General features: G+C 69.0%; 107 protein-coding genes and 1 other annotated feature (2 of these 108 running past the window's edge). Of the genes, 63 read left to right on the forward strand and 44 right to left on the reverse strand.

Going from position 1 to position 111530, the window contains the following annotated elements; translation table 11 throughout:
* Positions 1 to 114, forward strand: partial view of a YdcH family protein gene (locus ASD38_RS16500; protein ID WP_035072566.1) — the 3' portion only. Its footprint begins 60 nt before the window's first position; only the last 114 of its 174 coding nucleotides appear in the window; its start codon lies off the left edge, out of view; its stop codon occupies positions 112 to 114.
* 138 nt (positions 115 to 252) lie between these two features.
* Here the strand turns inward: ASD38_RS16500 and ASD38_RS16505 are convergent, their stop codons facing one another.
* The 4 genes from ASD38_RS16505 to ASD38_RS16520 all read right to left on the reverse strand — a co-directional run bounded on the left by ASD38_RS16505 (position 253) and on the right by ASD38_RS16520 (position 3255).
* Entirely contained in the window at positions 253 to 972 is a 720-nt protein-coding gene (locus ASD38_RS16505) for a DUF1013 domain-containing protein (RefSeq protein WP_056439192.1), read from the reverse strand.
* A gap of 94 nt (positions 973 to 1066) precedes the next feature.
* On the reverse strand, positions 1067 to 1432 hold the full coding sequence (locus tag ASD38_RS16510) for a hypothetical protein (protein WP_056439195.1): 366 nt from the start codon (positions 1430 to 1432) through the stop codon (positions 1067 to 1069).
* A gap of 80 nt (positions 1433 to 1512) precedes the next feature.
* Positions 1513 to 2241: a DUF72 domain-containing protein gene (locus ASD38_RS16515; RefSeq protein ID WP_056461655.1), complete on the reverse strand. Its 729-nt coding sequence runs from the start codon at positions 2239 to 2241 to the stop codon at positions 1513 to 1515.
* A gap of 39 nt (positions 2242 to 2280) precedes the next feature.
* The gene (locus tag ASD38_RS16520; RefSeq protein ID WP_056461658.1) at positions 2281 to 3255 is read right to left on the reverse strand and encodes an NAD(P)H-quinone oxidoreductase; all 975 of its coding nucleotides are present in this window, start codon (positions 3253 to 3255) and stop codon (positions 2281 to 2283) included.
* An 88-nt stretch (positions 3256 to 3343) separates the two neighbouring features.
* Here ASD38_RS16520 and ASD38_RS16525 point away from each other — a divergent pair, with 88 nt between their 5' ends.
* Positions 3344 to 3550: a DUF1192 domain-containing protein gene (locus ASD38_RS16525; RefSeq protein ID WP_056439204.1), complete on the forward strand. Its 207-nt coding sequence runs from the start codon at positions 3344 to 3346 to the stop codon at positions 3548 to 3550.
* Positions 3551 to 3726: 176 nt separating this feature from the next.
* Positions 3727 to 4236 carry a protease adaptor protein RcdA gene (gene rcdA / locus ASD38_RS16530; RefSeq protein ID WP_056461661.1) on the forward strand — a complete coding sequence of 170 codons (510 nt, stop codon included), beginning with the start codon at positions 3727 to 3729 and terminating at the stop codon, positions 4234 to 4236.
* Positions 4237 to 4468: 232 nt separating this feature from the next.
* On the opposite strand, the gene rpmE is transcribed toward rcdA, so the two are convergent.
* Positions 4469 to 4696: a 50S ribosomal protein L31 gene (gene rpmE, locus ASD38_RS16535; RefSeq protein WP_056439210.1), complete on the reverse strand. Its 228-nt coding sequence runs from the start codon at positions 4694 to 4696 to the stop codon at positions 4469 to 4471.
* A gap of 114 nt (positions 4697 to 4810) precedes the next feature.
* Between rpmE and ASD38_RS16540 the strand changes: the two genes are divergently transcribed.
* Positions 4811 to 6664, forward strand: a complete 1854-nt coding sequence (locus tag ASD38_RS16540) for an ABC transporter transmembrane domain-containing protein (protein WP_162252144.1) — start codon at positions 4811 to 4813, stop codon at positions 6662 to 6664.
* On the opposite strand, the gene ASD38_RS16545 is transcribed toward ASD38_RS16540, so the two are convergent.
* Both ASD38_RS16545 and ASD38_RS16550 read right to left on the reverse strand, forming a co-directional pair.
* Positions 6661 to 7008, reverse strand: coding sequence for a hypothetical protein (locus tag ASD38_RS16545; protein WP_056439217.1), 348 nt, complete (start codon positions 7006 to 7008; stop codon positions 6661 to 6663). The two genes, ASD38_RS16540 and ASD38_RS16545, sit on opposite strands and share 4 nt — an antisense overlap.
* 141 nt (positions 7009 to 7149) lie before the next feature.
* Positions 7150 to 7857, reverse strand: coding sequence for an ArsR/SmtB family transcription factor (locus ASD38_RS16550; protein ID WP_056461666.1), 708 nt, complete (start codon positions 7855 to 7857; stop codon positions 7150 to 7152).
* An 83-nt stretch (positions 7858 to 7940) separates the two neighbouring features.
* Between ASD38_RS16550 and ASD38_RS16555 the strand changes: the two genes are divergently transcribed.
* Positions 7941 to 9335 (forward strand): MFS transporter, encoded by a 1395-nt coding sequence (locus ASD38_RS16555; protein WP_056461669.1) that lies wholly within the window; start codon positions 7941 to 7943, stop codon positions 9333 to 9335.
* Between the two features lie 167 nt (positions 9336 to 9502).
* Positions 9503 to 11770, forward strand: a complete 2268-nt coding sequence (locus ASD38_RS16560) for a PAS domain-containing sensor histidine kinase (RefSeq protein WP_056461672.1) — start codon at positions 9503 to 9505, stop codon at positions 11768 to 11770.
* Positions 11771 to 11921: 151 nt separating this feature from the next.
* Here the strand turns inward: ASD38_RS16560 and ASD38_RS16565 are convergent, their stop codons facing one another.
* From ASD38_RS16565 to ASD38_RS23975, 4 genes are all read right to left on the reverse strand, one after another.
* Positions 11922 to 12140, reverse strand: a complete 219-nt coding sequence (locus ASD38_RS16565) for a hypothetical protein (protein WP_056439232.1) — start codon at positions 12138 to 12140, stop codon at positions 11922 to 11924.
* Between the two features lie 95 nt (positions 12141 to 12235).
* Positions 12236 to 13789, reverse strand: a complete 1554-nt coding sequence (locus tag ASD38_RS16570; RefSeq protein ID WP_056461674.1) for a hypothetical protein — start codon at positions 13787 to 13789, stop codon at positions 12236 to 12238.
* The gene (locus ASD38_RS16575; protein WP_235523871.1) at positions 13786 to 14499 is read right to left on the reverse strand and encodes an ABC transporter ATP-binding protein; all 714 of its coding nucleotides are present in this window, start codon (positions 14497 to 14499) and stop codon (positions 13786 to 13788) included. The genes ASD38_RS16570 and ASD38_RS16575 overlap by 4 nt, the downstream gene beginning before the upstream one ends.
* Positions 14500 to 14772: 273 nt before the next feature.
* Complete coding sequence (locus tag ASD38_RS23975; RefSeq protein ID WP_156390743.1) at positions 14773 to 14949, reverse strand: hypothetical protein; 177 nt, start codon at positions 14947 to 14949, stop codon at positions 14773 to 14775.
* 195 nt (positions 14950 to 15144) lie between these two features.
* On the opposite strand from ASD38_RS23975, the gene ASD38_RS16580 reads away from it, so the two are divergent.
* Positions 15145 to 15747, forward strand: coding sequence for a hypothetical protein (locus ASD38_RS16580; protein WP_156390744.1), 603 nt, complete (start codon positions 15145 to 15147; stop codon positions 15745 to 15747).
* A 1-nt stretch (position 15748) separates the two neighbouring features.
* On the opposite strand, the gene ASD38_RS16585 is transcribed toward ASD38_RS16580, so the two are convergent.
* Positions 15749 to 16270 carry a hypothetical protein gene (locus tag ASD38_RS16585; RefSeq protein ID WP_056461680.1) on the reverse strand — a complete coding sequence of 174 codons (522 nt, stop codon included), beginning with the start codon at positions 16268 to 16270 and terminating at the stop codon, positions 15749 to 15751.
* 16 nt (positions 16271 to 16286) lie between these two features.
* Positions 16287 to 16799, reverse strand: a complete 513-nt coding sequence (locus ASD38_RS16590; RefSeq protein ID WP_056461683.1) for a hypothetical protein — start codon at positions 16797 to 16799, stop codon at positions 16287 to 16289.
* A 242-nt stretch (positions 16800 to 17041) separates the two neighbouring features.
* Here ASD38_RS16590 and ASD38_RS16595 point away from each other — a divergent pair, with 242 nt between their 5' ends.
* Together ASD38_RS16595 and ASD38_RS16600 are read left to right on the forward strand one after the other, a co-directional pair.
* Positions 17042 to 17482 carry a DUF2267 domain-containing protein gene (locus tag ASD38_RS16595; protein ID WP_056461943.1) on the forward strand — a complete coding sequence of 147 codons (441 nt, stop codon included), beginning with the start codon at positions 17042 to 17044 and terminating at the stop codon, positions 17480 to 17482.
* Entirely contained in the window at positions 17479 to 17886 is a 408-nt protein-coding gene (locus ASD38_RS16600; protein ID WP_056439248.1) for a c-type cytochrome, read from the forward strand. The genes ASD38_RS16595 and ASD38_RS16600 overlap by 4 nt, the downstream gene beginning before the upstream one ends.
* Before the next feature lie 14 nt (positions 17887 to 17900).
* On the opposite strand, the gene ASD38_RS16605 is transcribed toward ASD38_RS16600, so the two are convergent.
* From ASD38_RS16605 to ASD38_RS16615, 3 genes are all read right to left on the reverse strand, one after another.
* Positions 17901 to 18368 (reverse strand): hypothetical protein, encoded by a 468-nt coding sequence (locus ASD38_RS16605; RefSeq protein WP_056461686.1) that lies wholly within the window; start codon positions 18366 to 18368, stop codon positions 17901 to 17903.
* A 79-nt stretch (positions 18369 to 18447) separates the two neighbouring features.
* Positions 18448 to 19953, reverse strand: coding sequence for a bifunctional glutamate N-acetyltransferase/amino-acid acetyltransferase ArgJ (argJ, locus tag ASD38_RS16610; RefSeq protein WP_056461689.1), 1506 nt, complete (start codon positions 19951 to 19953; stop codon positions 18448 to 18450).
* Positions 19950 to 20975, reverse strand: coding sequence for a peptidylprolyl isomerase (locus tag ASD38_RS16615; RefSeq protein WP_082554674.1), 1026 nt, complete (start codon positions 20973 to 20975; stop codon positions 19950 to 19952). The genes argJ and ASD38_RS16615 overlap by 4 nt, the downstream gene beginning before the upstream one ends.
* Positions 20976 to 21263: 288 nt before the next feature.
* On the opposite strand from ASD38_RS16615, the gene secA reads away from it, so the two are divergent.
* The gene (gene secA, locus ASD38_RS16620; RefSeq protein WP_056439258.1) at positions 21264 to 24113 is read left to right on the forward strand and encodes a preprotein translocase subunit SecA; all 2850 of its coding nucleotides are present in this window, start codon (positions 21264 to 21266) and stop codon (positions 24111 to 24113) included.
* A 298-nt stretch (positions 24114 to 24411) separates the two neighbouring features.
* Here secA and ASD38_RS16625 read toward each other — a convergent pair whose 3' ends face one another.
* Entirely contained in the window at positions 24412 to 25851 is a 1440-nt protein-coding gene (locus ASD38_RS16625) for a DEAD/DEAH box helicase (RefSeq protein ID WP_056439261.1), read from the reverse strand.
* 314 nt (positions 25852 to 26165) lie between these two features.
* Between ASD38_RS16625 and ASD38_RS16630 the strand changes: the two genes are divergently transcribed.
* Positions 26166 to 29327, forward strand: a complete 3162-nt coding sequence (locus ASD38_RS16630) for a P-loop NTPase fold protein (RefSeq protein ID WP_056461692.1) — start codon at positions 26166 to 26168, stop codon at positions 29325 to 29327.
* On the opposite strand, the gene ASD38_RS24200 is transcribed toward ASD38_RS16630, so the two are convergent.
* On the reverse strand, positions 29324 to 29674 hold the full coding sequence (locus ASD38_RS24200; protein ID WP_056439267.1) for a PRC-barrel domain-containing protein: 351 nt from the start codon (positions 29672 to 29674) through the stop codon (positions 29324 to 29326). The genes ASD38_RS16630 and ASD38_RS24200 overlap by 4 nt on opposite strands.
* Before the next feature lie 169 nt (positions 29675 to 29843).
* Between ASD38_RS24200 and ASD38_RS16640 the strand changes: the two genes are divergently transcribed.
* The 4 genes from ASD38_RS16640 (at position 29844) to ASD38_RS16655 (ending at position 33573) form a co-directional block, all read left to right on the forward strand.
* Complete coding sequence (locus ASD38_RS16640) at positions 29844 to 31127, forward strand: MFS transporter (protein ID WP_056439270.1); 1284 nt, start codon at positions 29844 to 29846, stop codon at positions 31125 to 31127.
* 7 nt (positions 31128 to 31134) lie between these two features.
* Positions 31135 to 32775, forward strand: a complete 1641-nt coding sequence (locus ASD38_RS16645) for a glycoside hydrolase family 43 protein (RefSeq protein ID WP_056461695.1) — start codon at positions 31135 to 31137, stop codon at positions 32773 to 32775.
* A 226-nt stretch (positions 32776 to 33001) separates the two neighbouring features.
* The gene (mutT, locus tag ASD38_RS16650) at positions 33002 to 33406 is read left to right on the forward strand and encodes an 8-oxo-dGTP diphosphatase MutT (RefSeq protein ID WP_056461699.1); all 405 of its coding nucleotides are present in this window, start codon (positions 33002 to 33004) and stop codon (positions 33404 to 33406) included.
* The gene (locus ASD38_RS16655; protein ID WP_268761010.1) at positions 33403 to 33573 is read left to right on the forward strand and encodes a Flp family type IVb pilin; all 171 of its coding nucleotides are present in this window, start codon (positions 33403 to 33405) and stop codon (positions 33571 to 33573) included. Before mutT ends, ASD38_RS16655 begins: the two co-directional genes overlap by 4 nt.
* 15 nt (positions 33574 to 33588) lie before the next feature.
* On the opposite strand, the gene ASD38_RS16660 is transcribed toward ASD38_RS16655, so the two are convergent.
* The gene (locus ASD38_RS16660; protein ID WP_056461703.1) at positions 33589 to 34503 is read right to left on the reverse strand and encodes a methyltransferase domain-containing protein; all 915 of its coding nucleotides are present in this window, start codon (positions 34501 to 34503) and stop codon (positions 33589 to 33591) included.
* Between ASD38_RS16660 and ASD38_RS16665 the strand changes: the two genes are divergently transcribed.
* From ASD38_RS16665 to ASD38_RS16680, 4 genes are read left to right on the forward strand one after another with little or no spacing between them, the layout of a single operon-like run.
* Entirely contained in the window at positions 34502 to 35305 is an 804-nt protein-coding gene (locus ASD38_RS16665; RefSeq protein ID WP_082554677.1) for a ComF family protein, read from the forward strand. The two genes, ASD38_RS16660 and ASD38_RS16665, sit on opposite strands and share 2 nt — an antisense overlap.
* A 32-nt stretch (positions 35306 to 35337) precedes the next feature.
* Complete coding sequence (gene grxC / locus ASD38_RS16670) at positions 35338 to 35592, forward strand: glutaredoxin 3 (protein WP_056439284.1); 255 nt, start codon at positions 35338 to 35340, stop codon at positions 35590 to 35592.
* Positions 35589 to 36422, forward strand: coding sequence for a carbon-nitrogen hydrolase family protein (locus ASD38_RS16675; protein ID WP_056461706.1), 834 nt, complete (start codon positions 35589 to 35591; stop codon positions 36420 to 36422). Before grxC ends, ASD38_RS16675 begins: the two co-directional genes overlap by 4 nt.
* A gap of 15 nt (positions 36423 to 36437) precedes the next feature.
* The gene (locus tag ASD38_RS16680) at positions 36438 to 36872 is read left to right on the forward strand and encodes a DUF1178 family protein (protein WP_056439290.1); all 435 of its coding nucleotides are present in this window, start codon (positions 36438 to 36440) and stop codon (positions 36870 to 36872) included.
* 78 nt (positions 36873 to 36950) lie between these two features.
* On the opposite strand, the gene ASD38_RS16685 is transcribed toward ASD38_RS16680, so the two are convergent.
* From ASD38_RS16685 to ubiG, 3 genes are all read right to left on the reverse strand, one after another.
* Complete coding sequence (locus tag ASD38_RS16685) at positions 36951 to 37262, reverse strand: glycine zipper 2TM domain-containing protein (RefSeq protein WP_056439293.1); 312 nt, start codon at positions 37260 to 37262, stop codon at positions 36951 to 36953.
* Between the two features lie 138 nt (positions 37263 to 37400).
* Complete coding sequence (locus tag ASD38_RS16690) at positions 37401 to 38438, reverse strand: glycine zipper 2TM domain-containing protein (protein ID WP_056439296.1); 1038 nt, start codon at positions 38436 to 38438, stop codon at positions 37401 to 37403.
* A 141-nt stretch (positions 38439 to 38579) separates the two neighbouring features.
* The gene (gene ubiG / locus ASD38_RS16695; protein ID WP_056439299.1) at positions 38580 to 39356 is read right to left on the reverse strand and encodes a bifunctional 2-polyprenyl-6-hydroxyphenol methylase/3-demethylubiquinol 3-O-methyltransferase UbiG; all 777 of its coding nucleotides are present in this window, start codon (positions 39354 to 39356) and stop codon (positions 38580 to 38582) included.
* A gap of 182 nt (positions 39357 to 39538) precedes the next feature.
* On the opposite strand from ubiG, the gene ASD38_RS16700 reads away from it, so the two are divergent.
* The 7 genes from ASD38_RS16700 to ASD38_RS16730 all read left to right on the forward strand — a co-directional run bounded on the left by ASD38_RS16700 (position 39539) and on the right by ASD38_RS16730 (position 47762).
* The gene (locus ASD38_RS16700; RefSeq protein WP_056461709.1) at positions 39539 to 40786 is read left to right on the forward strand and encodes an aspartate kinase; all 1248 of its coding nucleotides are present in this window, start codon (positions 39539 to 39541) and stop codon (positions 40784 to 40786) included.
* A gap of 212 nt (positions 40787 to 40998) precedes the next feature.
* Entirely contained in the window at positions 40999 to 41460 is a 462-nt protein-coding gene (locus ASD38_RS16705; protein ID WP_056439305.1) for a hypothetical protein, read from the forward strand.
* 96 nt (positions 41461 to 41556) lie between these two features.
* A complete protein-coding gene (locus ASD38_RS16710; RefSeq protein ID WP_056461947.1) occupies positions 41557 to 42210 on the forward strand; it encodes a glutathione S-transferase family protein in 654 nt (217 codons plus the stop codon).
* A 213-nt stretch (positions 42211 to 42423) separates the two neighbouring features.
* Positions 42424 to 43380, forward strand: a complete 957-nt coding sequence (locus ASD38_RS16715) for a DMT family transporter (RefSeq protein ID WP_056461711.1) — start codon at positions 42424 to 42426, stop codon at positions 43378 to 43380.
* Between the two features lie 158 nt (positions 43381 to 43538).
* The gene (locus ASD38_RS16720; protein ID WP_056439313.1) at positions 43539 to 44021 is read left to right on the forward strand and encodes a glycine zipper 2TM domain-containing protein; all 483 of its coding nucleotides are present in this window, start codon (positions 43539 to 43541) and stop codon (positions 44019 to 44021) included.
* 201 nt (positions 44022 to 44222) lie between these two features.
* The gene (gene ptsP / locus ASD38_RS16725) at positions 44223 to 46487 is read left to right on the forward strand and encodes a phosphoenolpyruvate--protein phosphotransferase (protein WP_056439316.1); all 2265 of its coding nucleotides are present in this window, start codon (positions 44223 to 44225) and stop codon (positions 46485 to 46487) included.
* A gap of 180 nt (positions 46488 to 46667) precedes the next feature.
* Positions 46668 to 47762: a helix-turn-helix domain-containing protein gene (locus ASD38_RS16730; protein ID WP_156390745.1), complete on the forward strand. Its 1095-nt coding sequence runs from the start codon at positions 46668 to 46670 to the stop codon at positions 47760 to 47762.
* Between the two features lie 177 nt (positions 47763 to 47939).
* On the opposite strand, the gene ASD38_RS16735 is transcribed toward ASD38_RS16730, so the two are convergent.
* A complete protein-coding gene (locus ASD38_RS16735; protein ID WP_056439321.1) occupies positions 47940 to 48743 on the reverse strand; it encodes a hypothetical protein in 804 nt (267 codons plus the stop codon).
* Positions 48744 to 48875: 132 nt separating this feature from the next.
* Here ASD38_RS16735 and ispG point away from each other — a divergent pair, with 132 nt between their 5' ends.
* Positions 48876 to 50015, forward strand: a complete 1140-nt coding sequence (gene ispG, locus ASD38_RS16740) for a flavodoxin-dependent (E)-4-hydroxy-3-methylbut-2-enyl-diphosphate synthase (RefSeq protein ID WP_056461718.1) — start codon at positions 48876 to 48878, stop codon at positions 50013 to 50015.
* A gap of 25 nt (positions 50016 to 50040) precedes the next feature.
* Here ispG and ASD38_RS16745 read toward each other — a convergent pair whose 3' ends face one another.
* Both ASD38_RS16745 and ASD38_RS16750 read right to left on the reverse strand, forming a co-directional pair.
* The gene (locus ASD38_RS16745; protein ID WP_056461721.1) at positions 50041 to 50427 is read right to left on the reverse strand and encodes an OsmC family protein; all 387 of its coding nucleotides are present in this window, start codon (positions 50425 to 50427) and stop codon (positions 50041 to 50043) included.
* A gap of 88 nt (positions 50428 to 50515) precedes the next feature.
* On the reverse strand, positions 50516 to 51898 hold the full coding sequence (locus ASD38_RS16750) for an aminotransferase-like domain-containing protein (RefSeq protein WP_056461724.1): 1383 nt from the start codon (positions 51896 to 51898) through the stop codon (positions 50516 to 50518).
* 96 nt (positions 51899 to 51994) lie between these two features.
* On the opposite strand from ASD38_RS16750, the gene ASD38_RS16755 reads away from it, so the two are divergent.
* From ASD38_RS16755 to ASD38_RS16765, 3 genes are all read left to right on the forward strand, one after another.
* Positions 51995 to 52684: a LysE family translocator gene (locus ASD38_RS16755; protein WP_056461727.1), complete on the forward strand. Its 690-nt coding sequence runs from the start codon at positions 51995 to 51997 to the stop codon at positions 52682 to 52684.
* A 71-nt stretch (positions 52685 to 52755) separates the two neighbouring features.
* Entirely contained in the window at positions 52756 to 53544 is a 789-nt protein-coding gene (locus ASD38_RS16760) for a DUF3108 domain-containing protein (protein ID WP_056461730.1), read from the forward strand.
* A gap of 111 nt (positions 53545 to 53655) precedes the next feature.
* Positions 53656 to 54144 carry a molybdopterin-dependent oxidoreductase gene (locus tag ASD38_RS16765; protein ID WP_056461733.1) on the forward strand — a complete coding sequence of 163 codons (489 nt, stop codon included), beginning with the start codon at positions 53656 to 53658 and terminating at the stop codon, positions 54142 to 54144.
* Between the two features lie 160 nt (positions 54145 to 54304).
* On the opposite strand, the gene ASD38_RS16770 is transcribed toward ASD38_RS16765, so the two are convergent.
* On the reverse strand, positions 54305 to 54817 hold the full coding sequence (locus ASD38_RS16770) for a DUF1993 domain-containing protein (protein ID WP_056439335.1): 513 nt from the start codon (positions 54815 to 54817) through the stop codon (positions 54305 to 54307).
* Between the two features lie 173 nt (positions 54818 to 54990).
* Between ASD38_RS16770 and prfA the strand changes: the two genes are divergently transcribed.
* On the forward strand, positions 54991 to 56058 hold the full coding sequence (gene prfA / locus ASD38_RS16775; RefSeq protein WP_056461736.1) for a peptide chain release factor 1: 1068 nt from the start codon (positions 54991 to 54993) through the stop codon (positions 56056 to 56058).
* A gap of 135 nt (positions 56059 to 56193) precedes the next feature.
* Here the strand turns inward: prfA and ASD38_RS16780 are convergent, their stop codons facing one another.
* From ASD38_RS16780 to ASD38_RS16790, 3 genes are all read right to left on the reverse strand, one after another.
* Entirely contained in the window at positions 56194 to 58926 is a 2733-nt protein-coding gene (locus ASD38_RS16780) for a hypothetical protein (protein WP_056461738.1), read from the reverse strand.
* A gap of 225 nt (positions 58927 to 59151) precedes the next feature.
* Complete coding sequence (locus ASD38_RS16785; protein WP_056461740.1) at positions 59152 to 59682, reverse strand: GNAT family N-acetyltransferase; 531 nt, start codon at positions 59680 to 59682, stop codon at positions 59152 to 59154.
* 38 nt (positions 59683 to 59720) lie between these two features.
* A complete protein-coding gene (locus ASD38_RS16790) occupies positions 59721 to 60986 on the reverse strand; it encodes a YihY/virulence factor BrkB family protein (protein ID WP_056461743.1) in 1266 nt (421 codons plus the stop codon).
* Positions 60987 to 61089: 103 nt separating this feature from the next.
* Between ASD38_RS16790 and ASD38_RS16795 the strand changes: the two genes are divergently transcribed.
* The 7 genes from ASD38_RS16795 (at position 61090) to ASD38_RS16825 (ending at position 70158) form a co-directional block, all read left to right on the forward strand.
* Positions 61090 to 61851, forward strand: a complete 762-nt coding sequence (locus tag ASD38_RS16795) for an MOSC domain-containing protein (protein WP_156390755.1) — start codon at positions 61090 to 61092, stop codon at positions 61849 to 61851.
* A 57-nt stretch (positions 61852 to 61908) separates the two neighbouring features.
* Complete coding sequence (gene prmC / locus ASD38_RS16800) at positions 61909 to 62757, forward strand: peptide chain release factor N(5)-glutamine methyltransferase (protein WP_056439354.1); 849 nt, start codon at positions 61909 to 61911, stop codon at positions 62755 to 62757.
* 296 nt (positions 62758 to 63053) lie between these two features.
* A complete protein-coding gene (locus ASD38_RS16805) occupies positions 63054 to 64175 on the forward strand; it encodes a DUF4167 domain-containing protein (RefSeq protein WP_056439357.1) in 1122 nt (373 codons plus the stop codon).
* A gap of 133 nt (positions 64176 to 64308) precedes the next feature.
* A complete protein-coding gene (locus ASD38_RS16810; protein WP_056439360.1) occupies positions 64309 to 65739 on the forward strand; it encodes a M20/M25/M40 family metallo-hydrolase in 1431 nt (476 codons plus the stop codon).
* 93 nt (positions 65740 to 65832) lie between these two features.
* On the forward strand, positions 65833 to 66570 hold the full coding sequence (locus ASD38_RS16815) for a M48 family metallopeptidase (RefSeq protein ID WP_056461749.1): 738 nt from the start codon (positions 65833 to 65835) through the stop codon (positions 66568 to 66570).
* A 95-nt stretch (positions 66571 to 66665) separates the two neighbouring features.
* On the forward strand, positions 66666 to 69260 hold the full coding sequence (gene clpB, locus ASD38_RS16820; protein ID WP_056461751.1) for an ATP-dependent chaperone ClpB: 2595 nt from the start codon (positions 66666 to 66668) through the stop codon (positions 69258 to 69260).
* A gap of 328 nt (positions 69261 to 69588) precedes the next feature.
* A complete protein-coding gene (locus ASD38_RS16825) occupies positions 69589 to 70158 on the forward strand; it encodes an OmpA family protein (protein WP_056439370.1) in 570 nt (189 codons plus the stop codon).
* 108 nt (positions 70159 to 70266) lie between these two features.
* On the opposite strand, the gene ASD38_RS16830 is transcribed toward ASD38_RS16825, so the two are convergent.
* From ASD38_RS16830 to bla (ASD38_RS16840), 3 genes are all read right to left on the reverse strand, one after another.
* Positions 70267 to 70908, reverse strand: coding sequence for a glutathione S-transferase family protein (locus ASD38_RS16830; RefSeq protein ID WP_056461754.1), 642 nt, complete (start codon positions 70906 to 70908; stop codon positions 70267 to 70269).
* Positions 70909 to 71074: 166 nt separating this feature from the next.
* The gene (locus ASD38_RS16835) at positions 71075 to 73585 is read right to left on the reverse strand and encodes an MASE1 domain-containing protein (protein WP_056461757.1); all 2511 of its coding nucleotides are present in this window, start codon (positions 73583 to 73585) and stop codon (positions 71075 to 71077) included.
* Positions 73586 to 73719: 134 nt separating this feature from the next.
* Positions 73720 to 74619, reverse strand: a complete 900-nt coding sequence (gene bla, locus ASD38_RS16840; protein ID WP_056461760.1) for a class A beta-lactamase — start codon at positions 74617 to 74619, stop codon at positions 73720 to 73722.
* Between the two features lie 109 nt (positions 74620 to 74728).
* On the opposite strand from bla (ASD38_RS16840), the gene ASD38_RS16845 reads away from it, so the two are divergent.
* On the forward strand, positions 74729 to 75592 hold the full coding sequence (locus ASD38_RS16845) for a LysR family transcriptional regulator (protein ID WP_056439383.1): 864 nt from the start codon (positions 74729 to 74731) through the stop codon (positions 75590 to 75592).
* Positions 75593 to 75679: 87 nt separating this feature from the next.
* On the opposite strand, the gene ASD38_RS16850 is transcribed toward ASD38_RS16845, so the two are convergent.
* The gene (locus tag ASD38_RS16850) at positions 75680 to 75949 is read right to left on the reverse strand and encodes a GNAT family N-acetyltransferase (protein WP_056439387.1); all 270 of its coding nucleotides are present in this window, start codon (positions 75947 to 75949) and stop codon (positions 75680 to 75682) included.
* A gap of 78 nt (positions 75950 to 76027) precedes the next feature.
* Between ASD38_RS16850 and ASD38_RS16855 the strand changes: the two genes are divergently transcribed.
* A complete protein-coding gene (locus ASD38_RS16855; RefSeq protein WP_056439390.1) occupies positions 76028 to 76657 on the forward strand; it encodes a DUF3617 domain-containing protein in 630 nt (209 codons plus the stop codon).
* Positions 76658 to 76809: 152 nt separating this feature from the next.
* Here the strand turns inward: ASD38_RS16855 and ASD38_RS16860 are convergent, their stop codons facing one another.
* Entirely contained in the window at positions 76810 to 77997 is a 1188-nt protein-coding gene (locus ASD38_RS16860) for an acetyl-CoA C-acyltransferase (RefSeq protein WP_056439393.1), read from the reverse strand.
* A 220-nt stretch (positions 77998 to 78217) separates the two neighbouring features.
* Between ASD38_RS16860 and ASD38_RS16865 the strand changes: the two genes are divergently transcribed.
* Entirely contained in the window at positions 78218 to 78721 is a 504-nt protein-coding gene (locus tag ASD38_RS16865; RefSeq protein ID WP_056461763.1) for a winged helix-turn-helix transcriptional regulator, read from the forward strand.
* Positions 78718 to 78945, forward strand: coding sequence for a hypothetical protein (locus tag ASD38_RS16870; RefSeq protein WP_056439399.1), 228 nt, complete (start codon positions 78718 to 78720; stop codon positions 78943 to 78945). The genes ASD38_RS16865 and ASD38_RS16870 overlap by 4 nt, the downstream gene beginning before the upstream one ends.
* Before the next feature lie 36 nt (positions 78946 to 78981).
* Here the strand turns inward: ASD38_RS16870 and ASD38_RS24925 are convergent, their stop codons facing one another.
* On the reverse strand, positions 78982 to 79113 hold the full coding sequence (locus ASD38_RS24925; RefSeq protein WP_268761004.1) for a hypothetical protein: 132 nt from the start codon (positions 79111 to 79113) through the stop codon (positions 78982 to 78984).
* A gap of 308 nt (positions 79114 to 79421) precedes the next feature.
* Positions 79422 to 80645: a tRNA 2-thiouridine(34) synthase MnmA gene (gene mnmA / locus ASD38_RS16875; protein ID WP_056439402.1), complete on the reverse strand. Its 1224-nt coding sequence runs from the start codon at positions 80643 to 80645 to the stop codon at positions 79422 to 79424.
* Between the two features lie 158 nt (positions 80646 to 80803).
* On the opposite strand from mnmA, the gene bla (ASD38_RS16880) reads away from it, so the two are divergent.
* Complete coding sequence (gene bla / locus ASD38_RS16880; RefSeq protein WP_056439405.1) at positions 80804 to 81748, forward strand: subclass B3 metallo-beta-lactamase; 945 nt, start codon at positions 80804 to 80806, stop codon at positions 81746 to 81748.
* Complete coding sequence (locus ASD38_RS16885; RefSeq protein WP_056439408.1) at positions 81745 to 82764, forward strand: DUF1254 domain-containing protein; 1020 nt, start codon at positions 81745 to 81747, stop codon at positions 82762 to 82764. The genes bla (ASD38_RS16880) and ASD38_RS16885 overlap by 4 nt, the downstream gene beginning before the upstream one ends.
* 12 nt (positions 82765 to 82776) lie before the next feature.
* Here ASD38_RS16885 and ASD38_RS16890 read toward each other — a convergent pair whose 3' ends face one another.
* Both ASD38_RS16890 and flgK read right to left on the reverse strand, forming a co-directional pair.
* A complete protein-coding gene (locus tag ASD38_RS16890; RefSeq protein ID WP_056439411.1) occupies positions 82777 to 83718 on the reverse strand; it encodes a flagellin in 942 nt (313 codons plus the stop codon).
* Between the two features lie 9 nt (positions 83719 to 83727).
* A complete protein-coding gene (flgK, locus tag ASD38_RS16895; protein WP_056461766.1) occupies positions 83728 to 85842 on the reverse strand; it encodes a flagellar hook-associated protein FlgK in 2115 nt (704 codons plus the stop codon).
* A gap of 403 nt (positions 85843 to 86245) precedes the next feature.
* Between flgK and fliK the strand changes: the two genes are divergently transcribed.
* From fliK to ASD38_RS16960, 13 genes are all read left to right on the forward strand, one after another.
* On the forward strand, positions 86246 to 87946 hold the full coding sequence (gene fliK, locus ASD38_RS16900) for a flagellar hook-length control protein FliK (RefSeq protein ID WP_056461769.1): 1701 nt from the start codon (positions 86246 to 86248) through the stop codon (positions 87944 to 87946).
* Positions 87947 to 87957: 11 nt separating this feature from the next.
* A complete protein-coding gene (locus ASD38_RS16905; RefSeq protein WP_056439421.1) occupies positions 87958 to 88638 on the forward strand; it encodes a flagellar hook assembly protein FlgD in 681 nt (226 codons plus the stop codon).
* Positions 88639 to 88764: 126 nt separating this feature from the next.
* Positions 88765 to 90462, forward strand: coding sequence for a flagellar hook protein FlgE (flgE, locus tag ASD38_RS16910; protein WP_056439424.1), 1698 nt, complete (start codon positions 88765 to 88767; stop codon positions 90460 to 90462).
* A 169-nt stretch (positions 90463 to 90631) separates the two neighbouring features.
* On the forward strand, positions 90632 to 90913 hold the full coding sequence (sciP, locus tag ASD38_RS16915; RefSeq protein WP_056439427.1) for a CtrA inhibitor SciP: 282 nt from the start codon (positions 90632 to 90634) through the stop codon (positions 90911 to 90913).
* Positions 90914 to 91160: 247 nt separating this feature from the next.
* Complete coding sequence (fliF, locus tag ASD38_RS16920) at positions 91161 to 92807, forward strand: flagellar basal-body MS-ring/collar protein FliF (protein WP_056439430.1); 1647 nt, start codon at positions 91161 to 91163, stop codon at positions 92805 to 92807.
* A 3-nt stretch (positions 92808 to 92810) separates the two neighbouring features.
* On the forward strand, positions 92811 to 93827 hold the full coding sequence (gene fliG, locus ASD38_RS16925; protein WP_056439433.1) for a flagellar motor switch protein FliG: 1017 nt from the start codon (positions 92811 to 92813) through the stop codon (positions 93825 to 93827).
* Between the two features lie 12 nt (positions 93828 to 93839).
* The gene (locus ASD38_RS16930) at positions 93840 to 94487 is read left to right on the forward strand and encodes a FliH/SctL family protein (protein ID WP_056439436.1); all 648 of its coding nucleotides are present in this window, start codon (positions 93840 to 93842) and stop codon (positions 94485 to 94487) included.
* 5 nt (positions 94488 to 94492) lie between these two features.
* Positions 94493 to 94828 (forward strand): flagellar motor switch protein FliN, encoded by a 336-nt coding sequence (gene fliN / locus ASD38_RS16935; RefSeq protein WP_035072446.1) that lies wholly within the window; start codon positions 94493 to 94495, stop codon positions 94826 to 94828.
* 85 nt (positions 94829 to 94913) lie between these two features.
* Positions 94914 to 96278 (forward strand): sigma-54-dependent transcriptional regulator FlbD, encoded by a 1365-nt coding sequence (gene flbD / locus ASD38_RS16940; RefSeq protein ID WP_056461772.1) that lies wholly within the window; start codon positions 94914 to 94916, stop codon positions 96276 to 96278.
* Positions 96279 to 96406: 128 nt separating this feature from the next.
* Positions 96407 to 98515 (forward strand): flagellar biosynthesis protein FlhA, encoded by a 2109-nt coding sequence (gene flhA / locus ASD38_RS16945; protein ID WP_056439442.1) that lies wholly within the window; start codon positions 96407 to 96409, stop codon positions 98513 to 98515.
* Between the two features lie 151 nt (positions 98516 to 98666).
* Positions 98667 to 99206 carry a hypothetical protein gene (locus ASD38_RS16950; RefSeq protein WP_056461775.1) on the forward strand — a complete coding sequence of 180 codons (540 nt, stop codon included), beginning with the start codon at positions 98667 to 98669 and terminating at the stop codon, positions 99204 to 99206.
* A 138-nt stretch (positions 99207 to 99344) separates the two neighbouring features.
* Positions 99345 to 99743 carry a DUF4282 domain-containing protein gene (locus ASD38_RS16955; protein WP_056461779.1) on the forward strand — a complete coding sequence of 133 codons (399 nt, stop codon included), beginning with the start codon at positions 99345 to 99347 and terminating at the stop codon, positions 99741 to 99743.
* 124 nt (positions 99744 to 99867) lie between these two features.
* Positions 99868 to 100281: a helix-turn-helix domain-containing protein gene (locus ASD38_RS16960; RefSeq protein ID WP_056461782.1), complete on the forward strand. Its 414-nt coding sequence runs from the start codon at positions 99868 to 99870 to the stop codon at positions 100279 to 100281.
* Here the strand turns inward: ASD38_RS16960 and ASD38_RS16965 are convergent.
* Positions 100278 to 101321 (reverse strand): endo-1,4-beta-xylanase, encoded by a 1044-nt coding sequence (locus ASD38_RS16965; protein ID WP_200941410.1) that lies wholly within the window; start codon positions 101319 to 101321, stop codon positions 100278 to 100280. The genes ASD38_RS16960 and ASD38_RS16965 overlap by 4 nt on opposite strands.
* Here ASD38_RS16965 and ASD38_RS23980 point away from each other — a divergent pair.
* Positions 101320 to 101472 (forward strand): hypothetical protein, encoded by a 153-nt coding sequence (locus ASD38_RS23980; protein WP_156390757.1) that lies wholly within the window; start codon positions 101320 to 101322, stop codon positions 101470 to 101472. The genes ASD38_RS16965 and ASD38_RS23980 overlap by 2 nt on opposite strands.
* Before the next feature lie 3 nt (positions 101473 to 101475).
* On the opposite strand, the gene ASD38_RS16970 is transcribed toward ASD38_RS23980, so the two are convergent.
* The 3 genes from ASD38_RS16970 to ASD38_RS16980 form a co-directional block, all read right to left on the reverse strand.
* A complete protein-coding gene (locus ASD38_RS16970; RefSeq protein ID WP_056439453.1) occupies positions 101476 to 101895 on the reverse strand; it encodes a hypothetical protein in 420 nt (139 codons plus the stop codon).
* On the reverse strand, positions 101895 to 103232 hold the full coding sequence (fliI, locus tag ASD38_RS16975; RefSeq protein ID WP_056439456.1) for a flagellar protein export ATPase FliI: 1338 nt from the start codon (positions 103230 to 103232) through the stop codon (positions 101895 to 101897). The genes ASD38_RS16970 and fliI overlap by 1 nt, the downstream gene beginning before the upstream one ends.
* Positions 103233 to 103407: 175 nt before the next feature.
* Positions 103408 to 104298: an alpha/beta hydrolase family protein gene (locus ASD38_RS16980; protein WP_235523864.1), complete on the reverse strand. Its 891-nt coding sequence runs from the start codon at positions 104296 to 104298 to the stop codon at positions 103408 to 103410.
* Positions 104299 to 104541: 243 nt separating this feature from the next.
* Between ASD38_RS16980 and ASD38_RS16985 the strand changes: the two genes are divergently transcribed.
* The 3 genes from ASD38_RS16985 to ASD38_RS16995 all read left to right on the forward strand — a co-directional run bounded on the left by ASD38_RS16985 (position 104542) and on the right by ASD38_RS16995 (position 108066).
* Positions 104542 to 105315 carry a LytTR family DNA-binding domain-containing protein gene (locus ASD38_RS16985; RefSeq protein ID WP_056461787.1) on the forward strand — a complete coding sequence of 258 codons (774 nt, stop codon included), beginning with the start codon at positions 104542 to 104544 and terminating at the stop codon, positions 105313 to 105315.
* 433 nt (positions 105316 to 105748) lie between these two features.
* A complete protein-coding gene (ctrA, locus tag ASD38_RS16990; RefSeq protein WP_056439464.1) occupies positions 105749 to 106444 on the forward strand; it encodes a response regulator transcription factor CtrA in 696 nt (231 codons plus the stop codon).
* A gap of 239 nt (positions 106445 to 106683) precedes the next feature.
* Positions 106684 to 108066 carry a M23 family metallopeptidase gene (locus ASD38_RS16995; RefSeq protein WP_056439467.1) on the forward strand — a complete coding sequence of 461 codons (1383 nt, stop codon included), beginning with the start codon at positions 106684 to 106686 and terminating at the stop codon, positions 108064 to 108066.
* Between the two features lie 2 nt (positions 108067 to 108068).
* On the opposite strand, the gene ASD38_RS17000 is transcribed toward ASD38_RS16995, so the two are convergent.
* Positions 108069 to 108446, reverse strand: a complete 378-nt coding sequence (locus ASD38_RS17000) for a hypothetical protein (protein WP_056461790.1) — start codon at positions 108444 to 108446, stop codon at positions 108069 to 108071.
* A gap of 100 nt (positions 108447 to 108546) precedes the next feature.
* Positions 108547 to 108599, forward strand: a sequence feature (sul1 is cis-regulatory element that is thought to sense ions involved in sulfur or methionine metabolism; They are found in Alphaproteobacteria).
* Between the two features lie 21 nt (positions 108600 to 108620).
* On the opposite strand from ASD38_RS17000, the gene ASD38_RS17005 reads away from it, so the two are divergent.
* Together ASD38_RS17005 and ASD38_RS17010 are read left to right on the forward strand one after the other, a co-directional pair.
* Positions 108621 to 110123 (forward strand): SulP family inorganic anion transporter, encoded by a 1503-nt coding sequence (locus tag ASD38_RS17005; protein WP_200946016.1) that lies wholly within the window; start codon positions 108621 to 108623, stop codon positions 110121 to 110123.
* Positions 110124 to 110160: 37 nt separating this feature from the next.
* Positions 110161 to 111276, forward strand: a complete 1116-nt coding sequence (locus ASD38_RS17010; RefSeq protein WP_056439471.1) for an acyltransferase family protein — start codon at positions 110161 to 110163, stop codon at positions 111274 to 111276.
* Positions 111277 to 111407: 131 nt separating this feature from the next.
* On the opposite strand, the gene ASD38_RS17015 is transcribed toward ASD38_RS17010, so the two are convergent.
* Positions 111408 to 111530: the end of an HAD family hydrolase gene (locus ASD38_RS17015; protein WP_056461793.1), read on the reverse strand. The gene runs 591 nt beyond the window's last position; the window shows 123 of its 714 coding nt (coding positions 592-714); its start codon lies off the right edge, out of view — the gene reads right to left on this strand; the stop codon is at positions 111408 to 111410.

The following is a 111530-nucleotide window of genomic DNA, read 5'->3' on the forward strand; positions in this document are numbered from 1 at the left end:
ATCCAGGAGGAGACCCGTCGTCCCGTCAGTGACACCACCCTGCTCAGGGAGTTGAAGCGGCAGAAGCTCAGGCTCAAGGAGGAAATCGAAGGCCTTAGGGCGCGACTTCATTAGCCCCCTCCAAAGTCCCGCGTCGTGAGACGGCGGTGACGGATCGAGGAGGCCGAAAACAGAAAGGCCCGCTCCGTTCAGACGGGGCGGGCCTTTTGATTCGGACGGGGACAGGCGCATGTGTCTGTCCCCGATCGCTGATCAGTCCTCGTCGTCTTCTTCGTCGTCGGCCACATAGGTCGACTTGCCGAACACGTCCTCGGCCTTGGGCTCGATGCGGCCCTTGCGGATCGCGGCCTCTTCCTCGTCGTGGTCGTCCGGCAGGATGCTGGTTTCCGAGGCCGGACGCAGGGTCGGGTCTTCCGGCAGGATGCCCTTCTTCAGGTCGTCCTTGGCCTTCTTCTCGGCGGCCTTCTTGACCAGGGCGTCCAGTTCCAGCTGGCCGACCAGGCCCAGGGTCACCGGATCGACCGGCTTGATGTTGGCCGCGTTCCAGTGGGTGCGGGCGCGGACCTGCTCGATGGTCGACTTGGTGGTGCCCAACAGCTTGGAGATCTGCGCGTCGGTCACCTCGGGGTGGTGGCGCAGGAACCAGGCGATGGCGTCCGGGCGATCCTGGCGGCGCGACACGGGGGTGTAGCGCGGGGCCTTCTTCTGCGGCTTCAGCAGCTCGGCGTGGCGGCTGACCTGGGCCTTCATGCGGTAGGCGTCGTTGGCCTGGGCCTTGTCCAGTTCTTCGCGGGTCAGCTGGCCGTTGCCCATCGGATCGGCGCCGCGGATGTCGCGCGCCACTTCGCCGTCGGCGATGCCGCTGACTTCCAGCGGGTGCAGACCGCAGAAGTCGGCGATCTGTTCAAAGGTGAGCGACGTGTTTTCCACGAGCCAGACGGCGGTCGCCTTGGGCATCAGGATGTCGGCCATGAGGGGCTCCAGAAATGACGGCGCCCGACCTTGCGGCCGGGCGGGATGTTCAGTCTGGACCTATAATGCGGTTCTCGAAGAAAGGGAACGGGGATCAACCATTCCCCAGATTCAGCGGCATGTGGCGGTTTGGCGCGGGGATTTCCCGAAGGCCGTCGAGGCGCCGGCGTCGGGCCGCGCCGCGCAGCGCGACCAGCCCGCCGCCGCCCACCCCGGTGAGCAGGGCGACGCCCAGCGCGATCGGCGAGGTGTCCAGCCCTTCGCCGCGCATGTCGAACATGTACAGCATGAAGGGCGGCACGAGCACCGACCAGGCCAGCCACTCGATCCAGGGCTCGGATTTGCGCAGCTCGATCCAGATCATCGCGATCAGGAAGATCACCGCCAGCACGCCGAGCTCCACGTGATGCGGATTGGCGAGGATCAGGCGCAGTCCTTTCAGGCTTCCATTCAGGCTCATGGAGGTCCCCCGGGGTTCGACGCGCGATCCTAACCCAGGGTTGTCGCGCGCCAAGCCGGTGCGCGCGGCCGGCGAAGCTTTCAATCAACGAGCGAAATCAGCTTGTCGGCGTCGGCCGGCGCGGCGCTCTTCACGTCGTTGTCGAAATAGTTGAACACCGTCCCGCCCTCGGCGCGCCAGCCGTCGACCTGCTTGGCCCAGGCCGTCAGCTCGGCGTCGGAATACCGTCCGTGATAGCGCCCGCCCGGGCCGTGGCCGCGCACATAGGCGAAGTCGGCGGTGGTCAGCCAGGGCGAGGGGGCGTCGTGGTGGTCGGAGACGCAGAAGGCGACGCCGTGGTCGCGCAGGATGTCGAAGACCGCGTCCTCGTACCAACTGGCGTGGCGGAATTCGACGGTGACGCGCTGGCCTTTCGGCAGCCATCCGAGGAACCGCTTCAGCCGCTCGTCGTCGCGGTGAAGCATCGGCGGCAATTGCACCAGGGCGGGACCGGCCTTGTCGCCCAGCGGCTTCATCCGGCCGAACACCAGGTCGACGCTGTCGCGGCAATCCTTCAGCTTCTTATTGTGGGTGATGTAGCGCGAGACCTTCCAGGCGAAGCAGAAGCCGGCGGGAACCTGTTCGGCCCAGGCGGCGACGGCCTTCTCGGTGGGCAGGCGATAGAAGCTGCCGTTGATCTCGGTCGTGTCGAACCGGCTGGCGTAATAGCGCAGCCGGTCCTTCAGCTTGACCGTCTCGGGATAGAACGGTCCCTTCCAGTCGTCATAGGTCCAGCCGGAACAGCCGATGCGGGGGCGAGGATGGCGCATGCGGGACCAACGCCGTCGGTCCCGCGCGGGTTCTCGCGATCAGGCCAGCAACACCACCTTGCCCACGTGCTCGCCCGCCTCCAGGTGGGCGTGGGCCTTGGCGGCTTCCTCCAGGGGGAAAGTGGCGTCGATCACCGGCTTGAGTTTGCCCGCGGCGATCCACGGCCAGACCACGCGCTCGATCTCGGCGGCCAGGCGGGCCTTCTCGTCGGCCGAACGGGGGCGCAGGGTCGAGCCGGTGATCACCGCGCGCTTCTGCATGATCTTCATCACCGGAACCTCCAGCATCGGCCCGGCCAGGGCGGCGATGTAGACGATGCGGCCGCCGGTGTTCAGGGCGTCGAGGTTCTTGTCGAAATAGCTGGCCCCGACCATGTCGAGCACCACGTCGACCCCGCCGGCCGCCTTGGCGACGGCGGCGAAGTCCTCGGTCTTGGCGTCGACGGCGATGTCGGCGCCCAGGACCAGGGCCTGGGCCTTCTTGTCGGCCCCGCGGCCCGTGGCGATCACTCGCGCGCCGTGCGCCTTGGCCATGGCGATCGCCGTTGTCCCGATACCGGACGTCCCACCATGAATCAGAAGCGTTTCACCAAGCTTGAGCGCACCATGTTCGAACACATTGGCGAACACCGTGAACACGGTCTCGGGCAGGGCCGCGGCATGGGCGAAGTCGAAACCGTCTGGAATCGGCAGGGCGTGGCGGGCGTCGACCACGGCGTATTGGGCGTAGCCGCCGCCGCCCAGCAGGGCGCAGACCTTGTCGCCGGCCTTCCAGCGTCCAGATCCGACCACGACCTCGCCTGCGACCTCCAGCCCCAGGGTGGTCGGCGCGCCGGGCGGGGGCGGGTAGAAGCCCAGGCGCTGCAACAGGTCCGGACGGTTCACGCCGGCCGCCCGCACGCGGATCAGGATCTGGCCGGGGCCCGGCTCGGGGCGGTCCACGATCACCGGACGGAGCGCGTCGGCCGTCCCCTTGCCGCCCTCGATGGCGATGGCGGTCATGGTCTCGGACATGGTGGAACATCCCGTGAGGCTTGCGTCGGGCCCTTGGTAGGCGTCAGATGCCGGATCGAAAAGGGGTCGAGCAAAGGAGACCGATCCGATGATGGAAGAGCCGGTCGAGCCGCGCGCTTTCCGCGGCGACGCGCTGAACGCCACCACACATGAGGATCTGGACACCTACGGGGTGGCCGAGCTGGAAGAACGCATCGAGGCGCTGGAAGCGGAGATCGCCCGCACCCGCGCCCAGCTCACCAAGAAAAAGGCGGGACGCGACGCGGCCAATGCGATCTTTGGTCGCCTGGACTAACGATCGGTTTACGCTACAGGCGGACTCTCGGGCCCGCCTGACTCGGAATATCGGCCTTCGGTCGAGCTTGGGGGAGGGGCGGTCGCGAAACGGGACGACGACGTCTGGCACGGGGGTTGCAGTCCCCCTGTCTGGCGAGACGGTCTCGCGGCCTTTCGAAGGGGCATTGAGTAGCTATGACCGAGTTGAACGTGGCCGCGCCCCCCTGGCGTGCTGGCGTGATCCAGGATTTCGCTCGCTCCGAGCTGTTTGACCGGACGTTCGAGGAGGGCATGACGCTGGTCGAGGAGACCGCCGCCTATCTCGACGGGGCCGGCCGCCACGACAGCAAGATTCTCTCGCGCAACGCCGCCCTGGCCTACGCCAGCGAAAGCATGCGCCTGACCACGCGCCTGATGCAGGTGGCCTCGTGGCTGCTGGTCCAGCGCGCGGTCAAGGAAGGCGAGATGGAGGCCCAGGCGGCCTGCGCCGAGAACTATCGCCTCGGCCTGGAGAGCGGCGAGCCCGCTCCCGTCGAGGACCTGCCCTTCGGTCTGGTCAACCTGCTGCAGCGTTCCGAGCGGCTCTATGAGCGCGTCCGCCACCTGGACAAGCGCATGTACGTCGAAGCCGCCGCCGCCGAGGAAGCCCCGCGCCCGGTCCAGGCCCACTTCGACCGTCTCAGCGCGGCGTTCGGCGCGGCTTAGGCGCCTCTTCCCCCTCTGGGGGAAGAGGACCGCGTAGCGGTCCGTAGGGGGCAAGCGTTAGCCACGGTGTCGCTAACCGTTGTCCGCCTTGCCGCTTCCCACTTGCCCCCACCTGGCGGCTTCGCCGCCTGTCCGCCCCCTTAGGGGGCGGAGGACACCCAAAACAAAAAAGGCCGGCCCGCTAACGCGGAACCGGCCTTTCGTCGCCCTTACGGCGAGAAGCGTGAAACGCTTACTTCTTGGCGGTGAAGCCGGCGAACTTCGCGTTGAAGCGCGAGACGCGGCCGCCGCGGTCCATCATCTGGGCGTTGCCGCCGGTCCAGGCCGGGTGCACGCGCGGATCGATGTCCAGCGCCAGGGTCGCGCCTTCTTTCCCGTAGGTCGAACGGGTCTGATAGGACGTGCCGTCGGTCATGGTGACGGTGATGAAGTGGTAGTCGGGGTGAATGTCTTGTTTCATCGGGCGATCCAACCGACTTGAGGCGGCGTGTAATGTGGGCGGGCGCCAAACCTTGCGGGTGGCTCTCGGAGACGCGCGGCTATAAAGAAAGCGCGCGAATTTGGCAAGGGACAGTTGATGAGTGACGTGAACGCGGGCGAGATTTCGGCCGAGGGCAGGCCGGGCGCGGGCGCGGAGCTGGTCCAGACCCTGGCCGAGGCGGCCGACCGCCGTCCTCGCCGCAAGGACATCCGTCCCCTGGCCCATCTGCTGCCCTTCGTGCGCCGCCACGTGGGCGACGCGCTGGCCGCCGGCTTCTTCCTGCTGTTCTCGACCGGCGCCACCCTGGGCCTGACGGGGGCGTTCAAGGGCGTCATCGACAAGGGCTTCACCAAGGGCTCGGGCGACGCGATCAACAGCGCCTTCATCGGCCTGGCGGCGGTGGCGCTGCTGCTGGCCGTGGCCACGGCCTGCCGATTCTTCTTCGTCACCCGGCTGGGCGAGCGCGTGGTCGCCGACCTGCGGCGTGCGCTGTATGGCCACACCCTGAAGCTGGACCCGGCCTTCTTCCTCAAGACCCGCACCGGCGAGGTGCTGTCGCGGATGACGACCGACATCACCATCATCGAGCAACTGGTGGGAACCAGCAGCTCGGTCGCCCTGCGCAACACCCTCAGCCTGATCGGCGGACTGGGCTACATGGCCGTGGTCAGCCCCAAGCTGGCGGGCTTCATCGTGCTGATGGTGCCGGTGATCCTGGCGCCGATCTTCCTGCTGGGCCGCAACGTGCGAAAGCTGTCGGTCAGCGCCCAGGACAAGTTCGCCGACGCGGTCGGCTACGCCGGCGAGAGTCTGGACGCCCTGGACACCGTCCAGGCCTTCGGCCGCGAGAGCGCGGCCGACAATCGGTTCGGCGGCGCCGTCGAGACCGCCTACAAGGCCTCGGTCAAGCGCATCAACGCCCGGGCGGCCATGACCGCGGTGGTCATGGCCCTGGCGTTCGGCGGCGTCACCCTGCTGCTGTGGGTCGGCGCCCACCTGGTGCTGTCGGGCGAGATGACGGCCGGCACCCTGGCCCAGTTCGCCCTGCTGGCGATCTTCGCCGCCGGCTCGGTCGGGGCCCTGGGCGAGGTCTGGGGCGACGTCCAGAAGGCGGCCGGCGCCATGGAGCGGATCTCCGACCTGCTCAATTCCGAGCCCGGCATCGCCGCGCCCGCGAAGCCCCAGACCCTGCCGGTCCCGGCCCGGGGCGCCATCGCCTTCGAGGGCGTGACCTTCGCTTATCCCGGCCGCCCGGACCTGCCGGCCCTGAGGGGCTTCGACCTGGTGGTGAAGCCCGGCGAGACCGTGGCCCTGGTCGGACCCTCGGGGGCGGGCAAGAGCACCGTCCTGCGGCTGCTGCTGCGCTTCTACGACCCGCAGACGGGCGTGGTGCGGCTAGACGGCGTCGACCTGCGGGCGGCCGATCCCGCCCAGGTTCGCGACCGCATGGCCCTGGTCGCCCAGGACTCGCCGCTGTTCTCCGGATCGGCCCTGGACAACATCCGCTTCGGCCGCGAGGACGCCACCGAGGCGCAGGCCCGCGCCGCCGCCGACGCGGCCCAGGCCACGCCTTTCATCAACGCCCTGCCGCAAGGCTTCGACACCCCGGTCGGCGAGCGGGCCAAGACCCTGTCCGGCGGTCAGCGCCAGCGCCTGGCCATCGCCCGGGCGCTGGTGCGCAACGCGCCGATCCTGCTGCTCGACGAGGCCACCAGCGCTCTGGACGCCGAGAACGAGCGCCTGGTCCAGAAGGCCCTGCACGACGCCATGAGCCAGCGCACGACGCTGGTCATCGCCCACCGCCTGGCCACCGTGCTCAAGGCCGACCGCATCGTGGTCATGGAGGACGGCCGGGTGGTCGAGCAAGGCACCCACGCCGAGCTTTCGGCCCAGGGCGGGCTGTATGCGAAGTTGGCCCGGCTGCAGTTCGGGGTGGAGGCCGCCTAGGCCTGCACCGCCGCCTTGGTTGCGGCGGGCAGGGCGGCGCCCAGTCCTTCCTCGCGACGGATGATGTCGATGTGCTCCAGTTGCAGCCGCAGGTCCTGGATGGCCTGGGTGTCGGGCATGCCCTGGCTTTCGGCCCAGGCGACGACGGCGGCCAGGGCCTCGCCGATCCGGCCCAGTTGGCGGCCGTAGCTGCCGACCTCGCCGAGCACGCGGGTCTCGACGCCAGGCGCGCCGGAGGTTCCCAGGTTGATGGTGAACAGGCTGGCGTTGCCGAAGGTCCAGGACCACGGATTGATCGTCTGGGTCAGCTGACTGGGGGCGAGGGCGAGCTTGAAGTCGGGCATGGCGGCGCTCCGGGGATGACGCAACATCAACGCTGAGATGTGTCTCGGCGCGGTTCATCTTCCGGGATTGAGCGACAATCATGTTCGCGCCCAACTCTTAGGCGCCTTCCCCCCGCAAGGGGGAGGGATTGGGGGAGATTTTTACGCCGCCGCCCGTCCCTCGATCGTCTCCAGATCCACCCCCAGCCGCCGGCGCAGCTCGTCGCGGCCCAGCGGGGTCAGCCTGGCCGCGCGGCTGCCGGCGACGGTTTCGATCCAGCCCAGGGCGACCATGCGGCTCAGCAGGGTCACGCCCAGCGGGCCGGCCAGGTGGTGGCGGCGCTCGGTCCAGTCCAGGCACTGGCGGGCGGCGCCGCGCTTGGAGCGCAGGGCGTCGAGATCCAGGCCCAGGTCCTCGAACCACGCGCGGCCGGCCGGCGGGACGTCGTAGAGCTTGCCGTCGACCGGGCAGATCAAGCCGCGCGCCGCCAGGGCGTCGGTCACGGCGATGCCCAGCCGGCCGGCCAGATGGCCGTAGCAGCAGCGACCGTCGCGAAGGGCCCGGGCCAGGGGCGACCGGGGCTGCTCCAGCGAACGGATCGGGGCGGCCAGCAGGGCCAGGGCCTCCAGCACGTGGGCGACCTCGGCGTTGGCCAGGCGGTAGTAGCGGTGGCGGCCCTCGCGCTCGACGCTGACCAGCCCGCCGTCGACAAGCTTGGCCAGGTGGTTGCTGGCGGCCTGGGCGGTAAGTCCGGCGGCCCAGGCCAGGGCGCCGGCCGGATGGGCCCGGCCGTCCTGCAGGGCCTGCAGCATGGCCGCCCGGCTGGGATCGCCGATCAGGGCGGCGGGGGAGGCGATGTTGGCTTCCATGCTGGGAAATATAGGGGAGGATCGCGCCGGATGCTTCACCCTCGCGTGTAACATCCGGCCGCGTCCTCGGCGAAGATCGGGCCATGACCAATGTCCGAGTCGCGACCACCGCCCGTCCCGCCGGCCTGCCGCTGATCCTGGCGGCCGCCAGCTTCGGCTTCACGATCGTCCAGCTGGACGTGACCATCGTCAATGTGGCCCTGGACGCCATAGGCCGCGAGTTCGGAGCGCCGACCGCCAGCCTGCAATGGGTGGTCGACGCCTACACCCTGCTGCTGGCGGCGCTGCTGCTGTCGGCCGGGGCGCTGGGCGACCGTTTCGGACCGCGGCGGGCCTTCCTGACGGGCCTGGTGCTGTTCGCGATCTCGTCGGCGGCCTGCGGCCTGGCGCGCGACGCCTTGCAGCTGATCCTGTCGCGCGCCGTCCAGGGCGCGGCCGCCGCCCTGCTGGTGCCGCCGTCCCTGGCCCTGATCACCCACGCCGCGGCCGGCGACGACAAGGCGCGGGCCTGGGCCGTGGGCTGGTGGACGGCGGCCGGCGGGGTGTCGATCGCCGCCGGACCGGTGATCGGCGGCCTGCTGATCGGCGCCCTGGGCTGGCGCTGGGTGTTCCTGGTCAATGTGCCGCTCTGCCTGCTGGGCGCGGCCCTGACCCTGGCCTTCGTGCCCGAGGCCGCGCCGCGAGAGAAGCGGCCGCTGGACCTTCCCGGTCAGCTCCTGGGCTTCCTCGCCCTGGCCGGTCTGGTCGGGGCGGTGATCGAGGGCGGTCACCGGGGCTGGAGCGATCCGCTGGTGCTAGGCGCGCTCGTCGGCGGCTTCGCGGCGGCGGCGGCCTTCCTGGCGGTCGAGATGCGCAGCGCGCATCCAGCCGTACCTTTGGACGTGTTCAAGAGCCGCAGGGTGTGGTCGGCGGTGGTCATCGGGGTCAGCGTCAACTTCACCTATTACGGGGTGATCTTCGTGCTGGGCCTCTTCCTGCAGCGGTCGGCGGGCTACAGCGTGGTGCAGGCCGGCCTGGCCTTTCTGCCGCTGACGGCGACCTTCATCGTCTCCAACCTGCTGAGCGGGCGGATCGCCCATCGCTTCGGCTCGGCGCGGACCATGGCCGGCGGGGTGCTGGTGGCGGCGGTCGGCTACGCCCTGACCAGCCGGCTGTCGGCGCACAGCCCCTTCTGGGCGATGATTCCCGGCTTCCTGCTGATCCCCGGCGGCATGGGCACGGCCGTGCCGGCGATGACCAGCGCCCTGTTGGCCAGCGTCGACCGTCACTTCTCGGGCACGGCGTCCGGCGTGCTGAACGCCTGCCGCCAGGCGGCGGGCGCGGCGGGTGTGGCGGTGATGGGCGCCCTGGCGGCCGGCGGCCCCGAGCGGATCGCCGGCGGGTTGCGGATTTCGGGCGCGATCGCCGCCGTCGTGCTGCTCGGCGCGGCCTGGGTGGCCTGGCGCAGCGAGGGGCGGCCGGTCGCGAGTGTCGGTTAGCCGACCGCAACTGGATGAATTATCGGCCGTTTTTGCCCTCGGAGGCGGGAACGGCCCGTTTTTCGTTGGCTGAAAATCCCAGCTTTCAGCGCCGCGGCTTGAAACCCCGCCTGCCATGAGGTCTGCTGCATCTTGGCCGTTAACCACGGCCGGGAAGGAACACGGGCATGGTGGACACCCGTGATCAGGGGCTCGCCCTTGAGACGTTCGCGCCCGGCGACATGCGCGCGCGGATCGAGGCGTACGACTGGGCGGCGACGTCGCTCGGACTGCGCGAGACCTGGTCGCCCAGCCTGAATTTCGCTGTCGACATGATCGTCGCCAGCCGGTTTCCCAGCGCCCTGCGCTGGGGCTCCGAGCTGGTGCTGATCTACAACGACGCCTATGCGCCCATGCTCGGCGAGCGCCATCCGCGCGTGCTGGGCAAGAGCTTCGCCGAGGCGCCGCCGACCTCCGCCGCCGACGCCGAAGGGCCTGAACGGGCCATCCTGACGGGAGCCAGCGGGGGCACGGTCATCGAGGACCTGTTCCTGACCACGATCCACCCGGACGGCTCGGTCACCGACGGCTATTTCACCATCCGCCTGAGCCCGATGCCCGACGCCGCCGCGCCGTCCGGGGTGGGCGGCGTGCTGATCGCCTTGAACGACGTCACGCGAAGGGTGCAGGCCGAGCAGGCCCTGCGCTCCAGCGAGGAGCGTTACGAACTGGCGCTGCAGGCGGCCAGCGGCGTGGGCACCTGGGACTGGGACATCGTCGGCGACAGGATCTATGCCGATCCGCGCTACGCGGTGTTCCACAGTGTCGATCCGGAGAGAGCGGCCGGCGGGCTTCCGTTCGCGGACTACAGGAAGGCCGTGCATCCAGACGACTTCGCGCGGCTGCTCAAGTCCGGCCGCGCCGACCTGAAGACCACCGGCGATTTCGACGAGGAGTACCGGCTGATCCAGGCCGACGGCTCGATTCGATGGGTGCAGACCCGCGGCCGGGTCGAGCGGAACGCCCAGGGTTGGGCCGTCCGCCATCGCGGGGTGATGGTCGACATCACCGAACGCAAGCGCATCGAACAGGCCCTGGAGGCCGCCCAGGCGGACCTGCGCATCGCCGTCGACGCCGCCGGCCTGGGCCGCTGGGATCACAATCCGCAGACCGGCGAACGCCTTTGGGACAAGCGCTGCCGCGAGATCTACGGCCTGCCGGACAACATGATCGAGAACCCGCTCGACATCCTCGAGCGCCTGGTCCACCCCGACGACCTGCCGTCGCTGATGGACGCCATCCGGGCCGCCATGGACCCGGCGAACGACAACACGATCAACCGCGAATACCGCATCCGGCGCGACGGCGATGGCGCGCTGCGCTGGCTCGAGACCTTCGGCCAAGCCTTCTTCGACGACGACCGCTGCATACGCTTCGTCGGCGTGGTCTCCGACGTCACCGAGCGCAAGGAGGCCGAAGCCGACCAGGTGCTGCGCGAGGCCACCATGGCCCTGGCCCTGGACGCCGGCAATGTCGGCACCTGGGACTACGACGTCCGCAAGCGCCAGCTGCGCTGGTCCGAACGCGGCTACGACATGTTCGGCATGACGCCGGGCGCGGACGCCGGTCTGGACGACTTCTTCGCCGCCATGCACCCCGAAGACCGCGAGCCCACCCGCAAGGCCTTGCTGGCGGCGATGGATCCGGTCCGTCGCGCCTATATCGACGTGGAATATCGCACGATCGGCCGCGACGACCGCCAGGAGCGCTGGATTTCGGCCAAGGGGCGGGGCTTCTTCGACGAGGCCGGCAAGCCGACGCGCGTGGTCGGCGCCACCGTCGACATCACCGACCGCAAGCGGGCCGAACTGCACCTGCGGCTGCTGGTCAACGAGCTGAATCATCGGGTCAAGAACTCGCTGGCCACGATCCAGGCCATCGCCGCCCAGACCTTCCACGCCGCCCGCTCGTTGCCCCAGGCCCAGGAGGCCTTCTCGGCCCGCATCGTCGCCCTGGCCGAGGCCCACGACCTGCTGACCCGCGAGAACTGGGAGGGGGCGGACCTGCTGGACCTGCTGGGCCGGCTGGAGGACCTGCACGGCGGGCCGGGGCGTTTCACGACCGAGGGCGGATCGGTACGACTGTCGCCGCGCATGGCCCTGTCGTTGTCGATGGCCCTGCACGAGCTGGCGACCAACGCGGTCAAGTACGGGGCGCTGTCGACGCAAAAGGGCCAGGTGCGGATCGCCTGGACCGTGGTTCCGGGCCCCGTCCATCCCCGTCTGGCGTTGACCTGGACCGAGAGCGGCGGCCCGCCGGTGTCGCCGCCCACCCGACGCGGCTTCGGTTCGCGGCTGATCGAGCGCGGCCTGGCCTCGGAGCTGTCGGGCGAGGCGCACATCGACTTCAGGCCGGAGGGGGTGGTCTGCCGGATCGAGGCGGCGCTGGACGGGTAGTGGGCGCACGCCCCTCAAAGGTTGTCATCCCGGAAGCGCGTAGCGCTGTCCGGGACCCAGGGGAACCGCAACGCATCGGCCGGACAGCCTCTGCGAGGCTTCCGGGATGACAACGGAATTGGAGATTGGGGGATTGAGGGCTTAGCCCGGTTCAGGAATCCACCGGCGCCGGGGTCTTCGCGGCGGCGGGTTTCAGGGCCTGGATCACCATGGCGCCCAGAGCCATCAGGGCCACCGGAACCAGGGCCAGCAGCCAGACGAGGACGATCACGGCCAGTTGCAGCACGCTGATCGCGACGACCAGAGCCTTGGACTCCTGACGGTGTCCTCGGTGGCTCTGGGATCGGAACGTGGCGTGCACGGCGGGCATGAGGTACTCCGACTCGACTCAACGTCCCCCGACGTGGTTTCAGAGCCTAGATGCGTCGGAATGCCGCGCAATCAGGTAAAACCCTAATCTTAGCTTTACCGTGTTCGAAGGTTGCGGGCGATCTGGGCGTCGCTGCGCCGCAGGCTCAGCAGGGACGCGCCCGCCAGGCCCAGGGGAATCAGCGCCCACGGCCACAAGCCGGCCACGGCGAGGCCCGTCGCCCCGGCCACCAGGGCCGAGACCAGCATTTCGGCGATCGTGGCCATCCACGAGGCGCCGCCGCGCCGCTTGAAGTCCGACCGCTTGCCCGGCCGCTGGTGCCAGATGTTGATCAGGCCGCTGCTCCACGCCGCCAGGGCCGCGCCCAGGGCCGTCCAGGCGCCGACGGCCGGCAGGAACCAGGTCAGGGCGGCGATCGGCAGGACCAGGAGCAGCGCCACCGGGACGAGCGCGGCGGTAAGCTTGGCGCGGCGCAGGGTGCGGATCCTGGCCGGCGACACCGCCAGCAGATCGGGCGCCTCCTCGGCCGACAGGGTGATCCAGGCCAGGCTGCCGGCCACCTGTCCGGCCAGGAACGCCACCACCCCGGCGCCGCCCGCCAGGGCCGCGCCCGTGCCGTGGCCGGCGTTGCGGCTGAGCAGCAGGGCGGTGGGGATCAGGTACAGCACCCGCAGCAGCACCTGCGACAGCAGGGCCGCGTCGCGGCCGATCAGCAGCAGCTCCTTGCGCAGGGTGGCCAGGAACGGCCCGGAGGCGAAGGCGCGCCGGGCGTCGCCGCGGGTCGCCTTGGCCGGACGCGCCCCGGTCTTGCCCTGGGTGGCGGCCGCCGCGTCCGAGAACCGCCGGCCCAAGGTCAGGGCGGCCAGGGCGAACAACGCCGCCGATCCGGCCAGCAGGGCCAGCAGCGGCAAGGGCTCTCCCAGCATGGCCCGCAGCGGCAGGCCGACGATCGGCGCTGGATGCAGCCGCCCCTCCTGGGCCTGGCGGGTGATCTCGGCGAACAGGCTGTTGCTCTTCTGCACGCCCAGGATGGTGCGGGTCTGGCTGACCAGGAAGAAGGCCGCGCCGACCAGGGCGGCCATCACCTGGGCCACCGTGCGGGTGCGGCGCGGGCCGATCAGGGCGAACAGGGCCATCGCCAGCAGCAGGCCGACGGCGGTCGAGGCCAGGGCCAGGGCGCCCAGCACCCCGAACACCCCGATCCAGCCCGGATGGCCCCAGATCACCGACGGCAGCAGCAGGGGCGTGAGGATCAGCGCGAAGATGGTCAGCACCCCGCCCGCCACGCCCAGCGAGCGCACGAACAACACCTTGGCCGGTCCGATCGGCGACGAGAACAGCAGGTCCAGGTCGCCCCGGTCGTACAGGGCCTCGCTCGAGGCGCTCAGGGTCTGGGACAGCATCAGGGTGAAGACCACGGCGCTGACCAGGGCCGCCAGGCTGATCGAGATCGGGTTGATCGGAACCTCGACCGCGTGCAGGCCCAGCGCCGCCAGGACGCCGCCGCCCACCAGCATCGTCGCGACGACGACCAGGCTGATCAGCCCCCGCGCGCCCTTGCCGGCCCGGCCAGCGCGGAAGTTGCGCCAGTAGATCCGCATCTCATGGGCCAGCAGCCCGAGGATGGAGCCCGGCGCGGTCAGGGTCACGCCGCGCCTCCGTTGGCGTCGGCGGCGGTCAGCTGCAGGAAGACGTCCTCCAGGCTGGAGCCGTCCTTGCCTTCGCCCGCCCCTCCTTTGCGCGTCTGGGCGCGCAGGGCGTCCAGCGTGCCCTCGGCCAGCAGGCGGCCGCCGGCGATGATGCCGATGCGGTCGGCCATCCGCTCGGCCACTTCCAGGATGTGGGTGGTCAGGATCACCGTCCCGCCGGCGTCGACCCGCTCCTGCAGCATGTCCTTGACCAGGCGGGCGGCGGCGGCGTCCAGGCCGGTCAGGGGCTCGTCGAGGATCAGCAGTCGGGGGTCGTGGATCAGGGCCCCGGCCAGGGCCACCTTCTGTTTCATGCCGCGCGAGAAGCCCTCGCAGCGCGTGCGGGCCTCGGCGGCCAGGCCCAGCTTGGCCAGCAGGTCCTCGGCCCGAGCCTTGGCGGCCTTGGGCTCGACGTTCCAGAGGCCGGCGACGAATTCCAGATACTCCAGCGGGGTCAGCCGGTCGTAGACCATGGCCTCGTCCGGGGCCCAGGCGGTGATCGCCTTGGCGGCGGCCGGATCGGCCCGCGCGTCGATTCCGAAGACGCTGATCTCGCCCTTGTCGGGCTTGGTCAGGCCGGCGACCATCCGCAGGGTGGTGGTCTTGCCCGCGCCGTTCGGCCCCAGCAGGGCGTACAGCTCGCCGGCGTGGACGGTGAGGTCCAGGTCCATGACCGCCGGCTTGGTGAAAGTCTTGTCGAGGCCGCGAACGATCAGAGCTTCGGTCAACGGCAGGTCCCCGGGTCAGCGTGTCAGCGCATGTGAACTGGATTGGCGGCGAGGTTCAAGCGGCGACCACTTGCCCCCTACGGACCGCTGCGCGGTCGTCTTCCCCCACAGGGGGAAGAGGAGCCGTCGCGAAACGCGCGTCCTCCGCCCCCTGTGGGGGCGGACAGGCGGCGCAGCCGCCAGGTGGGGGCAAGTGGGTGAGCCACCTGACCTTGCTTACAGACACAGCCACGCCGCCTGGGCCGCCAGCCGGTAATCCTCGTTCCACGGCGGGCCGAGCGTCGCGCCCAGAGCGCGCAGGCGCGTGTCCAGGTCGGCGGCGTCGAGGCCCAGGGCCATGCCCAGCGCGGACGGCCGAAACCCCAGGGCGGCCAGGGAGCTTTTGTCGCCCATCACGTCCTCCGCGCGTTCGACCGCGCCAGGCTACGCCCGCCCGGGCCGCGAGGCCAACGAAGGCTGGTCCAGCCGCGTCATGTGAACGTGATTGTGGAGGACCGGGGGCCATCGTCCGCGGCCGCGGCGACGCGTGATCTTTTCCTCGCGCACGGCGGCGCTATGATTGTCGTCGACCAATTCGACGGAAGCCGCATGCCCAAGACCATCGCCGTATCGATCGCCCTCGTCGCGGGCGCGCTGCTGGCCCTGCCGACCGTGAGCGCCCAGGCGCGCGACGAATACGTCATCGTCGGTCCGACCTGCGGCGTCGACCAGCCCTACCTGTGCAAGGACCCCGCCGAGCGGGCCCGATACGAGCAAAGGGCCAAGGACCGGCAAGCCCGGCAAGAGGCCCAGGCCAGGGCGGCGGAGGCCGCGCGCCTCAAGCGCGAGGCCGACATCAAGGCCATCATGAAGTCGATGAACCTGTCGCCGGCCCAGGAGGCCGACGCGCGACGGCTGTACGAGATGCGCCAGGCCGCCCAGGCCGCCATGCCCAAGCCGCCGGGCGGCCTGGCGCAGGCCTCGACACCGAAGCCCGACGACAAGTTCTGCCCCAACCGCCGCTCGTCCGAGGAGATCGTGCAGGTCACCGGCCTGCGGCAGCCGACGCAAGCGCTGGCCATGGCCTCGCTGTCGTCCAACCCCGGCGTCTATGACGCCCGGTGTTCCGGCAACGACTTCGGCTGGCAGTGCGTCGGCAAGCGGAAGACCGGCAAGACGGTCGAGGCCTGCGTGGGCGGCGCGGCTCAGTAGGCTAAAAGCCCGTGCCCTGGGTGGCGTCGCAGGAGACCCGCAGGAACTCCATCGCGTAGCCCACCCGCTTGGCCATGTCCTCGGTGGGCAGGCTGAAGCGGTGGAAGTAGTCGCTCCACTGGGTCGCGTCGGCCACCACGATGTTGGCGCCGGAGACCGTGACCGACATGACTCTTTTCCAGTTCATGTAGCCGTTCTCATTGGAGGTCACGATTTCGCCGCCCCGCGACCAGACCAGCTTGCGCTTGAACTGGGTTTCGCAGCGCGACGGCGAGGTGACGTCCCAGATCGGCGCGACGGCCTTGTCGTAGTAGCGAACGACGGTCTGGCTGCCGGAGTTGTCTTGGTAAGAGCCCTGAGTGAAGGTTTGGCTGCCGCTCCGGTCAGTATAGTTGATCTGTCCCAGCCCGGCGATCTGAGCGATGAACTTCTGGGCGTTCTCGGGGGTCTGCTCCTGGGCGGCGGCGGGCGCTGCGAACGCGAAGAGGGCGGTGGCGACCGTAGCGGCCGTGCGGGCAAGCATTAGATCTTCCTCAGGATTAGAAACCCGTGCCCTGGGTGGCGTCGCACGACACCCGCAGGAACTCCATGGCGTAGGCGATGCGCGTGGCCAGGGCCGCGTTCGGCAGGGTGAAGCGGTGGAAGAGCTGGTAGCCCCCCGCGCTCTCGTCGACATAGACGTAGGCGTTCTCGGCCTTCACCGCGGCGACATTCCGCCAGATGATCGTCCCGTCGGCGTCCGCCGTGCCGACCGTCCGGCCATAGGTCGTGCGTTGATAGTGGAATTTGGTCAGGCACGAGCCTGTCGCGCTCACATCCCAGAGCGGCGCGACCGCCTTGTCGAAATAGCGCTGGTTTCCCGTCTCATCCAGATAGACGCCTTGCTCGAACCCCCCGCTGCCTGTGGAGCGCCAGGCGTAGACGAGCTGACCCAGGCCGGCGATCTGAGCGACGAACTTCTGGGCGTTCTCCGGGGTCTGCTCCTGGGCGGCGGCGGGGCCGGCGACGCAAATCAAGGCGACGATGGCCGTCGCGACAGTCTTACGAAACAAGCGATCCCCCGCCCAAACCCGGCTTTGCCGAACCTTGGCTGGAAACTACCGTCGCGCGACCGACCTGTCGAGACGGGGCCCCTGTCGACCTGGTCTGGCGAAGAGCGAGGATGCGGCCCTCGCGCGCGGTGGGCAGGCGTCGGAAAGCGGAATTGTCCGCATGGCGAGCGACAGGATTGATCCTCGTCAACACGGCATGGCTCCCGATCGGACAGGCTGGGCGCATGATCCTGGAGGGTCCCATGTCCAGCAGTCTTCCGGTTTTCGACACCACCATCCAGGAGACCAACGCCTGGTTGAAAGACATCGCCAGCGAGCTTGGTCCCTGTGATCGCCACCAGGCCTATCTCGGGGCCCGCGCGACGCTGCACGTGCTGCGTGATCGGCTGGCCCCAGACTCCGCGATGAACTTCGCCGCCCAGCTGCCGATGCTGCTGCGAGGGGTCTTCACGGAAGGTTGGCGGCCCAGCCAAACACCGACCCTGGAGCGGGACGTCGATGCGTTCCTGGCCCGGATCGAGGCCGCCCTGCCGCCCGACTACCCGATCGAGACCGAGAGCCTGGCGCGCGGCGTCCTTCGAGGCCTTTCGACGCGAATGGACCCCGACCTGCTGGTCAAGGTGCTGCGGCAGCTGCCTCTGCCCCTGCGCGCGCTCTGGCCCCAAACCCTGGCGACGCTATGAGCCCGCTCGCTGGCGTTGCGCGGCCCGGCCGGATCCTTTGGGGCCTCGCGGTGGTGGTCTCCGGCGTCGCGGCGGGCTGCGCCGCCCTGGAACCCATGCATCCGGGGCCCGAGATCCCCCTTGTCGAAACGGGGCGCGCGCTCGCTGTCAGCGAATGCTCGTCCTGCCACGCGGTGGGGGCCGGCGGCGGTTCTCCGGCCACCGGCGCGCCCTCCTTCGCGAGCGTCGCCGAACGCTATCGCAACTACCGGCTGGACTGGGAGCTGGAGACCATTTCGCAGGTCGGCCACTACCAGATGCGGCCCAAGATGCTGACCTCCCCGGAAATCAGCGCCCTGTCGGCCTATATCCGCACGCTCGACAGCGGCAAACCCTCCGGGGCCTCGACGCCGCCGCCTTCCTAGATTCGCGTCGCGCCTCAGTTCGGCCGCCCGTCGGGCTCCAACTCGAAGGCCGCGTCCAGGGTGACCTCGTCGACGATGGTTCCCTTCAAGGCGGCGTCCAACACCTCGCCCAGCGAGCTCCAGACGAAGGCCAGCTGTTCCAGCACGGCGGGCAGGCGTTCGGGCTCGAAGCCCGGATAGAGGTCGGCGACCAGCCACAGGCCGGTCAGCACGTCGAAGCCGAACCGGCAGCCGATCAGCCGGAACTGGGCGCGGGCGATGGTCTCGAACAGGGCCTCCAGGCTGCGGGCCTGGTCGAGATCGGCCTGGTCGAACACCTGGCAGCGCACCTGCAGCCAGTCGCCCTCGGGGAACAGGTAGAAGGCCCCGCCGTCCTCGGATCCGGAGACCTCCAGGCCGCGGTCGATCTCGGCGACGAGGTAGCCGGCTTCGAGGCAGGCCTCGGCGATGTCCTGGAGGCTGATGGGGGTGTCTTCGGCCATGGGCCTGCCCTTCTTAAATCCGCTCATCCCGGCGTTCGCCGGTATGAGCGGTTCTTTATGGGGGATCAGGGGCGGAGCCCTAGCTCCGATAGTCCCCGTTGATCGCCACGTACTGCTTGGTCAGGTCGCAGGTCCAGACCGTGGCCGAACCCTTGCCGACGCCGACGTCCACCGAGACCTCGAACTCCTGCTTCTTGACGTACTTGCTCATCGCCGCCTCGTCGTATTCGGCCGAGACCAGGCCGTCGCGGGCGGCGTAGAGGTCGCCGAACCTGACGCTGATCTTCTCGCGGTTGACCGGCTCGTCGGCGCGGCCCACGGCCATGACGATGCGGCCCCAGTTGGCGTCCTCGCCAGCGAAGGCGGTCTTGACCAGCGGGCTCTCGGCGATGGTGCGGGCGATCTTGCGGGCCGACAGCGGGCTTTCGGCGCCGTTGACGGTGATCTTGACGAACTTGCTGGCGCCCTCGCCGTCGCGGACCAGTTGCAGGGCCAGGTCCAGCAGCACGGCCTCCAGCTTCTCGCGAAAGTCGGCCAGGCGGCGGTCGCCCGCGCGGTGGATCTTGGGCGCGCCGGACTTGCCGGTGGCGAACAGCAGCAGGGTGTCATTGGTCGAGCGGTCGCCGTCCACGGTCACGCAGTTGAAGGTCGTGCGGGTGTAGAGGCTGACAAGGGTCTGCAGGGCGGCCGGGGCGATGGCCGCGTCGGTGGCCACGAAGGCCAGCATGGTGGCCATGTCGGGCGCGATCATGCCCGAGCCCTTGGTGATGCCGGCGATCCGCACCTCGCGCCCGTCGATCATGGCGGTGGCGTAGGCGCCCTTCGGGAAGGTGTCGGTGGTCATGATCGCCGCCGCGGCGCCGGCCCAGGCGTCCTCGGTCAGGCGGGTCTCCACCTCGCGCAGGTTCGAGATGATCTTGCTGTCGTCGAGGATGACGCCGATCACCCCGGTAGAGGCCATCATCACGTCGCGCTGGCGGCAGTCGAAGCGCTTGCCCACGGCCGTGGCCACCCGGCGCACCGCGTCGGCGCCGGGCTTGCCCGTGAAGCTGTTAGCGCAGCCGGCGTTGACCACCAGGGCGCGGACGTCCTCGCCCTTGCTGGCGGCCAGCTGGCGCTTGCACCAGTCGACCGGAGCCGAGCCGACGCCGTGACGGGTGAACACCCCGGCGCAGCTGGTGCCCTCGGCGAAGCGCATCAGCAGCATGTCCTCGCGGGCGTGCTTGTAGAAGCCGGCGCGGCCGGTGGCGATCTCGACCCCGGCGATCGGCGGGATGGTCGGGAACGGCACGGCCAGGGGCGAGACGGCCAAGCCCGGCTTGCCCGGCGTTCCGGCGGGGGCGGCGGCGGGCTTGGCGGCCTGGATCGCTTCCGGAACGCCTTGGTCGGCGTCCTTCTGGGCGCGGCGCAGGCCGGCGCGCTTGAGGGCGGCGGTCAGCGGGTCCAGCGCCCGCTCCAGGGTGTGGCCGACGCTGGCGCCGACCTGGCCGACGATCTCGGCCGGGGTGGGCGAGGGCGCGGCGGCGGCCTTCGGAGCCGCCTTGGCCTTCTTCGCTGCGGCGGCGGGCTTGGGGGACTTGGTCATTTCTTGGCCGGAACTTGAGCGGGGGCGGACGCCGGCGGGGCGTCGTCGAGATCGGAGGAGGGGGCTTGGTCGGCCGAGCCCGGCGGGGCCGAGGCCGGCTCCTGCGGGGCGCCGGGGACGTCCTGCGGCTTGCCGGTCAGCATCTCGACCTTGGCGCCGCCGCGCAGCTTTTCCAGCAGGTCGCGGACCTGGTCATAGGTCAGGAAGCGCACGATCTGCGGCCGGGCGGCTTCCAGGGTGATCGGTTCTTCCAGGCGCTTGTCCTCGACGCGCAGCACGGCCCAGCCGCCCTCGGTCTGGAACGGGCCGACCAGGGCGCCCTTCTCGGCGCCCTGAAGGGCCACGGCGTAGGCCGGCGGCATGACGTCGACGGTGAAATAGCCCAGGTCGCCGCCGTTGAAGCGGGTGGCCGGGTCGGTCGAGCGCTCCATGGCCAGGGCGTCGAACGAGGCGCCGGCGGTCAGCAGCTTCTTGACCGCCTCGGCGTCGGCCTGGCTGGCGACCAGGATCTGGCGGGCGCGGATCTCTTCGCTGCGCTTGGACAGCTTCTGCTGCTCGGCGTAGAGGCCGCGGATGGCGTTCTCGTTGACGGCCTTCTCGACGACGCTCTCGACCAGCATGTCGCCCAGGATGCGCTCGCGCGCGGCGGCCAGGCGGCGCTGGGCCACCGGATCCTTGTCCAGCTTCTGCTTCAGCGCCTCGGCGGCCAGCAGCTTCTGGTCGACCACCTCGTCCAGGCGCTGGCGGAACAGGTCGGAACCGATGTCCAGCGGTTCGCCCTCGCTGATCAGCCCCTGGGCCACGGCCTCGCGCTTGACGTCGGAGGCCCAGACCGTGTGGCCGTCGACCCGGGCGACCGCGGTGTCGCCGGGCTCGGGCGGGCGCTCGTCGGCCTTGTTTCGGCCGCAGGCGGCGATCAACAGGCTGAGGACGGCGACGGCGACGATGGCCGACACGCGAGGCTTGGAAAAACGGGCCTGGGAAAAACGGGACTGGGAAAAGCGAGACTGGACAATATTCATCTGGGGCCGATCTCCGGCTGACTCTCCTTCAGCGCTCTAGCGCGGTTTATCGCCAAGAGGAAACAGCTTCGCGATATGGATCGGAAAACGCGCGAAGCGGTTAAACCCGGCGCAAACCGTCACCACACGCCCCCGCCTCGCGTTGACACCCGCTAGGCCGGTGCTTAAGTCTCCGCGCGCGTACAAGAAGTGGAAATCCCGCTAGCCTCGACGCCTCCAGTTTACCGTAGTGAAGGCCCTCAAGCCCTAGCGCCGGCCTCACAGACACCGCTCCGGAACCCTCACTTCATGCTCGGCTTCGCCAAAAAGTTCTTCGGCTCTTCCAACGAACGCAAAGTCAAGGCGATGTCCGCCAAGGTGGCGAAGATCAACGCCCTGGAGCCGGACTACGCCGCGCTGTCGGACGAGGCCCTCAAGGCCAAGACCGCCGAGTTCAAGGCCCGCCTGGAAAAGGGCGAGACCCTTGAGGATCTGCTGGTCGAAGCCTTCGCCACCGTGCGCGAGGCCTCCAAGCGCGTGCTGGGCATGCGCCACTTCGACGTCCAGATGGTCGGCGGCATGGTGCTGCACGGCGGCGGCATCTCGGAAATGCGCACCGGCGAGGGCAAGACCCTGGTCGCTACCCTGCCCACCTACCTCAACGCGCTGGAGGGCAAGGGCGTCCACGTCATCACCGTGAACGACTACCTGGCCAAGCGCGACGCCGAGTGGATGGGCCAGATCCACAACTTCCTGGGCCTGTCGTACGGCGTGATCGTCAACGGCCTCAGCCAAGGTGAGCGTCAGCGCGCCTATCGCAGCGACATCACCTACGGCACCAACAACGAATTCGGCTTCGACTACCTGCGCGACAACCTCGTCTACAGCGTCGAGGAAATGGTCCAGCGCGGCCACCACTACGTGATCGTCGACGAAGTGGACTCGATCCTGATCGACGAGGCCCGCACGCCGCTGATCATCTCGGGCCCGACCGAGGACCGCAGCGAGTTCTACAAGACCATCGACGTCCTGGTGAAGGAGCTCATCAAGGACAAGACCAACTACGATCACGACGAGAAGCAGAAGCAGGTCATCCTCACCGAGGAAGGCCAGGAGCGCATCGAAGAGATCCTGATGGAAGGCGGCCACCTGGCCGAGGACACCGCCGGCCTCTACGACGCCGCCAACATCTCGGTCGTGCACCACGTCAACCAGGCCCTGCGCGCCAACGTGCTGTACACGTTCGACAAGGACTACATCGTCAAGGACGGCGAGGTGATCCTGATCGACGAGTTCACCGGCCGCATGATGACCGGCCGCCGCCTCTCGGAAGGCCTGCACCAGGCCATCGAGGCCAAGGAAGGCGCCAACATCCAGCCCGAGAACCAGACCCTGGCCTCGGTGACCATCCAGAACTACTTCCGTCTCTACAAGAAGCTGGCCGGCATGACCGGCACGGCCGCGACCGAGGCCCAGGAGTTCGACGACATCTACAAGATGGGCGTCAGCGAGATCCCGACCAACCGCCCGGTCCTGCGCATCGACGACGACGACGAGGTCTATCGCACCGAGCGCGAGAAGAACGACTCGATCCTCCGGCAGATCGCCGACTGCCACGCCCGCGGCCAGCCGATCCTGGTCGGCACCGTGTCGATCGAGAAGTCGGAAGAGCTGTCCAAGCTGCTGTCGACCTATCCCTACAAGGTCGAGATGTCGCGGACCCCGAAGGCCGAGCACGCCGGCAAGGACGACAAGGAACTGGCCAAGATCGGCGATGACGCCTTCGACATCGTCTACAAGACTGGCAAGGGCATTCCGCACCAGGTGCTGAACGCCCGCTTCCACGAGCAGGAAGCCGGCATCGTCGCCGACGCGGGCGTGCCCGGCGCGGTGACCATCGCCACCAACATGGCCGGCCGCGGCACCGACATCCAGTTGGGCGGCAACATGGACATGCGGCTGGCCAACTGGCGCCAGCAGCAGAAGGGCCTGGGCATCACCCCGACCCACGAGGACGAGCTGGCCCAGCGGGCCGAGCTGGAAGTCGAGATCGGCGCCGCCAAGGCCCAGGCCCTGGCCGCCGGCGGTCTGTTCGTGCTGGGCACCGAGCGCCACGAAAGCCGCCGCATCGACAACCAGCTGCGCGGCCGCACCGGCCGTCAGGGCGACCCGGGCCGTTCGAAGTTCTTCCTGTCGTGCGAGGACGACCTGCTGCGCATCTTCGCCGGCGAGCGCCTGGACGCGATCATGCGCACCTTCGGCGTCCAGGAAGGCGAGGCGATCACCCACAAGTGGCTGAACAACGCCATCGCCACCGCCCAGAAGCGCGTCGAGCAGCGCAACTACGAGATCCGTAAGAACCTCCTGAAGTACGACGATGTCGTCAACGACCAGCGCAAGGCCGTGTTCGAGCAGCGCCAGGAGTTCATGGAGGCGACCGACCTCTCGGACATCATCACCGAGATGCGCCATGACGTGGTCGACGACTTCGTCGCCCGCTACATGCCGCCCAAGGCCTATGCCGAGCAGTGGGACATCGAAGGGCTGGACGAGCGCGTCCAGGCGATCCTGGGCCTGACCCTGCCGCTGAAGGAATGGGCCGCCGAGGAAGGCATCGGCGACGAGGAGATGCGCGAGCGCATCACCAAGGCCGCCGACGCCTACGCCGCCGAACGCGAGGTGATCATCACCCCCGAGCAGATGCGCTCGGTGGAGAAGAACTTCCTGCTGCAGATGATCGATCTGCAGTGGCGCGAGCACCTGATGCACCTGGACCACCTGCGCAACGTCATCGGCCTGCGCGGCTACGGCCAGCGCGACCCGCTGAACGAGTACAAGACCGAGGCCTTCTCGCTGTTCGAGAAGCTGCTGGGCGATCTGCGCACCAACACCACCCGCTGGCTGATGACGGTCGAGATCGCCTATGCCGAGCCCGAACCGCTGCATTCGCCCGAGGGCCTGACCGAGGTGCACCTGGACCCGCTGAGCGGCGAGAACGTCGCCACGGCCGGCGCCCTGCCCGAGGGGCTGTCGCCGCAGCAGCGCGAGGCCCTGCCGGTCTCGGTGCTGCCGGAAGGCTGGGAATACACCGCCCGCAACGGCGCCTGCCCCTGCGGGTCGGGCAAGAAGTTCAAGCACTGCCACGGCGCGCTGGTTTAAGGCCTGAGCGCTTGACGAAATGAAGCGCCCGCCCCGGGAAACCGGGGCGGGCGTCTTGCTTTTCCACCTCTGGCCTTCCCTCCCCCTTGCGGGGAGGGTGGCCCGCGTAGCGGGTCGGGTGGGGAGCGGTGCAGGGTGTTGGACGGGGGCGGTCTGCGGACTCAGCAGCCCCCCACCCGACCCTGGCGCTGCCAGGGCCACCCTCCCCACGAGGGGGAGGGAAGAACCTAAACGAAAAACGCCCACCCCGGATAACCGGAGTGGGCGCTTTGCTCAGTGCGATTAGGACCGCCGAACCTTAGTCGATCGGGTTCCAGCGTTCCGACGGGGCGGCCGCGCGCTTGGGGCCGCGGAAGTCGCCGCCGCCCGAGCGGGCTTGGCCCTGGGCTTGCGCCTGGCCGTTACCCTGGCCGCCGCCGTTGCGGCCGCGGTTCGGCTGGCCGCCGGGCTTGCCGTGAGCCTGGCCATTGCCGCCGCCCTTGGCCGGACGGTTGCGCTGGCGGCGCAGCTCCGACGGGACGTTGTTGCGCGGGTCGGCGCGGCGCGGATCGACGTACTTCTCCGGCGGCGCCAGCTTGTCGGCCACGGCCGCGGCGGCCGCCAGGTTCTTGTCGTTGCGACGGTCGAAGGTCGGGATGACCTGACGCGTGGCCTTCTGGATGTCCTTCAGCAGCGGACGCTCGTCATCGGCGCAGAAGCTGATGGCGACGCCTTCCTTGCCCTTGCGCGCGGTTCGCCCGATCCGGTGGACATAGGACTCCGGCACGTTGGGCAGCTCGTAGTTGAACACGTGGCTGACGTCGTTGACGTCGATGCCGCGCGCGGCGATGTCGGTGGCGATCAGCGCCTTGACCTGACCGGCCTTGAACGCCGCCAGGGCGCGCTCGCGCTGGCCCTGGGTCTTGTCGCCGTGGATGGCCGCGGCTTCGATGCCGCTGGCGACCAGATACTTGGCCACCCGGTCGGCGCCGCGCTTGGTGCGGGTGAAGACGATCGAGCGCTCGACGGCCTTGTCGGCCAGCAGTTCGGCCAGCAGCGGACGCTTGCGCTGGGCTTCGATGTAGATCAGCGACTGGTCGATGCGCTCGACCGTGGTGGCCGAGGGGGTGATCGCCACCTGGGCCGGGTTCTTCAGCAGCTCGCCGGCCAGCTTGCCGATCTCGCTGGGCATGGTGGCCGAGAAGAACAGGTTCTGGCGTTCCTTGGGCAGCTGGCTGGCGATCTTGCGGATCGGCACCACGAAGCCCAGGTCGAGCATCTGGTCGGCTTCGTCGAGCACGAAGATCTCGACGCCGTTCAGGTGGGCGGACTTTTCGCCCAGGTGGTCCATCAGGCGGCCCGGAGTGGCCACGACCACGTCGACGCCGGCCGCCAGGGCCTTCATCTGCGGGCCGTACTTCACGCCGCCGAAGATGGTGGCGACGGTCAGGCCCATGTGTTTGCCGTAGTCACGGAAGCTTTCGGCGATCTGAGTCGCCAGTTCGCGGGTCGGGGACAGGACCAGGCAGCGGAAGCCGCGGCGCGGGGCCGGCTTCTTGTCCTCGGCCAGGCGGTGCAGGATCGGCAGGGCGAAGGCGGCGGTCTTGCCGGTGCCGGTCTGGGCGATGCCCAGCAGGTCGCGGCCCGACAGCACGGTCGGGATGGCTTGCGCCTGGATCGGGGTGGGGGTGGTGTAGCCCTTGTCGGTCAGCGCCTTGAGAAGCGGTTTGGCGAGGCCGAGATCGGTAAATTGAGTCAAGTCGAATGCTTTCGTGCAGCCACGAGACGGCGCATGCGATCCTCGCACGGCTCGCCTGGCGGCGGGTCGGTGGGGAGCGCCCCGCGTGACACGGGCGGTCTGATGAGAAGCTTTAAGGCGCTCGACAGGCTGAACCGAAAACGGTCCTTCACGCAGCTGGAGCGCCGATAACGCCAGATGGCGTGCGGGCTATGTCGTTTATTGCAGGTGCGAAGTCAAGGGCAGGCCTTGAATCGCAAGGCCTTGCGACATTTCGCGCCGTGTTGCATCACGCCGTTCGGCAACCCATGATCGAGTTTCGAGGGGCCAGGAACATGGAACCAAGCCAGACAGCTGCGGACAGCGACGACGGCGAGGTCGTCCGCGAACTGGCGGGCGCGATCTCCGACCGGCTGAAGCTGGCCAGCAAGTCGGCGACGCTGGACGACGTGGTGGCGTCCGGGTGCCGGCACGTCGTGCTCGACGAAGCCAAGCGCGAGATCGTCTTCGACATGCGCGCCCTCTATCTGGGCTTCCTGGCCGCGGGCCTGCATCCCCAGAAGGGAAACGTCGGCAACACCGCGCGGTGGTTTCAGGACTGGCTGGCCGAAAAGGTCGGCGAGGCGGCGATCGTCTCGGCCGTGGGCCAGAGCACCGACCTGGCCCTGGCGGGGCGCCTGCTGAGCTCGGGCTTCATGGCCGTGCCGTCGATCTCGGTCGGCGACCTGCAGGAACTGGCCAGAAGCTACGCCCTGAGCACGGTCACGCGCGGGGCCTTCGACGCGCGGCACCTGTTCGCCGCGATGATCGAGCGCGGGGCGATCACCGACATGACCCAGCGGGTCTTCAAGGTGTCGCTGACGAACGACGATATCGACGACCTCAAGCGCGATCTCGTCGAGCACATCATGCGTTCGCCGCAGCGAGGCGAGACGCAGGATGCCTGGTTCCAGACGTTGCGCTTGAAGCCGCCGCCTCCGCCCGCCGCCCAAGCTGCGGGGAAGGCCGCGGGGAAAGCCACAGCCCAAGGCGTGGGGCAAGCCGCCCAGGCGGTTTCGCCCCCGGAGCCCGCGCCGCCGCCCCCGCCGCCCGACGACGCCGTCTCGCCGTTCAACGGCGACACCCCCACCGCCGACGACAACGACGTGCTGGACACCGAGCGCGACGTCGAGGCCCTGGCGCAGCTGGTCTGCCTGGACCGCGTCACGCCGCTGGCCGTGGCGATCTTCGGCGACTGGGGCTCGGGCAAGTCGACCTTCATGGCCAAGCTGGAACAGGCGGTGCGCGAAATGCCGGGGCGCGAGGCCGGCCAGGCCCTGCCCCTGGTCGAGGAGGCCAACGCCGCCCGGTTCGTGCATCCGATCGTCCAGATCCGCTTCAACGCCTGGCACTTCGCCGACGCCAACCTGTGGGCCAGCCTGACCGCCGAGTTCTTCGACCAACTGCGGGCCGGCGGCTACGACCGCTCGGGGCAGGCGCGGCACGCCCAGCTGGTCCAGCGGGTCAACCAGCACGTCCACGCCCTGTCCGACACCCTGTCGGCCAACCGCAAGGCCATGGCCAAGAACGGCAAGGCGGTGCTGGAGGCCCAGCAGGCTCGCGACTCGGCGGCGGAAGGCGCGCGCAAGGCGTCGGGCAAGGCGCTGGGCCAGGCGACCCTGGACGTGCTGTCCCAGGTCCTGGCCGACCAGAAGGGCCTGATGACGACCCTGGGCCTGACGCGCGAGCGCGCCACGAGCCTCCCAGACGTCGCGACGGATCCGAAGGACGACAAGGCCCCCGACAAGGCCGGGCAGGGGGCGGAGATCGTCGTCGGCGTGGTCAAGGACCTGGCCTCGACCTTCGGCAAGTTGAAGGCGGTGCGGCGGGTGCTGTTCAGGACGCCGCTGCGCGCGGCGATCGCGGGCGGCCTGGCGCTGGTGCTGCTCGCCTGTGTGGCGGCGGGCTGGGCGATCCTGTTCGGTCCCTGGAAGGCGGTGAGCGCCCCGGAGAAATGGACGGCCCTGGCGGGGCTGCTGGCCGCGACGGGCGCCCTGGCGCGGACCGTCGCCCCGGTGCTCAGGCTGGTCAACGGCGTGGCCGAGCGCGGCGCGGCCATCGCCGCCGAGGTCGACAAGGCCGACCAGGACGCGGTTGGCCTGCTGCTGACACAGGAAGCCAAGCTGCAGAGCGCCCTGGCCGAGGCCAAGGCGCTGGAGGAGGCCGAACTTGCCTCGGCCAAGGCCCTGGCCCGCTATGTCGACCCGACGGGCAAGGCCAATCCGCCGAGGCTGCTGCGTTATGTCCTGGAGGACGATCCCGACACCAAGGCCCTGGAGAAGGACATCGGCCTGATCGGTCGCACCCGGCGGCTGTTCCAGGCCGTGGACACCATCGCCCGCCAGGTCCGCGACGAGCGTGAAGCGGCCCGGAAGGCCCAGGTCGAACGCCCGGGCGAAGACCTGCCCGATCATCCGGACAAGGAGACCCCCGAGCGGATCATCATCTACATCGACGACCTGGATCGCTGCCACGAGGACAAGGTCTACGAAGTGCTGCAGGCCATCCACCTGCTGCTGGCCTTCGACCTGTTCGTGGTGGTGGTGGGCGTCGACGTCAAATGGGTGCAGGCGGCGCTGGCCCAGCAGTTCGAGACGGGCGACGCCCAGGTCGATGCGGCCAGCGAGCAGCAGCGCAACGAGCGCGCCATGCACTACCTGGAAAAGATCTTCCAGATCCCGTTCTGGCTGCGGCCGCTCAGCAGCGGCGACGAGGGCACCTTCCGACCCTTCATCGAGATGCTGGCCGGCGAGTCCGTCGAGACGGCGCGGGACAAGCAGGCCGCGGCCGAGCGGGCCCGCGAACTGGCTGAGCAACGTCAGGGGGGCAAGATCCCCACTGTCGGCGGCGCGGCGGGCGGCCAGGGCGGCGCCGACGCCAAGCCGCAAAAGGGCGCGATGGGCGAGGAAGGCGATCCCTCGGGTATTCTAGGCGGCGAGGGCGGCGTCAAACTGGTCGAGGCGCGGCGTAAGCTGCAACTGACCGAGGCCGAGATCACCTTCCTGAGCTCGCCCCAGATCGCCGCCCTGGCGGCCACGGCGCCGCGCGGGGTCAAGCGGCTGGTGAACGTCTACCGGATCGCCCGAGCCCGGCGCGGTCAGGAGGATCGCGACGCGGTGCTCGGCGACAGCGGCGAGAGGGCGCCGGAATATCCCCTGATCGCCCTGATGGCGGCGGTGGAGACCGGACAAAGCTTCAAGATCGCCGAGTGGTTCTACGACCTGTTGAAGATCAGCCAGAACAAGTCCGTCTTGAGCGTGCTCCTTGATTTCATGGCGCCGGATCCCGTGGATCCGAATCCCCGCCCTGACACGGACCTGTCGAGCGAGGTGCTGGGTGCTCTGTACGCCGCTTGCGGAGCCGCGGCGGCGGGTCGGGGTGATGAAGACCTGACCGCCGACGACCTCCTCAAGGCCGCCCGTCTGGTCCGCCGCTATTCGTTCAATCGCTACCGCTAAACGGGCGGCGGCGCCTCGAAGAACTTCTCCACCTGGGCTGCCCAGGCATAGGTGCTGCTGCCCAACTGGTCGCGGTCGTAGGCCGGGGCTTCCTTGAAGCGGTCCTTGGTCAGGTCGGCGACATAGACCTCGTCCTTGTCGTCCCAGGTCAGCAGACGCCAGGGCAGGGGGCGGAACTTGCCGCCGGCCGCGAACAGGCCCGCGGGCTCGACGGCCACGTAGCGGGCGATGCCGGCGTCGCGGTCGATGAACACCTCGCGGATCGAACCCAGCTTGTGGCCGCCGGCGTCGTTGATCTTCACGCCGATCAGGGTGGCGCTCTTCACCAGGCGGTCTTCGACGCTCATCAGGCTCTCCTCGGGCTTGCCGCAAACAAACGCCGCCGCGTGGCGGATCGATCCACGATGGACTACGACCCTTGGACGTTTGCGACGCGCGGCGGGGCGGTCTATGCGTGTTACCGCTACCGTCATCGGCCCCCCAACCGAGCCACAAAGACGGAGCGGGGAGAGACGCATGAACGGCAAGATCCGGGCCCTGCGCTGGTGGATCATCGGCCTGGTGATGTTGGGCGCGATTCTCAACTACCTGACCCGCAGCACCCTGGGCGTCGCGGCCCCGACCGTGCTGGCCGACCTGCATATCGGCCCCAAGGAATATTCCTGGATCACCGGCGCCTTCCAGCTGGGAGTCATGTTGCAGCCCCTATGCGGCTACGTGCTGGACTCGATCGGGCTGAAGCTGGGCTTCGCCCTGTTCGCCACCGCCTGGTCGCTGATCACCATGGCCCACGGGTTTGCTGGAAACTGGCAGGTCTTGCTGGGGCTGCGCGGGGCGTTGGGCGCGGCCGAGGGCTGCGCCCAGCCGGCCGGGATGAAGGCGGTGTCGACCTGGTTCCCCGCCAAGGAGCGCGGCTTCGCCGGCGGGTTCTTCAACATCGGCGCCTCCATGGGGGCCGTCCTCGCGCCGCCGCTGGTGGCCTGGTCGATCCTGCTCTGGAACTGGCGGGCCGCCTTCATGGTGGCCGGCGGCTTGGGTTTGGTGTGGGTGGTGCTCTGGCTGTTCGCCTACCAGTCGCCCGACAAGCACAAGGCCTTGTCCGACAGCGAGCGCGACCTGATCGTCTCGGGCCAGGAGACCCACCTGGAGGACGCCGGTGCGCGGCCCTCGATGCTCAGCCTGCTGGGGCGGCGAAACTTCTGGGGCATCGCCCTGCCCAGGTTCCTGGCCGATCCCACCTGGGGCACGCTGTCGTTCTGGGTGCCGCTGTACCTGACCACGGTCCGCCATTTCGATCTGAAGCAGATCGCCATGTTCGCCTGGCTGCCGTTCGTGGCCGCCGACATCGGCTGCCTGTTCGGCCCGGCCGTGGTGCTGTTCCTGCAGAAGCGCGGCGTCAGCCTGATCGACGCCCGTCGCTGGGCCTTCACGCTGGGTGCGGTGCTGATGACCGGCATGATGTTCGTCGGCCGGGTCGAGAGCCCCTACCTGGCCATCGCCCTGCTGTGCGTGGGCGGCTTCGCGCACCAGACTTTGTCGGTGACGGTGATCACCATGTCGTCGGACCTTTTCCGTCGCAACGAGGTGGCGACCGTGGCCGGGATGGGCGGGTTCTTCGGCAATCTCGGGGTGCTGATCTTCTCGCTGCTGATCGGCGGATTTGTCGCCACGGTCGGCTACGATCCGTTCTTCGTCGCCCTGGGCGTGCTGGACCTGGCCGGGGCCGTCCTGCTGTGGACCCTGGTCCGCGACCCCGCTATTCCGCCGGCCGCCAAGCCCGTCACCGTTCCCGCCCTGTAGAGTCTCCATGCCGCAAGACACGATCCAGAACCCGATCCTGCGGGGCTTCAATCCCGACCCGTCGATCATCCGCGTCGGCGAGGACTATTACGTCGCCGTCTCGACCTTCGAGTGGTTTCCGGGCGTGCAGATCCACCATTCGCGCGACCTGGTGAACTGGCGGCTGCTGACCCGGCCCCTGACCCGGCCCAGCCAGCTGAACATGCTGGGCGCGCCCGACAGCTGCGGGGTCTGGGCTCCGTGCCTGACCCATGCCGAGGGCAAGTTCTGGCTGATCTACACCGACGTGAAGCGCTACGGCCGCACCACGACGGGCGGGGCGTCGGGCGCGTCCCTGCGCGACTTCCACAACTATCTGGTCACCGCCGACGACATCGAGGGGCCGTGGTCGGACCCGGTCTACCTCAACAGCAGCGGCTTCGACCCCTCGCTGTTCCATGACGACGACGGCAAGAAGTGGCTGCTGAACCAGCTGTGGGACCACCGGCCCGGCCGCAACCGCTTCGCCGGCATCGTGGCCCAGGAATACGACCCCGCCGCCCAGGCGCTGGTGGGCGAGCGCAAGAACATCTTCCCCGGCACGCCCCTGGGCCTGACCGAGGCGCCGCATCTCTACAAGCGGGACGGCTGGTACCACCTGATCACCGCCGAGGGCGGCACGGGCTTCGGCCACGCGGCGACCATGGCCCGGTCGCGGACGCTGGAGGGGCCTTACGAGCTCCACCCCGACGGCCCGGTGCTGACCGCCCGCGACCGGCCGCATGTGGCGCTGCAGCGGGCCGGTCACGCGGACCTGGTGGAGACGCCCGACGGAACGACCTGGATGGCCTATCTCTGTGGTCGCCCCCTGCCTAATCGCGGGCGCTGCGTGCTGGGCCGCGAGACGGCGATCCAGCCGATGACCTGGGGCGACGACGGCTGGCTGCGCACCCGCGACGGGTCCGGCGAACCGGAGCTGAACCCGCCGTCGCCCGGCCTGCCGCCCGCCCTGTTCCCCCCGACGCCGGACTGGACCGATTTCGACGGCCCTGACCTGCCGATCGACTTCCAGTGGCTGCGCTCGCCGTTCCCCGAGGAGCTGTTCAGCCTGACCGCGCGTCCCGGCTGGCTGCGCCTGCACGGCCGCGAGACGATCGGCAGCCAGCACCGCCAGGCCCTGGTCGCCCGCCGTCAGCAGGCCATGTGCTACAGCGCCCGCACGGTTCTGGATTTCACGCCCCAGCACTTCCAGCAGGCGGCGGGGCTGGTCTGCTACTACGGCGCCAGCAAGTTCCACTATCTGTTCGTTTCGCGCGACGAGGAGAACGGGCGGCACATCCAGGTGATGTCGGCCCTGCCCGACAGCGCCCAGGCCGACGCCTTCACCGCGCCGATCCCGCTGCCCGATACGGGCCTGGTCCACCTGCGGGTCGAGGTCGATTTCGAGCGCCTGCGCTTCGCCTTCAGCCTGGACGGACAAGCCTGGACCTGGCTGCCGCAGGTGTTCGACGCCTCGATCCTGTCGGACGAGGCCACCGCCCCCGGCGCGCCCAACTTCACCGGCGCCTTCGTCGGCATGGCCTGCCAGGACCTGTCGGGCGCGGCCCTGCCGGCCGATTTCGACGGGTTCGGCTATGTGGAGCGAGGGTATCAGGCGAGCGTAGGGTGAGCGCTCTCTGACGCTTTCCCTCGACACCGTCATCCCGGGCCTCGTGCCCGGGACCCCTCTGTCGGCCGCAGGTGCAGTGGGGGCGGTTCGCTGGCGAACCGCTTGCGCCTCACAGTTCAGCTGAACCAGGGGGCCCGGGCACGAGGCCCGGGATGACGGCTGAAAGGGGGAAGGGTAACAACCAAAGCCGTTGCAAACTCGCCCGCCGCATCCGACTAACGCCTCCATGACCAAGCCCACCGTCCTCGTCGCCGCCGCCGCCCTGATCGATGTCGACGGCCGCGTGCTGATCTGCCAGCGCCCCGAGGGCAAGCAACTGGCCGGGCTGTGGGAGTTTCCCGGCGGCAAGGTCGAGCCCGGCGAGACGCCCGAACAGTGCCTGATCCGCGAGCTCCACGAGGAGCTGGACATCAAGGTCGCCCAGGCCTGCCTGGCCCCGTTCGTTTTTGCCTCGCACAGTTACGAGTCCTTTCACCTACTCATGCCACTGTACCTGCTGCGGCGCTGGGAAGGACTGGTGACCGCCAAGGAGCACGAGGCGCTGAAATGGGTGAAGCCGGACCAGTTGGCGGACTATCCGATGCCGCCGGCCGACCTGCCGTTGATCGCCTGGCTGCGCGATCTGCTCTGAGCCGTTTCTGGCATGATCAGCGCGGCGTGACGGCGGTCGAGGTCGGCATCCTGGTCGCCATGATCAGCCTGGCCCTGGTCGGCATCCTGACCGCGCTGCAGGGCAATATGGCGATCTCGTTCGGCAAGATCGCCTCGACCCTGGAAGCCTCCAACAGCGCCAACTGAGGCGCGTGGCCCGGCCTAGCCGCCGGCCTTGTCGCCCGCCGATTGCTCGATCGTGCCCAGGGCGTCGGCCAGCCGCATCTTGGCCGAGCCCGGGCGCAGGGGCTTCTGCTGGCGTTCGTGCGGCGCCCAGCCGGTGACGGTGATGATCTCGAACGTGGCCGGCACGCGGCCGTCGGGCTCGGCGAAGCGCTCCTGGTAGAGCTCCATCGCCCGCAGCAGAACCTTGCGGCCCAAGGGCTTCCTCGAACGGTCGATCAGCACGCTGGTCTCGCCCATGGCCCGCAGATCCTTGAGCAGAGCGATCGGGTGGGCGTAGCGCACCTTGACCCGGTCCTTGTCGGCCACGGGCAGGGCGAAGCCGGCGCGCTGCAGCAGGCCGGCGGCGTCGACCGTGTCGGCGAACGGCGAGACGCGCGGGAAGGCCCCGCCGGTGACCTCGTCCTCGGCGGCCAGCAGAACCTGGCGCAGCTCGGTCAGGGTGGCCCCGCCGAACAGGGCTCCGACGAACAGGCCGTCGGGCTTCAGGGCGCGGCGAATCTGGATCAGGGCCCCGACCAGGTCGTTGGTCCAGTGCAGGGCCAGGGTCGAGACCAGGAGGTCGATCGTCTCGTCGCCGAACGGCAGGCGCTCCTCGTCGGCGACGATCCGCACCCCTTGACGATCGCCCAGCATCCTCGTCGACAGGTCGGTCTCGATCAGCACGCCGATCTTGGCGCGCGCGTCGCTGCCCTCCAGCGCCTTGGAGAAAGCGCCGTTTCGGCTTCCGAGATCGACCGCGATCGGAAACTCCCGCAGGATCGCCTCCAGGCGGATCACCGCGTCCTCGGCGGCGCGCGCCTTCAGGAAGCCGGCGGCGTCGAAGCCGGGGGCGGCGCGGTTCAGGCGGGCGCGCAGCAGGGCGCGGTCGAAGAGCAGGGGAGCGGTGGTCATGTCCGCGCAAGATGGGACTTCTCGCGCCGCCTGGAAAGCTTTGGGGAAACCTTTTGGGAAACCGCCCGCTCGCGTCACGGCGTTCGCTCAGGGACTGCTGGACCTGATCCTGCCGCCGCGCGCCTTCGACGGCGGGGCGGCCCTGACCTCGGGCCTGTCGGCCGACGCCTGGAACCGGATCACCTTCCTGGACGGTCCGGTCTGCGACGGCTGCGGCGCGCCGTTCGCCTATGACATCGGCGAACTCCGCTGCGCCTTATGCCAAGCAAGACCCCGTGCCTTTGCACGAGCGCGGGCCGCCTGCCTGTACGATGAGCACTCGCGCGACCTGATCCTCAAGCTCAAGCATGCCGACCGCACCGACCTGTCGGGCCTGTTCGCCCGCTGGCTGTCGCGGAGCGCCGCCGACCTGCTGGAAGAGGCCGAGGCCGTGGTTCCCGTGCCGATGCACCGCTCGCGCCTGCTGCGACGGCGCTACAACCAGGCCGCCGAGATCGCCCGGCCGCTGTGCGCCGCGGCGGGGCGGACCTACCTGGCCGACGCGCTGGTCCGTCGGCGCGACACCGACAGCCAGGGCGGCAAGTCGGCCGACGGCCGCCGCCGCAACGTCGCGGCGGCCTTCATCGTGCCAGAGGCCCGCCGCCGTCGGGTGATCGGCCGCAAGGTGCTGCTGATCGACGACGTGCTGACCACCGGGGCCACCGCCGAGGGCTGCGCCCGGGCCTTGCTGGCCGCCGGCGCCGCGCAGGTGTCACTCGCCGTCGTTGCGCGCGTTACAGAAATGCAAGCGCGTCCTATATGAGGACCGGAAACGACTTCTGTTACGGATTCCCCATGGCCAAGGTCACCATCTACACCCGTCCGTTCTGCGGCTACTGCGCCCGCGCCCTGAAGCTGCTCAACGACAAGGGCGCCGACTTCACCGAGATCGAGGCGGGCATGGACCCGGCGCTGCGTAAGGAGATGATGGACCGTTCGGGCCGCACCACCTTCCCGCAGATCTTCGTCGGCGAGCAGCACATCGGCGGCTGCGACGACATGTTCGCGCTGGAACGCGAGGGCAAGCTGGATGCTCTCCTAGCGGCATGAGCCCGTCCGCGCCTCTTCGAGTCGGCCTGATCCAGACCCGCACCCCCGCGACGCACGCGGCCGCGCTGGAGCACGTCGCGCCGCTGGTGCGCGAGGCCGCCGCGCGGGGCGCTCAGTTCATCCTGACGCCCGAGGGCGTCAACATCCTGCAGAAGGACCGGGCCAAGCTGCTGCCGACCCTGGTCTCGCTGGAGGACGACTTCGTGGTGCGCGGCCTGCGCGACCTGGCCCGCGAGCTCGGCGTCTGGATCGACGTGGGTTCGGCCCTGGTCAAGCGCGAGGACGGCAAGGCGGCGAACCGCCAGGCGGTGATCGACCCGACGGGCGCGATCGTCGCCACCTACGACAAGCTGCACATGTTTGACGTCGACCTGCCGACCGGTGAGACGGCGCGGGAATCGGCGACCTACGAGCCGGGCGAGCGCGCCGCCGTGGTCGAGACGCCGCTGGGAACCTTCGGCCTAACCATCTGCTACGACATGCGCTTCCCGGCCCTCCATCGGGCCCTGGCGCTGGGCGGGGCCAAGATCCTGACCGTGCCCGCCGCCTTTACCCGGCCCACCGGCGAGGCGCATTGGGACATCCTGCTGCGGGCCCGGGCCATCGAGACCGGCTCGTTCGTGATCGCGGCGGCCCAGGGCGGCTTCCACGAGGACGGCCGCGGCACCTGGGGCCGCTCGATCGTGGTCGGCCCGTGGGGCGAGGTGATCGGGAAACTTGACCACGACGAGCCGGGCGTGTTGATCGCCGACCTCGACCTGGCGGCCGTCGACAAGGCCCGCGCGGCGATCCCGGCCCTGAAGAACGCCCGTGCTTTCACGGGTCCCTGACCCCATATATCCAAGATGATCAAGTACGCGCTCAGCTGCGACCACGACCACGCCTTCGAAGGCTGGTTCGGCTCGTCGTCAGACTATGACGACCAGGCCGCGCGCGGGCTGCTCGACTGCCCGCTTTGCGGCTCCAAGACGGTGCGCAAGCAGATCATGGCCCCCGCCATCGCCGGGACCAAGGCCCAGGCGTCCACGCCCGAGCCCAGCGCCCAGATGCGCGAGATGATGATGACCGCCATGGGCGAGGTGCGTCGCCGGGTCGAGGAGAACTTCGACTATGTCGGCGACAGCTTCGCCAAGGAGGCGCGCGACATCCACGACGGCAAGTCCGAGGAGCGCGGCATCTACGGCGAGGCCTCGCCCCAGGAGGTCAAGGCCCTGGTCGAGGACGGCATCAAGATCGCGCCCCTGCCGCCGGCCGCGCCGAAGAAGACCGAGGTCAACTAGGCCCCCTACACCCCCGAAAAGGGGCGTGAAAAAGGGGACGGTTTCCCGTCCCCTTCCCGACCTGCCTGGCCGAGTCGCTTAGTAGTAGCGGTACTCGTAGTGGCAGTTTTTCTTCTTGGAATTCTTCTTGGCGATCTGGTTGCCGGCGACCGCGCCGACCACGCCGCCGAGCACCGCGCCCTCGGTCTTGGCGCCGTTGCCGGCGACCACGGCGCCGAGCGTGCCGCCCGTCAGGCCGCCGATCAGGGTGCCCTTGTTGCGAGCGCTCTTGGTGCTCTTGCAGACCCAGACCTTGTGGCGGGTCTGGGCTTCAGCCGCGGTCACCGCGACGGTGGAGGCCGTGAAGCCGAGAGCGACGACGACGGCGAGAGTCTTGAGTTGGGCGCGCATGGCGAGCTCCGTTCTTTGGTTTGTGATCCCTGAGCGCAATGAACGCCCAGGCGAAGATTGGGTTCGACGAGTGTCGCCTTTCCGACCTGAATGGGGGATGAAGCGGCTCCGACGGCTCCGTTCATCCCCGTTCAGGCGCTAGCCCTGGACGCGATAGCGGCCCTCGCTGTCGGGGCAGACGCGGACGTAGCGGGTCTCGACGCGGCCGTTATAGTCGGCGTCGGCCGGGGCCAGGCGGCAGCGGCGGCTGTAGTCGCCGTAGGCGGTGTTGGAGCTGGCGCGATAGCGGTCGCTTTCGCGATAGGCGACCGTGTCGTCATAGGTCCAGTACTGGCCGCTGGCGTCGCAGCGGCCCTTGGCCGAGGCGTTGCCGATGCTGGCGCCGACGCCCGCCCCGACCAGGGCGCCCAGCACCGTGCCTTCGGGCTTGGCGTTGCGGGCGGCGATGTTCGACCCGGCCACGGCCCCGACCAGGGCCCCGATCACGCCGCCGGCGACGGCGTTCTTCTTGGCGTCGGTCCGGCAGGGCTCGTTGTACGAGACGTTGTCGCCGTAGCCGCCGGCAGAGGGCGCGCTGTAGCGGGTGGCGTAGTCGGGATAGCGGCGGTCATACGAACCCGAACCATAGCGACGGTCGTAGTCGACGCGGGCCCGCTCGTAATCGGCGCGATCGCGGTCGTACTGGGCGCGCTGGCTCAGATAATCGCTGTTGCTGGTGGTGTAGTTCCCGCCGTTGACGCTGAAGCGTCGCGCCTGGTCGGGATGGCGGCGGTCATAGGCGCCGTAGCCGTTGCGACGGTCGTAGTCGCGGCGCGCGTCCTCATAGGACTGGCGGTCGCGATCGAACGCGGTCTGCTCGCGATAATAGTCCGAGCTGTTCTGATAGCCGGGGCTGTCGAAGCGGGTCGCGTATTGCGGATAGCGACGATCATAGGCGCCCGAACCGTAGCGACGGTCGTAGTTGGCGCGGGCCCGCTCGTACTTGGCGCGTTCGGCCTGGTAGGCCTTCTGCTGGGCGCGATAGTCGGCCGAGCGCTCGTCATAGGCGGCGCGCTGGTCGCCATAGGTTTGCAGGCGCTGCTGGTAGGCGGCGTCCGCCGACTGGGCCAGTACAGGCGCGGCCGTGCTCAGGGCGACGGCCGAGGCCATCAGCCACACAGTGGTCTTGGAAGTCATGATAGCTCTCTCCGTTCCGACGAACGGATCGACGTCTGGCCCCCGAAAACGAGCCGCCAATCCTTTGGTAGGGTGTCCCTGGCCAATAGAAGGCGCGACAGCGGTACAGGTTCCGTTTGGGCGCTCAGCGCCCGGTCCAGCCTAGTCCTTGGTCACGGTCATCATATAGTTGATGTCGCAATCGGCTGAACGGCTCCAGCGGCCGGTCAGCGGGTTGTAGGCCACGCCGAACGGCCCGTGGACCTGGACAGGCTCGCCGGCCAGGAAGGCGCGCAGCTCGTCGGGTTTCAGGAACTGCTTCCAGTCGTGGGTGCCCGGCGGCACCCAGCGCAGCACGTATTCGGCGCCGATCTTGGCCAGGGCCAGGGCCTTGAAGGTGCGGTTCAGGGTGGCGACGATCATCAGGCCGCCCGGGGCGAGCAAGCGCGAGCAAGTCCGAAGAAATTCCCCCGGATCGGCGACGTGCTCGATGACCTCCATGGTCAGCACCACGTCGAATGGTCCCGCGCCCTCGGCCAGCAACTGCTCGGCGGTGGCCGGGCGATAGCCGATCTCCAGCCCCTGCTCGGCGGCGTGGGCGGCGGCGGTCTTGATGTTGTTCTCCGAGGCGTCGACGGCGGTCACCGTGAAGCCCAGCCGCGCCATCGGCTCGCTGAGCAGTCCGCCGCCGCAGCCGATGTCCAGCAGGGACAGGCCTTCGAACGGGGCGCGCGCATTGCCGTCGCGGTCGAACCGCGCCAGGGCCTGCTCCCGAATGAAGCCCAGCCGGCAGGGGTTGAACACGTGCAGCGGCGCGAACTTGCCGTGCGGGTTCCACCACTCCGCCGCGATGGCCGAGAACCGCGCCACGTCGGCGGGGTCGATGCTCCAGGAGGGGGCGTTTCCGGCGGAGGGGGGCGCGTCGGCGGACTGGCTCATGCCTCTCATGTAGCAATGACACGGCGGGCGGCACAGGGCATGGCGTCACACTCGACGAAAAAGACACCTCAGCGACATTGCCGTTGCGCCCCAGCGCCGCTAGAAGACCGCGGCTTGCGCGAGCGGCGGGGTTCGTCCGCTCCCGGCGCAAGAATTGACCTTAGGTTTTTACGGGGTAGGGCGTGTCACGTCTGGTGATGAAGTTCGGCGGCACCTCGGTGGCCGACCTGGAGCGCATCCGCCGGGTGGCGCGGCTGGTCGCGGCTGAAGTGGCCACGGGCAAGCAGGTGGCGGTGGTGGTCTCGGCCATGTCGGGCAAGACCAACGAACTGGTGGCCTGGACGGACGGTTCGGGCCGCGCGGCGCAGGGCCTGCCGGAGTCGGACGACGAGTACGACGCCGTCGTGGCGTCCGGCGAGCAGGTCACGGCCGGCCTGCTGGCCATGACCCTGCGCAACATGGGCCTCAACGCCCGCTCGTTCCTGGGCTGGCAGGTGCCGATCCTGACCGACGACGCCCACGGCCGCGCCCGCATCGAAGAGATCCCGCCGGCCAATCTGGAGGCCTGTTTCGCGGCCGGCCAGATCGCCGTGATCGCCGGTTTCCAGGGCGTGACGTCCGACCAGCGCATCACCACCCTGGGCCGGGGCGGCTCGGACACCAGCGCCGTGGCCATCGCCGCGGCCCTGAAGGGCGACTGCGACATCTATACCGACGTCGACGGCGTCTACACGACCGACCCTCGGATCGAGAGCAAGGCCAAGCGCCTGGCCAAGATCAGCTACGAGGAAATGCTGGAAATGGCCTCGTTGGGGGCCAAGGTGCTGCAGACCCGTTCGGTCGAGATGGCCATGGCCCATCGCGTCCCGGTGCGGGTGCTGTCGAGTTTCGTCGAACCCGGGGAAGCTCCCGGCCAAGGTACGATCGTCTGCGACGAGGAAGAAATCATGGAAAAGCGCATCGTCTCGGGCGTCGCCTATAGCCGCGACGAGGCCAAGATCACCCTGCTGGGCCTGCCCGACCATCCGGGCGTGTCGTCGCAGATCTTCGGCCGCCTGGCCGACGCCAATGTGAACGTCGACATGATCGTGCAGTCGCGCGCCCGCAGCGCCGACACCGCCAACATGGAGTTCACGGTCGGCAAGCGCGACGCCGCCCGCGCCGTCGAGATCGTCCGCGCCGCCCAGAAGGAAATCGGCTTCGAGGACGTGGCCGTCAACGAGGACGTGGCCAAGGTGTCGGTGATCGGCGTGGGCATGCGCAGCCACGCCGGCGTCGCCCAGTCGATGTTCCAGGCCCTGGCCGAGAAGAACATCAACATCCAGGTCATCTCGACCTCGGAGATCAAGATCAGCGTGCTGATCGACGCGGCCTACACCGAACTGGCCGTGCGGGCGCTGCACGCGGCTTACGGGCTGGATCAGCTGTAGGATTTTCTGTCGGAGGAACGCCCCCTCCGTCCGCTTCGCGGCCACCTCCCCGTTGCACGGGGGAGGAGAAGATCGCCTTGTTCCTCCTCACCCGCAACGCGGGGGAGGTGGCGCGCTGCGAATACGCAGCGTGACGGAGGGGGCGTTACGCCGTAAGCAAAACGTCGCCTTCGGACGTTATGACGTCGAAGCGTCCCCCCCCAGGAGTCTCCATGTCGGTCTTCCATTTCGATCCCGAGAAGAAGTCCGTCACCTTCGAGGGCGATGCCGGGCTGGATCTGCTGTACGACCTGCTGCTGCGCGCCAAGTTCGGCGACGGCTACGAAAAGCCCCTGCTGGTCAGCCCCTGGCTGGCCGCCCTGCTCAAGCAGTTGGACCAGTTCCTGCCCGACGACGGCCAGTGGTTCCCCGAGCAGCCCGGCCGGCCGATCTTCGACGAGGACGACCTGCTGGCCATGGGCGACGCGGTGATCGAGGAAGGCCACACCGTCGGCTGGTGGACCATGACCGAACCCGAGAAGCGCGCCTATCTGCGCGAGGTGATCGCCGCCCCGCATCCGCTGACGGACGCCGAGGTCGCGTTCATCGAGCGCGACATCGACGGCGCGGTCGAGCAGGCCAAGCAACTGGTCGAGGCGATCAGCGAGCCGCTGGCGCTGCCGGGCCACGGCTGATCTCCAGAATTTTCCATGCTCCCTGTCGAAATCGCGCCGCCTGGCGCGACTTCTCCTCGAAGGCCCCGCGGGGGCCTCGTCACGAGGAGCATGAAGATGATCACGGTCAGTGCTTTCGCCTGGGTTCCGCCCTTCGCCCGAGGTCTGGTGCGCGATCTGCGCGTGCGGTGGGCGCTGGAAGAGGCGGGCATTCCCTACACCGCGCGGCTGCTGCAGCTGACCGACAAGGACACCGCCGCCTATCGCGCCCTGCAGCCGTTCGGCCAGGTGCCGATCTTCCAGGACGGCGACTTCGTGATGTTCGAGACCGGCGCGATCGTGCAGCACATCGCCGACCGTTCCCTGGCCCTGGCGCCCGTGGATCCCCAGGGACGACTGCGGATGAACACCTGGCTGTTCGCGGCCCTCAACTCGGTCGAGCCGGCCCTGGAGAACCTGCTCCACATCGACCTGTTCTTCGCCGACCAGGCCTGGGCCAAGGAACGCCGCCCGGGCGCCCTGGCCTTCGCGGCCAAGCGCCTGGAGGGCCTGGCCGCCTGGCTGGACGGCCGCGAATATCTGGAGGACGACCGCTTCACGGCCGCCGACCTGATGATGACCACCGTGCTGCGCATCCCGCGCACCACCGACCTGGTGACCTCGATACCGGTGCTGGACGCCTATGTCCGCCGCTGCGAGGCCCGGCCGGCCTTCCATCGCGCCCTGGCGGCTCAGGCGGTGTCGTACGATGAGGCGCTGGTCCCGGCGTAGGGCGAACCGACCTTCGGCTTCGGAAGCGAAAACCTCGTCCTTCGACAGGCTCAGGACGAGGTTTTCTACCGCTGCGTCCCGCACAATGGTTCTCATCCTGAGCCTGTCGAAGGACGAGGACCACTCACCGAACTTGAATGTCGATAGGCCTCCGGATCCCCGCCAAGGCTCCGGGACCTTTCGCCGAGCCTTCCGGAGCGCTACCTCCCAGGCATGAGCCAACAGCAGCGCCTTGCGATCGGACTTCTCTGCGGCCTCGTCGCGGGAGCGTTCTGGGGCGGGGTGTTCCTGGCGCCCAAGCTGCTCCACGCCTTCACGCCGCTGCAGATGACCGCCGGGCGCTATCTCTGCTACGGCCTGGCCTCGGCGGTGCTGCTGGCGCCGGGCGCGCGCAAAGTGCTGGGGCGGCTTACCCTGGCCGACTGGCGCGACCTTGCGGGCCTGAGCCTGCTGGGCAACATCGTCTATTACGTCTGCCTGGCGGTGTCGGTGCAGATCGCCGGCGTCGCCCCGGCCTCGCTGATCATCGGCCTGCTGCCGGTCACGATCACCCTGGTGGGCGCCCAAAAAAGCAAAAAGGGGCCGGGCGAAGGCGTCGCCTTGCGCCGGCTGGCCGCGCCGCTGCTGATGGTCGGGGCGGGCGTGGTCTGCATCAACATCGCCGCCTTCCAGACCGCCAGCGGCGTGGGCGTCGGGCGGCTGGTGCTGGGCCTGCTGGCGGCGGTCGGGGCGCTGGTGATGTGGACCGCCTACGCCGTCTGGAACGCCCGCCGCCTGGCCGCCACGCCGCGCTTCAACAGTCACGAATGGTCGCTGCTGACCGGGGTGGTCACCGGCCTGCTGTCCCTGCTGCTGATCGTTCCGGCCTTCTTCTTCGGCGGCGCGCCGCACGTCCCGAACGCCTGGGTGTTGTTCTGGAGCGTCAGCCTGGCCGTGGCCCTGGGCGCCTCGGTGATCGGCAACGGCCTGTGGAACGCCGCCAGCCGCCTGCTGCCGCTCAGCCTGTCGGGCCAGCTGATCGTCTTCGAGACCCTGTTCGCCCTGATCTACGGTTTCCTGCACGAAGCCCGCTGGCCGCTGCCGCTGGAGGCGACGGCGATCGTCCTGATGCTGGCCGGGGTGCTGTGGTCGGTGCATCTGCATCGACCGGACGAGAGCGGCGTGCACTGACGAGGACATGCCCGTGGGCATGTCCCAAACCCGTTCCGCAAACATGACCACAACCTGAACATCACCGTTCAGATCGGGTTCAAAGCCGGAATGCGACAAAGGCTCCAACAGCGCCGCACCGGACTTCTTCCGGCCTGACGCTCGCAAGGAGCAACGCCATGAAGACCTTTGGTAAGTTCACGAAGATCGCCGCCGCCGCGGCCGTCACCGGCGCCCTGGTCCTGCCCGCCTCGGCCGCCTTCGCCGGCGACAAGAGCAACAAGACCGAACGCGCCGTCATCGGCGCCCTGATCGGCGCCGTCGCCGGCGCGGCGCTGTCGGACGGCGACAAGGGCGGCATCGCCATCGGCGCCGTCGCCGGGGCCGCCCTCGGCGCCTCGACGGGCGGCAACAACCACGATCACCGCTATTCCAGCGGCTATCGCGACACCCGCCACGGCTACGGTTCCAGCTACAACAGCGGCTACGGCGGCAACGGCTATGGCTACAACAACAGCCATGGCCAGTCGTACAGCAACGCCTACGGCCGCACGGGCTACGACAGCCGCTACGGCCGAGACCAGCGCAGCGACCGCTACAACACCAGCTACCGCTCCAACGGCGGCCAGTATGGCGACGGCTACTACGGCCAGCGCCGCTAACCGCCTTCCGGCCTGAACGACCGGCGCCGTCCCTTCGGGGGCGGCGCCTTTTTCGTGCGCGAACCACGATTTGACCGCGAGCGAACGCTGTGCGCCGCGCGAAATCTGCTATAGCCCGCCTGAGGACGTTCGGCTTCTTTAACCCCTGACGCGTTCTGTCAGGCTAAGCCGTATCGGACATAGGGGAGTGCGCGCGCAAACATGGCGGCGTCCGGGATCGCTGTTCGGGGACCACGCAGCCTGCTTCGGCAGATTCGCGAGGCCATGGCCGGAGGCGGCCCCGCCCAGGCCAAGCTCGACATGGTGGTGCGCACCATCGCCATCTCGATGGTCGCCGAGGTCTGCTCGATCTATCTGCGCCGCGCCTCGGGCGACCTGGAGCTGTTCGCCACCGAAGGCCTGTCGCGCGACGCCGTCCACGTCACCCGCATGAAGCCAGGCGAGGGCCTGGTCGGCGAGACCATGCGCCTGGGCCGGCCGCTGAACCTGTCGGACGCCGCCAGCCACCCGGCCTTCTCGTACCGCCCGGAAACCGGCGAAGATCCCTACCACGCCTTCCTGGCCGTGCCGCTGCTGCGCGGCGGCCGGACGATCGGCGTGCTGGTCGTCCAGAACCGCACCGAGCGGGTCTATGACGAGGAGGAGGTCGAGGATCTGCAGATCATCGCCATGGTCCTGGCCGAGATGGTCAGCGCCGGCGAGCTGCTGGGCCTGACCGAACTCAAGGACGTCGAGATCGCGCCGCACAAGCCCGAGCGGCTGAAGGGAACGCGCTTCGCCGAGGGCCTGGCCTATGGCGTGGCCGTGCTGCACGAGCAACCGGTGGCGCCCGAACAGCTGCTGTCCGACGACGCCCTGGCCGAGGAGGCCCGGCTGAAATGGGCGATCGAGGCGCTGCAGACCCAGATCGACGAGATGCTGGAAGGCCAGCACGGCCTAGTCGGCGCCTCCTACGAGGTGCTCGAGACCTACCGGATGTTCGCCCACGACCGGGGCTGGAACCGCAGCTTGCAGGAAGCCGTGCGTTCGGGTCTGACCGCCGAGGCCGCGGTGGAGCGCGTGCGCTCCGAGCACCGCGCCCGCCTGGGCCAGGCCCGCGACCCCTATCTGCGCGAACGCCTGCACGACCTGGAAGACCTCAACGACCGGCTGCTGCGCCACCTGTCGGGCGACGTCCACGCCGTGCGCGTGCTGCCCGAGGACGCGATCCTGATCGCCCGGAACCTGGGGCCGGCCGACCTGCTGGAGTACGACCGCACCAAGCTCAAGGGCATCCTGCTGGAGGAAGGCTCGGCCGCCAGCCACGCCGGCATCGTCGCCCGGGCCCTGGACATCCCCTGCGTCGGCCGCCTGGCCGGTCTGCGCGACCGGGTCAGCGAGGGCGATCCGGTGGTGGTCGACGCCGAGACCGCCGAGGCTTGGCTGCGGCCGCGCTCCGACGTAGTCAAGGCGCTGAAGGCCCGGATGGAGGTCCGCGCCCAACGCAAGGCCGAGTTCGTCCGGATCCGCGACACGCCGGCCGTCACCAAGGACGGCGACAAGGTCACCCTGCTGATGAACGCCGGCCTGGCCGTCGATCTGGACATCCTGGGCGAGACCGGGGCCGAGGGCATCGGCCTGTTCCGCACCGAGTTCCAGTTCATGGTCGCCGAGGAGATGCCCCGGCTCGAGGCCCAGACCGCGCTCTACGAAAAGGTGCTGGAGGCCGCCGACGGCATGCCGGTGACCTTCCGGACCCTGGACCTGGGCGGCGACAAGCTTCTGCCGTACATGGAGCTGGAGCGCGAGGACAATCCGGCCCTGGGCTGGCGCGCCATTCGGATGGGCCTGGACCGCCCGGCCCTGCTGCGCATGCAGATCCGCGCTCTGATCAAGGCCGCGCGCGGACGCGAGCTGCGGATCATGTTCCCGCTGGTGGCCAATGTGGACGAGTTCCGCGCCGCTCGCGCCTTCGTCGACCAGGAAGTCGCCTGGGCGTTGAAGCGCGGCCGCCCAGAACCGGCCCGCCTGGACGTCGGGGCGATGATCGAGGCGCCCTCGCTGCTGTGGCATCTCGACGCGCTGTTGCCGATGACCGACTTCGTTTCGGTCGGCACCAACGACCTGATGCAGTACTTGTTCGCCGCCGATCGGGGCAATCCAAGGGTTTCGGACCGCTACGATCCGTTGTCCCCCGCCGCCCTGCGCGCCCTGAAGACCATCCAGCAGGCCTGCGCCGACACCGGCACGCCGGTCTCGGTCTGCGGCGAGATGGCGGGGCGCCCGCTGGAGGCTTTCGCCTTGCTGGCCTTGGGTTTCGACCGTCTGTCGATGCCGCCGGCCGGCATCGGACCGGTCAAGCAGATGGTGCTGTCGTGCGACCGTGAAGCCGCTCGGCGCAACGTCGAGGCCCTGCTCAAGACCTCGGCCGGATCGCTCCGTGGCGAGATCGAGACCCTGGCGCGCAAGCTTTACGTCGCCATATAGACCCCCGCCTACACATGGCGGGGTTAACCAAGCGCGGCTTTATAGTGTATTGAATCCGGCGACTTACTTTGATATCGACCATAAAGTATTAACAAATCCCGGCTAGGACGGGTGGGGCGGTTGCTGGGTTCTTCTCCTTAGTGGGGTCGAATTCTCCGGTGACGCGAAATTTGGGGTCTCATGGCAGCCATGCCGCTGGATACGGGCAGGGTTCCGCACTTGCATCTGGTCGCCGACGGCGAGCGTGAAGACGCTCCCGTGGCCGCGCACCAGCCTTCGATCGACCACGGCGTCGACATCGGTTCGGCCCTGCGCGCGGCGCGTGAATTCCGCGGCCTGACCCTGCAGGACGTCGCCGACGCCACCCGCATCCGCCTGAGCTATATCGAGGCGCTGGAGGACCTGCGCCTGGACGAGCTGCCCTCGCGCCCGTTCACCATCGGCTACGTGAAATCCTACGCCAAGATGCTGGGCCTGGACGGCGACGCCGCCGTGGCCCGCTTCAAGGTGGACGTGCCCGACGACAGCGAGCCGCTGCGCGCCCCGGTCGGCGTGCGCCACGAGCGCGACCCGCGCCTGGGCCTGATCCTGGCGCTGGGCGTGCTGATCGTGGCCGCCATCGTGCTGTGGAACGTCGCCCAGCGCGCCATCGCCAAGGACGCCCCGCCGGTTCTGGTGGCCGAGGCCCAGGCGACCGCCGCCGTCAACACGCCGGCCGCCGTTCCGGTCGATCCCAACGCCGCGCCCGGCTCGGTCTCGCTGGGCGCGCCGCTGCCGGCGCCGGTCGAGTCGACCACGCCCGAGCCTTACAAGACCCCCGGCCTCGACGACGCCGCCGCCAACGGCGGTTCGGCCGACGCCGTCAGCGCCGCCTCCAAGGCTCGTGCGTCCGAGGCGGCCAAGAGCGGCGTCGATCCCAACCAGGTGTTCAATGTCGGCGCCCCGTTCCGGGCCAAGGGCCCGATGTACGGCGCGGCCCCGGCCGAGGCCTCCGGCCTGATCCTGCAGGCCCGCAAGCCGGGCTCGCTGACCGTCCACGACGCCGGCGGCGCGATCTATTTCAGCCGCTGGATGGCGGCCGGCGAGGCGTTCCGCGCTCCGCGCAACGGCGGCCTGATCGCCGAGGTTTCCGACCCCGGCGCCTTCGAGGTCTATAACGCCGGCGCCCTGACCAGCCGCATGCCCGGCCCGACGGCCTCGCTGGGCAAGCTGACGACCGCCCCGGCGGCGCCGGCTGCTCCGGTCGCGGCGCAACCGCCGAAGCCGCAGGGCTAATCCCACCAACCGTCATCCCGGGCCTTGTGCCCGGGACCCCTCTGTCCGCCGCAAAGGCAGGGGTGTGGCGCGCTTGCGCGGCATTTCGCTTCACCGTCAGCTGAACCAGGGGTCCCGGGCACAAGGTCCGGGATGACGGCGAGTTAGAGGGGTGGATGGTTAGGTTTGCGGCGCGCCCTAACCCCGTCGCCCGCCCGATTTCGCAAACAGCAGGTCCGACCAGTTCCACCGGCGTGACCCCAGGGCCAGGCGCGGCGCCCCCGGGGCGTCGCTGAGCGAGATCAGGACCAGTCCCCGCATCGGGTCGTCGCGGCAGGCCTTCGGCGCGAACGCCACCTCCAGCATGATCAGCTCGCGCACTCCGGCCAGGCCCTTGCCCTCCTGGCCCGGGCTCTGCACCCAGTCGCCGTTCCAGACCAGCACCGCCTTGCCCTTGGCCGCCGCCTCGGGGTGGACCTGGACGAGGGCGGCGCGGACGCGCGGGTTCTTGCGCAGGGCGTCCTGCAGCAGCCGCACCATGTCGCAACCGCCGCCGCCCGGGCCGTTCCCGGCGCCGCCGGCTCCGGATCCGCTGCCGGCGGTCGCGGCGCCGATCAGGTCGGCCTCGCCGAGTTCGGCCACCACCACGGGCGCCGGGGCCGGCTTGGCGGGCAGGGTCTCGACCTCCCGCGGCGGGACCAGGCGCGGCGGGCGGACGGGCAGCTTGGGCGGCGAGCGCTTGGCCGGAGCCGGATCGCCGGCCGGTTCGGGCGCGAGCTTCGGCGGTTCGGGCGGGGGAGGGGGCGGCTCGTACAGCGCCACGACGATCGGATCGGGCTCGGGGGTCATCGGCGGCTGGATGCGCACCGCCCACAGGGCCAGCAGCAGCGCGCCATGGGCCGCGACGCTGATCAGCCCGGCGATGAAGCCGTCCACCCTCGCTCGCCGACGGCGGACCGGCGTCGGGACCAGGGGGTCGTACGGCTGCGGTCGCCCGCTCATTGAAACTCCAAGGTCGTCCCGGGATGGGTCTAGAGACCACCCGCCCGCGTCAGGATCGTGGCGCCCGCGACATTTACGTGACGCTCTTGGGGACCTCTTGGGTTCTGGCGCCAAACCCCTTAGATTGGGCGCATGTCCGCAGACCACACCCACCTCCGCCCCTGGCGCCAGATCGAGCGCCGGCAGTCACGCAAGATCCGCGTCGGCAATGTCGAGGTCGGCGGCGACGCGCCGATCACCGTCCAGTCGATGACCAACACCCTGACCAGCGACGCCAAGGCGACGCTGGAGCAGATCCGTCAGCTGGAGGAGGCCGGCGCCGACATCGTCCGGGTCTCGTGCCCCGACGTCGACTCGACCACGGCCTTCAAGACCATCGCCCGCGAGGCCAAGGTCCCGCTCGTGGCCGACATCCACTTCCACTACAAGCGCGGCATCGAGGCGGCGCAGGCCGGCGCGGCGTGCCTGCGGATCAATCCGGGCAACATCGGTTCGCCCGACCGGGTGCGCGACGTGATCCAGGCGGCCCGCGACCACGGCTGCTCGATGCGGATCGGGGTCAACGCCGGCTCGCTGGAGCGCGACCTGCTGGAGAAGTACGGCGAGCCCTGTCCCGACGCGATGGTCGAGAGCGCGCTGAACCACGCCCGCATCCTGCAGGATCACGACTTCCACGAGTTCAAGATCTCGGTGAAGGCTTCGGACCCGTTCATGACGGTGGCGGCGTACTACCAGTTGGCCGAGCGCATCGACTGCCCGCTGCACCTGGGCGTCACCGAGGCGGGCGCCCTGCGCACCGGCACGGTCAAGTCGTCGATCGGCATCGGCTCGATGCTGTGGGCCGGCATCGGCGACACCATCCGCGTGTCCCTGGCCGCCGACCCGGTCGAGGAGATCAAGGTCGGCTTCGACATCCTCAAATCGCTGGGCCTGCGCCACCGCGGCGTCAACATCATCGCCTGCCCGTCCTGCGCCCGTCAGGGCTTCAACGTGATCAAGACGGTGGAGGCGCTGGAGGCGCGGCTGGCCCACATCTCCCAGCCGATGTCGCTGTCGATCATCGGCTGCGTGGTCAACGGCCCGGGCGAGGCGCTGATGACCGACCTGGGCTTCACCGGCGGCGGGGCCGGTTCGGGCATGGTCTACATGGCCGGCAAGCCCGACCACAAACAGTCCAACGAAGGCATGATCGACCACATCGTCGAACTGGTCGAACAGCGCGCGGCCCAGCTGAAGGCGGCGGCCGACGCCGAGGCGATCGCGGCCGAATGACTAGATCCTCCCCAAGGGGGGAGGATCATCCCAGCGACGTCTGGATCGGGACTCCGCCCTTGATGGCCAGGGTCACGGGCGTCCGCTCCGCCACATCCGCCAGCCGCGCCCGCTGAGCCGGGTCCAGCGGTCCCGCCGGGACCAGCACGCGCTCGATCCGGGGCGGGGTCTCGCCGCCATGGTAATGCAGCCGCACCTCCAGCGACTCCAGCGGCCATTGCTTGTGCTCGGCGTACATCTTCAGGGTCATGGCGGTGCAGGCGCCCAGCGACGCCAGCAGCAGGTCGAACGGGGCGGGACCCACGTCGGCGCCGCCGTTGCGTTCGGGCTCGTCGGCCGTCAGGGCGTGGCGGCCGGTGGTGATGGCGGTGGCGTAGCGGGCGTCGCCGATGCGGGCGGTGGCGGTCGCCATGGGCGGCTCCTTGGCTGGGGTCTTGAAACAGATCCCGATGGTGTCGGGCGCTTCCGCGGAAGGCGCTAGAACAAATCGGCGGAAACCTTCAGATCACCGCACGCGAACGCTCGTCCACGTCCGACACCGCCGCCGCGACGATCCTCAGGCCCCGTTCCAACTCTTCGCGGTCTCGCGCCGCGCCCAGGCACAGCCGCAGGCCGGTGGTCGCGCCGGGCTCGACGACCGGGGCAGACGGCGGGGTCAGCTCGACGCCGCCGCGCAGGGCCCGGCCGGCCAGGCGCTCGGCGTCCAGTTCCGACATCGGCAGCCAGAGGTGCGGGGCGCTGGCCGACATCGGCGTCTCGATGGCGTCGCCCAGGATCTGGCGGGCCAGGACCAGACGGGCGGTCATTTCCTCGCGCACCTCGGCGACGATGACGTCGGCCGTGCCGTCCTCGATCCACTGGGTGGCGATCAGGCCGCCGAAGGCCGGCGGCGCGTAGGCCAGGGCGCGGACCGCGCGCAGCACCCGGTCCATGTGGCCGCCGGGCGGGGCGATCAGGAAGCCGTGCCGCAGGCCCGGGGCCAGCGACTTCGACACCGCCGAAACGTGAAAGGTCCGCTCCGGCGCCAGCACCGCGAACGGCGGCGGGGCGTTCGGCGCGTAGACGGCGTAGATGTCGTCCTCGATCAGCAGCAGGTCGCGCTTGCGGGCCACGGCGACGATCTGGGCGCGGCGGTCGGCGCTCATGATCCGGCCGGTGGGGTTCTGCAGGGTGGGCTGGATGGCGACGACTCTGGACGCGCCGGTCGCGGCGGCCTCGTCCAGGGCGTCGGGCCGCAGGCCCTCGGCGTCCATGGCCAGGCCTTTCAGTCGGTAGCCGGCGTGCTCGGCCAGCGCCTTGACGCCGTAGAAGGTCGAGGCCTCGCACAGCACCGTGTCGCCGGGCCGCGCCACCGCCCCGAAAGCCAGGGCCAGGGCCTGCTGGGCGCCGGCCGTGCAGGCCAGCCGGGTCCAGTCCGCGCCGGTCAGGCCGCCGCTGCGCTCCAGCCAGGCCGCGCCGGCCCGCCGCTGGACCTCCAGCCCGGCCGAGGGCGAATAGCCCAGATGCTCGATCAGGTCGGGCCGCCGGCGCAGACGCGTCAGCGTATCGGCCAGACGCGCGTCCGCCGGGCCGCTGGGCGCGATGTTGTGGAACAGGTTGATCGGGCCGCCGTCGCCGGTTCGATCGGGCTTCGCCGCCGTCGCCCCCCGCACGAAGCTGCCGCGCCCGACATGGGCCTGCACCAGCCCGACCTTCTCGGCCTCGACATAGGCCCGGGTCACCGTGCCCAGGCCCAGGCCCAGGCGATGGGCCAGGTCGCGCTGCGGCGGCAGGCGCTCGCCGTCCCCCAGGACCCCCGAGGCGATGTCGGCCCGCAGGGCGTCCAGCAGGCGCTCATACAGCGGCGTGTCGCCGGGCGAGAGGGTGGGGGTCCAGCCGGCCAACGGCGTTCTCCAAAATTGTCACTGGAACAATATAGGTTTTGACTCATGATGCAATTGGCAAGATGACCGTGACATTCCACGTCTGGAGTGTCCGTCATGACCGCCCAACTGCTGCTCGCCTTCGTCCTGTTCGCCTTCGCCACCGCCGGCACGCCCGGCCCCAACAACATGATGCTGCTGGCCTCGGGCGCGAACTTCGGCTTCCGCCGCACGGTGCTGCACATCCTGGGCATCAGCGCCGGTCTGGGCGTGATGGTGATGGCCATGGGGTTGGGCCTGGGCGGGGTGTTCAGGGCCTGGCCGGCGCTGCACGAGGTGCTGAAGTGGGTGGGCGGCGCCTACATGCTGTGGCTGGCCTGGAAGATCGCCACGGCCAAGGGCGTCGCCGACAAGGGCGCCAGCTCGCGCCCGATGACCTTCCTGCAAGCCGCCGCCTTCCAGTGGGTCAATCCCAAGGCCTGGGCCATGGCCCTGACCGCCGCGACCACCTACACGCCCGAGGGGTCGACGATCGGGGTGTTCTTCGTGGCGGGGACCTTCATGCTGGTCGGCGCGCCGTGCAGCGCCGCCTGGGCCGGGTTCGGCCAGGGCATGCGGCGCTTCCTGGACCGGCCGCCGGTGCTGCGGGCCTTCAACCTGACCATGGCCGCCTTGCTGGTGGTCTCGCTCTACCCGCTGGTGGTCGAGACCCGGCCGACTGAGGCGTCGAAGTCCGGCGCGTCGAAGGAGGCCCCGCGCCTGCTGGCCGACCTGCCGTCCACGCCGCGCTGGTCGTCGCACGGCTAGGATTGCGGAAACTTAAGTAGGCGTCGGCGGACGGTTGAGCTCTGGTGCGGCCACCTTATCCGGAGCCGTCCATGTCCCTCGCCGTTCGTACCGCGCTTTCCGCCTCCCTGGTCGCCGTCCTGCTTGTGGCCGGCGGCGTCGCCACCGCCGCGCAGGCCGCCGTCACCCCGGTGCCGGTCGGCCAGCCGCTGGCCCGTTTCGCCAATCTCAAGCCCGGCGTGCACCGCTATCTGCGCTACAAGCAGACCGGCGACACGATCCGCGTCGCCGACGTCTGGACCCGCGAAGTCCGCTTCGAGGACCTGGACGGCCAGCGCCGGATGCACATCGTCCAGCACTGGGACGGGGCGGGCGCCACGCCGTCGGACCGTCAGCTGGACAGCTGGTTCGAGGTCGGCACCTTCCGACCCCTGACCCATGTCCGCCGCTCGCAGAAGGACGGCGTGACCAAGGTCGAGGGCTTCGTTTTCCAACCCGACAAGATCGTCGGCCTGAAGGACCTGGCCGACAACGCGGCCAAGGACTTCGAGGTCGCCTCGCCGCAGCCCAGCTTCAATTTCGAGACCGACATGGAGTTCATCCAGGCCCTGCCGCTGGCGGCGGGCTACGAGGCCAGCATCGTCTTCACCCACCCGGGCGGCGGCCCGCCGGCGGCCTATGTGTTCAAGGTGGCCGGATCGGAGACCCTGGACCTGCCGGGCGGCGGCAAGGTCGAGTGCTGGCTGGTCACCGCCGACTACAACCGCCCGGAAATGCCGGTGACCCGCTTCTGGTTCGCCAAGGGCAGCCAGGTGATGATCAAGCAGATCTCGCCGCTGCCGGACGGCTCGGGGGTGATCGGGAAAACCCTGCTGTATTGAGTCCCTTTGAAATTCGCTCATCCCGGCATTCGCCGGGATGAGCGGAAGGGAGGGGGTTGTGCGATGGGGCGCATCGGCCCCAGATCGGGCCTCCACACGAGGTCCCCCCAAATGCGTCCGCCGCTTCTGCTCGCCGCCCTGATCGCCCCAATGGCCGTCTGGGCCGCGACGCCCGCCCTGGCCCAGGACCTGAAGGTCGCCGTCGAGGGGCGCGACTCCGTGGTGCTGACGCCGGCCGACCTGAAGGCCCTGCCGCGCGCCAAGGCGACGTTCACCGCCCACGGCAAACAGATCACCTACGAGGGCGCGCTGCTGAACGCGGCCCTGCGCCAGGCCGGGGTGGTGTCGGGCGACCGGCTGATGGGCCGCTACCTGAACCAGATCGTGGTCGCCAAGGGCGCGGACGGCTTCACCAGCACCTATTCGCTGGGCGAGACCGACCCGATCTATCGCGCCAATCCGGTGATCATCGCCGACAGCAAGGACGGCCAGCCGCTGGACGCCAAGGAAGGGCCCTACCGCCTGGTCGTCGACGGCGACCTGCGGCCGGGACGTTCGCCCCGGGCGCTGGTGTCGGTGGAGGTCAAGGCGGTTCCGTAGAGGAGCAGTCGGAGCGCCCAATCTGTTGTCATCCCGGAAGCCTCGCAGAGGCTGTCCGGGACCCAGGCGACTGGGCTGATGCGGTGCGGTTCACCTGGGTCCCGGCTCTACGCTTCGCTTCGGCCAGGATGACAACGGTGGGTGGGCTTTGGGCTGAACCCTAGCTCCGCACCGGGCCCATATAGTCCAGCTTGCCGATCTGCACGCCCTTGTGGCGCAGCACGTCGTAGGCGGTGACCACGTGGAAGAAGAAGTTCGGCAGGGCGAAGGTCAGCAGATAGTCCTCGCCCGTGAAGGTCAGGGTCCCGCCGGGCAGCTTCAGCTCGACGGTGCGCTCCTCGCTGCCCTCGAACGCCTTGGGATCGACGCTTTCGATATAGGCCAGGGTGTCGGCGACGCGCGTCTTCAGCTGGGCCAGGGTGGTTTCCTCGTCGGCCATGGCCGGCGCGTCGACGCCGGTCAGCCGCGACACCGCGCCCTTGGAGGCGTCCGAGGCGCGCTGGACCTGGCCTGACAGCGGCAGCATGTCGTCGGCCAGGCGGGCGCCGACCAGGTCGTCCGGGTTCTGGCCCTGGGCCTTGGCGTGGGCCTCGCCCTTCTCGAGCAGGGTGGCCAGCACCTTCAGGGCGCGGACGAAGACGGGAACGGAGGCGCGGTGCATCGACAGGGGCATGGAGAGCTCCGAGGGAAAGCGCGGCGCGGGGGATCAGATCGCCGCGACCGGGAGATGGGGGCGCAAGGCGACGCTTTACAGGTCCTCCGCCCCGCCGCGCCCGCCAAGGGGTGACGCGGCGCGTCCGGAGCGGTAGAGAGACCGCCCGTTCTCCCACAGCGTGACGTTCCCCCTTGCGACTGCCCCAGGCCCGCCTCGACCAAGTTCTCGACCGCTTCCGTGAAGTCGAAGCCCGCATGGGCGCGGCCACCGACGGCGCCGAGATCGTCAAGCTCTCCAAGGAGCACGCCGAGCTGCGCCCGGTGGCCGAGTCCGTCCAGGCCCTGGCCAAGCTGAGCGCCGAGCGCGCCGAGCTGGAGGAGATGGCCGGCGATCCGGAGATGGCGGCCATGGTCGCCGACGAGATCCAGGCGCTGGACGAGAAGCTGCCGGTCATGGAGCGCGAGCTGGCCCTGATGCTGGCCCCGCGCGACAAGGACGAGAACGCCTCGGCCATTCTCGAAGTGCGGGCCGGCACGGGGGGCGACGAGGCGGCTCTGTTCGCCGGCGACCTGTTCCGCATGTACCAGCGCTACGCCCAGCTGCAGGGCTGGAAGGTCGAGATCGACAGCGTCTCCGAGGGCGAGATGGGCGGCTACAAGGAAATCATCGCCTCGGTCACCGGCGACGGCGTGTTCGGCCGCTGGAAGTTCGAAAGCGGCGTGCACCGCGTCCAGCGCGTGCCGGCCACCGAGGCGCAAGGCCGCATCCATACCTCGGCCGCCACCGTCGCGGTGCTGCCCGAGGCCGAGGACGTCGAGATCGAGATCAACGACAGCGACCTGCGCATCGACACCTATCGCTCGTCGGGGGCCGGCGGCCAGCACGTCAACAAGACCGACTCGGCCGTGCGCATCACCCACTTGCCGACCGGCGTGGTGGTGACCTCGTCGGAAAAGAGCCAGCACCAGAACCGCGCCCGGGCCATGAAGAACCTGAAGGCGCGCCTCTACGACATCCAGCGCGAGGCCCTCGACACCGCCCGCTCCGACGCCCGCAAGAGCCAGGTCGGCAGCGGCGACCGCTCCGAGCGCATCCGCACCTACAACTACCCCCAGGGCCGGGTCACCGACCACCGCATCAACCTGACGGTCTACAACCTGCCCAAGGTGATGGAGGGCGACGCCCTGGACGACATCATCAAGCCGCTGATCGCCGAGGATCAGGCCGCGCGGCTGGCGAGCCTGGAAGAGGGCTACTAGGAGACCACTTGCCCCCTACGGGTCGCTTCGCGACCGTCTTCCCCCTTAGGGGGAAGAGGAGCCGCGTTCGTCCTCCGCCCCCTATGGGGGCGGACAGACCGCGAAGCGGTCAGGTGGGGGCAAGTGGGTGTGATCTCACGCCGACCACTCCACTTTCAGCGTCGCCAGCGCCAGCTCGGCGGTGAAGGCGATGTCGGCCCCCGTCACGGTCGGGGTCTGGCCCCCGCTGATCGACTGTTCGAGCGCCGTGACCAGGCTGGCGTCGTTAACGCCGCCGCCCAGGGCCTGCAGCCCGGCCAGCGACACCGTCACGTCCATGCTGGCGTTCGAAGGCTGGTAGACGCGCAGGATCAGGCTGGCCGGATCGGCTTCCGAGGGCTTGGCGACCGTCAGGATCGGCGTGGAGGCGCCTGAAGCGGCGCTCACCGAGGCAAGGGAGATCGCGGCGGGGAGGGCGGTGGTCGAATTGGGCGGGGCGATCAGCGCCGTCAGCGGCGTGGTGTAGGCCAGGGCCTCGATCAGTTGGGCGCCGTCGCTGGGATCGGCCTTGCCGTCGCTGTCCACCGTGATCCCGGTGGGCACGCGGAACGCATACTCCAGCGTATGGACGTCGGGATCGATGCCGCCGGGCGGCGCGGGGATGGGGCACCAGCCGAAATAGTTTTCGCCCGGATTGCGGGCCAGGCCCCCCACCAGCAGCGTGCTGTTCTGGTCGCCCTGGCCCCAGGCCGGCATGGCGCCGTGATAGATCGCGCAGAGCGGCGCGCCCGAGGTGTTTTCCGGGATCAGGAAGTCGTGGGTCGCCTGCATCGACGGACCCGTCCAGTAGCGGACCTGGCGGGCGTCGTCCCAGTGGTAGGGCGTGCCCTGGGCGATCACGTCGACCTCGGCGCTCAGGTCGAACATCGTCATCGCCGAATAGCCGAACGGGCAATTGCCGGTGGTGCGCATGCGCACGAAAGGCTCGTCGGCGGCCAGCAGGTACTCCAGCTGATAGGGATAGTCCGCGCCGGCCACCGTGCAGGTGAGCTGGGCCTGCAGGCGCACGCGCAGCGGCCCCGTCTCCAGCACCTGGGCCCCGGTCACGACGGTGGTCACGCTGGTGTCGAGCTTCAGGGGCGGATACGAGGCCCCCTGTTCGCAGCTGTAGCGGTAGTTGTTGCCGTCGGCGTCCAGGTAGAAGCCGACCTGGTTGGAGGTCCCGCCCAGCACATTGGCCTGGGGATTGGCCGACCGCAGATCCAGGATCGTGTCGATCGCCCACATCGAGGCCGCGCTGACGTCCACCGAGATCAGGGCGTTGGCCAGCGTGTAGGAAGCCCCGTCGTCCGATGTGGTGATCGTCGCCTGGGTGGTCGGCTGCACGGTGTCGGTGGACAGGTAGCAGGTCGTGTAGCCCAGGCTGTCGCAGGTCGCCGGAAACAGCAGGCCGCCGTCGGCGTCGGCCTGGAACGGGACGCTCCCGTTCGGGGTGCGCACGCTGGAGAAGGCGGCGAGGTTCTGGGTCGGCGGAACCGCCAGCTCGACCAGGCCGGTCCGCGCAAAGCCCAGCTGATTGAACACCACGACCGGCTGCTCTCCGGACTGGGGCGCGGCCGTGACCTGGGCGGCGATTTCCCGCATCGCATCGCGGCGCAGGCCGTTGGCGCCGGTGCGGGCGGCGGTCAGCCGCGGCAGCTGCTCGCCGCGATAGACGTAGTCGGCCGCGGTGCCGGTGATGAAGTCGTGGTGGGTGCTGGGAACCAGGCCCAGCCAGGCTTCGCGCAGGGCCGAGGTGCGCGCCTGCAGCTCGACCGTCCACGCGCCGCCGCAGGTCTGGGCGTTGCGCGCCCCGGCGATGACGCCGAAGATCTCTGCCCCCAGCAGGGCGCGCGTGGCGTCATAGTGCAGCCGCTTCAGGCGGGGCCGGGTCTGGTAGCAGCCCGAATAGTACGGCTGGGGGCGGAAAGCCTGCGGCGCGCCCAGCAGGCCGCTGCCGACGATGGCCTGGATATAGTCGTCGAACGTCCCGGCGACGGCGGTCACCGCCGAGCCGCTCTGCTGGTTCCAGATCTCGACGCAGCTGGCGGTGTCGGTCGGCAAGGCGAAGTCCGTGCCCACGGGCACGTACAGGGTCGGGGTCACCGACGACGGCGCGTTGGCGTCGATATAGAGCTGGATCTGGGTGAGGGCGTTGCTTGGGTCGAGCCCGGAGCCCTGGCCGTAGCCGGCCATCAGCCAGTGGGCGATCGCCGTGGAGCCGTCGCGCGCGCCCCAGACGAACTCGGTGCCGTTGTCCGTCATCCACTGGGCGGGCGACGGACCCTGGCCCTTCAGGGGCGGGATGTTGGTGGGCTGGCCGCCGGGCACCCGCTCGAAGGCCACGCCCTGCAAGCCCATGGCGGCCAGCATGACCGGCAGCTGCGAGTCGTGGCCGAAGTCGTCGGGCACATAGGCGTGCTTGGGGAACAGGCCATAGGCCTGCTGCACCCAGCTCGTGCCCGTCAGATAGTTGCGGATGAAGGCCTCGCCGTGCGGCAGCAGGCTGTCGGGCGAGGTGATCCCGCCGCCCAGGATCTCGAGGTTGCTGGCCGCCTGCTTCAGCACGCCGGCGATCTGCGGATTGGCGTCGGTGAACGCCTTCAGGAAACCCATCTCGCAGATCGAATAGAAGTAGGCGGGGTCGGGCGTCCCGTTCGGGGCCAGCAGGTCGGTCGCCTGGCTGAAGATGGTGAAGGCGTCGCCGCCCGTGGAGCTGAAGTAGCTGTACTCGCCGATGCGGTACGGCGGGATGTTCGAGCAGAGGGCGGTGAAGGGCAGGATCCAGTCCCAGTCCAGATGGGGCGTCGTGCAGAGAATGACCTTGCTGATCGTGACGCCCGTTTTCATGGCGCTGCTCCTCTGTGTCCTGGGAATGATCGCTCGCCTGGGTGGTCTTCCGGTGGAGGGTTCGGCGGCCTGATCGGCGCGACAGATCGCGGTCGCGCGAGCGCGACGCGTCGGCCTTCCGTCATGGCGGGAAATGCGCCCTAAGCTCAACCCCAGATAAAGACTATGCTTGTCAGGGTTGAGCGGTCAATCGGCTTGGAGGCTGGTCGCGCCGGGCGTTGAACCCTAGAGCGTCTTTTCCAGCATCACGAACCACAGCTCGCGTCGCGGCTTGCCGAACCGCTCGGCGATCGGGAACGGCTCGGTCTCGCCGGTCAGGGCGTAGCCCCGACGCTGGTACCAGGCGATCAGGGTGTCGCGCAGCTGGACCACGCCCAGGTGGATCCGCTTGGCGCCCCGGCCTTGGGCGTGGGCTTCGGCGTGGGCCAGCAGGGCGCGGCCCAGTTGGCGGTCCTGCAGGTCGGGACGAATGGTCAGCATGCCCAGATACCAGGTGTCGCCGCCGGGGACGTCGGCGTCAGGCTCGACCCAGACGCAGCCGAGCAGCGGGCCGTCCGGCTCGTCGCGCGCGGTCAGCAGCACGGCGTTCGGCGATCCGGCCAGATCCTGCTCGAGGCTCTCCAGATCGATGCGCTGGCCGTCGATATAGTCGGCCTCGGTGGTCCATCCGGCCTGGGAGCTCTGACCGCGATAGGCGGAATTGACCAGGTCGACGAGGGCGGGAAATTCGGATTCGACGGCGGGGGCGAAGATCATGGGCGCAGACTTAATGAGGCCCCGCCTTTTCGCAAGGCTCAGCTGGGCGGCGGCTCCGGCGGCGGCTTTGTCCGCCCCAAGCCGCGGGCGTGGCCCCAGTAGCGCCCGGACACCCGCTTCACCGTGCCCGCCTCGCGCTGGATGAACTCCCAGGGGTGGAAGGCCAAGCCCACGGTGTCGGCCATGGCCGCCCCGCGCTCGCCCATCGGCTTTTCCGGACCCGTCGTGGAGTCGATGGCGGTCTGGTGCTCGATCTCGGCGTTCAGCTCGGCCCCGACCAGCACGGTCATGATCGAGAACCACATCCAGACCATGAAGGCGATCACCGCGCCCAGGGGGCCGTAGGTGGCGTCGTAGTGGGCCACGCGGTTGACGTAGACCGAGAAGCCCAGCGAGCCCAGCAGCCAGGCCGCGGCGCCGAAGATCGAACCCCAGATCACCCAGCGCCAGCGCGGTCGGGCGCGGCAGGGGGCGAAGCGATAGAGCATCGCGAAGGCCAGGGCCGTCACCCCCAGCACGATCAGCCACCGCAGCGGGATCCAGATCACCGCCGCGGCGCTCAGGCCCACCCGCTCCAGCAGGATCGGCGCGGCGATCAGCACGCCGGCCAACACCACGGCGTATAGCAGGGCGCAGAGGGTGAAGACGTAGGTCCAGGCCGTCTTGGTGACGAAGTTGCGCTTCTCGTCCTCGTCATAGGCGACGTTCAGGCCGTCGAAGAGCGCTTTCATGCTGGCGTTGGCCGACCAGATCGACAGCAGCAGGCTGAGCACGAAGGCCACGCCCAACTTGGCCTGCTCCTGGCTGGCCAGGCGCAGCATCTGCTCGCCGATGATGTTGACGACGCTGGCGGGGAAGACGCCCGACATCTCCTGCAGTTGCTTCTCGACCGCTCCGATGTCGGCGAACAAGCCGTACAGCGAGACGAACGCGCCGATGGCCGGGAAGATGGCCAGCAGGGTGTAGAAGGTCACGCCGCCTGCCACCGCGGGCAGGCGGTCGACGCTGATTTCGCGGAAGGTGCGCCACAGGATGTCGCGCCAGCCCAGGACGGGAATGCGGTGCGGATGCCGGGCGGCGCGGCCGCGCATCGGCTCGGCCTTGTCGAAGTCGTGCGGCGGCATGGCCCGGTCCTCGGACAGGCCGGGCGGGTGGTCGAGCGGCGTCTCGTTCGGCGCATGGCCGGGTCTCGGCTTGGGCAGGACGAAGGGGACCAGGGCCAGCAGGGCGATCCAGGGCGCCAGGTGATAGGGCCGCGAGGCGATCCACGACCGGAACGGGCGTCGCGGAACGTTGTCGGTCATGGTCGGGCCCTCCGCTGGAGGAACACGCCGCGCGCCGCTCCGTTCCGCGCGCCCCAGCGAGCTTGGCTTGCCAAGCGCTGAGTCGTCGCCGACCTTGCGCGCCATGCACGCCCGGATCGCTAGCCTCTATCGCCATCCCGTCAAGGGGTTCACGCCCGAGCGCCTGGAAGGGGCCGAACTGACGGCCGGCCGGTGCTTTCCCTGCGACCGGCTCTACGCCGTCGAGGACGGGCCCAGCGGCTTCGATCCCGCCGCCCCGGCCCACGTCTCGAAGATGAAGTTCACGGTGCTGGCCAAGATCCCCGAGGTCGCCAAGGCCCGCACCGCCTATGACGCGGCGACCGGCGTGTTCACCGCCCGGGCCGAGGACCGGCCGGACTTCGCCGGCGACCTGCGCGAGGCCGAGGGCCGGCGCGGCTTCGAGTCCTGGCTGGCCGACCTGCTGGGCGAGGCGGTCCAGGGGCCGCTGCGCGTGGTCGAGGGGCCGGGCGACCATCGATTCATGGACAGCCGCAGCGGCTACGTCTCCATCGTCAACCTGGCCAGCGTCCGCGACCTGGAGGCTCGGCTGGGCCGGCCGGTCGATCCCCTGCGCTTCCGCGCCAACCTTTATGTCGAGGGCTGGCCGGCCTGGGTCGAGAACGACTGGGCCGGGCGGACGATGCGGGTGGGCGAGGCGAGGGCGGAGGTTCTCAAGCCGATCGTCCGCTGCGCCGCCACCCATGTCGACCCGATCACCGCCGAGCGCGACATCGACCTAGTGAAGGCCCTGTTCGACCACTACGGCCACATGCTGTGCGGCGTTTATCTGAAGGTGGAAGAGGGCGGGGCGGTGGCCGAGGGGGACGAGATCAATCTCGATTGAGGAAATTTGAGCCCGAAAAGGTCGCCTCCGCGCGCGAGGCGGAGTAAGACGCCGCCCATGACCCTGACCCTCGTCAAAGCCTGGAACGCCGCCAAGGATCGTCTGAAGAACGTTCAGATCGATCAGCCGGCCATCGACGCTCGCCTGCTGCTGGAAGTGGCCGCCAACGTCACCCGCACCGACATCATCACCGACCCGTACCGCGTGCTGACCGAGGCGCAGATGGCGACGCTGGATGATTTCCTGAACCGCCGCGCGCGCCGCGAGCCGGTCAGCCACATCATCGGCCGCAAGGGGTTCTGGAAGATCCTGCTGCAGGTCAACAAGAACGTCCTGACCCCGCGCCCCGAGACCGAGGTCATCGTCGACGAGGTGCTCAAGGCCTTTCCCGAGCAGATGAGCTTCAACATGCTCGATCTGGGCGTCGGTTCGGGCACGATCCTGCTGGCGGTGCTGGCCGAGCGTCCGGCGGCCAAGGGCCTGGGCGTCGACGTCTCGGAAGAGGCCCTGGCCGTGGCCCGCGAGAACGCCGCCAATCTCGACCTGGCCGGCCGCGTGGCCCTGCTGCGCGGCGACTGGACCAACGGCCTGGGCGACGACAGCTTCGACCTGGTGGTCTCCAACCCGCCCTACATCGCCACCCACGTGATCGAGACCCTGGAGCCCGAGGTCCGCGACCACGAGCCGCGCCTGGCCCTGGACGGCGGTCCGGACGGCCTGGACGCTTACCGGTTCCTGGCCGGCGAGATCCTGCGGGTGCTCAAGCCCGGCGCGATGTTCGCCGTCGAGATCGGCTACGACCAGTCCGAGGACGTCGAGACCCTGTTCAAGCAGGCCGGCGCCCAGAACGTGCGGACCATCAAGGATCTGTCCGTCAACGACCGCGTTGTCACCGGTACCAAATAGCCGCCAAAGTCCCTGATTGAAAAATTCCTTGGAAACCCTGACGTGAGGCGGTAGACGAGTAACGTCTCCTTCCAAAACGCCGGGTGAAGGGAAAAGCGGTCGTCTAGATGACCGCGAGGCTCCCCCGGCAGGCGCGAACGGCCGACCCGGCTGATCGCCGCGCCCGAACCGGGCGGAGGCTCTACGGAAACCAACGTCTCTAGAACATCGAAGGCAGAACCTAACAGGGTTCCACCCCGCTCCAGAGGCCAAACACCGGACGCGCAGATCGCCGCCGGACAGGTTCAGAAGAGAAGATGAGAGATTTCAAGGGCATGAAGCGCCAGCGCGGCCGCAACAATCGCGGCGGAGCGGGTAGCGGCGGCAAGCCTCAGCAGCACAACGCCAACCGGGCCTTCGATTCGAACGGCCCCGAAGGCGTCAAGGTGCGCGGCGCGGCCCAGAGCGTCTACGAGAAGTACCAGCAGCTGGCTCGCGACGCGACGTCGTCCGGCGACCGGGTGCTGGCCGAGAACTATCTGCAGCACGCTGAGCACTATTTCCGCGTCCTGCGAGCCATCCAGCCGAATCGCCCGGTCAGCGACATCATCGGCAAGGACGCCTATTCGGCTTACGAGATCGATTTCGAGGCCGAACCGGAAGAGCAGCCCGAAACCCCCGAAGCGACCCAGACCGAGGCTCCGGCCGAGGGCGAGGGCGGCGACGGCCAGGGCGGCGAGCAGCGCCGCGACCGGTTCGAGAACCGTCCCCGCGACGATCGTCCCCGTGACGGACAGCGCGACGACCGTCCCCGCGACAACAACCAAAGCCGCGACCGCTTCGACGGCCAGCCGGGTCAGGGCCAAGGCCGCCGCGACCGTTGGCGCGACCGCGAGGACCGGCCCCGCGACGACCGGCCCCGCGACGATCGCCCCCGGGATGACCGTCCTCGCGATGATCGCCCGCGCGACGACCGTCCGAGGGAAGACCGTCCCCGTGACGACCGCCCCCGTGACGACCGCCCGCGGGAAGACCGCTTCCGCGACGAGCGTCCGCGCGAGGATCGTCCCGCCGCCGCCGAAGGCGTCGAGGTTCAAGCTCGTGACAACCAAGGGGGCGAAGGCCGCCGCGAGCGTCCGCGCCGCGACCGCGCGCCGCGCGACCGCGATCCGATGGCGGTGATCGAGCCCCAGGCCACGCCGCTGACCAGCGAGGCCCAGGCCTCGCCGCTGCTGCGGGGCCAGGACGGCGACGTCAGCCACGCCCCGGCCTTCCTGGGCCGCAAGTCGACCCGCGCCGAGAGCGCCGTGGACACCGGTCCGGTCTCGACCTCGTCGGTGCTGGCGGCCGACGCGGAAGCTGCTCCGGCCAAGCCCAAGCGTCGCCGCGCCCCGCGCAGCTTCGAAGGCAGCGCCGCGCCGGAGTCCGAAGAGGTCTAGACTTCTTCAAGCATCGACTGATCTTCAGTCAGCCCCCGACCTTGTCGGGGGCTGACGTCGTTTTGGCTCCGCCCCCATTGCGCTCGGCGCCGAACCCCGCCTAGCCTCGCCTCCTCACAGTTCGGGGGCGACCATGCGCGGCAAGACCAAGACCTTTCTCCTGACGGCGGCCGCCCTGTCGGCCCTGGTCGCGACCGGGGCCAGAGCTCAGTCCGCTCCCAAGGACTCTGGCGAAGCCGCCTTCCGCGGGCTCTACAAGGAGCTGGTCGAGATCAACACCACGGCCTCGGTGGGCAGCTGCACGGCGGCCGCCGAGGCGATGGGCGCGCGGCTGAAGGCGGCGGGCTTCCCCGACAGCGACGTGCGCGTGCTGTTCCCGCCCGAGCATCCCAAGTTCGGCGCCCTGGTCGCCACCCTGCGCGGCAAGGACCCCAAGGCCGGGGCCATCCTGCTCCTGGCCCATATCGACGTGGTCGAGGCCAAGCGCGAGGACTGGGTGCGCGACCCGTTCAAGCTGGTCGAGGAGGACGGCTATTTCTACGCCCGCGGCGCCAGCGACGACAAAGCCATGGCGGCGATCTTCACCGACAGCCTGGTGCGCTACAAGAAAGAGGGCTTTCAGCCCAAGCGCGACATCAAGCTGGCCCTGACCTGCGGCGAGGAAGGCGGCGACCCGTTCAACAGCGTGCCCTGGCTGCTGGAGAACCATCCCGAGACCCTGAAGGCCGACTTCGCCCTCAACGAAGGCGACGACAGCCAGCTGGACGAGAAGGGCCAGCCCCGGCTGCTGGGCATCCAGGTCGGCGAGAAGGTCTACATGGACTACAATCTCGAAGTGACCAACGCGGGCGGCCACTCCTCGCGCCCGATCAAGGACAACGCGATCTACCACCTGGCGGGCGGCCTGGCGCGGCTGGGGGCCTATGACTTCCCGATCGCCCTGAACGACGCCACCAAGGGCTATTACGAGCAGAACGCCAAGATCGAGCCCGATCCCGAGGTGGCCGACGCCATGCGGGCCATGGTCAAGGATCCGAACGACGCGGCGGCCGCCGCCATCCTGGCCCGCGACCCGGGGCGCAACAGCATGATGCGCACCACCTGCGTGGCCACCATGGTCGAGGCCGGCCATGCGCCCAACGCCCTGCCGCAGCGCGCCAAGGCCAACGTCAACTGCCGCATCCTGCCGGGCAACGATCCCGCGGTCATCCGCGACCAGCTGGAAAAGATCGTCGCCGACCCGGCCATCAAGATCACCCTGGCGGACGAACCCGACCCGGTCAGCCCGCCGCCGCCGTTGACCCCGCGGATCATGGCTCCGGCCACCAAGGTCGCGGCCAAGATCTGGCCGGGGGTGCCGTTCGTCCCGGCCATGCTGACCGGCGCCACCGACGGCCGCTTCACCAACGCCGCCGGCGTGCCGACCTACGGCCTGTCGGGCCTGATGGCGGGCGTCGACGGCGACCACATCCACGGCCTGAACGAGCGCATCCAGGTCAAGGCGCTGATGAACGGCCGCCAGTTCCTCTACGAGGTGGTCAAGCTGTACGCCGACGGGAAGTGAGCCTTTCGGCGGTTGTCTCGGACAGGCGCCGTTCAGGATGACAATGGTAGGTGTTGCACCTAAGTTTTCCCGATAGCCCGTCGGAACTCCGTCATGCGCCCGATCCTGCCTGTCCTCACCGCCGCCCTGGCCCTGTCCGCCTGCGCCTACAACCCCGAACTCGGTCGTCAGCAGATGACCATCGTCAACGACGACAGCCTGACCCAGGCCGGCGAGCAGGCGTGGAACCAGGCGCTGGCCAAGAGCACGGTCAGTACGGACCGGCGGGCCAACGCCCGCGTGCGCGCCGTGGGGCAACGGGTGGTCGACGCCGCCGGCCTGGGCCAGCAGCCCTGGGACTATGCGGTGTTCGAGAACACCGCGCCCAACGCCTTCGTGCTGCCCGGCGGCCATGTCGGCGTCACCACCGGCCTGCTCACGATCGTCGACAACGACGACCAGCTGGCCGCCGTGATCGGCCACGAGACCGGCCATGTCATCGCCCATCACGCCGCCGAGCGCCAGTCGCAGACCGTGGCCTCCAGCCTGTTGCTGGGCGTGCTGGGCGCGGCCACCGGCGGCGACACCGCCCGGGCCATCTCCAGCTACGGCGGCGACGCGGCCAAGTACGGCTTCCTGCTGCCGTTTTCGCGCAAGCAGGAGCTGGAGGCCGACCGCCTGGGCGTCGACTTCATGCAGCGGGCCGGCTACCGCCCGCGCGAGGCGGTGGTCCTGTGGCTGCACATGCAGGCCCAGGGCGGATCCAGCGCCCCGCAATTCACCTCGACCCACCCTTCGGACGCCACTCGGATCGCGGCCCTGGAAAACTATATCGCCCAACGGGGCTGGTGAGCCTTGTGTGGCTGATCGGCCACACCTAAATCCCCGTGGACCGAGTTGCGCTTGATCAAGGCGACTGGGTCAAATCCGCCTGAACTGGGGATACCATGAAGATCGACCTCTATTCCGACCGCGCCAAGTCCGCGGTCCAGTCGGCGCAGAGCCTGGCCCTGGCCAAGGGGCACCAGCAGCTCGGCCCCGAACACCTGCTCAAGGTCCTGCTCGAGGAGAAGGACGGCCTGGGCCGCGCCCTGATCCAGAGCGCCGGCGGCCGGCCCGACGCGGCCGACGCGGCGACCGACGCCCTGTTGGCCAAGACCCCCCGCGTCGACGGCGCCGGCGGCCAGCTCTACATGAAGCCCGACACCGCCCGGGTGTTCGCCGCGGCCGAGGAGGGCGCCAAGAAGGCCGGCGACGCCTTCGTCACCACCGAGCGCCTGCTGATCGCCCTCGCCAAGGAAGGCGGCGACGCGGCCAAGATCCTCAAGGACGCCGGGGCCACCGCCCAGGGTCTGGAGACCGCCGCAGCCGCCGTCCGCAAGGGCCGGACCGCCGACAGCGCGTCGGCCGAGGAAGGCTATGACGCCCTCAAGCGCTACGCCCGCGACCTGACCCAGGCGGCCCGCGACGGCAAGATCGATCCGGTGATCGGCCGCGACGAGGAGATCCGCCGTACGATCCAGGTCCTGTCGCGCCGCACCAAGAACAACCCCGTCCTGATCGGCGAGCCCGGGGTCGGCAAGACCGCCATCGTCGAAGGCCTGGCCCAGCGCATCGTCAACGGCGACGTGCCCGAGAGCCTGAAGGACAAGAAGCTCCTGTCGCTGGACATGGGCAGCCTGATCGCCGGCGCGAAGTATCGCGGCGAGTTCGAGGAGCGGCTGAAGGCCGTGCTCGGCGAGGTCACGGCGGCCGAGGGCTCGATCATCCTGTTCATCGACGAGATGCACACACTGGTGGGCGCCGGGAAGAGCGACGGGGCGATGGACGCCTCCAACCTGCTCAAGCCGGCCCTGGCCCGCGGCGAGCTGCACTGCGTGGGCGCCACCACGCTGGACGAGTACCGCAAGCACGTCGAGAAGGACGCGGCCCTGGCCCGTCGCTTCCAGCCGGTGTTCGTCAGCGAGCCGACGGTGGAGGACACCGTCTCGATCTTGCGCGGCCTGAAGGAGAAGTACGAGGTGCACCATGGCGTGCGGATCTCGGACTCCGCCATCGTCGCCGCCGCCACGCTCTCCAACCGCTACATCGCCGACCGCTTCCTGCCCGACAAGGCCATCGACCTGGTCGACGAGGCCGCCAGCCGGGTGCGGATGCAGATCGACTCCAAGCCGGAAGAACTCGATGAGATCGACCGCCGCCTGGTGCAGCTGAAGATCGAGCGCGAGGCCCTGTCCAAGGAGACCGACGCGGCGTCCAAGCAGCGGCTGGAGAAGCTCGAGGACGAGATCGACGAGTTGCAGATCGAGTCCGACGAGATGACCGCGCGCTGGAAAGCCGAGAAGGACAAGGTCGGCGGCGCCGCCCAGGCCCGCGAGGCCCTGGATCGCTTGCGCGCCGACCTGGCCGCCGCCCAACGGGCCGGCGACTTCGCCCGCGCCGGCCAGCTGCAGTACGGCGAGATCCCGGCGCTGGAGAAGCGTCTGGCCGACGCCGAGGCCGGCGAGACCGGGGCCGGGGCCCAGAAGGCCCTGACGCCGGAAGTCGTCGACGCCGAGCAGATCGCCGCCGTGGTCAGCCGCTGGACCGGGGTGCCGGTCGAGAAGATGCTGGAAGGCGAGCGCGAGAAGCTGCTGAAGATGGAGGACGCCCTGCGCGGCCGCGTCGTCGGCCAGGATGAGGCGCTGGAAGCGGTGTCCGACGCGGTGCGCCGCGCGCGGGCCGGCCTGCACGACCCGTCCAAGCCGATCGGCTCGTTCCTGTTCCTGGGCCCGACGGGCGTGGGCAAGACCGAGCTGACCAAGGCCCTGGCCGAGTTCATGTTCGCCGACGAGCATGCGATCACCCGCATGGACATGTCGGAATACATGGAAAAGCACTCGGTCAGCCGGCTGATCGGCGCGCCTCCCGGCTATGTCGGCTACGACGAGGGCGGGGCGCTGACGGAAGCGGTGCGCCGGCGTCCGTACCAGGTGGTGCTGTTCGACGAGATCGAGAAGGCCCACCCGGACGTCTTCAACGTTCTGCTTCAAGTGTTGGACGATGGCCGTCTCACGGACGGGCAAGGCCGGACGGTCGATTTCAGGAACACCCTGATCATCATGACCTCCAACCTCGGCGCCGAGTTCCTGGCCAACCAGGAGGACGGCGAGGATGTGGAGGCCGTGCGGCCGATGGTGATGAACATGGTGCGCGGTCATTTCCGCCCCGAGTTCCTCAACCGGATCGACGAGATCATCCTGTTCAAGCGGCTGAGCCGCGCGAACATGGGCGACATCGTCCGCATCCAGCTGCAGCGGGTGGAGAAGATGCTGGCCGAGCGCCGCATGACCCTGGCGCTCGACGCCGAGGCTCTGCAGTGGCTGGCCGACAAGGGCTACGACCCGGTCTATGGCGCGCGCCCGCTCAAGCGGGTGATCCAGAAGGACCTGGTCGACCCGATCGCCAAGCGTCTGCTGGCCGGCGAGCTGGAGGACGGCGGAGTGATCGCCGTCGGCGCCGGCTCCGACGGCCTGGCGATCGGCAAGGCGACGCTGCAGTAAGCGTCGCCCGCCGGCGAATCCCATACGGGCGCGTCCCACGGACGCGCCCGTTTTTGGGTCTGGCGGAGCGCGAAAAAGAGGTTCAGGATGACCTCTCGCCCCTCACATATCGCAAATATTTCTCGGGAACCTTTGGCCGGGTTTTGCGTACGCGCGCGTTACTAAGAAGCGGCGTAGAGATGTTCGTGGGAATGGCCAAGTCTGTCCAGAACAGGCCCAGAATTCGCCTCTTTCGAATGTCGATTTTCAACTGACGAAGCGCCGCTGCTGGACTGTCTGACGGTCCAGCTTGGTGCTCGGTGTTGAAGCAAAGGTGGAAGGGTGTCCCATGATTAGCGTAAATTATAAGATGATGATGGTGAGCGCTCTGGTGGCTGGCGGGCTGTCGGTCAGCGGCTGCGCGACCAAGGGCTTCGTCAACGAACAGGTCGGCGCGGTGAACACGCGGGTCGACGCCACCGACGCCAAGGTGGCCGAGGTCGACCGCACCAGCCAGGAAGCGCTGAAGCGCGCGACCGACGCCCACAAGCTGGCCGAGGGCAAGTTCCTGTACTCGGTGGTGCTGAGCGACGACTCGGTGAAGTTCCCGCTCGACCGGCATGAACTGTCGCCGGAAGCCGAGCAGCGCCTGGCCGACTTCGCCTCGAAGCTGAAGGGCGACAACAAGAACGTCTATCTCGAAATCCAGGGCTTCACCGACGCCTCCGGCGATCCGAAGTACAACGAGACCCTGGGCAACGAGCGGGCCGAGACGGTGCGCAAGTTCCTCAGCAAGCAGGGCGTGCCGCTGAACCGAATGGCGACGATCTCGTACGGCGAGGAAGATCCGGTGGCCCCGAACGACACCCCCGACGGCCGCGCCCAGAACCGCCGCGTGGTGATCCAGGTCCTGGCCTAGAACGCGATCATCGCCCGGCCGGACTGACGCCGGGCGATCACCGCTTCCTTGTCCGCTCACCCGACGTTGGCCGGGATGAGCGGATTTTTTTGTCGGGCCGCGATCGGGTCAGGCGTCCGCCGCTTCCTTCGCCGCCGCGATCAGCGCGTCGTCGATCTCGGCGGCCCGCTTGGCCGCCGGGCGTTGGCTGATGCCGGCCCAGTAGGCCTCGAAGGCCGGGCGCTTCTCGATCGACCCGAACATCATGCCCCAGCCGATCTGCGAACCGACATAGACATCGGCGGCCGAGAACTTGTCGCCGGCGATATAGGTCTTGCCGGCGACCGCCTGTTCCAGGGCGTTCAGGGTGTCCTCCAGGCAGCCGTAGCCGGCCATGGGCTTGCGGTCGTCCGGCACGACGAAGCCCATCGACTTGTTGGTGACCGCCGCCTCGACCGGCCCGCAGGCGAACATCAGCCACCGATAATAGGTCCCGCGCGCGGGCGAGGTGGTCGGCGGGGCCAGGCCCGCTTCGGGAAAGGCGTCGGCCAGATAGGCGCAGATCGCCGCGCCCTCGGTGACCGTCACGCCGCGATGGGTGATCGCCGGCACCTTGCCCATCGGATTGATCGCCAGATATTCGGGCGCCTTCATCGTGGACGCGTAGTCCAGCACCACCGTGCGGTAGGGGGCGCCGACTTCCTCGAGCATCCAGCGGACGATGCGGCCGCGCGACATCGGGTTGGTGTAGAAGACGAGTTCGTCGCTCATGGGGATGGGCTCCAAGAGCCTGTCCGAAGGACAGGCTCGTCCAAACATCTGCAGCGTGACGGGCGCCGAAACCGGCATCCACCTTCGGCTGTCACGCTCCGGGGTGGCGATCCTAGCGCGCACGGCCTCTCGCGCAATCTCGACGATCGATGTTCTTCGAGGGTGTTCAGGCCGAGGCTTCGAGCGTCCTGGCCGGCGTCGACGCCATGGCGGTGTTGAGCGCGTCGATCAGGCCGGCGACGGTCATCGGCTTGGACACCGCGCCGTCGAAGATCCCGCCTGGACCGCCTGGGCGGGCGTCGGCCGAGAAGGCGATGATCGGGGTCGCGGCGTTGGGTCCGCCTTCGCCGCGGATGCGCAGGGCGGCCTGGGCGCCGTCCAGGCGCGGCATGCGCAGGTCCATCAGGATGGCGTCAAACGGACGGGCGGCCGCGGCGGCCACGCCTTCCTCGCCGTCCACGGCCTCGGCCACCTCGGCCCCCATGGCGGTCAGGATGGCGTTGACCAGTTCGCGATTGGCCGGATTGTCGTCGACGACCAGCACCCGGCAGGCGGGCGGCAGTAGCGGCGGGGCGGCCTCCTGGGCCGAGCTGGCCTCGGCCTGGGCCGTCGAGGGGGCGACGACGTCGAAGCTGAAGCAGGCCCCATGGCCGGGAACGCTGACGACGCCGATCTGGCCGCCCATGGCCTCGACCAGGCCCTTGCAGATCGCCAGGCCCAGGCCCGTGCCGCCATGCTTGCGGGTCAGGCCGGCGTCGACCTGGGAGAAGCGGCGGAACAGCAGGTCGACGTCCTCGGTGGCGATGCCCGGGCCGGTGTCGAGCACCGAGACGCTCAGCCGTTCGGCGGCGTCGTCATAGGCGGCCGTGACGGTGATCGACCCAGCCTCGGTGAACTTCGCCGCGTTGCCGATCAGGTTCAGCAGCACCTGGCGCAGCCGGCCGCCGTCGATCAGCAGATCGGCCGGCAGGGCCTCCAGGCCCTCGGTGCGCAGGGCCACGCCTCGGGCCTCGGTCTCCAGCGAGAACAGGTCCAGCGCCTCCTCGATCAGCGAGGCGGGGGCGACGGGCTCCAGCTTCAGCTCCAGCTGACCGGCCTCCAGCTTCGAGAAGTCGAGGATGTCGTTGATGGTGGTCAGCAGCGCCTTGCCGCCGCTCAGGACCCGGCCGATGAAGCGGCGCGCGTCGGGCGACAGGTCCGGCTCGTCGTCGACCAGACGGGCGAAGCCCAGCACCGAGGTCAGGGGCGTGCGCAGCTCGTGGCTCATATTGGCCAGGAACTCGCCCTTCACCGCGGCGGCGGCCTCGGCCTCGTTGCGGGCCTCGCGCAGCTGGCGCTCCATGGCCTTCTGCTCGGTGACGTCGCGAACGATGTCGGTGATGCCGGTGACCTTTCCGGTCAGCGGATCGTGCTGCAGGCCAGGGCGCGATTCCAGCCAGATCATCTGGCCGTCCTTGCGGAGCGCGCGGTACTCGATGCGACGGGGGCCGGCGTCGTGATGGTCGGCCAACTGGGCCAACTGCTCGACGACAATGGCGCGCACGGCGTCGCGATCGTCCTGGTGGACGATGAACATGCCCTCGCGGCCGACCAGCTCCTCGGCCGCGAAGCCGGTCATCTGCAGGCAGCCCGGCGAAGCATACTGGATGATCCCGCGCATGTTGCTGTGGATGATCATGTCCTGGGCGTTCTCGGCCAGCTGGCGGAAGCGCGCCTCGCTGCGGACCATCGCGGCGTTGGCCTCGGTCATGCTCTGCAGCATCTGGCGACGGTGCCGCTGGATCGAAGCCACGGGCAGGCTGATGAAGATCGCCGTGGCCAGGAACAGCTGCAGCACGATCGCCTGGTCGGACGATCCGGTCCGGAGCAGGGTGATCGGGCCGTGACCGGCCATGGTGAAGATCACCGCCACGACCGCCACGAGGGTCGCGCTCAGCGCCGCGCCCAGCACTTCCAGACGCCAGGCGACCACCAGCATCACCGGCGGCACGATGAACAGCAGGGGGCGGGATTGGGTGAAGACGTAGACGGTCACCGCCAGCAGCAGCACCAGGCTGCCGACGCCCGAGATCGACAGCGGCCGCTCGCGCAGGTAGCGGCGCACGCGCACCAGGGCCAGCAGACAGGGAGTGATGGTCATCAGGCCTAGAATGTCGCCCAGCGACCAGACGCCGATATTGGCCAGCAACGCGCCGCCGCGCATGGCGGTGTGGATCGTGGCGGCGACCACTCCGGTGGCGATCGGAGCGGCCAGGCCGCAGATCAGGGCGAAGGCGATCATGTCGCGGGCCCGGCCCAGGTCGATTTCCGGGCCGCAGATTCGGCGCATGCCCCAGGCGCAGGCGAAGATCTGCATGATGTTGCAGCTGACCAGCACGATGTTGACGGTCGCGAGGTCACCCACATGGGCCCCGGCCGCCAGACCGCCGACCAGGCAGCCCAGCAGCACGGCCGGCCAGTGGCGGTTGCGGCACGACAGCAGGCAGGCCACGCCGAAGCCGTTGGACAGCCAGATCGGCGCCACCTGATCGTAGTTGCGGGGGAACTCGACGCAGAGATAGGCCAGCAGGGCGTAGCCGGTCGCCGCGATCACGGCGAGGGCCGCGGTCTTCAGGAAGTCGCCGCCTGTCCACTTCCAGATTGGCCCGGTGGAGGCCGAAAAGGTCGTCTCTGTCATCACCCTGCTTTCGCGGGTTGCCCAGCTCCATCCAAGCTAAGGCGAACCGTCAGACACGACTAGGGCAAAGGGCTTAAAGAACAGTGGCTTGCGACGTGGCTCATCGCCGCGCCCCTGAGGTTGTATTTGAGAGCCTACGACCCGAAGCCCGCCGCCGTGACCAGGCGCGCGACCTCGGCGATCACGGCGTTGCGCCCGTCGTTACCCAGCGTCGAGCGGCTCAGATAGGCGGTGATCAGCAGGGGCGAACGACCTGGCGGCCAGATCACGGCGATGTCGTTGGTGGTCCCGATCTTGTCGTCGCCCCAACTGCCGGTCTTGTCGCCGACCTTCCAGCCGGCGGGCAGGCCGGCCCGCAGGCGCGCGTCGCCGGTCTGGTTGGCGACCAGCCAGGCGATCAGTTGCCGGCGCGAGGCCGGCGACAGGGTCGAGCCGAGGGTCAGGGCGCGCAGGGTGGCCAACATGGCGTTGGGCGAGGTGGTGTCGTGGATCTCGCCGGGGCGGACCACGTTCAGCTCGGGCTCGTAGCCGTCCAGGCGGGTGACCTTGTCGCCCAGGCCGCGGAGGAAGGCGGTGAGGGCCGGCGGCCCGCCGAAAGTGTAGAGCAGCACGTTGGCGGCGGCGTTGTCGCTGAGGGTGACCGTCGCCTCGCAGAGGGCTCCGACCGTCATTCCCTCGCCGACATGCTTCTCGGTGGCCGGCGAATGGGCCAGCAGCACGCTCTTGCCGTAGACGATCCGCCGATCCAGCCGCTCAAGGCCCTGGTCCACCCGCCGGAGCACCAGGCCCGCGACCAGGGCCTTGAAGGTGCTGCACATGGCGAAACGCTCGTCGCCGCGATAGGCGAAGGTCTTGCCGTCAGCCGTATCCAGCACGGACACGCCCAGCCGGCCGCCGCCGCGAGCCTCCAGGGCGACGATACCCCGGCTAATGCCGCTGGTCAGTCGCGCCGTCGTGGCCGAGGCGGCCGGACCGGCGAGGGAAAGGGCGGGGACGGCGGAAAGAGCCGTTAATACTTGGCGTCTGTCGATCATCGGGTTCTCCATGGCCCGCAGGATGAGCGACGAGTGACCCCCGGATCAAACGATGATACTTCGGCGCAGACCCTAGAAAATTTTGGCCCTAGAAAATTTGGGTGTCGAGATGAGCCGCGCGCAACTGCCCCTGAACGCCCTGCGCGCCTTCGAGGCCTCGGCCCGGCATCTGAGCTTCACGCGGGCGGCCATCGAACTGTGCGTGACCCAGGCCGCCGTCAGCCACCAGGTCAAGGGTCTGGAACAGCGGCTGGGCGCGACCCTGTTCCGCCGCCTGCCGCGCGGCCTGGCCCTGACCGACGAGGGCCTGGCCCTGCTGCCGACGGTGCGCGACAGCTTCGACCGCATGGGCGAGGTGCTGGAGCGGTTCTCGGCCGGCCGGGTGATGGAGGTGCTCAGCGTCGGGGTGGTGGGCACCTTCGCGGTGGGCTGGCTGCTGCCGCGCCTGCCCGCCTTCCGCGAGGCCCACCCGTTCGTCGACCTGCGTCTGTTCACCAACAACAACCGCATCGACATCGCCGGCGAGGGGCTGGACTGCGCCGTGCGGTTCGGCGACGGGGCCTGGCACGGCACCCAGGCCGTGCCGCTGTTCGCCGCCCCGATGACGCCGCTGTGCGCCCCGGCCGTGGCCGAGCGGCTCAGGACGCCCGAGGCGTTGAAGTCGGAGGTTCTGCTGCGCAGCTACCGCGCCGACGACTGGCCCGACTGGTTCGCCGCCGCCGGCCTGACCCCGCCGCCGATCCGCGGGCCGGTGTTCGACAGCTCCTGGGTGATGGTCGAGGCGGCGATGCAGGGGGCGGGCGTGGCCCTGGCCCCGTCGATGATGTTCGCCCGCGACCTGGAGCAGGGCCGGCTGGTGCGGCCGTTCGCCCTGGAGGTCGGGTCGGGGATGTACTGGCTGACCTGGCTGAAGTCGCGAGCGGTCACGCCGGCGCTGGCGGCGTTCAGGGATTGGCTGGCCGAGCAGGTTTAGCCGGGGACATGCCCTTGCGGCGTGTCCCCTGTCTTGGCGCCGTGGATGCTGATGGGGACACGCCGCGAGGGCATGTCCCCGGTCGGCCTAAGCGATGATCTCCGGATCGTTCCGCTTCAGCCACGCCGCCGCGTAGCTGCACAGCGGCACGATCTTCATGCCCTCGCTGCGGGCGGTTTCGGCGACCTTGCCCATCAGGCGGCCAGCCGCGCCCGTGCCGCGCAGGGCGGGATCGGCCTCGACGTGGGGGATCACCAGGCGATGGCCGCTGCGCTGGTAGTCGGCGAAGGCGATGCGCCCGTCGACCTCCAGTTCGTAGCGGCTCTTGGCGGGGTTGTGGCTGAAGGCGTCTGTCATGACTCGCATATGGGCTGGACGGCGCGGCGCGCCAAGGTTGTTATGGGCCTGGGGGCTAACGCACGAAAGAGGTGGGCGATGCGGGCTCTAGCGGTGTTTGTGGCGTTCGGAACCTTGGCGGCCGTGGCCGCCTGCGGCCAGAAGTCCGGGACCAAGACGGCGGAGACGCCCAAGGCCGCGACGGCGACATCGCCGGCGCCGTCGACGGTGACGGGGGAGGCCGCCGCGACCGCGCCGGCCGCGCCCGCCCCGACCATGCCGTCCTGGCCCAAGCGCAAGCCGGGCCTGTGGACCCAGACCATGACCCTCAAGGCGCAGGGCTTCACGCGCAGCTTCCGCTTCTGCGTCGACGAGACCAGCGACGAGAAAATGGGATTGGATAGTCAGGGCGACGACAAGCGCTGCCAGCGCAAGTCGATGACGCGCGGAATGGACGGCGGCTGGACGGTGGTCTCGGCCTGCGACATGGGCGCGGCCGGCAAGACCGACAGCACCATTCACGTCGCGGGCGATTTCAACACCCGCTACGTGATGGACGTCACCAGCACCACGACGGGCGCGGCTCAGCCGGCGATGAACGGCGAGCACAAGATGAACATGACCGCCGAGTGGTCGGGGGCCTGTCCCGCCGGGTGGAGCGGCGGCGACGTCGAGATGCCGGGCGGCCGGCGGATGAATCTGCTGACCAAGACGGTTTCGGCGGGGTAGGAGCGGGCGACATTTGACGCTCGGTGCGAGGTCCTCGTCTTTCGACAAGCTCAGGATGAGGACCTTTTTGCAGGCCGCGGCGGTAGAAAAACCTCATTCCGAGCTTGTCGAAGGACGAGGTTTTCGTCTCGGACGCTGAACGTCGATGCGCTCTAGACCAGCTCCACCGCCATCGCCGTGGCCTCGCCGCCGCCGATGCACAGGGACGCCAGGCCCTTCTTGCCGCCACGCGCCTGCAGGGCCGCGATCAGGGTGCACAGGATGCGCGCGCCCGACGCGCCGATCGGGTGGCCCAGGGCGCAGGCGCCGCCGTTGACGTTCAGCTTGTCCGGATCGATGCCCAGCTCCTGCTGGGCGATCATCGCGACCACGGCGAAGGCCTCGTTGACCTCGAACAGGTCGACGTCGGCGACCTCCCAGCCGGCCTTCTTCAGCGCCTTGCGCATGGCCGGCACGGGGGCGGTGGTGAACAGGCCCGGCTCGTGGGCGTGGGCGGCGTGGGCGGCCACCCGGGCGACGATCGGCAGGCCCAGGCGCTTGGCGACGCTCTCGCGGGTCATGACCAGGGCGGCGGCGCCGTCGCTGATCGAGCTGGAATTGGCCGCGGTGATGCCGCCGTCGCGGCTGAAGGCCGGGCGCAGGGTCGGGATCTTGGCGGCGTCGGCCTTCAGCGGCTGCTCGTCCTGGCTGACCGTTTCGACGCCCTTGCGGGTGGTGATGGTCACCGGGGTGATCTCGGCCTCGAAGGCGCCTGACGTGACCGCCTTCTGGGCCTTGGCCAGGCCCGCCACGGCGTAGGCGTCCATGGCCTCGCGGCCGAACTGGTAGGTCGCGGCGCTGTCCTCGGCGAAGGCCCCCATCAGCTTGCCGGGGGTGTAGGCGTCCTCCAGCCCGTCCAGGTACATGGAGTCCATCATCTGGTCGTGGCCGATGCGGGCGCCCGAGCGGTGCTTGGTCAGCAGGTAGGGCGCGTTGGTCATGCTCTCCATGCCGCCGGCCACGATGATCTGCGCGCTGCCGGCCGCCAGGGCGTCGTGGGCCATGATCGCGGCCTGCATGCCGCTGCCGCACATCTTGTTGACCGTGGTGGCCTCGACCGAGAGGGGCAGGCCGGCGCCGACCGCCGCCTGGCGGGCGGGGGCCTGGCCCAAACCGGCGGGCAGGACGCAGCCCATGAAGATCTGCTCGACCAGTTCGCCCGAGACGCCGGCCCGCTCGATCGCCGCCTTCACCGCCGTCGCCCCCAGCTCGGTGGCCTTGGCCCCGGACAGCGCGCCCTGGAAGCCGCCCATCGGCGTGCGGGCGAACGAGACGATGACGACGGGATCGGCGTTGGACATGGATAAGCTCCGGCCTTGGAAAATCGTGGCGGAATAAACCCCCTCCGGCGCGTCGGGCGCAAGCCTTTCGCGCAAAAAGCGGCCGACGACAGAATGCGGATGTTGCTGTCGCCGGGCCGCAGTGCGCAACCGAGAGAGTCAATTGCTATAAAAAACCTACTGCTGTCGGTCTGCAAAAGCAACCCTTGCATTCCCCGGCGGAAGGCTTCACCTTCGCGTGATGGGCCGTACCGCCGACTACACCAACGAACGCTGCGCCATCGCCGCCACCCTCGAGGTCGTCGGTGATCCGTGGACCCTGCTGATCCTCCGCGACGCCTTCCAGGGCGTGAAACGGTTCGAGCAGTGGCAGGAGCGCCTGGGCGTGGCCCGCAACGTCCTGGCCGCCCGCCTCAAGAGCCTGGTGGCCAACGGGGTGCTGGAGCCGCGCCGCTATTCGGAACGTCCGCCGCGCCAGGAATACGTGCTGACGCCGAAAGGCCGGGCCCTGTCACCGGTGCTGCTGACCATGGCCGAATGGGGCGATCAGCACGTCTACGGCGTGGGCAAGGGACCGGTGCATTTCGTGCACAAGACCTGCGGCTGCGACTTCCATCCCAAGCTGGCCTGCGAGGCCTGCGGCGAGATCGTCGACGGCCGCGACCTTTCCCGAGTCATCCACGAGGAACAGGCCCTGACGGTCGGCGAGGCCCTGGAGGCCTCGGTCAGGATCGCCGCCGAGTGAGCTACCGCTTCCACGTCCATCGCGCCAAGCCGGCCTACCGGCTGGTGACGGCGGACATGGGGGCAGAGGACGGGGCGGGGTTTCCGGCCGGAGCCGATCCGCGAGACTGGCGCTTCACCCGCGTCCGCGACCGTGCCGACACCAATCCCGACGTGGCGCGGCTGGTCGACGAGACCGGCTACTGCCTGTTCAAGATCGGCATGGATTTCGAAGAGATCGTCTGATCCGACCGTTCCACGCGGAGCGGGACGTCGGCGAGATCAGCGCGCGATGACCGCGAGGCCGACAATCAGGCCGGCCCACACAGCGAGATTGGCCAGGATCACGGTCAGCCTGGTCAGCGACACGTGGCGGGCCGGGCGGTGCTTGTAGGTGCAGGCGGCGGTGGCCATGGGCTTTCTGCTCCGAATTCTACGCCCGCGTCAAAAACTTGACGCGCACGTAAAGTAGATACGCCTACATGCCACAAAGGTTTCGGTTGTCACGCGCTTGGCGTGTGATTTTTCGGCCCGCGGAGCAATTATTTTTCGAAATGCGACGTGATGTGGATCAGTTTTTGACAGAAGCGCCAAATATCCCAACCTAAAGGGAAATTCTGCCCCTTTTTGAGGCGTTCGACCTGCCGGGTTCTCGGGCGCGCCCCCAACGACGGACAAGAGGGGTTCGGAGCCTAGTCGAGCGGCCGAAGCGCCGAGCAGCCCTAGAGCGCGGCCCGCTCGGTCGCCACGATGAAGCCGCCGCCCAGCACGCGCTCGGGATCGGCCGGGTCGTACAGCACGCAGGCCTGGCCGGGGGCGACGCCTTCTTCCAGCACGTCGAACACCAGGCGCGGTTCGCCCTCCACCAGGGCCAGACGGCCCGGGACGGGTTCGCGGGTCGAGCGCACGCGGGCCAGCACCGGCGCGCCGGCGGCGGCGGCGGCTTCCAGGCTGTCCTCGGCGCCCAGCCAATTGCCTTCCTTCAGCGACAGGGCCTGGGTCAGCAGGGCCTCGCGCGGTCCGACGATGACCTGGCGCTTGTCGGCGTCGATCCTGACGACGAACAGCGGGTCGCCGACGGCGATGTTCAGGCCCCGGCGCTGGCCGATGGTGTAGCGGGTGACGCCCTCGTGGCGGCCCAGCACGCGGCCGTCCATGTGCACCAGGTCGCCGGGCAGGGCGCCCTGCGGCCGGATCCGGTCGATCACCGTGGTGTACTTGCCCTCGGGCACGAAGCAGATGTCCTGGCTGTCCGGCTTGTCGGCGATGGCCAGGCCCAGCTCGGCGGCCACCTGGCGCACGGTCGGCTTGTCCATGCCGCCCAGCGGGAAGCGCAGGAAGTCCAGCTGCTCGGCCGTGGTGGCGAACAGGAAATAGCTCTGGTCCTTGGCCGGGTCGGCGGCTCTGCGCATTTGGGGTCGATTAGCCCCCGCAGCGAAGCTGCGCTGCACGTAGTGGCCGGTGGCCATGGCCTCGGCGCCCAGGTCGCGGGCCACGTCCAGAAGGTCGCGGAACTTGACCGTCTGGTTGCAGCGCACGCAGGGGATCGGCGTCTCGCCGCGCAGGTAGGCGTCGGCGAAGTCCTCGATCACCTGCTCCTTGAAGCGGCTTTCGTAGTCCAGGACGTAGTGCGGGATGCCGATCCGCTCGGCCGCCATGCGGGCGTCCATGATGTCCTGGCCCGCGCAGCAGGCGCCCTTCTTGGCGATGGCCGCGCCGTGGTCGTAGAGCTGCAGGGTGACGCCCACCACGTCGTAGCCGGCCTTGGCCAGCAGGGCGGCGGTGACGGTGGAGTCCACGCCGCCGGACATTGCCGCGACGATCCGCGTCCCGACCGGCAGGCCCACGGCCTCGCGCGCCTGCTCGACGGCCCTCTCCAGGGAAGGGGGGGCGAGGGCAATGGCGGCGGGGGCGAAGAGAGCGGTGTCGGCGTCCATCGCGGCCATATAGCGGTTCAGGGCCGGTTTTGCGAGGTTGCGGGTGTCGCGGGCGTCCGCCCGGCGGTCGGATTAGGGGAAAGTCCGCGCCCGACCCTAGTGATTCCACCGATTGATGGCTCCGGCGCCCGGGGCTTCACTAGGGGCGTCATCCGGCGGACGTGGCGATGAAGCTCCTTCCCTCATTGGGTCTCGTTCTCTTGCTGCTGGCGGCGCCGGCCCCGCCGCGCGCCCAGACCCAGGCGCCCACGCGCGACCAGTTGGCCAAGGACAACAAGCTGTTTATCACCCTGGCCAGCAAGACCCTGAAATGGGAGGAGCCGGCCGAGCCCGTCCGGATCGCCGGGCCGCTGTATTTCGTCGGCACCCAGGGGCTGGGCGTCTATCTGATCACGACCTCGGACGGCCTTGTCCTGATCAACACCGGCATGCCGTCGTCGGGCCCGATGATCGCCGCCTCGATCCGCAAGCTCGGGTTCAAGCCCGAGGACATCAAGGTGCTGGTGACGTCGCACGCCCACGCCGACCACGCCGGAGGCATCGCCTATCTGAAGGACTTGTCGGGCGGAAAGCTGGCGATGATGGAGGCTGACATCGCCTCGATGGAAGACGGCGGCAAGAGCGACTTCCACTACGGGACCGATTGGAAGGTGATGGGCTTTCCGGCCGCCAAGGTCGACCGCGTGCTGCGCGACGGCGACACGGTCAAGCTGGGCGACATCGTGTTGACGGCCCTGGCGACGCCCGGCCACACCCGGGGCGACACCACCTGGACCACGACGATCGTCGACGGCGGCAAGGCCTATGTCGTGGTCTGGCCCGACGGGATGAGCGTCAATCCCGGCTACGCGCTGGCCGGCCATCCCTCCTATCCCGGCATCGCCGACGACTTTCGCCGCACCGCCGCCCGGCTGGAACTGCTCAAGCCCGACATCTGGCTGGTCTCGCACACCGAGCGCTTCGACATCGAGGGCAAGCGGACCCGCGCCAAGACTCAGGGCGTCGCGGCATGGGTCGATCCGGAAGGCTACCGTCGCTACATCGCGGCCCAGCGCCAGGCCTTCGAGGACGAAATGAACCGGGAGCTGGGCGTGGAGGGAGCCGTCAAATGAGCACGCCCGCCGTCCTGGCCGCCCTGGGACTGCTCGCCGCCGCGCCGTCGACGGGTGATCCGATCCCCGTGACGGCCAACAATTTCGTCCGCGCCGAGACCGACACCTATTTCGCCAAGACGGCGGCCGCGGGGGCGTTCGGCAAGCTGGAGCACACGCGGCGACCGACCCCGATCGACGCCCAGACCGTCGTGCGCATGAACCGCGACACGCTCTATTCGTCGGGGGTGTTCGACCTGGCGGCGGGACCGGTGACGATCGATCTGCCCGACGTCGGCAAGCGCTTCATGTCGATGCAGGCGTTGTCCGAGGATCACTACACGGTCGAGGTGGTCTACGGGCCGGGGCGCCACACCTACGACCAGGCCGCCGTCGGGACGCGCTATCTATTCCTGATCATCCGCACCCTGGCCGATCCGGCCGATCCGGCGGATCTCAAGGCGGCCAACGCGGCGCAGGATCGCGTCGCGGTCCGGCAGGCGGCGGTCGGCGTGTTCGAAAGCCCGGCCTGGGATCCGGTCTCGCAGACCAAGGCCCGCGACGCCCTGGCCGTCCTGGCGGCGCTGGGCGGCCATCCGAAGATGTTCGGAAGCAAGGCGCAGGTCGATCCGATCGACCACCTGATCGGAACGGCGTTCGGCTGGGGCGGCAATCCGCGGGAGGCCGCGATCTACAACGGCGTCGATCCGCCGCGCAACGACGGCAAGACCGTCCACGTCCTGACCGTCAAGGACGTGCCGGTGGACGGCTTCTGGTCGATCAGCGTCTACAACGCCAAGGGCTTCTTCGAAGCCGGTGGGGAGCAAGGGGCGCGGGGCGGCTATTCGCTGAACAACCTGACCGCCAAGCCAGAGGCCGACGGGTCGTTCCGGGTGCAGTTCGGCGGTTGCGGGGCGGGCGTCGCCAACTGCCTGGCGATCATGCCCGGCTGGAACTACACGGTGCGCCTCTATCGGCCGCGCAAGGCGATCCTGGACGGATCGTGGACCTTCCCGGTCGCCCAGCCCGTGGGCTGAGGCCGGCCGGTCCTACTTCAGCACGTTCAGCAGCGACGAGTTCTGCAGGCTCGCGAACACCTGGGCCGAGGCCTGGACGGCCAGCTTGGCGGACTCCAGGCGGGTGATCGCCTCGGCCATGTCGACGTCGGTGATGCCGCCCACCATGGTGGTCAGGGTGTCGGCCTGGTTCGAGAGGTCGGTCCGGGCGGTCTCGAAGCGCTTCTGGTTCAGGCCGTTCTGGGCCTGGGCCGTGATCAGGCCGGTCTTGACCGAGTCGAAGGTCGGCAGAAGGCTCTTGAGGAAGTCGCTCTGGACCTGGGTCAGCTTGCCGGTGAACGGGCCGTTGACATCGACATAGGCCTGGACCTGCTGGAAGACGCCATAGACGCCCGTGCCCAGCTGGTCGGCCAACTGGCCGGTGTCGACCGAGGTGGTGTCGTCGATGCGGTTGCTGCTGATGTACTGATCGTTCTGGAACAGCGTGGGGATCGACACCGCCGTACCGCTCGGCGGGCCGGCGGTCAGGTCGGTCATGCTGGTGGCGGTGGTGGGCTGGACGTCGGACTTGGCGCCGGCGAACACGTAGCGGCCGTTGAACCGGCTGTTGAGCCCTTGGACCACGTCGCCGAACGCGCCGGTCAGCTGCTGCATCAGGGTCTCGGCGCTGCCCGCCGCGACGGCGTTGGCGACGGCGTCGCGGGCGTCCTGGGTGGCGTCGGCGACCTGGCCGATGCCGATGTCCTGAACGTCCAGGCGGTTGGCGACCAAGCTCGTCTGGTCCAGGAAGCCGGTGACCTTGGCCTGGGCGGTCTTCATGGCCGTCAGGACCTCGGCGTTCTTGGCGTAGCCCTTCAGGTCGGTGGCGTTCTTCTGGCTGGAGACCTGTTCGCCGGCGAGGTTCTGCAGCACCTGGGCGCGCATCAGGTTGCTGGTCATCACGCCGAAATTGCCGGAGGTGGAGACGCGGGTCATGGCTTAACCTCAGATGATGCCGGTGAGGACATCGAACATGTCCTTGGTCGCCTGGATCAGGCGGGCGGAGGCGTTGAACGCCTGTTGATAGGTGGTCAGGTTGACCAGTTCCTCATCGAGGTTGACGCCCTCCTGCGATTGGCGCTGGGCGTCGACCTCGGTCTTGACGGAGTCGGCCGCTTCCTTGCGGCTGGTGGCGGAGTCGGCCTTGCGGGCGATGGCGCCGCTGAAGTCCGCGCCATAGGTCAGCACGCTCTTCCTGGAGCCGGCGGTGTCGCCAGCGTTGGCGAAGGCGGTGATACTGTCGCCGGCCTTGGCCAGGGCCAGGGCGCCGCGGCCGTCGCCGACCGCCAGGGCCGGAACGCCGGCCGCCACGGTCAGGTCCAGCTTGGCGAACGGCAGCTTGGAGGGATCGGCCTCCATGGCCGGATCCATCTTGTAGAGGCCGCCGCGCGTGCTGCGCTCGCTCATGCCCACGCCGAACAGCTGGCTGAGCGACGGGCCGCCCACGCCGCGCTGGGTCAGGTCCTCGACCACCGACAGGGTGACCGGCGTGGCGCCGTTGGGCGTGAAGCTCAGCTCGCCCTTCGCGCCCAGGGAGAACGAGCCGTACAGGCCCACGCCCGAATTGCGCGAGTTCAGGGCGTCGATGGTTTCCTGCATCGAGCCGGTCCCGGTCGGGATGGCCACCTGGACGTCGCGGATGCGGCTGCCTTCGGTGTCGGTCAGGCGCAGGGTGATGGTCTGGCCGGGGGTGAAGCCGCTGGGGTCGGTGGCGACCATGCCCGTCTCGTAGGGCGAATAGCCGTCCGAGCGGATGACGTCGTTGAGGCCGAAGAACTGGCTGAAGCCCTTGCCGGCCTTGCTCGAGGGCGTGGTGGCGTCGTCGACGATGGCGACGCCGCCGGTCGCCGCCGTGGCGTTCAGGCTCAGCTCGCCGTTGGCGAAGCCCGCGGTGGCCGTGCCGCCCAGGGCGGTGTTCAGCTGGGTCAGGAAGTTGGTGTTGGTGAAGGCCGGGCCGGGGGCGCCGTTGACGGTCATCGTCCCGGCGCCGAAGTCGATGTCGACGCGCTGGACGATCGCGCTGGACCCGTTGGTGACGGCGATCGTCGTCTTGCCGGTGAAGTTGGCGAAGGCGGTGTTGGCGTCCAGGCCGGTGTCCTTGCCGGTCATGCGGTTCGGCGCGGGCACCGCGCTGGCGGCGTTGGACGCGCGGTTCAGTTCCTCGGCCGCGCGGCTGACGAACTCGCCCAGCTGGTCGGAGAGGCTCGGCAGTTCCTGGTTGCGCAGCTCCAGCAGGCCCTGGATCTCGCCGTTGGAGACGTAGAAGGGCATGACCTGGCCGCCGCTGTTGGCGGTGACGACGGTCAGGTAGCCGTTGGCCGGGCCCGACTGGTTATAGGTGATCGTGGCGGGGCCGTTGCCCGCCAGGGTGACGCCCTCGGCCGAGCGCACCGTGACGCCGCCGTTGGCGCGGTCGCTGACCTGGACGTTCATATAGGTCGACAGCTCGTTGATCAGTCCGCTCTGAACGTTCTCGGAGCCGGTGCCGTCGGCGCCCGACATCTTGGCGCGGGTGATGTCGACGTTCAGGGCGTCGATCTGCTTGAGCAGGTCGTTGACCCGGGCGACGTCGGCGCCGATGCGGTTGTCGGTGTCGGTGATCTGGCTCGACAGCGACGAGGTGATGCGCTTGCTCTCGCTGAGGAAGTCCTCGACCTTGGTCACGGCGCTGCTGCGCAGCAGGGTCGAGGACGGATCGTCCACCGCCATGGAGAAGGCGGCGTAGACATCGTCCAGGGTGGAGAAATAGTTGGTCGTCGAGGTCGGGTCGCCGAACAGCTTCTGGGCGTTGTCCATGGCCGTGGCGATCGCGCCGGTGCGGCCGGAGTCGGCGGCGCCGTTCAGGCTGGCGGCGGCCATGAACTTGTCGGTGGCGCGCTTGATGGCGTCGATGTTGACGCCCACGCCCATGCCGTTCGACACCAGGTTCGACTGGGCGATCGACTTGCGGACATAGCCGGCGGTGTTGATGTTGGCGATGTTGTCGGAAACGACGCGCAGGCCCGTCTGGGCCGCCATCATCCCCGAGGTCGCAACGTTCAAGATGGTGTTCAACGACATGATCTATTCTCCGGCCAGCTCGGCAAACCCGGAACGGCACGACGCGACCTTGCCCGGCGAAAACTGCCGGGCGTTGCGGGGTTCGACCCCATCGGCGATGTGCAAGCCATTGAAAATCATGGCGATTCGTTCCTGACGTCGAGCGAGCGACAGAAACCTATGCGCAAGGAGGGCGCCAACTGGGGGTGGGGCGCGACGACGCGGCAAGCCTGGCCCTTTTCGCCCGGTTCAGCCCGGCAAAAAGCGCCGTGGTCGGCCTATCCGAAGTCGTAAACGCAAGATTAATGTCCAATAAAACAAACGCTTAGCTGAAAAATTCGAGTTGGCCCGACGGTTGCTCAGGGAAGTCCGGATCAAGGCGTGTCCTCTCTGGGCCGCCATCCTCCGTGGACCTCATCGACGCATGACCGCGATCGCCGCTCCCGCTTCCGTCCTGCCCTCGACCCCGGCGCTCGCCGGTGGTTACGACAAGGACGCGGCCGAAGGCTTCGGCGCGCTGCTGGCCCAGACCGGAAGCGCCAACGCCTCGAACGACAAAGCCTCCACGCGAGAGGCCCGGGACGCCGGCAAGGTCGCCGACAAGTCGGCCGACCGAGCGCAGGACAACAAGGCCTCCAGCGCCAAGGCCGACAAGGCCGCCGACGCTCCGGACAAGGTCGCCGACGCCAAGACGCCCGCCAAGGTCGCCGACGCCGCCCAGACGGACAAGACGTCGGACGTCTCCGCCGCCGGCGAGACCGACAGCAAGGACCAGGCCGCCGACGCGACCGTCGCCACCGACGACCAGGCCGCCGACGCGACCACCGGTCAGGCCGACGCCGCCGCCCTGGCCGCGGCCGCCCTGATCGCCGCCATGCAGGCGCCGACGGTCGAGACGCCGAAGACCGCCGAGGACGCCGACGCGACCGCCGCGGCCCCCGCCCAGTCCGCTTCGACCGAGACCGTCTTCGAGCCGGTCGTCGCCCAGGCCGCGCCGTCCCTGGACCACGCCGTTCCCGCCGCCGCCCTGCCCGCCGCCGCCCTGGCGACGGGCGCCGCCGAGACCGCCCCGGCCCTCGACCTGCCGGGAACGCCGGCGGTCTCGGCCGCTGAACTCGCTGTCGCCGCCGCGGCCGCCGCCAAGACCAAGACCGCCCCCGTCGCTTCCGACGCTCCGGTCGCCAAGGCCGAAGCCGCCGTGACCGCGCCGGTCGCGCCGACGGCGGCTCCGTCGACCGCCGATGCCGCCGCGGTGGCCGCCGTGGCCGTCGCCGCGCCGACGACCGACGCCGTCGAGCCCGCCGCCGTTCAGACCGTCGCCGCCCAGGCCGCCGCGCCGGAAGTCGTCTCGGTGACCGGCAAGGTCGCCAAGACCGTCGAACCGAAAGCCGCCTCCGCCGCCGCGACCGCCGTCGCGGCCGCCGTGGCCGACGCCGCCGAGCCGGCTCACGGCCAGGTTCCCGCCGCGGCCCACGCCGCGACGACGGGCGAAGGCTCGGCCGAGGGCAGCGCCCAGGATCAGGCCGACGCCCAGGGCCCGGCCTTCAAGGACGCCGCGTCCGTGGCGACCGCCGCCGACGCCGGCTCGACCGCCCCGACCCTGGTCGCGCCCGGCACCGCGGCCGCCCCGGCTCCGATCGTCGCCGCCCAGTTGCCCAAGGCCGGCCCCGAGACGGTCAGCCATTTGACGACCGAGATCGCCAGCAAGGCGGTGGTCGGCAAGACCAGCCGCTTCGACGTCGTCCTGCAGCCGGAAGGCCTGGGCCGGGTCGACGTGCGCATCGAGATCGGCAAGGACGGCAAGCTGACCGCCGCCCTGAACTTCGACAACCCGGCCGCCGCCGCCGAGCTGCGCGGCAAGTCGGGCGAGCTGCGCCAGGCCCTGGCGGCCGCCGGCTTCAACGTCGCCGACAGCGCCCTGAGCTTCGACAGCCAGAACTCGCAGAACGGCGGCCAGAACCAGAACGCCTTTTTCAACTTCCAGGACGGCGAGAACGGCCGTCAGGCTTTCCAAGGCCGCGCCTTCCGATCGGCGCTGGGCGAGGAAATCCCCACCCTGTCTCCGTCCGTCCTGCTGCCCGGCCTCCGCGCCGCCGACAGCAGCGGCGTCGACGTCAGAATCTAGGAGATACCGCCATGGCTGTCGCCGCGACCAGCAACGCCACCATCGACAAGATCAACAACTCCCGGAACTCGCTCGCCAACAACGAGCAGACGTTCCTGAAGCTGCTGACCACCCAGCTGAAGAACCAGGATCCGCTGGCGCCCACCGACACGACCCAGATGACCAGCCAGATCACCCAGATGACCGGCGTCGAGCAGCAGCTGGTCACCAACGATCTGCTGACGGCCCTGGTGGGCATGAACACCAGCGGCGGCATCAGCGAGGGCGTCAACCTGATGGGCAAGCAGGTCACCGCCGAGACCGATAAGTCGGTGCTCAAGAACAACGAGGCGACCTGGAGCTACACCCAGAGCCGCTCGGCCACCGCGGTCAAGGTTGAGGTCATCGACAAGTTCGGCGCCACGATCGCCACGGTCCTGCCCGACGACATGTCGGGCGGCGACCACACCTTCAAGTGGGACGGCAAGAGCGCCAACGGCACCCAGCAGCCCGCCGGCGGCGAGTACACCATCAAGGTGACCGCGACCGACTCCCAAGGTTCGAACATCACCACGACGGCCAAGGGACGCGTCGACGGCGTCGTCACCAAGGTCACCAACGAGAGCGGCGTCAACATGGTCTGGATCGGCGACACCAAGGTCCCGCTCGACTCCGTGATCGGCGTCACCAACGCCCCCTCGACGACCACGTAACGGCCGTCACCACCCGATGAACGGGCGTCAGAATGACGCCGTCGCGGTCTCTTCGGAGACCCAAACGCAAACCGCGCTGAACCCTCGAACCCTTTCGTTTTTGAACTTCATCGCAGGATCGCAGTCATGAGCATCAACAGCGCCATGCTCGCCGGGGTCTCCGGCCTGATCTCCAACTCGTCGGCCCTGGCCGCGATTTCGGACAACATCGCCAACGTCAACACGGTCGGCTACAAGCGCAGCTCGGCCAACTTCTCGACGCTGGTCACTTCGCAGAGCAAGAACGCCACCTACAGCGCCGGCGGCGTGAAGGCCCAGACCCACCAGTTCGTCAGCCAGCAGGGCCTGACCCAGGCCACGACCTCGAACCTGGACCTGTCGATCGCCGGCTCGGGCTTCTTCGTGGGCACCCAGAAGCCGGAAGGCCTGACCGCCACCGACAGCCGCTCGTTCACCCGCGCCGGCTCGTTCCAGCTCGACAACCTGGGCTACCTGCGCAACGACGCGGGCCTCTATCTGCAGGGCTGGCTGGCCGATCCGGTGACCGGCACGATCACCCCCGATCCGTCGGACCTGACCCAGCTGTCGTCGATCAATGTCGGCACGGTCGGCGGCACCGCCGAGAAGACCACCCGGGTCGGCGTCAACGCCAACCTGCGCTCCGAGCAGCCCGTCTCGGCCGCGGCCAACGCCGTGGCGGTCAAGGGCCCCCTGCTCGACAGCAGCGGCGCGACCAACAGCTACTCGGTCTATTACAGCCCGACCGGCAACGGCAACGAGTACGCCGTCGAGATCCGCCAGGCCGGCGTCACCGTCGCCACCGGCGTCAACACCTATAACCCGGCCACCGGCCTCCTGACGGCCACCACCCTGCCCGGCACGGCCCCGAACGTGCAGATCGCCGCCGGTCCGCCCGCCGTCACCCTGACCCAGACCCAGCTGGGCCTGAACACCAAGGCCGACGCCATCGCCAGCGGCGCCTATGATCCGACGACCCGCTCGATGTCGGACTACGCCGAAGACCCGACCACCGGCGTCAAGCCGGACTTCGAGATCCAGATCCCGGTTTCGGATTCCAAGGGCGGCCAGCGCACCGTCACCCTGTCGCTGCTGAAGGGCCCGGGCCCCAACGAGTGGTTCGCCGAACTGCGCGCCAAGCCGGGCGACCTGGACAACAACACCAACGGCCTGATCAGCACGGGCAAGGTGACCTTCACCACCGACGGCAAGCTGAGCTCGGTCGGCAACCTGTTCGGCGGCATCACCCCGACCGCGATCAACATCGGCGCGTCGGACCCGACCGTGGCCAACCTGCCGCCGCCGGCCGTGACTCCGCCGCGCTGGGCCGACGGCCTGGGCATCGACAACCAGGACATCCAGATCGACCTGGCCAGCGCCGCCGGCGGTCTGACCCAGTACAACAGCCAATCGGTGGTCCAGTCGGTCAACACCAACGGCACGGCCTTCGGCAACCTGACCAACATCGAAGTCGACGACGAAGGTTATGTTTCGGCGATCTTCGACAACGGCGTGACCCGCCGCATCGCACAGGTTGCGATCGCCACCTTCTCGAACCCCAACGGATTGAAGGGGGTGAACGGAAATGCATATCGCGTCACCAATGAAAGCGGCACCTATAGCTTGAAGACTCCGGGACAAGGCGGCGCGGGCTCGATTGCTCCGTCCACGCTGGAAGCTTCGACGGTCGACCTTTCGACCGAGTTCACGGGGTTGATCACGACACAGAGAGCCTATTCGGCTTCGTCGAAGATCATCACCACCGCTGACCAGATGCTAGAAGAGCTTCTGAGCATTAAGCGGTAATTACAGGTCTTAACTGACCTTAATTACCCTGTGTCACATTGATACATCACTGGAGTGGGGAGAAAGCCTCGTGTTTCAGTCTTTCTTTACTATTGGAATTAAGCGCCTGTTATTTCCCGGTGCGTATATTCCTCTCCAACAGTGATGGTTGTGGGAAAGGCGTAAAGCCATGTTGCAGCAGCAGCGCACGAACAGCCGGGGTGAGAAGTACGTGATCGGTCCGACCGGCGCGCCGCTGACTCTCTCCGACTTGCCGCCTCCGGAAACCCAGCGTTGGGTGATCCGGCGCAAGGCCGAGGTGGTGGCCGCCGTCCGCGGTGGTCTCCTCTCGCTCGACGAGGCGTGCGATCGGTACAAGTTGACCAACGAGGAATTCCTCGCCTGGCAGCAATCGATCGAACGCCACGGCCTGGCGGGTCTTCGGACCACGCGGCTTCAGCAGTACCGCTAGTTCGCGGGACGCAAAGCGTAGGGACGCAAGGGTTTCGACCCCTGACCGGCCCAATTTGTACAGATCGGCGGCCGCGTCCCCAGGGACGCGGCCGCGACCTTTTGGCGCCCCTGGCCTCCCCTTGCAGGGGCCTTTTGTAAACGACCCGTTTACCTTGCACTGGGTAAATCCTGCCTAGCGAAGGCGTGCTTCGGCGCGCAGCGGCTGGCGTTCTGTCGGGAACGTCGTTCAGGGGGTAGGGCGTCGGTTGGATAAGTTCCTCAGCGCGATTCAGAGGTTTGGCGTCGGCCGTCTGGCCGCCCTCGTGGGCGTTGTCGTCGGCGGGATCGCCGTGATCGCCGCCGTGATGATGATGATGAGCAAGCAGCCCAACGAGCTGCTGCTGTCCAATGTCGACCCCAAGGAATCCGCCGCCGCCACCCAGGCGCTCGACACCGCCGGCATCAAATACGAGACCAAGAGCGACGGCTCGACGATCTATGTCGCCCGCGACAAGGTCAACGCCGCCCGCCAGCTGATCTTCACCAAGGGCCTGGTGACCTCCGGTTCGGTCGGCTACGAGATTTTCGACACCAGCAGCGCGCTGGGCCAGACCGATTTCGTCCAGCAACTGAACCGCCAGCGCGCCCTGCAGGGCGAGCTCGAGCGCACCATCCAGGGCTGGGACGGCGTGCGCGCCGCCCGCGTCCACCTGGTGATCCCCAAGCGTCAGCTGTTCGAGGAAGACGCCGACAAGCCGACCGCCGCCGTCACCATCAGCACCGGCCGCGAACCGTCGAGCGACATGGTCCGCGCCGTCCAGAACCTGGTGGCCGGTTCGGTCGCCGGCATGAAGCCCGAGGCCGTCAATGTCATCGACCAGCACGGCAAGACGCTGTCCGCCGGCAATGACGCGAGCCTGGCCGGCAAGCTGGCCCAGGACGCCAAGAGCGAGGCCGAGGCCCGCGTCGCCAAGACCGTCAAGGAAATGCTCGACGGCGTGCTCGGCCCGGGCAAGGCGCGCGTCACCGTCAACGCCAAGCTCGACCTGAACCGCGTCACGGTCCAGGAGCGCAAGTTCGACCCGGACGGCCAGGTCATCCGCTCGGAAAGCACCAACGCCAACAACGCCAGCGAGACCCGCAACGACGACACCGGCGGCGTCACCTCGACCCAGAACATCCCGGGCCAGACCCCGAACGGCTTCCAGCCCCTGGGCTCCAAGCAGGACAGCAACGAGAGCGTCACCAACTACGAGATCTCGGAAAGCACCAAGACCACCGTCCAGGAGCCCGGCTCGGTGATCCGCCAGGACGTCTCGGTGGCCATCGACGGCGTCACCGCCCCTCCGGGCAAGGACGGCAAGCCGGGCGCCTACACCCCGCGCTCCGCCGCCGAGCTGGCCCAGCTGGAGCAGATGGTGAAGACCGCGGTCGGCTTCGACGCCACGCGCGGCGACCAGGTCTCGGTGGTCAATGTCCGCTTCCCGCAGCCCGAGGACCAGGGCCTGGGCAAGGCCGGCCTGCTGGACGGCATGGACAAGAACGACATCATGCGCTTCGCCGAACTGGCCGTGCTGGCCGTCGTCGCCCTGTTGATCCTGCTGTTCGCGGTCCGTCCGTTCCTGAAGAGCCTGATGAGCCCGCCGCCGACCCCGCTGGGCCTGGCGCTGGCGACCCCGGTGACGCGCATGGTCACGCTGTCGGACGGCACGACCCAGGAAGTGGTCGTCGACCAGATGGGCGAGACCATGGCGATCGCCGGTCCGGGCAGCGACATGGACCAGCGCATCGACATCGCCAAGATCGAAGGCCAAGTGAAGGCCTCGTCGATCAAGCGCGTCTCCGAGTTCGTCGACCGGCATCCCGAGGAATCGGTCGCCATCCTCCGCTCCTGGCTGCATGAGTCGGAGTAGGCGATGAAGACCTCCGTCAACGACGTCAAGAAGCTGGCCGGGCCCGAGAAGGCCGCGATCGTGCTGCTCGCCCTGGGCGAAGAGCACACCGCGATCTGGCAAGCCCTGGACGACGAGGAAATCAAGGAAGTCTCCCAGGCCATGGCCGGCCTGGGCACGGTCTCGGCCTCGGTCGTGGAAGAGCTGCTGGTCGAGTTCGTCTCGGGCATGAGCTCGACCGGCGCGATCATGGGCTCCTACGAGCAGACCCAGCGCCTGCTGGCGTCGTTCATGCCGCAGGACAAGGTCGACCAGCTGATGGAGGAGATCCGCGGTCCCGCGGGTCGCACCATGTGGGACAAGCTGGGCAACGTGAACGAGGCGGTGCTCGCCAACTATCTGAAGAACGAATACCCCCAGACCGTCGCCGTGGTGCTGTCCAAGGTGAAGTCCGACCACGCCGCGCGCGTGCTGGCCTCGCTGCCGGAGGACTTCGCCCTGGAATGCGTCACCCGCATGCTGCGGATGGAGCCGGTGCAGCGCGAGATCCTCGACAAGATCGAGCAGACCCTGCGCACCGAATTCATGTCGAACCTGGCGCGCACGTCCAAGCGCGACAGCCACGAGATGATGGCCGAGATCTTCAACAACTTCGACCGCCAGACCGAGGCCCGCTTCATCGCGGCGCTGGAAGAGCGCAACCGCGAGGCCGCCGAGCGCATCCGCGCCCTGATGTTCGTGTTCGAGGACCTGGCCAAGCTGGATCCGGGCGGCGTCCAGACCCTGCTGCGCGCCACCGGCAAGGAACAGCTGGCCCTGGCCCTGAAGGGCGCCTCGGACAAGCTGCGCGAGATGTTCTTCTCGAACATGTCCGAGCGCGCCTCGAAGATCATGCGCGAGGACATGGAGAGCATGGGTCCGGTCCGTCTGAAGGACGTCGACCAGGCCCAGGTCGCCATGGTGCAGGTCGCCAAGGACCTGGCCGCCAAGGGCGAGATCATGCTGGCCGGCGCCGGCGCCGAAGACGAACTGATCTACTAGGGGGATGGCTGAATGACCGACATGACCCCCAAGCGCTTCACCTTCGACACCGTGTTCGACGACCACGGCGGCGTGAGCGCGCCGCCGCGCGCGAAGAAGAATTTCACGGCCGAAGAGGTGGAGGCCGTCAAGGCCGAGGCCTACGCCGCCGGCGAGCAGTCGGCTGTCGCCCAGGCCGAGCGCGAGGCCGCCATGGCCCTGAACACGATCGGCCAGGCGATCCACGGCGCCTTCTCGACCCTGACCGCGGTGGCCCACGCGCATCGCGAGGGCTCGGCGATGCTGGCCTTGGCCTGCGGCCGGGCCATCGCCGACGCGGCCCTGGACCAATTTCCCGAGGCTCCGGCCCAGGCGGCCCTGGTCGCCCTGGCCCGCGAGGTCGAGGCCAGCCCCAAGCTGAGCGTCCGGGTCGCGCCGCATCTGGTCGAGCGCACCCAGGCCGCCCTGGAGCAGACGGCGCAAGCCATCGGCTTCCCCGGCCAGATCCTGGCCCGCGCCGACGCCCAACTGCCGGCCGCCGCCTTCCTCCTCGACTGGGGCGACGGCCGCGCGGCCTTCGACCCGACCGACGCGGCCGCCCGCGTCGCTCAAGCCCTCGAAGCCGCCATCGCGGCCGAGGGTCTCCACGCCGAACCCCTGCTGCCCGCTAGCGAAAGCTGATCGTCATGTCCGAAGACAATCTCACCCTCGACGAATTCGGCGGCTCGATGCTGGCCTCCGAGATGCCGGTCGAGCTCAGCGACAAGATCGCCTCCGACCTGGCGCCGGTGTTCGACGTCCCCGTCAACATCTCCGCCGTGCTGGGCCGGGCCCACATGTCGGTGGCCCAGCTGCTGCAGCTGTCGGCCGGATCGATCCTCGAACTCGACCGCAAGGTCGGCGAGGCGATCGACATCTATGTGAACAACCGCCTGGTGGCGCGCGGCGAGGTCGTCGTCGTCGACGAGCGGCTGGGCGTGACCATGACGGAAATCATCAAGGACGGCGACGCCGCCGGCTAACCGCCCCAAGTGGCGCTTTCGGGCGTCGAGTAAAGCTTAACCAGTTGAACTGCCGGGGTAAAACAGCCCCAACGGAGATAGAACGATGCGCCTCCTGGTCGTCGGAAAACTGAACGGACAGCTCTCGGTCGCCGTGAAAATGGCGATGAACACCGGGGCCAAGGTCTCGCACGTCGAAACGTGCGAAGCGGCGACCCACGCGCTGCGGGCCGGGCAGGGGGCCGACCTGATGATGGTCGAGTACACGCTCGACATCGCGGGCCTGATCGCCGCCAACGAGTCCGAGCGGATCCGGGTGCCGGTGGTGGCCTGCGGCGTCGACGCCGACCCGATGCGGGCCGCCGCGGCGATCAAGGCCGGAGCCAAGGAATTCATCCCGCTGCCGCCGGACGCCGAGCTGATCGCCGCCGTCCTGGCCGCCGTCACCGACGACAACCGACCGATGATCGTCCGCGATCCGGCGATGGAAGGCGTCATCCGCCTGGCCGACCAGGTCGCGGCGTCGGAAGCCTCGATCCTGATCACCGGCGAGAGCGGCTCGGGCAAGGAAGTGATGGCTCGCTACGTCCACGCCAAGTCGCGTCGGGCCAAGGCGCCGTTCATCAGCGTCAACTGCGCCGCCATCCCCGAGAACCTGCTGGAAAGCGAACTGTTCGGCCACGAGAAGGGCGCCTTCACCGGCGCCGTGGCCCGCCGGGTCGGCAAGTTCGAGGAAGCCAACGGCGGCACCCTGCTGCTGGACGAAATCAGCGAGATGGACACCCGCCTGCAGGCCAAGCTGCTGCGCGCCATCCAGGAACGCGAGATCGACCGTGTCGGCGGCGGCAAGCCGGTCAAGGTCGACATCCGCATCCTGGCCACCTCCAACCGCGACCTGGTCCAGGCCGTGAAGGACGGGACGTTCCGCGAGGATCTGCTCTACCGCCTGAACGTCGTGAACCTGCGCCTGCCGCCGCTGCGCGAACGTCCAGGCGACGTCCTCACCCTGTGCGAGCACTTCGTGAAGAAGTACTCGGCCGCCAACGGCGTCGCCGAAAAGCCGATCTCGGCCGAGGCCAAGCGCCGCCTGATCGCCCACCGCTGGCCGGGCAACGTTCGCGAGCTGGAAAACGCCATGCACCGAGCGGTGCTGCTGTCGCCGGGCGCGGAGATCGAGGAATTCGCCATCCGCCTGCCCGACGGCCAGCCCCTGGCCCCGGCTCCGGACGTCGCGGTGGCCCGCGGCGCCCAGATGGCGGCCGACGCCGTCTCGCGCACCTTCGTCGGCTCGACGGTGGCCGAGGTCGAGCAGCAGCTGATCATCGACACCCTGGAGCACTGCCTGGGCAACCGCACGCACGCGGCCAACATCCTGGGCATCTCGATTCGCACCCTGCGCAACAAGCTGAAGGAATATTCCGACGCGGGCGTCTCGGTGCCGCCGCCCCAGGGCGGGGTGGCCGCGGCCTAGGACCGTCTTGTGCACCGGCGGCCGCGACCATCGGTCCGGCGCCGGACATGGCTAATTTCGATTAAGACCCTGGTGACGGCGCGCAAATCGCTCCATCCGAAAGCCAGGCTACGGGATCGAAGATTTGAATGACTGACGCCGCCGTCCCCAAGACCGCCTCCTCGGTCCCCAGCGCCAAGTCGCTGTGGGAAGGGATCCTGCGCGGCGAAATGGGCCTGGCCCTGGGCGTCGTCGGGATCATCGTCCTGCTGATCATCCCGGTTCCGGCGATCATGCTGGACCTGCTGCTGGCCATCTCGCTGACCGGCGCCGTGCTGATCCTGATGACGGCGATCCTGATCAAGAAGCCGCTGGAATTCACCTCGTTCCCGACCGTCCTGCTGGTCGCAACCCTCTATCGCCTGGGCCTGAACGTGGCCTCCACGCGCCTGATCCTCGGCCACGGCCAGGAGGGCTCGCACGGGGCCGGCGCGGTCATCGCCGCCTTCGGCAACCTGATGATGCAGGGCAATTTCGTCATCGGGGTGATCGTCTTCATCATCCTGGTGGTGGTGAACTTCATGGTCGTCACCAAGGGTTCGGGCCGGATCGCCGAAGTCGCCGCCCGCTTCACCCTGGACGCCATGCCCGGCAAGCAGATGGCCATCGACGCCGACCTGTCGACCGGCCTGATCGACCAGGACACCGCCAAGCAGCGCCGCAAGGACCTGGAGCAGGAAAGCACCTTCTTCGGGGCCATGGACGGCGCCAGCAAGTTCGTGAAGGGCGACGCGGTCGCCGGCCTGATCATCACCGCGATCAACATCATCGGCGGCATCCTGATCGGCGTCGTCCAGCACAAGATGCCGCTCGGCGAGGCCTCGGCCTCCTACACCCTGATGACCATCGGCGACGGCCTGGTCAGCCAGATCCCGGCCCTGATCATCTCGATCGCCGCCGGCATGGTGGTGTCCAAGGCCGGCGTCGAAGGCAGCGCCAACAAGGCCCTGACCACTCAGCTGGCCATGAACCCGGTCGCCCTGGGCATGGTCTCGGCCTCGGCCGGCGTCATCGCCCTGATCCCGGGCATGCCGATCATCCCCTTCGCCGCGCTTGCGGTGGGCTCGGGATACCTGGCTTATCGCCGCGCCACCAAGGCCAAGGAGCCGGAGCCGCTGAGCGCCGCCGCCCTGGAGGCCGCCGCGGCCGCCGCCGAGCCCGAAGAGGAGCCGATCAGCGCCTCGCTGGCCATAGACGACGTCAAGATCGAGCTGGGCTACGGCCTGCTGACCCTGATCAACGACCTGGACGGCCGCAAGCTGACCGACCAGATCCGCGCCCTGCGCAAGACCCTTGCCACCGAGTTCGGCTTCGTCATGCCGCCGGTCAGGATCCTCGACAACATGCGCCTGGCCAACCAGGGCTACGCGATCCGCATCAAGGAGATGGAGGCCGGGGCCGGCGAGGTTCGCCTGGGCTGCCTGATGGCCATGGACCCGCGCGGCGGCCAGGTCGAACTGCCCGGCGAGCACGTGCGCGAACCCGCCTTCGGCTTGCCCGCCACCTGGGTCGAGGAAGCCATGCGCGAGGAGGCCACCTTCCGCGGCTACACCATCGTCGATCCGGCCACCGTGCTGACCACGCACCTGACCGAGATCCTCAAGGAGAACATGGCCGACCTGCTCTCCTACGCCGAGGTGCAGAAGCTGCTGAAGGACCTGCCCGAGGGCCAGAAGAAGCTGGTCGACGACCTGATCCCGTCGGTGGTCAGCGCCGCCACCATCCAGCGCGTGCTGCAGGCCCTGCTCAAGGAACGGGTCTCGATCCGCGACCTGCCGCAGATCCTGGAAGGCATGGGCGAGGCCGCGCCGCACACCGCTTCGGTCATCCAGCTGACCGAGCAGGTCCGCGCCCGTCTGGGCCGCCAGCTGTGCTGGGCCAACCGCGGCGAGGACGGCTCGCTGCCGATCATCACCCTGTCGGCCGAGTGGGAGCAGGCGTTCGCCGAGGCCCTGGTGGGTCCGGGCGAGGACAAGCAGCTGGCCCTGGCGCCCTCGCGCCTGCAGGACTTCATCCGCGGCGTGCGCGACGCCTTCGACCAGGCCGCCATGGCCGGCGACAGCGCCGTCCTGCTGACCAGCCCCGGCGTGCGGCCCTATGTCCGCTCGATCATCGAGCGCTTCCGCGGCCAGACCGTGGTGATGAGCCAGAACGAAATCCATCCGCGCGCGCGCCTGCGCACCGTGGGGATGGTCTAGGCTTCGACCAGGGCGCGCTCAGGGCTTCCGCCCAGAAAAAGCCTGGAAACGCCCCGAAATGGTCACGGGTTGTTACCGACTATTTCGGAACCGTTGCCGATAGGTCGCGTTCGGTTTGCAAGGCGGGGGCCTTCACGACGGAGCGCTACTGATGAAAACCAAGATCGCCATGTTCGCGGCCGCCGCGACTCTTTCCCTGGCCGGCGCGGCTTTCGCCCAATCGACGGCTCCGGCCGCCAAGCCGACTCAAACCCCGGCGACGACCTCGTCGACGACCACCACGACCACCGCGCCGGCTCAGACGATGCCGTCGACGGCGGCTCCGGCCACCACCCCGGCCGCGCCGACCAGCGCCCTGCCGGGCGCGCCGACCCAGTCGACCACCAGCAGCACGACCAGCACCACCAGCACGGCGGCTGACGCCGACGCGGCGGGCACCCCGTCCTCGGCCAATGTTGCCCTGGACCTGAAGGTCGGCTCCGAGGTCAAGGATCCTTCGGGCGCCGTGGTCGGCACGATCGCCGGCACCACCACGGGCGCCGACGGTTCGACCAACGTCGTCGTGACCAGCGGCGAGAAGAAGTTCGCCCTGCCCAAGGCCAGCTTCAGCGCCGCCACCACCGGCGGCCTGCAGACCACGGCCACCAAGGCGCAGATCGACGCCACCCTGGCCGGCGCCAAGCCGCAGTAACGGGCGACGTAACCAACGATCGTCCGCCTGACAGTTCTCTGGCGATCCGCAAGCCCGCTCGGCATTGCCGAGCGGGCTTCGCGCTGCTAGCGATGGGCCAGTACCCGGCGGAGCTCCCGCTGACATGAGGGGTGTCGGATGGCTCCGGCCAGAAATTCAAAGACGAGCGGCGCGAGCGGTCTGTTCTGGGACCTGCTGACGTTCGACCGTCTCGTCACGGGGCCGGTGATTCACCTGATCTACTGGGCGGGTCTCGGCGTCGTGGCGCTGTTCGCTTTCTCCGTGGTCGGCGCCGCCGTGGGCCTGGCGCTGAAGGAACCCGGTCTCCAGTCGCTGCTGCTGGCCTTCCCCGTGCTGGTCGCGGGCCTGCTGGTCGCCGCCGCCATGGTGCTGCTGTGGCGCGCCTTCTGCGAGTTCTACGTCGCCATCTTCCGGATCAGCGAGGATCTGCGCGCCCTGCGCCAGGCCAGCGACGCCGACCACGCCGTGGCCGCCGTCACCCGCCCGCCGACTCAGGCGCCCAAGCCGCTCGACTGAGCCCCGCGTCCTCTGTGACCAAATAGCGCGGTCCACGAAAATTCACCACGAGCCTTGAGGGCGGGGGTCGTTGTCGGCGTCTAAGCCGCAGGAGGCGTGTCGAGTCTCCTGCCGGAGACGCCTGTTGACCGCCGATCATGAACCTCACCTCGTCGACATCCACGTGGGCGCGCGCATCCGTTTGCGTCGCAAGGCCATGGGGCTGACGCAGACCCAGCTGGCCAACAGCGTGGGCATCACCTTTCAGCAACTGCAGAAGTACGAACGCGGGGCCAATCGCGTCAGCGCGTCCAAGCTCTACGGCATGGCCGTGACGTTGCAGATCTCGGTGGCCTGGTTCTTCGAAGGGATGGCGTCGTTGGAGGACTCGGGCGAGAGCGACCCGCGGACCCAGGCCGTCCTTCGCTTCATGGCCACCAAGGAGGGCGTGGAGCTGGCCTCGCTGGTGCCGCAGCTGCCGATGGCTCAGCGCCTGCAGATCCTGGCCCTGGCCAAGACGCTGAGCATGGACGACGAGGCGGAGCGGGCCGCGGGCTAGGTCCTGAACGCCCTGGCCAGGGCCGCCGCACCGGTCTTGGGCCGTCCGGCGTCGTCGAACGGCGCCGGAGCATCGGCCGCGTTCTCCTTCTTCAGCCAGGAGTCCTGGTCGCGCAGGCCCCACAGGGTGAAGGCGAAGCGCTGGCGTTCGGGCAGGGCCATGAAGGCCTCGGCGGTTTCGGCGTAGACGGCCGTCTGGCGGCGTCGCAGTTCGGCGCCAGACAGGAGCTTGTTTTCCGACCGGACCAGCGAGACGTCGAGCTCGGAGACGTGGATCGGCAGGCCCAGGCTGGCCAGGTCGCGGATCATCCGGGTGATCTGGCCCGGCGCGATGTCAGCCGCCACGTGCATCTGGGTTCCCAGGCCGGTCAGCGGCGCGCCCGAGGCCAGCAGGCGCTCGGCCAGCTTCAGGAAGGTGGCGCGCTTGGTCGGGTTGTATTCGAGATTGTAGTCGTTCAGCAGCAGGGTCGCGTGCGGATCGGCTTCGCGCGCCGTGCGATAGGCCAGGGCGATGTGCTCGAAGTCGCCCAGGCGGCGGGACCACAGGCTGTCGCGCCAGCCGGCGCCGTCCTCGGCCACCGCCTCGTTGACCACGTCCCAGCCGACCACCTGGCCGGCATAGCGGCCCGCGACGGCCAGGATGTAGTTGCGATAGGCGTCGGCGAAACCGATGCGGCTCTCGTCAAGCCGCTCGAAGGCTGGCGGGACCTGGGCGTACCAGATCAGGGTGTGACCCAGCAGGCCCATGCCGTGGGCGCGGGCGAAGGCGGCGATGCGGTCCGGAGCGTCGAAGCGGAAGGAGCCGTCCGGCCGGACGATGTACTCCATCTTCATTTCCCACTCGGGGGTCAGCTGGCTGGCCTCGCGGGCGAGCACGGCGGTCAGGGCCGGATCGTCCAGATGGAGCGCCTGGACGCAGCTTCCGATCCGGAACGGCGCGAGGCTCTTCAGCGGCGGCAGGTCGGCGGGCTGGCTCTGGGCGGTCTTGGGGCCGCAGGCGGTCAGGGCGAGGGCCGAGGCGACGACGGCGCGACGGGATATCTCCTCCCCCGTGGAGCGAAGCGTAACGGGGGAGGGGGACCGCGAAGCGGTGGAGGGGGCGTCGGAAGGGCAAGGTGTCGGCAGGACGCCCCCTCCGTCACGATGCGTATTCGCATCGCGCCACCTCCCCCGTTTCACGGGTGAGGAGTAGAGACTACCGTCCACCGACCGCCGCCCGGCGCAGGCCCAACTCGTCCAGGGCCGCCGTCTCCAGCTTGCCGATCAGCTTGGTCCTGGCGACCTTGGCCGCCTCGGCCACGTGCTCGTACTTCTTGAGGTTCTCGAAGGCCTGGGCCAGGGCGTCGCGGGCGCCGGCCTCTTCGATCAGGATCTGGTCGATCTCGAGCAGGGCCTGGTCGCGGCGGATTTTCGAGCCCTGGCGGAAGCCGATCATGTACCAGCCGGCCTCGACGTCGCCCTGGGCCTGCATCGCCTCCAGCTCGGACTGCGCGTCCAGGGTCGCGACCTTCATCTCGGCGGTCTGGCGGCGCTCGACGATCTCGGCCAGGCGCTTCTGCAGGGTCTCGACCTCGTGGTTCGAGATGCGGATCAGGGAGTCGGCCCACTTGGTCATTAGGCGGCGTCGCTCTGCAAGATGTGGGCGAGATAACCGAAGCTGTCGTCGAGGCTGGTGGCCTCGTCCTTGTCCTGGCCGAGGAAGGCCTCGACGGCGGGATTGAGCCGGATGGCGCGGTCGATGACCGGGTCGGCCCCGGCGCGATAGGCGCCGATGCGGATCAGCTCTTCCATGTTGGAATAGGCGGCCATGGTCTGGCGGGCCATCTTGACGACCTCGCGCTCTTCCGGGGTCTGGCAGCCGGGCATGGTCCGGCTGATGGACTTGAGGACGTTGATCGCCGGAAAGCGCCCGCGCTCGGCGATGGACCGTTCCATGACGATGTGACCGTCCAGGATGCCTCGGGTGGCGTCGGCGATCGGCTCGTTGTGGTCGTCGCCGTCAACCAGCACCGTGAACAGGGCGGTGATCGGGCCGGCGGTGGTGCCGTCGGCGCGGATCGGACCGGGGCCGGCGCGCTCGAGCAGCTTGGGCAGCTCGGTGAAGACGGTGGGGGTGTAGCCCTTGGTGGTCGGCGGCTCGCCGGCGGCCAGGCCGATCTCGCGCTGGGCCATGGCGAAGCGGGTCACCGAGTCCATCAGGCAGAGGACTTCTTGATCCTGGTCGCGCAGGTACTCGCAGATCGCCAGCGTCATGTAGGCGGCCTGGCGGCGGGTCAGGGCCGGCTCGTCCGAGGTGGCGACCACCACGATGGCGCGCTTGAGGCCTTCCTCGCCCAGGGTCTCCTCGATGAACTCGCGGACCTCGCGGCCCCGTTCGCCGATCAGGCCGACCACGACGGCGTCGCAGGTGGCTTCTTTCGCCAGCATCGACAGCAGCACCGACTTGCCCACGCCCGAGCCGGCGAAGATGCCCAGGCGCTGGCCGCGGCAGGTGGTGGTGAAGACGTTCATCGACCGCACGCCCAGGTCCAGGCGCTCGCCCACCCGGCCGCGGGCGTGGGCCGGCGGCGGGGCGGTCTTCAGGGGGTAAGGGACCTCGCCCTGCGGCAGCGGACCCAGGCCGTCGATCGGTTCGCCGAAGGCGTTGATGATGCGGCCCAGCCACGCCTTGGTCGGGCGGACCACGGCGCCTTCGGGCATGATGCGGATCACGGCGCCGGGGGCCACGCCCTCGACGGGGCCGAACGGCATCAGCAGGGCGCGGGTTTCGCGGAAGCCGACCACCTCGGCCGGCAGGACCGGCAGGCCCAGCCGCTCGATCTCGACCCGCGCGCCGACCGCAAGACGGGTCAGGCCGCCGCGCGCCTCGATCAGGAGGCCGTTCACGGCGGCGACGCGACCGAAGACGGTCAGCGGATCGATACGTTCGACGGCGGCGATCAGGCTACGCAAGCACAACTCCCGACGGCTCGAGGTCAAGCTTTGAACCCCGTGCGTTAATGGGGAGTGAAGTAGACCGACATGGTTAATCGGCTCTTGAGGATTGGCCTTAACGTCGCCGCCTGCGTCCTTATGACCATCCCCCGTTTCCGCTCATCCCGGCCTTCGGGATGAGCGGACCTGGACGTTAGGGCTTGGCCGCCAGATTGGCCTTGAAGAAGGCCGTCACCGAGGCGTTGAAATCGCGGTGGAAAGCCGCCCGGTCGAAGCTGGGATCGCTGTTGCACAGGAAGGCCAGGGTCTTGCGCGTGTAGTCGTTGCAAGGCGTCAGGAAGTCGAAATGCCGGGCCTTGGCCACCACGTGATAGTCGGCGTTCGGCAGGGACGCGCGGACGGCGGTCGCGTGGAAGGGATCGGGCAGGATCTCGTCGTCTTCGGCGCGCCACAGCTGGATGGGCTGGCGCAGGCCCTTCAGCGTTTCTGCCTTGAAGGCGTAACCCAGGGCGGGGGCGGCCGAGACCACGGCCTTGATCCGGTCGTCGTGGACCCAGTTGGCCAGCCCGCCCGGCGGCGGGGGCACGCGCAGCATCAGCTGGCAGTCGTAGTGGGTGGGATAGTCCCGGCAATGCGGCTGGATGCGGCTTCCGTCCAGCTCGCCGCCGGCCGCCGTCAGCACCGTGAAACCGCCGGACGAGAACCCGAAGGCGCCGACGCGGTCAGGGTCCAGGCGACCGTGATCGTCCCAGTCCTTCAGCATGTAGTCGATCAGGACGTGAAGCTGCCGGGGGCGGTTGGCCATGTCGGTGGCGCGGCTTTGGTCCTGGTAGTTGTCGCCGGTGTGGGTCAGGGCGGCGACGACGAAGCCGGCCTTGGCCAGGGCGATGGCGGTGTCGTAGTGGCCGCCGAACCAGCCGCCGTTGCCGTGCGACATCACCACCAGCGGCAGGCGGTCGCCGACGATCGGCGCGTTGGAGGCCACGGGCAGATCGTCCATGCCGCGTTCCGGCGCGGTGGCGGGAGTCATGGTCGGATACCAGATCCCGACCGTGATCGGCGGCCCCTTCGGGTCGGGCGCCATGACGACTCGGAACCCGACGTCGGTCGCCGGGCCAGGCGCCCGAGCCAAGGCGGACGCCGGGGCCAAGCTCAGGACGGCGAGGAGCGCCAGAACGAGGGAAAGGATCGAAAACCGTGGTCGCATCAGCGAGCTCCTGGAATGAAGGATGTCCGGCGATGACGCGGCGAACGCCGATCTTCCAGTGCTGTTGCGCGAACGGGCGAACGGGTTCGCGAACCGGCGAACCGCCGCTATACGAGAGCCATGACCTCCAAGGCCGCACTTCTGGGTTCACCGCGCGACTGGGCGATCGATTTCGCCGTGGCGACCGGGGTGGGCGCGTTCCTGGGCGTGGTCGGCCCGTATGGCAGCTTCTTCAACGGTCCCCTCGGCGTCCGCCTGGCCTACTGGATCGGGGTCATCTGGATCAGCACGGCGATCTTCGGCGTGATCGTGCGGCTGTCGCTGGCGGCGGGTCGACGCCTGGGCATGCCGCCGTGGTTCATGGCGGGGGTGGCGGCCCTGCTGGGCGCGGCGGTGCAGGCGGTGATCGTCGCCTGGATAGCGGTGGCGCTGTGGCCCCAACTGGCGAGCTTCACGCCGCTCATCTGGTACAGCCAGTGCCTGGCGATCTCGATCCCGCTGGTCAGCGCCTATCTGCTGATGCGGCCGCGCCTGCAGGGACCGGTCGGCGAGCCCGCGGTTGCGACGCCGATCACACGTTCCGGCCCCGCCGGGGAGGCCGAGGCCGGTCCGGTCTTGTGCCTGCGGATGGAGGATCACTATGTGCGGGTCCACACCCTGAACGGCTCGCGCCTGGTCGCCGGACCGTTCGAGCGGGTGATCGCCGGCATGACCCAGGAGGGGATGCGCGTGCACCGCTCGTGGTGGGTGGCCCGGGCGGCCGTGACCGGGGTGGTCGCCGACGGCCGCAACCTGCGTCTGACCCTGCGCGGCGACCTCACCGCGCCGGTTTCCCGCGCCTCCGTGGCCAAGCTTCGGGAAGCCGGCTGGCTGCCGCCGGAATCCGACGGCTAGGTCCGAGCTGAATCCGCCGCGACCGGACGTCGCGGACCTTGAGCGGCACGGGCTCGCCGACAGGGCTTCGGGCGTACGGTCAAGGCTGTAAATTTCTCGCGACAGAACGCCGCAATCGCGCCTCAAAGATGAACGGCGAGCCGCCTGAAGGCGTCTTCGGGCGGGCGATCTGGCCTCTACGGACCCGCAATTCCGGGCCTCTGGGCCAAAAGGAATCGGCTTGACGAACTGTCCACAGGCGCCTGCGACCATTGCGCCAAATGAGTCGCAGACCGCTTGCGCCCGATTCGCAAATCAGATTAACCATTTCTTCGACGAGATCATTCACCATTAACCTGTCTTAAATTAACTGTCCGGCAGAGTGCAGGACGGGTTTCACCGGCGGATTCCGCCTAGCTGTCGAATATTGCCGCCTAAGGGCGGGGAGGGCTGCATGCGCGTACTGTTGATCGAGGATGACAGCGCCACCGCGCAGACCATCGAGCTGATGCTGAAGTCTGAAGGCTTCAACGTCTACACGACGGATCTTGGCGAAGAGGGCGTGGATCTGGGCAAGATCTATGACTACGACCTGATCCTGCTGGACCTGAATCTGCCGGACATGAGCGGGCTGGACGTTCTGCGCACCCTGCGGGTGGCGAAGGTGAACACGCCGATCATGATCCTCTCGGGCAGCGCCGAGATCGACACGAAGGTCAAGACCTTCTCGGGCGGCGCCGACGACTACATGACCAAGCCGTTCCACAAGGACGAGATGATCGCCCGCATCCACGCGGTGGTCCGTCGTTCGAAGGGTCACGCCCAGTCGGTGATCAAGACCGGCGACATCGTCGTCAACCTCGACGCCAAGACCGTCGAAGTGAACGGCAACCGCGTGCATCTGACCGGCAAGGAATACCAGATGCTGGAGCTGCTCTCCCTGCGCAAGGGCACGACCCTGACCAAGGAGATGTTCCTCAACCACCTGTACGGCGGCATGGACGAGCCCGAGCTGAAGATCATCGACGTCTTCATCTGCAAGCTGCGCAAGAAGCTGGCGGCCTCGGCCCAGGGCAAGCACCACATTGAAACGGTCTGGGGTCGCGGCTACGTGCTGCGCGACCCGAACGAGCAGGTCGCCGCGGCCTAATCGCCGGCTGGAAGCCCGAAATCAGAGCGCCCGCCTCGAAGGAGGCGGGCGTTTTCTTTTTTACGGACAAGGACTTAACCCTGTCCGTGACAAATCGCCCGAAGCACCGAATAGTCCTTGCCCGAAGGTGGCGTCATCCGCCATTTTCCGGCGCGAGGTTTGCTGGGGGGCATCCCAGCCGTGTCATTTTGAACATACGCGGCATCGCTACCAGTCGGGGGCTACCAGTCGGGGGCTTGATGCAGGAATTCGATCCGAGACGGCCGACCTTGCGTCTGGCCCCGAAAATCTTCACCGCGATCGCCGGTCTGGCCGCTCTTGGCCTGGGCTGGAAGCTGACCGCGCTGGACGCGCCGGTGCAGGTGGTCAGCGCGCCGCTGGACGCCGGCGCCCTGGCCGCCCTGCAGCACGCGGCCTTCGCCAGCGCCGAGGCCCAGCCCGGCTTCGAGCGTCCGGAATCGATCCCCGTCAAGGTGCGTCCAGGCGAGACCCTGGAAGGCGCGGTGCTGCGCACCGGCATCGCTCCCAATGACGCCCATCAGGTGGTGGCCGCCCTGCAAGGCGCGATCGACACCGTCAACATCAAGGCCGGCATGGCCTTCGAGGCCGCCGTCGCCGAACGCCGCAACGGCCGCGCCGGCTCGGCCCGCCTGATCGGCCTGTCGATGCGCACCAGCCCATCCTCGACCCTGACCGTCTCGCGCACCTTCGACGGCGCGATGAAGCTGCGCGAGCTCGAGGAAAAGGTCACCGACGAGACCAAGGTCGCCTGCGGCGAGATGAAGGGGTCGTTCTACGAGAGCGTGGCCGACGTGGGCGGCACCCCGGCGGTGATCAGCCAGGCGGCCAAGCTGTTCTCGCACAAGATCGACTTCTCGCGCGACATCCACGAGGGCGACAAGTTCTGCCTGGTGTTCGGCCGCAAGGTCACCGAGAGCGGCCGCACGGTCGAGGCCGGCGACCTGGAATACGCCGAGGTCAAGGGCCAGAAGTTCTACGCCTTCGAACGGCCGGGCGAGGACGGCAAGCCGCAGTTCTTCGACGAGCTGGGCAAGAACATCAAAGGCTTCCTGCTGCGCACGCCGGTCGACGGCGCCCGCATCACCTCCACGTTCGGCATGCGCAAGCACCCGGTGCTGGGCTACACCCGAGGCCACAAGGGCGTCGACTTCGGGGCCGGCACCGGCACCCCGATCCTGGCGGCCGGCGACGGCGTGGTGCTGGAGGCCCGCCGCTGGAGCGGCTACGGCAACTGGCTGCGCATCCGCCATTCGGGCCAGTGGGACACCGGCTACGGCCACATCTCGCGCTACGCCAAGGGCATCAAGCCGGGCGTGCGCGTGCGCCAGGGCCAGGTGGTGGCCTATGTCGGCTCCACGGGCCTGGCGACCGGCCCGCACCTGCACTACGAGGTCTGGCTGAACGGTCAGCGGGTCAACCCGATCGGCGCCAAGGTGCCCCAGGGCACGATCCTGGCCGGCGGCGAGCTGTCGCGCTTCAAGGCCCAGCGCAACCACATCGACCAGATGCTGGCCGCCGGCGGCGACGCGCCGGCCGATCCGTCGGCGCCGAAGATGGCGCTGGCCTCGCTGGACAAGGGCAAAGGCCCGACGCTGCGGTAGCGCTACTGAAGGACGCGCGTCCAATAACCTTCGGGGCCTTGCTGGAGCAGCGTGAAATCATGCCGCCCCCTGTCGCCCGCCACGGCCAACGTGTGGCGATATCGCCGCCCGTCGGCGTCCGAGGCCAGGACGGCGTAGAAGCGTCCCCGGTTCGGCACGCCGTAGATGTTGGCCTCGCCGAAGCGTCCCTCGAAGCCGCCGCGCAGGATTTCCTTCTTGACCGTCACCGCCGCTTCGTCGCGGTTGGCCAGGAACAGGTCGATGGCGGCCTTGTCGTCCGACGGGATGCGGCCAAGAGTTCGGGCAAGACGCGGCCAGGCAAGGCGCGTGATCAGTGCGACGGCCAATAGGATCGACAGAGCGAGATAGGCGTAGATCATTTCGGCAGCATAGGGCGCAGCTTCACGACGCCAAGTGGTCGAGCCCGATATGAGTTCCTCCTTGCCCGAACGAAGGCTGGACGGCACAAGGGCGGCCTTCGTCGGACCCGGTCTTCCGGGTGGCTCGTCCGGGCGCCTATCCCTCGGAAACTCCAGAGACCGCGCTCAAACACTATGACCTTCCTGACCACCCTACGTCGCGAGTGGCTGGGCCAGCCGCGCGCCGACCTGTTGTCGGGCACGGTCGTGGCCCTGGCCCTGATCCCCGAGGCCCTGGCCTTCTCGTTCATCGCGGGCGTGGACCCGGCCGTGGGCCTGTACGCCTCGTTCGTGATCGCCATGACCATCGCCGTGGTCGGCGGCCGGCCGGCGATGATCTCGGCCGCCACGGGGGCGATGTCGCTGCTGATGGGCGGCCTGGTGCGCGACCACGGGATCGAGTTCCTGTTCGCCGCTAGCCTGCTGACCGGCCTGATCCAGGTGGCGATCGGCGTGCTGCGCCTGGGCCGCTACGTGCGGTTCGTGTCGAAGTCGGTGATGAGCGGCTTCGTCAATTCGCTGGGCATCCTGATCTTCCTGGCCCAGACACCGCAGCTGCTGCACGGCAACTGGCAGACCTTCGCCATGGTCGGAGCGGGCCTTGCGGTCATCTATCTGTTTCCGCGTCTGACCAAGGCAGTGCCCTCGCCCCTCGTGGCCATCCTGGCGCTCAGCGCCGTGGCGATCGCCTTCCACGTCGACGTCCGCACCGTCGGCGACATGGGCAAGCTGCCGACCACCCTGCCGGTGTTCCACCTCCCCGCCGTGCCCCTGACCTGGGAGACTCTGAGGCTCATCGCCCCGGTTTCGCTGACCCTGGCCTTCGTCGGCCTGTTGGAGAGCCTGCTGACCGCCAACCTGCTGGACGACATCACCGACACCCCGTCGGACAAGGACCGCGAGACGCGCGGCCAGGGGATCGCCAACATCGTCTCGCCTCTGCTGGGCGGGATGGCCGGCTGCGCGATGATCGGCCAATCGATGATCAACGTCACCTCCGGCGGACGCGGGCGGTTGTCGACCTTCTGGGCCGGCCTGTTCCTGCTGATTCTGATCCTGGTGCTGCGCGATTGGGTGGCCCGGATCCCGATGGCCGCCCTGGTGGCGGTGATGATCATGGTGTCGATCAAGACCTTTGACTGGGGTTCGGTGACGAACATCCGCTCGACCCCCGCGCAGTCCACGATCGTCATGTTGGCCGTCACCCTGACCGTGCTGGCCACCCACGACCTGTCCAAGGGCGTCGTTCTGGGCGTGGTGCTCAGCGTGATCTTCTTCGCCCGCAAGGTCGGCAAGGTGCTAGCCGTGCGCGAGATCGACACCGGCCCATCCTCAGAGGAAGAAGGGGCGGTGCGACGCTATGTGGTCACTGGCCAGATCTTCTTCGTCTCGGCCGACCTGTTCGCCGCCGCGTTCGAATTTCACGGCAAGCCGCGCCGGGTCGAGATCGACCTGACAGGCGCCCACCTCTGGGACCTGACCGCCGTCGCGGCGGTCGACAAGGTCGTGTTCCGCTACCGCCGCCAGGGCGCCGAGGTAGAGGTCATCGGCATGAACCAGGCCGCCGCCACCCTGGTCGAGCGGGTGGGTCGCCACGACAAGACCCACCTGCCGGAGGGCGCGGGGCACTCGGCCTGAGCTTGACCATCGCCGTCGCCCGTCCCATCCCTGGGCGATGAAAGCGCTTCCGGCCCTCAAGCCCGATTCCGACGAGATGCTGCACCTCGACGCCCTGCGCATCGTCGGGGCGCTGATGATCGTGGTCTTCCACTTCAACCGCTACATCAACCTGGATGGGCGCTGGCAGGTGGCGGACGACATGATCAAGGGCTTCAGCCTGATCGTGGACCTGTTCTTCCTGATCTCCGGCTACGTCATGGCCGCGATCTACACCGGCCGGCTGACCGGCTGGGACAAGTACGGGACCTTCCTGAAGAAGCGGGTGGCCCGGCTGGGGCCGCTGCACTGGGCGACCATGCTGGTGTTCGTCGGCGTCTGGGCGGCCGGGGTGATGGGCTGGGGCGGCGACGTCGATCCCAAGCGCTACGACCTGTCGTGCATCGCCCCGAACGTGCTGTTCGTCCACGCCTGGCGCGTCTGCCACGCCCAGACCTGGAACTTCGTCAGCTGGGCGATCAGCGCCGAGATGGGGATGTACTTGGCCCTGCCGCTGCTGTTCTGGATCACCGGGCGCGGGCGGGTCGTCACGGCCCTGGTCGCGGTCGCCAGCTTCGTGATCCTGCTGCTGAACCCGGACGGCCAGATGCCCTTCCACCAGTGGACCTGGAACTTCGGGGTGCTGCGCGCCGTGCCGGGCTTCCTGCTGGGCATGCTGGCCTTCCAGCTGCGCGCGCCGCTGGGCCGGCTGCCGTTCGCGCGGGTCTGGATGTGGGGTCTGCTGGCGGTCTTCCTGGTCGCCTCGACCTTCCGGATCGAGCGGACCCTGCTGCTGCTGATCGTCTACGCCCTGGGCCTGGCCGGGGTCGCCGCCGACGCGGCCGGTTCGCAAGGCGGGGTCAGCCGCCGCCTGGCGCCGTGGGCCCAGCTGAGCTTCAGCCTCTATCTGCTGCATCCCATCGCCCTGAAGATGGGGATCAACTGGGTCGGCGTGGCCCGCCTGCACCTGAACGGCGATGCCCTGCGGCTGTGGGTGCTGCTCTGGGTGCTGGCGCTGATCCCGGCGGCCTATCTGTCGCTGGTGCTGTTCGAGCGGCCGGCGCGGGACTGGATCTCGGGGTTGGGCGCGAAGAAAACCCTCTCCCAGAGGGAGAGGGAGGGGCCCGCCGCGTAGTCGGGGGAGGGTGAGGGGTTACACCCTCACCGATTTCACACGGGCGCTCTGCCGGCACGCCGTCGAACGCAGAACCCCCTCACCCTCCCAAGCTTCGCTCGGGCCCCTCCCTCTCGCCACGGGAGAGGGTTTCAGCTCATGCTGTCCACCCACGCCGGCAACTCCCCGATCGACCCCAGCTCCACATACCGCCCGTGGTCCTTGGGCGCGGTCGCCGCCTCGTGGGCCCAGACCAGCGGGTAGGGGATCAGGGC

The organism is Caulobacter sp. Root487D2Y (genome assembly GCF_001427165.1).
In the GTDB taxonomy this organism is placed as follows: Bacteria; Pseudomonadota; Alphaproteobacteria; order Caulobacterales; family Caulobacteraceae; genus Caulobacter.

Bases quoted from the DNA above. Each gene is read 5' to 3' on its own strand.
- ASD38_RS16835 (WP_056461757.1), bottom strand. From the start codon at position 73,585: ATGACAGAGACGACCTTTTCGGCCTCCACCGGGCCAATCTGGAAGTGG.
- flhA (WP_056439442.1), top strand. From the start codon at position 96,407: ATGACTGACGCCGCCGTCCCCAAGACCGCCTCCTCGGTCCCCAGCGCC.
- ASD38_RS16690 (WP_056439296.1), bottom strand. From the start codon at position 38,438: ATGACTTCCAAGACCACTGTGTGGCTGATGGCCTCGGCCGTCGCCCTG.
- rpmE (WP_056439210.1), bottom strand. From the start codon at position 4,696: ATGAAACAAGACATTCACCCCGACTACCACTTCATCACCGTCACCATG.
- ASD38_RS16805 (WP_056439357.1), top strand. From the start codon at position 63,054: ATGAGAGATTTCAAGGGCATGAAGCGCCAGCGCGGCCGCAACAATCGC.
- ASD38_RS16665 (WP_082554677.1), top strand. From the start codon at position 34,502: ATGTCCGCGCAAGATGGGACTTCTCGCGCCGCCTGGAAAGCTTTGGGG.
- ASD38_RS24925 (WP_268761004.1), bottom strand. From the start codon at position 79,113: ATGGCCACCGCCGCCTGCACCTACAAGCACCGCCCGGCCCGCCACGTG.
- ASD38_RS16790 (WP_056461743.1), bottom strand. From the start codon at position 60,986: ATGACCGACAACGTTCCGCGACGCCCGTTCCGGTCGTGGATCGCCTCG.
- ASD38_RS16810 (WP_056439360.1), top strand. From the start codon at position 64,309: ATGCGCGGCAAGACCAAGACCTTTCTCCTGACGGCGGCCGCCCTGTCG.
- bla (WP_056461760.1), bottom strand. From the start codon at position 74,619: ATGATCGACAGACGCCAAGTATTAACGGCTCTTTCCGCCGTCCCCGCC.
- ASD38_RS16525 (WP_056439204.1), top strand. From the start codon at position 3,344: ATGATGGAAGAGCCGGTCGAGCCGCGCGCTTTCCGCGGCGACGCGCTG.
- ptsP (WP_056439316.1), top strand. From the start codon at position 44,223: ATGGCGGCGTCCGGGATCGCTGTTCGGGGACCACGCAGCCTGCTTCGG.
- ASD38_RS16815 (WP_056461749.1), top strand. From the start codon at position 65,833: ATGCGCCCGATCCTGCCTGTCCTCACCGCCGCCCTGGCCCTGTCCGCC.
- ASD38_RS16745 (WP_056461721.1), bottom strand. From the start codon at position 50,427: ATGGCGACCGCCACCGCCCGCATCGGCGACGCCCGCTACGCCACCGCC.
- ASD38_RS16640 (WP_056439270.1), top strand. From the start codon at position 29,844: ATGAACGGCAAGATCCGGGCCCTGCGCTGGTGGATCATCGGCCTGGTG.
- ASD38_RS16645 (WP_056461695.1), top strand. From the start codon at position 31,135: ATGCCGCAAGACACGATCCAGAACCCGATCCTGCGGGGCTTCAATCCC.
- sciP (WP_056439427.1), top strand. From the start codon at position 90,632: ATGTTGCAGCAGCAGCGCACGAACAGCCGGGGTGAGAAGTACGTGATC.
- ASD38_RS16930 (WP_056439436.1), top strand. From the start codon at position 93,840: ATGACCGACATGACCCCCAAGCGCTTCACCTTCGACACCGTGTTCGAC.
- rcdA (WP_056461661.1), top strand. From the start codon at position 3,727: ATGACCGAGTTGAACGTGGCCGCGCCCCCCTGGCGTGCTGGCGTGATC.
- mutT (WP_056461699.1), top strand. From the start codon at position 33,002: ATGACCAAGCCCACCGTCCTCGTCGCCGCCGCCGCCCTGATCGATGTC.
- ASD38_RS17010 (WP_056439471.1), top strand. From the start codon at position 110,161: ATGAAAGCGCTTCCGGCCCTCAAGCCCGATTCCGACGAGATGCTGCAC.
- ASD38_RS16825 (WP_056439370.1), top strand. From the start codon at position 69,589: ATGATTAGCGTAAATTATAAGATGATGATGGTGAGCGCTCTGGTGGCT.
- ASD38_RS16630 (WP_056461692.1), top strand. From the start codon at position 26,166: ATGGAACCAAGCCAGACAGCTGCGGACAGCGACGACGGCGAGGTCGTC.
- ASD38_RS16955 (WP_056461779.1), top strand. From the start codon at position 99,345: ATGGCTCCGGCCAGAAATTCAAAGACGAGCGGCGCGAGCGGTCTGTTC.
- ASD38_RS16985 (WP_056461787.1), top strand. From the start codon at position 104,542: ATGACCTCCAAGGCCGCACTTCTGGGTTCACCGCGCGACTGGGCGATC.
- ASD38_RS16970 (WP_056439453.1), bottom strand. From the start codon at position 101,895: ATGACCAAGTGGGCCGACTCCCTGATCCGCATCTCGAACCACGAGGTC.
- ASD38_RS16560 (WP_056461672.1), top strand. From the start codon at position 9,503: ATGGTGGACACCCGTGATCAGGGGCTCGCCCTTGAGACGTTCGCGCCC.
- bla (WP_056439405.1), top strand. From the start codon at position 80,804: ATGAAGCTCCTTCCCTCATTGGGTCTCGTTCTCTTGCTGCTGGCGGCG.
- ASD38_RS16680 (WP_056439290.1), top strand. From the start codon at position 36,438: ATGATCAAGTACGCGCTCAGCTGCGACCACGACCACGCCTTCGAAGGC.
- ASD38_RS16905 (WP_056439421.1), top strand. From the start codon at position 87,958: ATGGCTGTCGCCGCGACCAGCAACGCCACCATCGACAAGATCAACAAC.
- ASD38_RS16685 (WP_056439293.1), bottom strand. From the start codon at position 37,262: ATGCGCGCCCAACTCAAGACTCTCGCCGTCGTCGTCGCTCTCGGCTTC.
- ASD38_RS16765 (WP_056461733.1), top strand. From the start codon at position 53,656: ATGCGTCCGCCGCTTCTGCTCGCCGCCCTGATCGCCCCAATGGCCGTC.
- ASD38_RS16865 (WP_056461763.1), top strand. From the start codon at position 78,218: ATGGGCCGTACCGCCGACTACACCAACGAACGCTGCGCCATCGCCGCC.
- clpB (WP_056461751.1), top strand. From the start codon at position 66,666: ATGAAGATCGACCTCTATTCCGACCGCGCCAAGTCCGCGGTCCAGTCG.
- ASD38_RS16555 (WP_056461669.1), top strand. From the start codon at position 7,941: ATGACCAATGTCCGAGTCGCGACCACCGCCCGTCCCGCCGGCCTGCCG.
- ASD38_RS16720 (WP_056439313.1), top strand. From the start codon at position 43,539: ATGAAGACCTTTGGTAAGTTCACGAAGATCGCCGCCGCCGCGGCCGTC.
- argJ (WP_056461689.1), bottom strand. From the start codon at position 19,953: ATGACCAAGTCCCCCAAGCCCGCCGCCGCAGCGAAGAAGGCCAAGGCG.
- ASD38_RS16760 (WP_056461730.1), top strand. From the start codon at position 52,756: ATGTCCCTCGCCGTTCGTACCGCGCTTTCCGCCTCCCTGGTCGCCGTC.
- ASD38_RS16580 (WP_156390744.1), top strand. From the start codon at position 15,145: ATGCCCAAGACCATCGCCGTATCGATCGCCCTCGTCGCGGGCGCGCTG.
- ASD38_RS16785 (WP_056461740.1), bottom strand. From the start codon at position 59,682: ATGATCTTCGCCCCCGCCGTCGAATCCGAATTTCCCGCCCTCGTCGAC.
- ASD38_RS16595 (WP_056461943.1), top strand. From the start codon at position 17,042: ATGTCCAGCAGTCTTCCGGTTTTCGACACCACCATCCAGGAGACCAAC.
- ASD38_RS16585 (WP_056461680.1), bottom strand. From the start codon at position 16,270: ATGCTTGCCCGCACGGCCGCTACGGTCGCCACCGCCCTCTTCGCGTTC.
- ASD38_RS16735 (WP_056439321.1), bottom strand. From the start codon at position 48,743: ATGAGCGGGCGACCGCAGCCGTACGACCCCCTGGTCCCGACGCCGGTC.
- ASD38_RS16575 (WP_235523871.1), bottom strand. From the start codon at position 14,499: ATGGACCTGGACCTCACCGTCCACGCCGGCGAGCTGTACGCCCTGCTG.
- ASD38_RS16615 (WP_082554674.1), bottom strand. From the start codon at position 20,975: ATGAATATTGTCCAGTCTCGCTTTTCCCAGTCCCGTTTTTCCCAGGCC.
- ASD38_RS16505 (WP_056439192.1), bottom strand. From the start codon at position 972: ATGGCCGACATCCTGATGCCCAAGGCGACCGCCGTCTGGCTCGTGGAA.
- ASD38_RS16855 (WP_056439390.1), top strand. From the start codon at position 76,028: ATGCGGGCTCTAGCGGTGTTTGTGGCGTTCGGAACCTTGGCGGCCGTG.
- ASD38_RS16550 (WP_056461666.1), bottom strand. From the start codon at position 7,857: ATGGAAGCCAACATCGCCTCCCCCGCCGCCCTGATCGGCGATCCCAGC.
- ASD38_RS16520 (WP_056461658.1), bottom strand. From the start codon at position 3,255: ATGTCCGAGACCATGACCGCCATCGCCATCGAGGGCGGCAAGGGGACG.
- ASD38_RS16780 (WP_056461738.1), bottom strand. From the start codon at position 58,926: ATGAAAACGGGCGTCACGATCAGCAAGGTCATTCTCTGCACGACGCCC.
- ASD38_RS16860 (WP_056439393.1), bottom strand. From the start codon at position 77,997: ATGTCCAACGCCGATCCCGTCGTCATCGTCTCGTTCGCCCGCACGCCG.
- ASD38_RS16710 (WP_056461947.1), top strand. From the start codon at position 41,557: ATGATCACGGTCAGTGCTTTCGCCTGGGTTCCGCCCTTCGCCCGAGGT.
- ASD38_RS16730 (WP_156390745.1), top strand. From the start codon at position 46,668: ATGGCAGCCATGCCGCTGGATACGGGCAGGGTTCCGCACTTGCATCTG.
- ASD38_RS16885 (WP_056439408.1), top strand. From the start codon at position 81,745: ATGAGCACGCCCGCCGTCCTGGCCGCCCTGGGACTGCTCGCCGCCGCG.
- ASD38_RS16600 (WP_056439248.1), top strand. From the start codon at position 17,479: ATGAGCCCGCTCGCTGGCGTTGCGCGGCCCGGCCGGATCCTTTGGGGC.
- prmC (WP_056439354.1), top strand. From the start codon at position 61,909: ATGACCCTGACCCTCGTCAAAGCCTGGAACGCCGCCAAGGATCGTCTG.
- ASD38_RS16515 (WP_056461655.1), bottom strand. From the start codon at position 2,241: ATGCGCCATCCTCGCCCCCGCATCGGCTGTTCCGGCTGGACCTATGAC.
- ASD38_RS16715 (WP_056461711.1), top strand. From the start codon at position 42,424: ATGAGCCAACAGCAGCGCCTTGCGATCGGACTTCTCTGCGGCCTCGTC.
- ASD38_RS16605 (WP_056461686.1), bottom strand. From the start codon at position 18,368: ATGGCCGAAGACACCCCCATCAGCCTCCAGGACATCGCCGAGGCCTGC.
- ASD38_RS16995 (WP_056439467.1), top strand. From the start codon at position 106,684: ATGCAGGAATTCGATCCGAGACGGCCGACCTTGCGTCTGGCCCCGAAA.
- secA (WP_056439258.1), top strand. From the start codon at position 21,264: ATGCTCGGCTTCGCCAAAAAGTTCTTCGGCTCTTCCAACGAACGCAAA.
- mnmA (WP_056439402.1), bottom strand. From the start codon at position 80,645: ATGGCCGCGATGGACGCCGACACCGCTCTCTTCGCCCCCGCCGCCATT.
- ASD38_RS16830 (WP_056461754.1), bottom strand. From the start codon at position 70,908: ATGAGCGACGAACTCGTCTTCTACACCAACCCGATGTCGCGCGGCCGC.
- ubiG (WP_056439299.1), bottom strand. From the start codon at position 39,356: ATGAGCCAGTCCGCCGACGCGCCCCCCTCCGCCGGAAACGCCCCCTCC.
- ASD38_RS16795 (WP_156390755.1), top strand. From the start codon at position 61,090: ATGCACGCCCGGATCGCTAGCCTCTATCGCCATCCCGTCAAGGGGTTC.
- ASD38_RS16950 (WP_056461775.1), top strand. From the start codon at position 98,667: ATGAAAACCAAGATCGCCATGTTCGCGGCCGCCGCGACTCTTTCCCTG.
- flbD (WP_056461772.1), top strand. From the start codon at position 94,914: ATGCGCCTCCTGGTCGTCGGAAAACTGAACGGACAGCTCTCGGTCGCC.
- fliK (WP_056461769.1), top strand. From the start codon at position 86,246: ATGACCGCGATCGCCGCTCCCGCTTCCGTCCTGCCCTCGACCCCGGCG.
- ASD38_RS16565 (WP_056439232.1), bottom strand. From the start codon at position 12,140: ATGCCCGCCGTGCACGCCACGTTCCGATCCCAGAGCCACCGAGGACAC.
- ASD38_RS16545 (WP_056439217.1), bottom strand. From the start codon at position 7,008: ATGCCCGACTTCAAGCTCGCCCTCGCCCCCAGTCAGCTGACCCAGACG.
- ASD38_RS24200 (WP_056439267.1), bottom strand. From the start codon at position 29,674: ATGAGCGTCGAAGACCGCCTGGTGAAGAGCGCCACCCTGATCGGCGTG.
- ASD38_RS23975 (WP_156390743.1), bottom strand. From the start codon at position 14,949: ATGGGCGACAAAAGCTCCCTGGCCGCCCTGGGGTTTCGGCCGTCCGCG.
- ASD38_RS16675 (WP_056461706.1), top strand. From the start codon at position 35,589: ATGAGCCCGTCCGCGCCTCTTCGAGTCGGCCTGATCCAGACCCGCACC.
- fliG (WP_056439433.1), top strand. From the start codon at position 92,811: ATGAAGACCTCCGTCAACGACGTCAAGAAGCTGGCCGGGCCCGAGAAG.
- ASD38_RS16660 (WP_056461703.1), bottom strand. From the start codon at position 34,503: ATGACCACCGCTCCCCTGCTCTTCGACCGCGCCCTGCTGCGCGCCCGC.
- ASD38_RS16770 (WP_056439335.1), bottom strand. From the start codon at position 54,817: ATGCCCCTGTCGATGCACCGCGCCTCCGTTCCCGTCTTCGTCCGCGCC.
- ASD38_RS16510 (WP_056439195.1), bottom strand. From the start codon at position 1,432: ATGAGCCTGAATGGAAGCCTGAAAGGACTGCGCCTGATCCTCGCCAAT.
- ASD38_RS16705 (WP_056439305.1), top strand. From the start codon at position 40,999: ATGTCGGTCTTCCATTTCGATCCCGAGAAGAAGTCCGTCACCTTCGAG.
- ASD38_RS16980 (WP_235523864.1), bottom strand. From the start codon at position 104,298: ATGGCGCCCGACCCGAAGGGGCCGCCGATCACGGTCGGGATCTGGTAT.
- fliN (WP_035072446.1), top strand. From the start codon at position 94,493: ATGTCCGAAGACAATCTCACCCTCGACGAATTCGGCGGCTCGATGCTG.
- flgE (WP_056439424.1), top strand. From the start codon at position 88,765: ATGAGCATCAACAGCGCCATGCTCGCCGGGGTCTCCGGCCTGATCTCC.
- ASD38_RS16755 (WP_056461727.1), top strand. From the start codon at position 51,995: ATGACCGCCCAACTGCTGCTCGCCTTCGTCCTGTTCGCCTTCGCCACC.
- ASD38_RS16890 (WP_056439411.1), bottom strand. From the start codon at position 83,718: ATGACCCGCGTCTCCACCTCCGGCAATTTCGGCGTGATGACCAGCAAC.
- ctrA (WP_056439464.1), top strand. From the start codon at position 105,749: ATGCGCGTACTGTTGATCGAGGATGACAGCGCCACCGCGCAGACCATC.
- ispG (WP_056461718.1), top strand. From the start codon at position 48,876: ATGTCCGCAGACCACACCCACCTCCGCCCCTGGCGCCAGATCGAGCGC.
- flgK (WP_056461766.1), bottom strand. From the start codon at position 85,842: ATGTCGTTGAACACCATCTTGAACGTTGCGACCTCGGGGATGATGGCG.
- ASD38_RS16850 (WP_056439387.1), bottom strand. From the start codon at position 75,949: ATGACAGACGCCTTCAGCCACAACCCCGCCAAGAGCCGCTACGAACTG.
- grxC (WP_056439284.1), top strand. From the start codon at position 35,338: ATGGCCAAGGTCACCATCTACACCCGTCCGTTCTGCGGCTACTGCGCC.
- ASD38_RS16845 (WP_056439383.1), top strand. From the start codon at position 74,729: ATGAGCCGCGCGCAACTGCCCCTGAACGCCCTGCGCGCCTTCGAGGCC.
- ASD38_RS17005 (WP_200946016.1), top strand. From the start codon at position 108,621: ATGACCTTCCTGACCACCCTACGTCGCGAGTGGCTGGGCCAGCCGCGC.
- ASD38_RS17000 (WP_056461790.1), bottom strand. From the start codon at position 108,446: ATGATCTACGCCTATCTCGCTCTGTCGATCCTATTGGCCGTCGCACTG.